The sequence below is a fragment of the Streptococcus ovuberis genome, assembly GCF_012396585.1.
In the GTDB taxonomy this organism is placed as follows: Bacteria; Bacillota; Bacilli; order Lactobacillales; family Streptococcaceae; genus Streptococcus; species Streptococcus ovuberis.
This window is the reverse complement of record NZ_JAAXPR010000003.1, coordinates 114,264-204,249: the sequence shown is the minus strand read 5'-3', so window position 1 is coordinate 204,249 and position 89,986 is coordinate 114,264. Positions and strand designations below refer to the sequence as shown.

82 protein-coding genes, 1 other RNA gene, 3 pseudogenes and 1 riboswitch (1 of these 87 running past the window's edge) are annotated in these 89,986 nt (G+C 43.0%); of the genes and pseudogenes, 71 read left to right on the top strand and 15 right to left on the bottom strand.

Features of this window, described 5'->3' with window-relative positions; all coding sequences use genetic code 11:
• A partial coding sequence (locus HF992_RS03155; protein ID WP_168548601.1) for a helix-turn-helix domain-containing protein occupies positions 1-163 on the bottom strand: 163 nt, incomplete at its 3' end.
• Positions 164-250: 87 nt separating this feature from the next.
• Positions 251-1,999, bottom strand: coding sequence for an HsdM family class I SAM-dependent methyltransferase (locus HF992_RS03150; RefSeq protein WP_168548600.1), 1,749 nt, complete (start codon positions 1,997-1,999; stop codon positions 251-253).
• Between the two features lie 393 nt (positions 2,000-2,392).
• On the opposite strand from HF992_RS03150, the gene HF992_RS03145 reads away from it, so the two are divergent.
• The 11 genes from HF992_RS03145 to HF992_RS03095 all read left to right on the top strand — a co-directional run bounded on the left by HF992_RS03145 (position 2,393) and on the right by HF992_RS03095 (position 12,099).
• Entirely contained in the window at positions 2,393-3,307 is a 915-nt protein-coding gene (locus HF992_RS03145) for an IS1595 family transposase (RefSeq protein WP_168548599.1), read from the top strand.
• Positions 3,300-3,734, top strand: coding sequence for a hypothetical protein (locus HF992_RS03140; protein ID WP_168548598.1), 435 nt, complete (start codon positions 3,300-3,302; stop codon positions 3,732-3,734). The genes HF992_RS03145 and HF992_RS03140 overlap by 8 nt, the downstream gene beginning before the upstream one ends.
• 12 nt (positions 3,735-3,746) lie before the next feature.
• Entirely contained in the window at positions 3,747-4,031 is a 285-nt protein-coding gene (locus HF992_RS03135) for a hypothetical protein (RefSeq protein ID WP_168548597.1), read from the top strand.
• Complete coding sequence (locus tag HF992_RS03130; protein ID WP_168548596.1) at positions 4,024-4,581, top strand: DUF6036 family nucleotidyltransferase; 558 nt, start codon at positions 4,024-4,026, stop codon at positions 4,579-4,581. Before HF992_RS03135 ends, HF992_RS03130 begins: the two co-directional genes overlap by 8 nt.
• A gap of 116 nt (positions 4,582-4,697) precedes the next feature.
• On the top strand, positions 4,698-5,036 hold the full coding sequence (locus HF992_RS03125) for a hypothetical protein (RefSeq protein WP_168548595.1): 339 nt from the start codon (positions 4,698-4,700) through the stop codon (positions 5,034-5,036).
• 245 nt (positions 5,037-5,281) lie between these two features.
• Positions 5,282-6,016 carry an AAA family ATPase gene (locus tag HF992_RS03120; protein ID WP_484600347.1) on the top strand — a complete coding sequence of 245 codons (735 nt, stop codon included), beginning with the start codon at positions 5,282-5,284 and terminating at the stop codon, positions 6,014-6,016.
• Entirely contained in the window at positions 6,013-7,008 is a 996-nt protein-coding gene (locus HF992_RS03115) for a hypothetical protein (RefSeq protein ID WP_168548593.1), read from the top strand. The genes HF992_RS03120 and HF992_RS03115 overlap by 4 nt, the downstream gene beginning before the upstream one ends.
• A 234-nt stretch (positions 7,009-7,242) precedes the next feature.
• Positions 7,243-8,001 carry an elongation factor Tu gene (locus HF992_RS03110; RefSeq protein ID WP_168548611.1) on the top strand — a complete coding sequence of 253 codons (759 nt, stop codon included), beginning with the start codon at positions 7,243-7,245 and terminating at the stop codon, positions 7,999-8,001.
• Between the two features lie 368 nt (positions 8,002-8,369).
• The gene (gene glyQ, locus HF992_RS03105) at positions 8,370-9,284 is read left to right on the top strand and encodes a glycine--tRNA ligase subunit alpha (RefSeq protein WP_168548592.1); all 915 of its coding nucleotides are present in this window, start codon (positions 8,370-8,372) and stop codon (positions 9,282-9,284) included.
• A gap of 190 nt (positions 9,285-9,474) precedes the next feature.
• Complete coding sequence (glyS, locus tag HF992_RS03100) at positions 9,475-11,514, top strand: glycine--tRNA ligase subunit beta (protein ID WP_168548591.1); 2,040 nt, start codon at positions 9,475-9,477, stop codon at positions 11,512-11,514.
• Between the two features lie 327 nt (positions 11,515-11,841).
• Entirely contained in the window at positions 11,842-12,099 is a 258-nt protein-coding gene (locus tag HF992_RS03095; protein WP_168548590.1) for a DUF896 family protein, read from the top strand.
• A gap of 84 nt (positions 12,100-12,183) precedes the next feature.
• Here the strand turns inward: HF992_RS03095 and pbp1a are convergent, their stop codons facing one another.
• Together pbp1a and recU are read right to left on the bottom strand one after the other, a co-directional pair.
• A complete protein-coding gene (gene pbp1a, locus HF992_RS03090) occupies positions 12,184-14,319 on the bottom strand; it encodes a penicillin-binding protein PBP1A (RefSeq protein ID WP_425505586.1) in 2,136 nt (711 codons plus the stop codon).
• A 46-nt stretch (positions 14,320-14,365) separates the two neighbouring features.
• A complete protein-coding gene (recU, locus tag HF992_RS03085) occupies positions 14,366-14,962 on the bottom strand; it encodes a Holliday junction resolvase RecU (protein WP_168548588.1) in 597 nt (198 codons plus the stop codon).
• 91 nt (positions 14,963-15,053) lie between these two features.
• On the opposite strand from recU, the gene HF992_RS03080 reads away from it, so the two are divergent.
• From HF992_RS03080 to HF992_RS03035, 10 genes are all read left to right on the top strand, one after another.
• Positions 15,054-15,584 carry an SLOG family protein gene (locus HF992_RS03080; RefSeq protein ID WP_168548587.1) on the top strand — a complete coding sequence of 177 codons (531 nt, stop codon included), beginning with the start codon at positions 15,054-15,056 and terminating at the stop codon, positions 15,582-15,584.
• A 63-nt stretch (positions 15,585-15,647) separates the two neighbouring features.
• Positions 15,648-15,974, top strand: a complete 327-nt coding sequence (gene gpsB / locus HF992_RS03075) for a cell division regulator GpsB (protein ID WP_168548610.1) — start codon at positions 15,648-15,650, stop codon at positions 15,972-15,974.
• Between the two features lie 23 nt (positions 15,975-15,997).
• Positions 15,998-16,367: RNase P RNA component class B (gene rnpB / locus HF992_RS03070), an RNA gene on the top strand.
• An 82-nt stretch (positions 16,368-16,449) separates the two neighbouring features.
• The gene (locus HF992_RS03065; RefSeq protein WP_168548586.1) at positions 16,450-17,607 is read left to right on the top strand and encodes a THUMP domain-containing protein; all 1,158 of its coding nucleotides are present in this window, start codon (positions 16,450-16,452) and stop codon (positions 17,605-17,607) included.
• Positions 17,608-17,618: 11 nt separating this feature from the next.
• Positions 17,619-18,977 (top strand): cell division site-positioning protein MapZ family protein, encoded by a 1,359-nt coding sequence (locus tag HF992_RS03060; RefSeq protein WP_168548585.1) that lies wholly within the window; start codon positions 17,619-17,621, stop codon positions 18,975-18,977.
• Between the two features lie 450 nt (positions 18,978-19,427).
• Entirely contained in the window at positions 19,428-20,279 is an 852-nt protein-coding gene (locus HF992_RS03055) for an amino acid ABC transporter substrate-binding protein (RefSeq protein ID WP_210729395.1), read from the top strand.
• Positions 20,280-20,409: 130 nt separating this feature from the next.
• A complete protein-coding gene (locus HF992_RS03050; RefSeq protein ID WP_168548583.1) occupies positions 20,410-21,288 on the top strand; it encodes a MetQ/NlpA family ABC transporter substrate-binding protein in 879 nt (292 codons plus the stop codon).
• Between the two features lie 317 nt (positions 21,289-21,605).
• Complete coding sequence (locus tag HF992_RS03045; RefSeq protein WP_168548582.1) at positions 21,606-22,973, top strand: M20/M25/M40 family metallo-hydrolase; 1,368 nt, start codon at positions 21,606-21,608, stop codon at positions 22,971-22,973.
• Positions 22,966-24,033, top strand: a complete 1,068-nt coding sequence (locus HF992_RS03040) for a methionine ABC transporter ATP-binding protein (protein ID WP_168548581.1) — start codon at positions 22,966-22,968, stop codon at positions 24,031-24,033. The genes HF992_RS03045 and HF992_RS03040 overlap by 8 nt, the downstream gene beginning before the upstream one ends.
• A complete protein-coding gene (locus HF992_RS03035; protein WP_168548580.1) occupies positions 24,030-24,722 on the top strand; it encodes a methionine ABC transporter permease in 693 nt (230 codons plus the stop codon). Before HF992_RS03040 ends, HF992_RS03035 begins: the two co-directional genes overlap by 4 nt.
• Positions 24,723-25,081: 359 nt before the next feature.
• Here the strand turns inward: HF992_RS03035 and HF992_RS03030 are convergent, their stop codons facing one another.
• Positions 25,082-25,756, bottom strand: coding sequence for a trimeric intracellular cation channel family protein (locus HF992_RS03030; protein WP_168548579.1), 675 nt, complete (start codon positions 25,754-25,756; stop codon positions 25,082-25,084).
• A gap of 286 nt (positions 25,757-26,042) precedes the next feature.
• Between HF992_RS03030 and HF992_RS03025 the strand changes: the two genes are divergently transcribed.
• The 16 genes from HF992_RS03025 to mnmM all read left to right on the top strand — a co-directional run bounded on the left by HF992_RS03025 (position 26,043) and on the right by mnmM (position 43,016).
• A complete protein-coding gene (locus tag HF992_RS03025) occupies positions 26,043-27,008 on the top strand; it encodes a thiamine pyrophosphate-dependent dehydrogenase E1 component subunit alpha (protein ID WP_168548578.1) in 966 nt (321 codons plus the stop codon).
• Between the two features lie 99 nt (positions 27,009-27,107).
• Positions 27,108-28,103 (top strand): alpha-ketoacid dehydrogenase subunit beta, encoded by a 996-nt coding sequence (locus HF992_RS03020; RefSeq protein ID WP_168548577.1) that lies wholly within the window; start codon positions 27,108-27,110, stop codon positions 28,101-28,103.
• Positions 28,104-28,200: 97 nt separating this feature from the next.
• The gene (locus HF992_RS03015) at positions 28,201-29,604 is read left to right on the top strand and encodes a dihydrolipoamide acetyltransferase (RefSeq protein ID WP_168548576.1); all 1,404 of its coding nucleotides are present in this window, start codon (positions 28,201-28,203) and stop codon (positions 29,602-29,604) included.
• Positions 29,605-29,806: 202 nt separating this feature from the next.
• The gene (lpdA, locus tag HF992_RS03010) at positions 29,807-31,567 is read left to right on the top strand and encodes a dihydrolipoyl dehydrogenase (protein WP_168548575.1); all 1,761 of its coding nucleotides are present in this window, start codon (positions 29,807-29,809) and stop codon (positions 31,565-31,567) included.
• Positions 31,568-32,169: 602 nt separating this feature from the next.
• Entirely contained in the window at positions 32,170-33,018 is an 849-nt protein-coding gene (locus HF992_RS03005; protein WP_168548574.1) for an Rgg/GadR/MutR family transcriptional regulator, read from the top strand.
• 244 nt (positions 33,019-33,262) lie between these two features.
• On the top strand, positions 33,263-33,397 hold the full coding sequence (locus HF992_RS12160; RefSeq protein ID WP_281346962.1) for a hypothetical protein: 135 nt from the start codon (positions 33,263-33,265) through the stop codon (positions 33,395-33,397).
• Position 33,398: 1 nt separating this feature from the next.
• Positions 33,399-35,372 carry a class III lanthionine synthetase LanKC N-terminal domain-containing protein gene (locus HF992_RS03000; protein WP_168548573.1) on the top strand — a complete coding sequence of 658 codons (1,974 nt, stop codon included), beginning with the start codon at positions 33,399-33,401 and terminating at the stop codon, positions 35,370-35,372.
• The gene (locus HF992_RS02995) at positions 35,353-36,573 is read left to right on the top strand and encodes an MFS transporter (RefSeq protein ID WP_168548572.1); all 1,221 of its coding nucleotides are present in this window, start codon (positions 35,353-35,355) and stop codon (positions 36,571-36,573) included. Before HF992_RS03000 ends, HF992_RS02995 begins: the two co-directional genes overlap by 20 nt.
• 520 nt (positions 36,574-37,093) lie before the next feature.
• Positions 37,094-37,495, top strand: coding sequence for an HIT family protein (locus HF992_RS02990; RefSeq protein ID WP_168548571.1), 402 nt, complete (start codon positions 37,094-37,096; stop codon positions 37,493-37,495).
• A gap of 80 nt (positions 37,496-37,575) precedes the next feature.
• Entirely contained in the window at positions 37,576-38,565 is a 990-nt protein-coding gene (lplA, locus tag HF992_RS02985; RefSeq protein WP_168548570.1) for a lipoate--protein ligase, read from the top strand.
• A gap of 522 nt (positions 38,566-39,087) precedes the next feature.
• Positions 39,088-39,768 (top strand): CPBP family glutamic-type intramembrane protease, encoded by a 681-nt coding sequence (locus tag HF992_RS02980; protein ID WP_343032943.1) that lies wholly within the window; start codon positions 39,088-39,090, stop codon positions 39,766-39,768.
• 53 nt (positions 39,769-39,821) lie between these two features.
• Positions 39,822-40,028: riboswitch (FMN riboswitch) on the top strand.
• 151 nt (positions 40,029-40,179) lie between these two features.
• The gene (locus HF992_RS02975; protein ID WP_168548568.1) at positions 40,180-40,743 is read left to right on the top strand and encodes an ECF transporter S component; all 564 of its coding nucleotides are present in this window, start codon (positions 40,180-40,182) and stop codon (positions 40,741-40,743) included.
• Positions 40,733-41,389, top strand: coding sequence for a phosphatase PAP2 family protein (locus HF992_RS02970; RefSeq protein WP_168548567.1), 657 nt, complete (start codon positions 40,733-40,735; stop codon positions 41,387-41,389). Before HF992_RS02975 ends, HF992_RS02970 begins: the two co-directional genes overlap by 11 nt.
• Before the next feature lie 5 nt (positions 41,390-41,394).
• Complete coding sequence (locus tag HF992_RS02965; protein WP_168548566.1) at positions 41,395-41,829, top strand: GNAT family N-acetyltransferase; 435 nt, start codon at positions 41,395-41,397, stop codon at positions 41,827-41,829.
• Between the two features lie 71 nt (positions 41,830-41,900).
• The gene (locus HF992_RS02960; protein ID WP_210729390.1) at positions 41,901-42,350 is read left to right on the top strand and encodes a deoxycytidylate deaminase; all 450 of its coding nucleotides are present in this window, start codon (positions 41,901-41,903) and stop codon (positions 42,348-42,350) included.
• A gap of 117 nt (positions 42,351-42,467) precedes the next feature.
• Positions 42,468-43,016 (top strand): tRNA 5-(aminomethyl)-2-thiouridylate-methyltransferase MnmM, encoded by a 549-nt coding sequence (mnmM, locus tag HF992_RS02955; protein WP_168548609.1) that lies wholly within the window; start codon positions 42,468-42,470, stop codon positions 43,014-43,016.
• Between the two features lie 320 nt (positions 43,017-43,336).
• Here the strand turns inward: mnmM and HF992_RS02950 are convergent.
• Positions 43,337-44,144: pseudogene (locus HF992_RS02950) on the bottom strand (ABC transporter ATP-binding protein).
• A 473-nt stretch (positions 44,145-44,617) separates the two neighbouring features.
• On the opposite strand from HF992_RS02950, the gene HF992_RS02945 reads away from it, so the two are divergent.
• Positions 44,618-45,952, top strand: a complete 1,335-nt coding sequence (locus tag HF992_RS02945; RefSeq protein ID WP_168548564.1) for a hemolysin family protein — start codon at positions 44,618-44,620, stop codon at positions 45,950-45,952.
• A gap of 72 nt (positions 45,953-46,024) precedes the next feature.
• The gene (gene pflA, locus HF992_RS02940) at positions 46,025-46,819 is read left to right on the top strand and encodes a pyruvate formate-lyase-activating protein (RefSeq protein ID WP_168548563.1); all 795 of its coding nucleotides are present in this window, start codon (positions 46,025-46,027) and stop codon (positions 46,817-46,819) included.
• A 535-nt stretch (positions 46,820-47,354) separates the two neighbouring features.
• Here pflA and HF992_RS02935 read toward each other — a convergent pair.
• Complete coding sequence (locus HF992_RS02935) at positions 47,355-49,049, bottom strand: M3 family oligoendopeptidase (protein ID WP_168548562.1); 1,695 nt, start codon at positions 49,047-49,049, stop codon at positions 47,355-47,357.
• Positions 49,050-49,217: 168 nt separating this feature from the next.
• Here HF992_RS02935 and HF992_RS02930 point away from each other — a divergent pair, with 168 nt between their 5' ends.
• From HF992_RS02930 to HF992_RS02895, 8 genes and pseudogenes are all read left to right on the top strand, one after another.
• Complete coding sequence (locus HF992_RS02930; RefSeq protein WP_168548561.1) at positions 49,218-49,604, top strand: ribosomal maturation YjgA family protein; 387 nt, start codon at positions 49,218-49,220, stop codon at positions 49,602-49,604.
• An 89-nt stretch (positions 49,605-49,693) separates the two neighbouring features.
• Positions 49,694-50,587, top strand: a complete 894-nt coding sequence (locus HF992_RS02925) for a Cof-type HAD-IIB family hydrolase (protein WP_168548560.1) — start codon at positions 49,694-49,696, stop codon at positions 50,585-50,587.
• Positions 50,523-51,161: a GDSL-type esterase/lipase family protein gene (locus HF992_RS02920; RefSeq protein WP_168548559.1), complete on the top strand. Its 639-nt coding sequence runs from the start codon at positions 50,523-50,525 to the stop codon at positions 51,159-51,161. The genes HF992_RS02925 and HF992_RS02920 overlap by 65 nt, the downstream gene beginning before the upstream one ends.
• Positions 51,162-51,170: 9 nt before the next feature.
• Positions 51,171-53,783 carry a PRD domain-containing protein gene (locus HF992_RS02915; RefSeq protein ID WP_168548558.1) on the top strand — a complete coding sequence of 871 codons (2,613 nt, stop codon included), beginning with the start codon at positions 51,171-51,173 and terminating at the stop codon, positions 53,781-53,783.
• A gap of 191 nt (positions 53,784-53,974) precedes the next feature.
• Positions 53,975-54,238 (top strand): annotated as a pseudogene (locus HF992_RS02910) (family 1 glycosylhydrolase); the annotation flags it as partial.
• Between the two features lie 28 nt (positions 54,239-54,266).
• Positions 54,267-55,568: a PTS sugar transporter subunit IIC gene (locus tag HF992_RS02905; protein WP_168548557.1), complete on the top strand. Its 1,302-nt coding sequence runs from the start codon at positions 54,267-54,269 to the stop codon at positions 55,566-55,568.
• Between the two features lie 22 nt (positions 55,569-55,590).
• Positions 55,591-55,893 carry a PTS sugar transporter subunit IIB gene (locus tag HF992_RS02900; protein WP_168548556.1) on the top strand — a complete coding sequence of 101 codons (303 nt, stop codon included), beginning with the start codon at positions 55,591-55,593 and terminating at the stop codon, positions 55,891-55,893.
• A gap of 14 nt (positions 55,894-55,907) precedes the next feature.
• The gene (locus HF992_RS02895) at positions 55,908-56,237 is read left to right on the top strand and encodes a PTS lactose/cellobiose transporter subunit IIA (protein WP_168548555.1); all 330 of its coding nucleotides are present in this window, start codon (positions 55,908-55,910) and stop codon (positions 56,235-56,237) included.
• Positions 56,238-56,310: 73 nt separating this feature from the next.
• Here the strand turns inward: HF992_RS02895 and HF992_RS02890 are convergent, their stop codons facing one another.
• Positions 56,311-56,646 carry a winged helix-turn-helix transcriptional regulator gene (locus HF992_RS02890; protein ID WP_168548554.1) on the bottom strand — a complete coding sequence of 112 codons (336 nt, stop codon included), beginning with the start codon at positions 56,644-56,646 and terminating at the stop codon, positions 56,311-56,313.
• Between the two features lie 147 nt (positions 56,647-56,793).
• Between HF992_RS02890 and HF992_RS02885 the strand changes: the two genes are divergently transcribed.
• The gene (locus HF992_RS02885) at positions 56,794-57,183 is read left to right on the top strand and encodes a nuclear transport factor 2 family protein (RefSeq protein WP_168548553.1); all 390 of its coding nucleotides are present in this window, start codon (positions 56,794-56,796) and stop codon (positions 57,181-57,183) included.
• Positions 57,184-57,227: 44 nt separating this feature from the next.
• Here the strand turns inward: HF992_RS02885 and HF992_RS02880 are convergent, their stop codons facing one another.
• Positions 57,228-58,007 carry an MBL fold metallo-hydrolase gene (locus tag HF992_RS02880; RefSeq protein ID WP_168548552.1) on the bottom strand — a complete coding sequence of 260 codons (780 nt, stop codon included), beginning with the start codon at positions 58,005-58,007 and terminating at the stop codon, positions 57,228-57,230.
• Between the two features lie 113 nt (positions 58,008-58,120).
• On the opposite strand from HF992_RS02880, the gene HF992_RS02875 reads away from it, so the two are divergent.
• The 6 genes from HF992_RS02875 to HF992_RS02850 all read left to right on the top strand — a co-directional run bounded on the left by HF992_RS02875 (position 58,121) and on the right by HF992_RS02850 (position 64,405).
• The gene (locus HF992_RS02875) at positions 58,121-58,540 is read left to right on the top strand and encodes an Lrp/AsnC family transcriptional regulator (protein WP_168548551.1); all 420 of its coding nucleotides are present in this window, start codon (positions 58,121-58,123) and stop codon (positions 58,538-58,540) included.
• A 120-nt stretch (positions 58,541-58,660) separates the two neighbouring features.
• Positions 58,661-60,133, top strand: coding sequence for a 6-phospho-beta-glucosidase (locus tag HF992_RS02870; RefSeq protein WP_168548550.1), 1,473 nt, complete (start codon positions 58,661-58,663; stop codon positions 60,131-60,133).
• A 553-nt stretch (positions 60,134-60,686) separates the two neighbouring features.
• Positions 60,687-61,289 carry a histidine phosphatase family protein gene (locus HF992_RS02865; RefSeq protein ID WP_210729389.1) on the top strand — a complete coding sequence of 201 codons (603 nt, stop codon included), beginning with the start codon at positions 60,687-60,689 and terminating at the stop codon, positions 61,287-61,289.
• Positions 61,290-61,306: 17 nt separating this feature from the next.
• Positions 61,307-61,942 (top strand): histidine phosphatase family protein, encoded by a 636-nt coding sequence (locus tag HF992_RS02860; RefSeq protein ID WP_168548549.1) that lies wholly within the window; start codon positions 61,307-61,309, stop codon positions 61,940-61,942.
• A 125-nt stretch (positions 61,943-62,067) separates the two neighbouring features.
• A complete protein-coding gene (locus tag HF992_RS02855) occupies positions 62,068-63,504 on the top strand; it encodes a 6-phospho-beta-glucosidase (protein ID WP_168548548.1) in 1,437 nt (478 codons plus the stop codon).
• Between the two features lie 250 nt (positions 63,505-63,754).
• Positions 63,755-64,405 (top strand): YczE/YyaS/YitT family protein, encoded by a 651-nt coding sequence (locus HF992_RS02850; RefSeq protein ID WP_168548547.1) that lies wholly within the window; start codon positions 63,755-63,757, stop codon positions 64,403-64,405.
• Positions 64,406-64,580: 175 nt separating this feature from the next.
• On the opposite strand, the gene HF992_RS02845 is transcribed toward HF992_RS02850, so the two are convergent.
• Positions 64,581-64,796 carry a CsbD family protein gene (locus HF992_RS02845; RefSeq protein ID WP_168548546.1) on the bottom strand — a complete coding sequence of 72 codons (216 nt, stop codon included), beginning with the start codon at positions 64,794-64,796 and terminating at the stop codon, positions 64,581-64,583.
• Positions 64,797-64,816: 20 nt separating this feature from the next.
• Positions 64,817-65,053 carry a GlsB/YeaQ/YmgE family stress response membrane protein gene (locus HF992_RS02840; RefSeq protein ID WP_168548545.1) on the bottom strand — a complete coding sequence of 79 codons (237 nt, stop codon included), beginning with the start codon at positions 65,051-65,053 and terminating at the stop codon, positions 64,817-64,819.
• Positions 65,054-65,623: 570 nt separating this feature from the next.
• Between HF992_RS02840 and HF992_RS11910 the strand changes: the two genes are divergently transcribed.
• The 7 genes and pseudogenes from HF992_RS11910 to HF992_RS02810 all read left to right on the top strand — a co-directional run bounded on the left by HF992_RS11910 (position 65,624) and on the right by HF992_RS02810 (position 76,469).
• A complete protein-coding gene (locus tag HF992_RS11910; RefSeq protein ID WP_246201216.1) occupies positions 65,624-65,908 on the top strand; it encodes a LacI family DNA-binding transcriptional regulator in 285 nt (94 codons plus the stop codon).
• Positions 65,909-66,316: 408 nt separating this feature from the next.
• Positions 66,317-66,580: pseudogene (locus tag HF992_RS11905) on the top strand (substrate-binding domain-containing protein); the annotation flags it as partial.
• A gap of 175 nt (positions 66,581-66,755) precedes the next feature.
• Positions 66,756-73,058 carry a pullulanase gene (locus HF992_RS02830; RefSeq protein WP_168548544.1) on the top strand — a complete coding sequence of 2,101 codons (6,303 nt, stop codon included), beginning with the start codon at positions 66,756-66,758 and terminating at the stop codon, positions 73,056-73,058.
• Positions 73,059-73,758: 700 nt separating this feature from the next.
• The gene (gene rpsF / locus HF992_RS02825) at positions 73,759-74,049 is read left to right on the top strand and encodes a 30S ribosomal protein S6 (protein WP_168548543.1); all 291 of its coding nucleotides are present in this window, start codon (positions 73,759-73,761) and stop codon (positions 74,047-74,049) included.
• An 11-nt stretch (positions 74,050-74,060) separates the two neighbouring features.
• A complete protein-coding gene (locus tag HF992_RS02820) occupies positions 74,061-74,579 on the top strand; it encodes a single-stranded DNA-binding protein (protein ID WP_168548542.1) in 519 nt (172 codons plus the stop codon).
• Positions 74,580-74,689: 110 nt separating this feature from the next.
• A complete protein-coding gene (gene rpsR, locus HF992_RS02815) occupies positions 74,690-74,929 on the top strand; it encodes a 30S ribosomal protein S18 (RefSeq protein ID WP_168548541.1) in 240 nt (79 codons plus the stop codon).
• Positions 74,930-75,119: 190 nt separating this feature from the next.
• Positions 75,120-76,469, top strand: coding sequence for a glucose-6-phosphate isomerase (locus HF992_RS02810; RefSeq protein WP_168548540.1), 1,350 nt, complete (start codon positions 75,120-75,122; stop codon positions 76,467-76,469).
• Positions 76,470-76,660: 191 nt separating this feature from the next.
• On the opposite strand, the gene HF992_RS02805 is transcribed toward HF992_RS02810, so the two are convergent.
• Together HF992_RS02805 and HF992_RS02800 are read right to left on the bottom strand one after the other, a co-directional pair.
• Complete coding sequence (locus tag HF992_RS02805) at positions 76,661-77,713, bottom strand: hypothetical protein (RefSeq protein ID WP_168548539.1); 1,053 nt, start codon at positions 77,711-77,713, stop codon at positions 76,661-76,663.
• A 376-nt stretch (positions 77,714-78,089) separates the two neighbouring features.
• Positions 78,090-78,872, bottom strand: coding sequence for a peptidylprolyl isomerase (locus tag HF992_RS02800; protein ID WP_168548538.1), 783 nt, complete (start codon positions 78,870-78,872; stop codon positions 78,090-78,092).
• 366 nt (positions 78,873-79,238) lie between these two features.
• Here HF992_RS02800 and HF992_RS02795 point away from each other — a divergent pair, with 366 nt between their 5' ends.
• From HF992_RS02795 to gloA2, 3 genes are read left to right on the top strand one after another with little or no spacing between them, the layout of a single operon-like run.
• The gene (locus HF992_RS02795) at positions 79,239-79,763 is read left to right on the top strand and encodes a hypothetical protein (RefSeq protein WP_168548537.1); all 525 of its coding nucleotides are present in this window, start codon (positions 79,239-79,241) and stop codon (positions 79,761-79,763) included.
• A 21-nt stretch (positions 79,764-79,784) separates the two neighbouring features.
• A complete protein-coding gene (locus HF992_RS02790; RefSeq protein WP_168548536.1) occupies positions 79,785-82,121 on the top strand; it encodes an FtsK/SpoIIIE family DNA translocase in 2,337 nt (778 codons plus the stop codon).
• 7 nt (positions 82,122-82,128) lie between these two features.
• Positions 82,129-82,515 (top strand): SMU1112c/YaeR family gloxylase I-like metalloprotein, encoded by a 387-nt coding sequence (gene gloA2 / locus HF992_RS02785; protein WP_168548535.1) that lies wholly within the window; start codon positions 82,129-82,131, stop codon positions 82,513-82,515.
• Positions 82,516-82,550: 35 nt separating this feature from the next.
• Here the strand turns inward: gloA2 and HF992_RS02780 are convergent, their stop codons facing one another.
• On the bottom strand, positions 82,551-82,904 hold the full coding sequence (locus tag HF992_RS02780; RefSeq protein WP_168548534.1) for a DUF3397 family protein: 354 nt from the start codon (positions 82,902-82,904) through the stop codon (positions 82,551-82,553).
• A 320-nt stretch (positions 82,905-83,224) separates the two neighbouring features.
• On the opposite strand from HF992_RS02780, the gene rplK reads away from it, so the two are divergent.
• The 7 genes from rplK (at position 83,225) to cvfB (ending at position 88,524) form a co-directional block, all read left to right on the top strand.
• Positions 83,225-83,650 carry a 50S ribosomal protein L11 gene (rplK, locus tag HF992_RS02775; protein WP_168548533.1) on the top strand — a complete coding sequence of 142 codons (426 nt, stop codon included), beginning with the start codon at positions 83,225-83,227 and terminating at the stop codon, positions 83,648-83,650.
• A 47-nt stretch (positions 83,651-83,697) separates the two neighbouring features.
• Positions 83,698-84,387: a 50S ribosomal protein L1 gene (gene rplA / locus HF992_RS02770; RefSeq protein WP_168548532.1), complete on the top strand. Its 690-nt coding sequence runs from the start codon at positions 83,698-83,700 to the stop codon at positions 84,385-84,387.
• Between the two features lie 118 nt (positions 84,388-84,505).
• On the top strand, positions 84,506-84,694 hold the full coding sequence (locus HF992_RS02765; protein WP_168548531.1) for a hypothetical protein: 189 nt from the start codon (positions 84,506-84,508) through the stop codon (positions 84,692-84,694).
• 115 nt (positions 84,695-84,809) lie between these two features.
• Positions 84,810-86,183 carry an MATE family efflux transporter gene (locus HF992_RS02760; RefSeq protein WP_168548530.1) on the top strand — a complete coding sequence of 458 codons (1,374 nt, stop codon included), beginning with the start codon at positions 84,810-84,812 and terminating at the stop codon, positions 86,181-86,183.
• Positions 86,184-86,287: 104 nt separating this feature from the next.
• Positions 86,288-87,013, top strand: a complete 726-nt coding sequence (gene pyrH, locus HF992_RS02755; protein WP_168548529.1) for a UMP kinase — start codon at positions 86,288-86,290, stop codon at positions 87,011-87,013.
• Between the two features lie 23 nt (positions 87,014-87,036).
• Entirely contained in the window at positions 87,037-87,594 is a 558-nt protein-coding gene (gene frr / locus HF992_RS02750; RefSeq protein ID WP_168548528.1) for a ribosome recycling factor, read from the top strand.
• Between the two features lie 72 nt (positions 87,595-87,666).
• A complete protein-coding gene (cvfB, locus tag HF992_RS02745; RefSeq protein ID WP_168548527.1) occupies positions 87,667-88,524 on the top strand; it encodes an RNA-binding virulence regulatory protein CvfB in 858 nt (285 codons plus the stop codon).
• Between the two features lie 415 nt (positions 88,525-88,939).
• Here cvfB and HF992_RS02740 read toward each other — a convergent pair whose 3' ends face one another.
• Positions 88,940-89,986: the 3' portion of an ATP-binding cassette domain-containing protein gene (locus HF992_RS02740; RefSeq protein ID WP_168548526.1), read on the bottom strand. It continues 552 nt past the right edge of the window; 1,047 of the gene's 1,599 nt are visible here — the last part of the coding sequence; its start codon lies beyond the right edge, outside the window; the stop codon is at positions 88,940-88,942.

Sequence of the window (89,986 nt, the reverse complement as noted above, 5' to 3'; positions counted from 1 at the left end):
GCCTAACGAGTCCTCGTTTGATTTCGTTGTTAATCGTTTGCGGGGCTTTTCCAAGTAAAGTGGCAATCTGACGATGACTGATTCCTTCAGATTTCCATCGTTCAATCAAACGACGTTCTGTTAGTGTTAAATGTTTGCCTTTTGTAGTATAATGGTTTTGCATCTCAGAGTTCCTTTTAATGTGTTTGTGGTGAACTACATTATATCTCTCTGGGATGTTTTTTCATACTCTCAACTGGCTAACTTCATTTTAGAACTTTCTTTTTTCTTTAGGATAACTAAATCCTTTCATCTTTTCAAAATCAGGATACACCTCTACGCACAAAGCATCTAATAACTCTTGGTCTGAATTTTCTCCTTTAATAAGTTCTACCCAAAAATCTTCTATTTGTTGCCACTTTCCGTAAATATCTTGCCTACCTTGATTTTTAACAGTCTCTAATCCATCCTCTTTAATCCAAAAAGTTTTAATGGGTTTTTCATAATGGGGTTTTCCAACCTCAAATAGAAAAATTGATGTATTTACTCCTTCCCTAAAAGTTTCTTCTGGTAATTTTATTATGTGAGTTAGAGTATTTTTTTTGAATATTTTTCTTACGAGAGATTTAGAATCTTTTTCTAATTTAAAATCTGGAAGTATGATTGCAGCTTGAGTTCCTATTGGCACATTTGACAGTACATTGTTAATTATTTTTAAACAACCATACTTACGTTCAAAAGGTGGGTTCATCAATACTTTAGTAATTGGATGTTTAGTTAGAATTTCCGAAACCTCAACGTTATCGTCTTCGTCAATGATTTTTTTCTCCTTGAAGCTAATAGACCTTATCCATTTGCTAGCTTCTTCAGTTCGAGTATCTAGTTGTTCAAAATTGCTTTTTCCGTCTTTGTGAATCAACATATTCGCACAAGCTAAAGCGTAGATTTCTCTATCAAACTCTATTCCATATAATTGCTCTCTCTTAATTGCACGAGCTTTTTTAGAATCTAAATCACCAGCTTCTTTCAACATATACCCCATAGCCTTTGTTAAAAAACCACCTGAACCACATGCCCCGTCAAACACCACAGAATCTTTATTGACATCAATCAAGCGATACATCAGTGAAGTGATATGTTCAGGAGTAAAGACTTGACCACTTTCAGATTTGGGTTTATATCGGTTAAATTCATTGAAAAATATCCCCATTACATCTTCGCCATTCCAATTATCTGAGTTTATAGAATTTGAAATTTCATCTATACATTCAATAAACCTGTCTATATCTTCTTGACTACCTTGAGAGTTCATTTTAATTTCGCTATATACTTCTGCAAGTAAATCTATTTTCTGATTTTGTTTTTTATCCGATTCTAAAGACTTTGAAATTGTATTCAAGATTGAATGTCGCATTAAATCAAAATCCATACCCTTTTGCAAAATTTTAATATTACTATAGCGTTTGGCAACTAAGGCACATGCTGTAAAAATCATTCTGTGGTATAAATTTTTGATGCCAAATTGAAAATGAAGAATTTCGTTTATTGACTTAGTTAAAGTGTAAATTTTATTTTTATCTATTTCATCCTGAGTAAAAACTTTCAGATAATACTCTTTGCTTTGTAATTCATTTGCTAATTTAATTTCAAAAATAGACTTTCCTTTATTTTTGAAAACCAACAAATCCTTTGAATTATATAACAGACCTATAACATCCTTATAGCCTTTTAAAGCTATTCTCATATTTTTCTTTAGTTCATCTTTTTCCTTTTTTCCTAGTTTTGTATCAGAATTTTTAGCTTCTAAAATAAGGGCAGGCTCAGATATTTTCTTGGGAAAATACCAGCCGTCAGGTTGGTCGGAAATTCCTTTCCATATATTTAATTTTCCAAGTTTATCATCTAATTTGTTAAATGTAGTGTGCTGTCCTACACCAGATATAGCATTTCTTGTATTTTTTAATCCTAATGTTTGCCTTGCTAAGTCTTTAACTTCGTCTTCGGTTAGAAATCTTGCCATTTTATAGCACCTCAATTCCTAGACGAATAGAAAAGACTTCTTCACAAGAAAGTGAAAAAGCCTGTTTTAGTGCTTGACAAAAAACACGTCCGATTACATAATCAGCGTGAGCTGTGAGCTGTGAGCTGTGAGCTGTGAGCTGTGAGCTGTGAGCTGTGAGCTGTGAGCTGTGAGCTGTGAGCTGTGAGCTGTGAGCTGTGAGCTGTGAGCTGTGAGCTGTGAGCTGTGAGCCTGTGATTGCGTTCATACAAATCAATTCCTTTGCTATTTTTATAAAACTATTATATCACAAAAGGTAATTTCTGAAAAGAATTATATCCATATTTACACTGTTTTGTTGACTTATATGTTTTAAATGATATAATGGTTTTAGAATATGAAAGGAGTAGAGAGATGCTAGGTGAATTTAAGTCATTGTACGATTTGATGAATGCTTTTCCAAACGATTATTACTGTGAGCGACATTTAGAAAAAATTCGTTGGAATGGCTATGTGGTCAGTCCTTTTGATGAAACGTCTAAGGTTTATAAATGCAAGAATGGTAAATATAGATGTAAAAACACTGGTAAATACTTTAATGTTCGGACTGGTACAATGTTTGATAATACTAAAGTCTCCCTTCAAAAATGGTTTATAGCTATCTGGCTAATGACATCTCATAAAAAGGGCGTCTCCTCTCTGCAACTATCAAAAGACATCAACGTTACACAAAAAACAGCTTGGTTTATGCTAGAGCGTATTCGTAGATGTTTCGGTTCAGAAAATAATAATGAGTTAGGTGGAACTGTAGAGGTGGATGAAACATATATTGGAGGAAAAAATAAGAATCGTCATAACTCCAAAAAAGTCAAAAATGCCCAAGGTCGCTCCCTAAAAGATAAAATCCCAGTTGCTGGTATGATTGCACGAGAAGGAAAATTGAATGCTCATAAAGTAACCGATACAGGCACAAAAACTTTAACAGAACAAATCGTAAAATTTGTGAAAGACACTGCCCAGCTTTACACTGATGAATGGTTAGGTTATAATAAAGTTGCGAAAATGTACGACCATGCTTTTGTAAATCATGGTGCTCGTGAATATGTAATTGATGATGTCTATACAAATACGATTGAGGGGTTCTGGGCAGGTCTCAAACGTGGTGTGCTTGGAATCTACCATTCTTGGTCTAAGAAACATCTACAAGATTATGTAGATGAGTTTGTCTTCCGTTATAATACCCGAAGCATGGCTGACAACGACCGTTTCAATCTTCTATTGGCATCTTCAGAAGTTCGTACTACATACAAGGAGTTAGTCCATGGATAAACTACATGCAGAAATGGAGCGAACAGTTTCTAAAACAATTGATAATAAGCTAGTAGATTATCAAATTTCTCTCTCTGATAATTTTTACACCAAATATCTTAGTTACTATGACTGCCCTTATACTAAGGAAGTAGTTAAATCACACCGAAAATTTTTCCAAGACCTATCCTATTATGCGATTTATCAAAAACTTGGAGAAGTCACAAAAATTAGCATACAAGCTCGACTTTCTGAGTTAGATACTTTAGTAGATATTTCAGACAATAAAGATGAATTTGATACTTTCTTTTACAAAAAGTTTCAGTTTAAACTACCTGAGATTCCATTTGAGGAAGAAAAGCTAGAACTTTCCAGTTTTGATTTAAAATTGCAACAGGCTCTAAATTATAATCCTAAAGAAGATGAGGGGCTGAGAAAAAGAAGATAAGGAAGGTGCAAGATGGATTGGTTTGACTACATGATAAAGGCATCAGAGCAATCACGGTTTAATGCTAGTCATTGGTTTCGCTATTTGCGAAAAGTTATTTTTGAAGACCATTCTTATTTGACTGATGAAGATGTTGAAAAATTATTAACCTCCAAAGAACTAACAGATTTTCAAAAGGTTAGTTTGAAATATGCTATTCAAGAACACACACCAACTCATGATTATGTGATTTCGTTAAATAAACCTGCCAAATTAGCCAATGTACAAAAAATGATGGAGAAATATAAGCATGGATAAAATGAAACCTGTTTTTGAAGCCTTGAATCAAGAGTTATCTCAAGCCAATCTTCGTTTAACCATCATTTGTGTAGGTGGTTATGTCCTAGAATACCATGGTTTGCGAGCTACACAAGATGTGGATGCTTTTTATGAAGAAAGTCAGAAAATCAGCGAAATTATCGCTCGTGTAGGGCAACGCTTTAATTTGAATACTGACGAAGAACTATGGCTCAATAACAATGTGGCGAATATGAACAAACAGCCACCATTGAATTTATGTGAGACCCTATATTCATTTGAAAATCTAACTGTTTTAGTTGCTCCAATTGAATACGTATTGGGTATGAAAATGGTTAGTACAAGAGAGCAGGATTTGAAAGATATTGGAGCGATTATTAAATATAAACACTTCCGTTCTCCATTTAATACCTTTGATGGTTTGAAGAAAATGGGATTTGATAGCATTGATTTCTCCGTTCTCCTAGAAGGCTTCAGTTATGCCTATGGCATGGACTGGTTAGAAGAATTCTTCAAAGAAAATCAGGATAAACTGAGAAGATATTATTGATAGTCAAGATAGAAGAAAAGACGATTTCCTAGTTTGGAAGTCGCCTTTTTTGATGTTTCCGAAACACTACATATTGTGGTTGGTGTAAACTGATATATAGTTCCCTAAAATTTTATTTGACAGACTATTTTGCTCATATTTATTATGAAAAAAAGTTTGATGGTTTTCCTAATGATAAATTGGATTATTTAGGACTTTTTGAAAATTTAGAAAAGATGATTATTTTTGATAAAGATAGAATAAAGGCATTTATTAAAGCGAAAGTGAAAGAATCAAAGGTATTGAGAATTGATATTAATGACTATATTTCCCATGAATTAGATCCTAGACTTGAAGGAAAGATTGATAGCTCTGTAATCAAAGCTGCTTATAAATATCGATTTTATTGCTATCAACCTGCACAGAGAGTCAATGTTTTAAAAATGATAGTGGGTAAAAAAGCCAATATATTATAAATGAAATTGATGAACTTTTTAATTATTCAGAAGAGAGGGGGAAAGCGATTTTTGATTTACAGAGAGATTCCATTGGTAAGAATTTACAAATTGAGTTTCAAAAGGATAAAGGATATATTATAAATGGATTTGATAAAATTGAGCGATTTCATAATTTGCAAAAGCATATCCTTACAGAGCGAGATTATTTCGTGATAGCTAATTATGGGTGGTCTATAGGAAATTTTTCCTTTCTACGTAATATAATGTTATCACTCTCCTTAAAATGGCCTGGTCTCAGCTCTGGTCAGTTAGCTCTGTTGAATTTATTTGGTCGCTTGCATAGTCTTGCTGAAGAGGTTAAGGATAAGGAGAGCATTCTCTTGCTCTTGGATGAGGTGGATCTAGAGCTCCACCCTGAGTGGCAACGTAAGTGGATTAGTGCAGCTCTGCCTATTATCGGCGAAATTTTCAAGGGCAAGCACGGGCAAATCATACTGACCACCCACTCGCCCATTATGCTGTCGGATATTTATGGGGAAAACGTGCTGATGCTACGGAAAGATCCGGAGACGGGTGAGCGGCAGGTGGGTTATGGTGACGAGGTCACTAGCACGAGCTTTGGGCAAAATATTCATCAGTTGTTTAAGGAGTCATTTTTCTTGGAACAGACCAAGGGCGATTACTCTCTTAAGATTATCAATGCGACCATTAAAGCTGTTTATGATTTGAATCAGGAGTTGGCTGATGCGGCTACCATCAAAGCTGATTTTGCATCTGAGCTAGGTGTAGGAGACCTGTCAGATGGCCAGTTTAGGGCTTATCTGGAAAAAGTGATTGGGGCTATTGGGGAGAAAGTGATCGCTCAAAAGTTACAAGACATGTACCAAACCATTCCCTTATGGTCGCAAGTGCCTTCTTTGGAGGGGAAACGGGCTGGTGACTTATCGACGGAGGAGTTACGGCAACTCTTACGGCAACGGGAGGAGGCTGGGCAATGATTGGTTTAAGAGACGATGCTTATAGTGTGGACTTGCAGGACATCTACTACCAGAAGGTCAGGGAGCTTTACCTCAAGAAGACCAGCCAGTATTCGCCAGGAAATATTAGTGACCTGATGGGACGGTTTAAGAGGCTGATTGGATCAGAGGTGTTTGGGGATTATTTTTCGGGACAAACGGCTGAAGATCAGTTTAAGGAGTTGATTCTGATGCCACCAGGGGTGATGGGCCAGTTGGTAGAACGGATTCATGAACAAGTCCAGGCAAAAGCCGGTCTAAAAAAGGTGTTTGAGCATAGGAGTATGCAACGCTTAAAGGCGGTTTACACGGCTGGTCAGCTCATGCAAAAGGTGTCTCAAGGACAAAAGCTCAATAGTTTATTGACAAGTGCTCTTGGGCTGACGGTTTGTCCGTATTGCAACCGTCAGTTTATCAATAATCGTGGCAATAAGTTGGGATCGGAGATGGATCATTTTTACAACAAGGACAAGTACCCTATTTTTGCGGTCTCTTTATATAATTTAGTGCTGTCTTGTGGGGTCTGTAATCGCAACAAGGGAAATAAGGAGTTTAGGATTAACCCGTTTATTCAAGAAGAGGGTCAGGAGCATGACGTTCAGTTCAATTACCAGCTGAGATCCTTGACGGATATGGAGATTGTGTTAAAGTCGAGTCCCCAACGTCAGGCGGAGATTGATCGCCTTGGCTTGGTAGAAGCCTATCAGCTCCATCTGATTGATGTGGCCAATATGCTGGATAGGGAAGAACGGTATTCTGAGGCTTATCGGGATGAATTGCGAGAGCTGTTCAGCCATGGTCTTGCCAGCGGCACGGGAATTTCTTCTAACCCTTTTAATCAAATGTTGACCGACGACGAGATTGACCGCATGATTTATGGGGATGCCATTTTTGAGGAAGATATCAAAAATATCCCTTTGGGCAAATTCCGCAAAGACATTTATCAGGAACTAAAAAAATTGCGTAAATATTAGACAAGGCTAGTGTTTTTTGATAGAATATATGCTAAGAAAGAATGTTGTTTTATCAGCACCTCCAGCGAGTTCGGGATAGTGGAAGCCGAATGGTTAACAAAACAATTGGCGCTTTCTATTCACAATTTGATAACCAATCAAGTCATAAATTAGGGTGGAACCGCGTCTTGCACGCCCCTATGCGTTAAGCTAGGAGTGTATGGGATGGGGTTCTTTGCTTTAGAAAGGAAAGCGATGGATTATCTCTATCTTGTTGATAGCAAGGAACAGTTGACGGCTTATCAAGCCTTTGTGGCTAAGTACGATAAGACCATAGTCGACTACCTTCAGTTTCTATCCGAGACCTATGCGGTCAGAGATCTGCCACAAGCAGTTCTTTGGGCGACTGCTCATGCGGCTAGCCATATTATCCGAGATTGCCCTATCCCAGCCTATACCAATGATGTTCGCCTTGTACTGACGCCAGAACGGCAGGTTTGGCGGGATTTATATCTGAAACAGCTGGACTGCTATGAGCCGTCGGAACTTCTCGACCAATTGCGTCAGCATTATGCGCAAGTATCAGATAATTATGTTTTACAGGTTTTGGGACATGAATTTGCCCATTGGTCAGACCGTTTTGCTGAAGATAAGGACTTTTATCGCTACATTTGGTTTGAAGAGGGCATGGTCGAGTATATCAGTCGCCGCTATTTTCTCACACCAGAAGAATTTGCAGCTGAGAAATGGGCAAATCAGCAGTTAGTCAATCTCTTTGAGCAACATTATGGTTGGCACTCGCTGAATGACTTTGGTCAGGCAACTTATGAAGGGGATTATGCGAGCATTTTTTATGAGTATTGGCGTAGTTTTCTTCTGGTTGACCAGCTGATTGAGCAGTCAGGGTCTGTCGAAGCGACTTTTGCCTATTGTCATGAGTGGTTAAATACTGAGCCAGTCCAGACCTTTTTGGATTGGTTGATAAAAAAAGGTGTTTTACCACAAGAGCCTTAACGGTTGCTTACTTAAAGCGAGAAACCTTGCGTACAAGACGAATTGTTCACAGGGGTAAGGACAGTTCCTCTGTCCTACGGAACGTCTCGTGAGACCTTTCCTAGCCCCTCTACTAGCTCTAATTACTAAACATTATCGGTTGAGTGATGAGAGCGTCGCAAGTCCTAAACATTATTTTTTAAGGAGAATATTATGTCTAAAAAATTGACTTTCCACCTCGTCAAAGCGAACTTAGCACCTGAAGGCGCTAGTCGCTAACGGTCACCGCTATGGCGGCTGACCTAGACGATGCACTAGTTTCTCCCAACATACGTTATCGGCATGTTGGGAGAAACGTTGCCTATTATTATAGAAATGAGGATTAAACATTGCCTACAAAACTAACTTTTCAAGAAATTATTTTGACCTTACAACAATTTTGGAATGAACAGGGGTGCATGCTCATGCAGGCCTACGATACGGAAAAAGGGGCGGGGACCATGTCACCGTATACCTTCTTGCGTGCCATCGGTCCTGAGCCGTGGAATGCGGCTTATGTAGAGCCGTCTCGCCGTCCAGCAGATGGTCGTTATGGGGAAAACCCCAACCGTCTTTATCAGCACCACCAGTTTCAGGTGGTCATGAAACCATCGCCGAGCAATATCCAAGAGCTTTATTTGCAATCCTTGGAAAAATTAGGCATCAATCCTTTGGAGCATGACATTCGCTTTGTGGAGGACAACTGGGAAAATCCATCAACAGGTTCTGCGGGTCTGGGCTGGGAAGTCTGGCTTGATGGCATGGAAATCACTCAATTCACCTACTTCCAGCAGGTGGGGGGACTGGAGACAGGTCCTGTCACTGCTGAAGTTACTTACGGCTTGGAGCGCTTGGCGTCCTATATCCAAGAAGTCGAGTCGGTCTATGACATCGAGTGGGCACGTGGGGTCAAGTACGGCGAAATCTTCACTCAGCCAGAGTATGAGCACTCCAAATACAGTTTTGAAGTCAGCGACCAAGACTTGTTGCTCAGCAATTTTGACAAATTTGAAGCCGAAGCGAAACGCTGCTTAGATGAGCATCTGGTGCACCCGGCCTTTGACTATGTGCTCAAGTGCTCGCATACTTTCAACCTCCTAGACGCGCGTGGGGCCGTGTCAGTAACTGAGCGGGCAGGTTACATCGCTCGTATCCGAAACTTGGCACGTGTGGTCGCTAAAACCTTTGTCGCAGAACGCAAACGCTTGGGCTATCCGCTTTTAGATGAGGCAACTCGTGCCAAACTCTTGGCGGACGAGGAATAGAGCGAGCACCAGCGAGCATGACAAGATACTGACGTTGTGGTGGAAAAGGAATCAGCGATGTTTCGCTGATTCCTGACGGAAGTTTTGAGACCTGAGGCTCAAAACTTAGGGATGGAACGCTGAGAAGCGGTCGCTCCCGTCCGCACCACCTTAGTCAGTATCAATAAAAAAGACATTTTTGAGGTAAAACATGACAAAAACTGTATTGATTGAACTGGGCTTGGAGGAAATCCCTGCCTACATCGTAACGCCTGCTATGAATCAGCTACGTGATAAGGTGGCTCATTTCTTGACGGAGAACCGGTTGGCTTTTGAGACCATCGAAGCCTTTTCAACGCCTCGTCGTTTGGCGGTTCGGATCCGTGGCTTGGCAGACCAGCAGACCGACTTGACCGAGGATTTCAAGGGTCCTGCTAAAAAAATCGCCTTGGACGCAGACGGCAATTTTACCAAGGCTGCGGAAGGCTTTGTCCGCGGTAAGGGCTTGACCACAGCTGACATTCGCTTTGAAGAGATGAAGGGTGAAGAGTATGTTTATGTGACCAAAAATGAAGCGGGTCAGCCTGCGGAAACGGTCTTGGCAGGTATTCCAGAGGTACTCAAAAGCCTGACCTTCCCTGTCAGCATGGCTTGGGGCTCAAACACTTTCAAATACATCCGGCCTGTTCACACCTTGACGGTCTTGGTCGATGATGTGGCCTTGGACATGGATTTTCTTGACATCCCATCTGGTCGTATCAGTCGTGGACACCGCTTTTTGGGGAAAGAAACCGAGATTGCGACTGCTGACAGCTACGAAGCTGACCTGCGAGAGCAGTGTGTCATCGCAGACCCAGCAGAACGTCAAGACATGATTGTCAGTCAAATCAAAGCCATCGAGGCAGCACAAGGGGTGGTCGTGGATATTGATGAGGAGCTCTTGAGCGAGGTGCTCAACCTAGTCGAGTACCCAACTGCCTTTATGGGCAGCTTTGACGCCAAGTATCTGGACGTGCCAGAAGAAGTTCTGGTGACCTCCATGAAGAACCACCAGCGCTATTTTGTCGTGCGAGATAAGAGCGGCAAGCTCCTGCCGAATTTCATCTCTGTCCGCAACGGCAACGACCAGCACCTTGAAAATGTCATCAAGGGCAACGAAAAAGTCCTCGTGGCACGCTTGGAAGACGGTGAATTTTTCTGGAAAGAGGACCAGAAATTGGCGATTGCGGACTTGGTGGCGAAGCTCGCTAACGTCACCTTCCATGAAAAAATCGGTAGTCTTTCCGAGCACATGGCACGGACTAAGACTATTGCACATTATTTGGCGGCAATGGCAGAGCTGTCTGACGAAGAGCGGTCAGACCTTGACCGTGCTGCCAGCATCTACAAGTTCGACCTCTTGACCGGCATGGTTGGTGAATTTGATGAGCTCCAAGGCATCATGGGGGAGAAATACGCCCTCTTGGCTGGCGAGACAGCTGGTGTGGCAGCAGCTATCCGTGAGCATTACCTGCCAAATTCTGCCGAAGGGGAGCTTCCTGAGACAAAAGTCGGTGCAGTCTTGGCGCTTTCTGACAAGCTGGACACGTTACTGTCATTCTTCTCAGTGGGCTTGATCCCGTCTGGGTCAAACGACCCGTATGCCCTGCGTCGGGCGACCGCTGGTATCGTGCGGATTTTGGACAAGTTTGGCTGGAACATTCCTTTGGACAAGTTGGTAGCGGAACTCTATGCCCTCAACTTTGATAGCCTGACCTATGCCAACCAAGCGGATGTCATGAGCTTTATCGCTGCCCGTATCGAGAAGATGATGGACAGTAGCATTCCTAAAGACATCCGTGAAGCTGTTCTCTCTAGCTCGACCTTTGTGGTCAAGGATCTTCTGGCTGCCAGCTCGGCTATTTTCCAAGCCGCTAAGACGGACGGCTACAAATCAGCTGTGGAAAGTCTGGCTCGGGTCTTTAACTTGGCGGAGAAAGCAGAAGCAGGTGTGACCCTGTCAGCCGATCTCTTTGAAAACGAGGCGGAAAAAGCCTTGGCAGCGGCTGTTGAGGACTTGAGTTTGAGTGAGGACATGGCTGCCAACCTAGCCAAGCTCTTTGCGCTTAGCCCAGTTATCAACGCTTTCTTTGACAATACTATGGTCATGGCGGACGACATGGCGGTTCGCAACAATCGCTTGGCCTTGCTCAAGACCTTGGCGGATAAGGCAGGTCAAGTGGCGGTGTTTAATAAGCTCAATACCAAGTAAGAATATAACGTATGATTGAGATTTTTTGCACTGACCTCACCATCACAGCGTTTCTGCTGTTTTAGGCTTTCTTTGTCTTGATTCTTGTCATTATCGCAGCAGATGGACGGGCAGAGAATGAGCAGAAATACAAGGTCAGCCGCTTTAATCAGAAGAAGTAAGAGAACGTTAGAAAGGATTAGAACACGAGCTACAGACGGTGATAAAATGATTGTTGAGAAAATTAGCCCTCAACGTTCCCTGATCCCATTGATGTTAAGGCTCGGGCTAAAACAGTCTCCCAGATTGTTTTATTCCCTTTGTCTGTGACGCTCTTTGTATCGTGATATGGAACAAGCAAAAATTGATCGAATCAATGAATTGGCTCGAAAGAAAAAAGCCGAAGGTTTGACGGAAAGCGAGCTGGCTGAGCAGGCAGCCCTGCGTGAGGAGTACATCGAAGGCTACCGACGCAGTGTGCGTGCCCATGTGGAGGGGATTAAGATTGTCGATGAAGCTGGCAATGATGTCACCCCAGAGCGCTTGCGTCAAGTGCAGCGTGAGAAGGGCTTGCATGGTAGAAGTCTTGACGATCCAAATTCATAAGACCTGACTGTCTATAAAAACAATACCAAACAAAAGAGGCCCCTTGCGTTTCAATTCAAGGGGCCTTTAGCATTGACTAAAAAATTAGTCTTGCGTGCTCTTACTAGAAGATTGGGAGGTTGTTGGTTCGGTTTGGTTCTCATCACTTGTTTCTGAACTTGATGAGGATTCCGTCTCTTCCTCGCTAACGTATGTTTGGACGGTTGGAGTGTAGTTATAGTTGGTTCTAGCACCGTCTTTATAAACATAATTACCTGAACGATAGAGACCATCAGGCATGGTCCAATCGGTCAGTCCGCTACCAGTCGTTTCGTAGAGGTAGAGCATCATGTTGCGGTAAACGTCTGTAGCAACATAGAGACCAGAATCTAGAATCGGTGTCATACGGTTCTTGTAGCCTGTCCATACAGCCATGGCATATTGATTGGTAAATCCGACATAGTTTTCATCTGGCGTAACAATGCTAGAGCTGTAGATAGGGTAATTTTGAGCCAATTCTTCAATTTCATCGTCAGTGTAGTTCGAGGTTCCTGTCTTACCGGCTTGGAAGAGCCCTCGAATAGCGGCATTAGATCCTGCACCATAGTTAAGGACAGTCTTCATCATGTCAGTCATCATGTAGGCAGTGGTTTCCTTCATGGCTCGGTTACCTTCAGGTTCGAAGGTGATTTCAGAGTCATCGCTGAAGACAATCTTATTGACGTATTGGGGTTTATAGTAGGTTCCCCCATTAGCAATAGCAGCATAGGCAGCAGCCATTTTTTCAGAACTAGCGCCGTATTCTGGACTGGAGACATTCGTGGCAGAAGAGATGGCATTTGAGTAGAACATCTCTGGGTAATCAATATCCAATCCACTTAGGAATTCTTTGGCTTTATTGAGCCCTACAGCTTCAAGGGATTTGACCGCTGGAACGTTTCGAGAATACATAATCGCAGCCTGCATGGTAATATAGCCAAAGTAACTTCGGTCCCAGTTGTTAACAGGAGTAGTTGTACCTGGGAAGTAGTATGGGTTGTCATTGATGACATCGGAAGTGGCATCATAGATGTCATATTCAATCGCTGGGGCATAATCGGTGATTGGCTTCATGGTTGACCCCCAGTCGCGGTTGGTTTCAACCGCTTGGTTGGTCCCCAATGAGCTAGCTTCGGCTTGGTGACGGAAACCTAGCTGAGCAATGACCTTACCATTTGTGACATCAACAACAGTAGAAGCAACCTGCATGTCATTGTCAGGGAAGTTGACGTAAGTATCTGAATGATAGATTTCCCAAAGGTGTTTTTGGGCCTCTGTATTAACATTGGTGTAGACTTTTAAACCTGCATCCATTAGGTCATAGTCTGTTTTTTCCTTGACTTCCTCAATCACTTCCTTGATGTAGTTGTCCATGTATTGAGGATAGCTTGCAGATGTGACGAGTGGCTTTAAGCCATCCTCGACGGGAGTCGCAACAGCGATGTCGTGAGTCGCTTGATCAATATAGTCATGTTTTAACATCTGGCTGAGGACCAAGTCACGACGGTATTTAGCTGCCTCAGGGGCAGCATAGGGGTCATACTGGTTGGGAGCCTGAGGCATGCCGGCCAAAAGCGCTAATTGTGGAATGCTGAGTTCGTTGAGGTTCTTACCATAGTATGCGTTAGCAGCTGTTTGCATACCATAGTTGCCGTTGGCCATATAGACCTTGTTCACATAGTAGGTAAGGATTTCTTCTTTTGTATTTCGGCGCTCCAGTTGCATGGCGAGCCAAGCCTCTTGGGCCTTACGCTTAATAGTCTGATCGGCTTTAGTGGTAGAAAAGTAAGTCAGTTTAATAAACTGTTGTGTTAAGGTTGAGCCACCATGGGTACTGGTAGAGGTTAAGTTATTCCAGACAGCGCCTAAAATCCGGATAATATCCACACCCCGGTGATTGTAGAACCGATGGTCTTCAATGGCTACAATGGCGTTAGCTAAATCAACGGGAATATCCCCTGTTTCCACATTCGTCCGTTTCTCTGAGCCTAGATCTGCAATTAGGTTATTGTTAGCGTCATAGATCAGGCTTGAAGAAGTAGCTGTCAGAGATTCTTCTGTTAACTCGGGTGCAGAGCTGACGTAAAAGATAAAGAGCAGTAGACCTAGTAGGAAGCCTATAACAAACAACCCAATCAAGCCGTTGAGGGCGAAAAGGAGTGCTCTTTTTAAGGGATTATTAGTATCTGCTAATTGTCCCATGCGCCGTTGGAGACGCGTAAAATAGATGTTGGGTTTTTTCATGGGTTTAGTCACCACCTAGTAGATTTTTTTCGATAACAGAGAGGTAATCAATGGCAGGAAGCCCACTTTCCTTAATTTGGAAACCATGTGTCTTGATATAGGAAAGTGGCATCGATTTTCCTCCTTTATCAATCCGATAGAAATCAATTAAGGGCCTGGCAGGCAATAAGTAAGTTTCTTTCAAGTTAGAAAAATGGAGCAGGACAAAGCATATTCCTGATTGGTTGAGGACCTGTTCCATATGTTCTATCTGATGTTCATGGAAATTTTTCAGAGGCATAGAGCGCGTATGTCTAGTTTCTTTGGCTTCAAAGTCAATATAGTGCCCTTTGAAAACACCAGAATAATCGGTAGTGGATGCCTGTCTGAAATAAGCTTCGACAATTTTAGCCCGACTCCGCTTAGGATAATCGACTTTAACAATCTGGATAGGTGTCGGTTTTTTGTGAATGACAGCTCGTTGCCTCGAAAGGTAGTAACTATTGCTCTCGTTAATCAAGGTTTCAAAGCTCATTCCTCGATTAGCAAAGTTGACTTTTTCCTTTGGTTGAGCTGATAGTATGTTATTCCTCGGCCGGACAGTGTGTGGATAGTTGACCATAATTCTCCTTCCTGATAAAATAACATCATCCTATTATACCACAAATTATAACATAAACTTACTTAAAAAGGTTAAAAAGGGACTGAAAAGGATGAGGTTACTAGTGACAGGCTACCAGACTTGGGATTTGGGCATCTTCAATGACAAGGATCCTAGGCTTAAGGTCATCCGAGAAGCGATTAAAAAAGACTTGCAAAGATTTTTAGAGAATGGCTTGGAGTGGCTGATTTTTACAGGACAATTAGGCTTTGAATATTGGGTAATGGAGGTAGCTCTCAGCCTGAAATCAAGCTATAACTTACAGCTGGCTTGCATTTTTCCCTTTGACACTCATGGTCAGAATTGGAATGAGCAAAATAAGGAAAAATTAGAACATTTTAAGCGTCTGGATTTTGTCAAAGCTGCTTTTTCGCGATACGAAAATCCAGGACAATTTAGGGACTACCACCAATTTTTGATAGACCATACAGATGGGGCATACGTTTTTTACGATAGTGAGCAAGAAACAAAGCTCAAGTATCTTTTTGAAAAATTACAAACTCAGAAGAATTACGAACTGAATTTACTGACTTTTGAACGCCTCAACGAAGTGGCAGAAAACTTTTCTGATTTTGATAGATAATGCTTGATTTTATAGGGCGATATCAGCTATAATAAAGAGTAGCAGTAAAAAATGGAGAGAGACATGGCAGGGATCAAGTACACAACCAAGGATATTTTTGAGCAAGAGTTTAAGATAACGATGAGGGGCTATAGCAAGGAAGAGGTTGATGAGTTTCTTGACGATATCATGAAGGACTATGACACTTATGAGGCCAAGATTAAGGAGCTCAAGGCTGAAATTTCAAGACTGAAGGCTGAACCAAAGAGTGATCCAGTGTCAGCTATTGCAAGTCCTATTGCAGAGCGTCCGGAGTTTGCGCGTGCGACCACCGCTACAAACTTTGATATTTTGAAACGGATTAATCGTCTCGAAAAAGAAGTCTTTGGCAAGCAAATCATGGAAGAGTAGGTTCAGTAAGACTAAAAAATGCAATTTTTGGATAATCGCACGAAGCGAGTGACTTCGTGAGGAAAGTCCATGCTAGCACTGGCTGTGATGCCAGTAGTGTTTGTGCTAGACGAATGCATAAGTCTAGGCACGTACAATGTGCGTGACGGCAGTCGAAAAGGCTAAGTCTTTGGATAGGCTTGATTAGACTTGAAAGTGCCACAGTGACGAAGTTTTTGTGGAAACGCAAAAAGTGGAACGCGGTAAACCCCTCAAGCTAGCAACCCAAACTTTGGTAGGGGCATGGGATGGCCAGAACCGAATGGACTATCCTGACTGCATCAGCAGTAGACAGATGATTATACAGAGAAGCAAGAACCTAGTTGCTTCTTGGACAAAACATGGCTTATAGAAGATTGCATATAGGTCGAGGCTGGGGCGCTTGCCTCAACCTCGTTTTTTAATGAAAAGTGACAAAGATAGGAGGAGTGTCTGGGTGAAAAAAAGTTTTCAGTTGATAGCGACATCAGGAGCTGGTCTAGAAGCTATAGTTGGCAAGGAATTGCGCCAGCTGGGTTACGATACTAATGTTGAAAATGGCAAGGTCCGTTTTGAGGGGGCTGTTTCTGCTATCATTGAGACCAACCTGTGGCTTCGCTCAGCTGATCGGATCAAGATCATTGTAGGGGAATTCCCTGCAAGGAGTTTTGAGGAGCTCTTTCAGGGAGTTTTTGGTTTGGATTGGGAAAACTACCTACCTCTAGGTGCCAAATTTCCTATTTCTAAGGCCAAGTGTGTCAAATCCAAATTGCACAATGAGCCGTCTGTTCAGGCTATTTCTAAAAAAGCAGTCGTTAAAAAATTGCAACAGCATTACCATCGCCCAGACGGTGTTCCCTTGCAAGAAGTAGGAGCAGAGTTCAAGATTGAGGTATCCATCTTGAAAGATCAGGCGACAGTTATGATTGATACGACTGGTGAGAGTCTCTTTAAACGTGGTTACCGTGTGGAAAAAGGTGGAGCTCCTATCAAAGAGAATATGGCAGCTGCGATTTTACAGTTAACCAATTGGTATCCAGATAAGCCCTTAGTTGATCCGACGTGTGGGTCAGGCACTTTTTGCATTGAGGCTGCTATGTTAGCCCGTCAAATGGCTCCTGGCTTAAATCGTAACTTTGCGTTTGAAGCTTGGCCTTGGGTAGACGACGCCTTGGTTGGTCAAGCTAGAGCTAAGGCTAGGGAGCAGATTCGGTCTGATTTGGCACTGGATATTTGGGGCTACGATGTTGATGGGCGGATGATTGAAATTGCTAGGAAAAATGCACAGGCTGCTGGTTTGGAAGGATTCGTCCATTTCAAACAGATGCGGCTTCAAGATTTCAAAACCGATAAACTCAATGGTGTCATCGTTTCGAACCCTCCCTATGGGGAGCGATTGCTTGATGACAAGGCAGTAGATATTTTGTATAATGAGATGGGGCAGACCTTTGCTCCCTTAAACACATGGTCTAAGTTTATCTTGACTAGCGATGAGGCTTTTGAGCAAAAATACCAACAGATTGCAGATAAGAAGCGAAAATTATACAACGGAACCTTGAAAGTTGATCTTTATCAATACTTCGGTCAACGCATCAAGCGCAACAGAGACGAATAGGAGTAAGAGTGATGTCAGATATCAAAGAACAAAACCCACTTGAACCTGGAGAACGCGTTCTAGACTTAGAACAGGCCAAGGAAATGACCGTTGAAGAGGCCGCGAAAACTCAGGAAGAAATTCAGGCAGGGATCACAGAAACGGACGGTGTTCTAGACCGCTATATCAAACAGCACCGGGATCAGATAGAAGCAAGCAAGTTTGAGACTAAACAATTGCGAAAGGCAGAGATGGCCGCTTTGGCTGTTGCTGCCGAAAAAAGAGCTGCTGACGAAGCGCGTCTAGCTGAGCAGAAGGCAGCGCAAGAAGCAGTTAGCGAAGCGGCGTTCCATGACTATGATCCTGAGGATGATCAAGCTGAATTTGAAGAAGAAAAGGCTGAAAAGCGTAAAAAAGTGATTGGACTCGCTCTAGCTGCTCTAGCGCTTCTTGGAATTGCAGGAACTGCCTACTCTCAGAGAGAGGCACTTGGAGGGTTGTTCGGAGGAAGTGCTTCGTCAACCTCAACGTCAACGACCGCCTCATCAAGTCAGACAAGGGCTTCCTCTTCTGAAAATCCTGGACTCAAGGCCTTTGAAGACTTGTATGCTAGCTTTTTCACGGACGAAAAACAAACCGCTCTGAAAAATGAGAGTTTTGGACAATTGCAGAGCTTAGAGACGGCATTATCTATCTTGGAAGGAACCGATGCTTACGATGCTGCTAAGGCTAAGGTCGACAAGTTAAAGGCTGCGATAGCCGCTACCGAAGCGCTTAACGCTCAATTTGATAAGCCTGTTTTGGTGGATGGTGAGATTGATACGACTGCTACAGCAAAGTCAGAAGCAGATTTCAGTGCGGCTTCTACGGGACTTTCCAGTGTGGATGCTGCGCTGACTGCAGCGGCTAATTTCGGGCGTTCTCAGCAACAAACAGGGGTTGCCCAGGAAAGCCCTGCGCCATCTGATCCTGGGACGGCTCCAGCAGTGGAAGCCCCAGCTCAACCTGCTCCGTCCGCAGGCCCTGCGACTACGGCTAGTCTAAGCAATGGAGTTGTTCTTGATTATAATAAGCGAATTGTTTATGGCAGTGATCAAGTTAATCTCCAGCGCAACCTGAGCCGTGTGCCATATAACGATGAAGTGATTGCGGATGCAGCAAATGAAGCCTGGATTTTTGCTCCGAATGTCTTAGAGAATATCATTGCTACGTCAAACCAGCGGGGCTACTTTGCAGGCAATGATTTTATCCTTGAGAAGGTTAATATCATCAATGGCCGAGGCTATTATAATATGTTTAAGTCAGATGGGACCTATCTCTTCTCCATCAATGCCAAAACGGGTTACTTTGTGGGGAATGGTTCGGGTTATGCAGATGCCCTAGACTTCTAAAAAACAATCCTTGGTCTCCAACGTCTTTGTGGTAATTTCGATTTAGATGATTGGATGAACCGCTTACGACTTTTAACCAACTCGATAACCCATGTTAGTGAAAGGATTTGGTTCTGTACCGCACAGGCCAGATCCTTTTACGTTATCTTAGACAGATTGGTCTTGGCTCTGGTCCTAGACCTAGTCAATGCAGGGGGGAGGAGCTGTTTTTTAAAATAGCTCTGGTTTTGGCAAATAAAGGGAACCTTTCGGACTGGCTTTAGTTGGCCAAACTTCCCTGTGAGAGGTGGTTGGGGAGTTCATGTACGTTTTCTAGAAAATGAGGTATGACAGATAGCGGATCTCTCTTAGTCAAAACCTATCAGCTTTATAGATTTTATATAATGGTATCTAGCGTAAACTTGTGGTAAGATAGGACTATCATTTTTGATAAGGAGACATTACATGACATTGAAAAAGATTCTGGGAGTAACCAGTTTGACACTTGCTGCTTCTCTATTAGTGGCTTGCGGTTCTAATGCTTCTAAGGATAAGGAAGCCTCTAGCGCTTCTAGCGAAGCTAAAACAGAAAAAACAAAGGTTTACTTGGCAACCAATGCTTCTCCAAAACCGTTCAATTACGAGGACGAAAATGGAGAGTTGACTGGTTATGAGTTTGAAGTAGTGAAAGCTGTCTTTGAAGGTTTGGACCAGTACGAATTGGAATACGAAGTCACAGAGTGGTCTTCCATCTTTGCAGGGCTTGATTCAGATCGCTACCAATTGGCCATCAACAACATTTCTTACACAGATGAGCGTGCAGAAAAGTACCTTTACTCTGTCCCGACTGCTAGCAATCCGCTGTCTATGATTGTACCTAAGAACAGTGACATCTCTGGCTTAGATGACATTGCTGGTAAGTCAACAGAAGTTGTTCAAGGAACGACGACGGCTACTCAGTTGGAAAAATATAACGAAGAAAACCCTGATAATCCAACAGTCATTAACTACACTAGAGATTCTATCCAAGCGATCTTGAACCGTTTGAACGATGAACAGCATGATTACAAGTTGTTTGAAGGGATTGTTGCTCAGACTATCGCTGAGGATCAAGGATTGGACAACCTCAAAGTTATTGACATTCCAGCGGATAAGCGCCCATTGATCTATATCATCTTCGCAGCTGGTCAAGAAGATCTTCGTGAGGCTGTTAATGCTCGCTTGAAGGAATTGGAAGCAGACGGTACCTTGGCTAAGTTGTCAGAGAAGTACTTGGGTGGTAACTTTGTGCCAGCAACGGATGAGTTGGTAGCCCCTAACTAATTAAGGTATAGTTAAAACTTATAGATACTACTACGTAAAAAGTATTTGTCAAGTTCTAAGAAATATGGCAAACTAATAACGTAGTATTTTTCGTTTCAACACCAAAAAAAGATTATAAGGAGATTTAAAAATGACATTATCTAAAGTATTGAACTTAGCTGGATTAACGCTAGTTTCTACGCTTGTTTTGGCGGCTTGTGCACCTGCCTCAGATCCTAAGAGCACTGGCTCAGATGACGATGCTACAAAGCTTGTCAAGGTTGGTGTGATGACTATGACAGAGTCTGATGAAGCACGCTGGGAAGCGATTGAAAAGCAGGTTGAGGCTAACGGTGTCGATGTTGATATTGAATTTACTCAGTTTACTGATTATTCCCAACCTAACCAAGGTGTTGCAGATGGTGAAATAGACATCAATGCCTTCCAACACCACAGCTTCCTCAACAACTGGAATACGGAAAACAAGGCTGACTTGGTGGCGATTTTAGATACTTACTTGAGCCCGATCCGTCTTTATTCTGGAACCAAGGATGGTAAAAATAAGTATACTTCTGTCGATCAAATTCCTGAGAACGGAACGATTGCTATTCCAAATGATCCAACCAACGGTAGTCGTGCGCTATATGTTTTGCAGTCAGCAGGTTTGATTGAGTTGAGCGTTTCTGGTGATACTTTTGCAACTGTAGCGGATATCAAGTCTAATCCTAAGAACTTGAAGATTTCTGAGTTGGATGCTAGCCAAACCCCGTCATCTCTTCCTGACGTGGATGCTGCGATTGTTAACAACTCTTATGCTGTGCCAGCCAATTTGGATTATAAAAACCCGCTCTTTGTTGAGAAAAAAGATGAAAACTCAGCCCAGTGGATTAATATCATTGCGGCGCCAAAGAATTGGAAAGAAAAGTCTAATGCCGACGCTGTTCAAGCTATCTTGGATGCTTATCACACAGATGCTGTTAAAAAAGTCATTGAACAAACATCAGATGGTTTGGACTTACCAGTTTGGTAAGAAGATCGATAGTTAGAAAGGGTTGGGCTAATGGTCTAATCCTTTTCTAATTTATAGTCATTGTTATAATCATGAGATACTTGGTTTTTAAAAGGCGTTCACTGCTAGACGTCTTAGTCGGGGTCAACTAAGGTGGCGTTTTGCTCCTCGAAAATTGGATGGCGAGATGCTCTGGTGATGACTAGGGATACGACTTCTGCTGCTCAAGTATGGAGATGAGATGGGTAGCTGTAGAGGCAGTAATGATTCTGTCCAGATGATTAGGGGGCAAAGGAGATAGTAACGATGTCAAATATTGGAATAGAAAGGAAAAACCGATGACAAGAGAAGCAGAATTGCTTGAGCGTTTTGAAGCAGATTCGATTAGCCAGGCTTATTTTACTATTTTGGGCGAACTGATTGCCCGAAAATCAATTTTTGCGCAGAAGGTTGGATTAAGTGAGGTGGCTCACTATCTGAAGGAGCTGTTTGAAGCTGCAGGGGCGAAGGTTGTCCTAGATGAGAGTTATGCAGCTCCATTTGTTTTGGCGCAATTTACTGCCAAAAGGCCAGATGCTAAAACAATTATTTTTTACAACCACTATGATACGGTGCCGGCTGATGAGGATCAGCCTTGGACGAGTGATCCGTTTACCTTAACGGTTAGGGACGGCTTTGCCTATGGGCGTGGTGTGGATGATGATAAGGGCCATATCACAGCGCGTCTCTCTGCAGTAGCACGTTATTTGGACAAGCAGGGTGATTTGCCGGTGAATGTTATTTTTATCATAGAGGGAGCTGAAGAGTCAGCTTCTGTTGATTTGGACAAATATTTAGCTAAGTATCGGTCAACCCTAGCAGGTGCAGATCTATTGATCTGGGAGCAAGGGATTCGAAATGACCAGGGGCAGCTAGAGTTTTCAGGGGGCAACAAGGGGATTGTCACCTTCAATCTGTCTGTAGATTCCGCAACGGTTGATATCCATTCTTCTTTTGGTGGAGTGATTGATTCAGCGAGCTGGTATTTGGTTCAAGCCTTGGCTAGTTTGAGAAGTCCTTGTGGGAAAATTTTGGTTGAAGGTCTGGCTGATCCAGCCATTGAACCCACAGAACGTGAGTTAGACTTGGTGGAGACTTATGCTCAACGTAGCCCAGAGGGAGTGCGGAGTGTCTATGGTTTGCGTTTGCCATTGCTAAAAACAGACCGCAAGGCTTTCTTAAGGCAACTTTTCTTTGAGCCTTCGATCAATATCCAGGGATTGGAAACGGGCTATCAGGGACAAGGGGTTAAAACGATTCTGCCCTCAAAGGCCTCTGCTAAGATGGAGGTTCGTCTTGTGCCGGGATTGACACCAGACGGTGTTTTAGATACAATTAAACAGCACTTGTCTCGCAGTGGGTTTCATCAAGTAGTGGTGGAGAAGACCCTAGGAGAGATGAGTTATCGCAGTGATATGTCTGCGCCAGCCATTCAGCAACTGATAGATGTTGCTAGGGCTTATGAACCTGATGGGGTAGCTGTTTTGCCGACCTCTCCAGGAACTGGCCCGATGCACACCGTTTTTGAAGCTTTAGGGGTTCCGATTGCTGGATTTGGATTGGGACATGAAAAAAGCAGAGACCACGGAGGCGATGAAAATATTCGCTTATCGGATTACTATAGCCACATTGAATTGATAGAAAGAGTGATTGCAAGTTATGAGTAAGCTAATGATAGCCTTAGACAAAATTGATGTGACCTTTCAGCAGAAGAAACGTCAGATTGAAGCGGTCAAGGACGTGACCATCCATATTGACCAAGGTGATATCTATGGGATTGTCGGCTATTCAGGTGCGGGAAAGTCGACCTTAGTAAGGGTCATCAATCTCTTACAGGTGCCATCTGCAGGTAAGATTACCGTAGATGGAGATGTCTTGTATGACCAAAAAGTGGTCTTAAAACCAGCCGAACTCCGAGCGAAGCGCCGGGAAATCGGGATGATTTTCCAGCATTTTAATCTCATGGCCCAGTCGACTGCTGCTGAAAATGTTGCCTTTGCCCTGAAACATTCAGGCTTGAGCAAGGAAGAAAAGGCGGCTAAGGTGGCGAGATTGCTTGACTTGGTTGGACTCTCCGATCGTGCGGATAATTACCCCGCCCAGCTATCTGGTGGGCAAAAACAGCGGGTTGCGATTGCGAGGGCTTTAGCCAACGATCCTAAAATCTTGATTTCGGACGAGTCGACCTCTGCCCTCGATCCCAAAACAACCAAACAAATCTTGGCTCTTTTAAAAGAACTCAATGAAAAATTAGGCCTGACTATTGTGTTAATTACCCATGAAATGCAAATCGTCAAGGATATTGCCAATCGTGTAGCAGTCATGCAGAATGGACGGTTGGTCGAGGAAGGTTCTGTTTTAGAGATTTTCTCTAATCCGAAGCAACCCCTGACCCAAGACTTCATCAAGACGGCTACAGGAATTGATGAGGCTTTAGCCAAGATTGAACGGCAGGATATTGTGCAGCATCTCCCTCAGGGGAGTCAGCTGGTCTTGCTCAAGTATGCTGGGGCAACGACTGACGAGCCTATTTTGAATGAAATACATGAGCGTTACAATGTTAAGGCTAATATTTTATTTGCGACTATTGAGATGCTAGCAGACACTCCTGTCGGAGAGATGATTGTGATTTTGTCTGGGACAGACGAGAGCGTCCACCAAGCGACTCAAGCGCTTAAAATTGCCGGTGTAGGTGTCACAGTTTTAAAGGAGGGATTTAATCGATGATGACCTGGTTACAAGAAAACATGCCCCATGTGATTAAGATGGGCTGGGATGGTCAAGCGGGTTGGGGAACGGCCATTTATGCTACCCTCTATATGACGGTTATTTCCTTTATCATTGGGGGAGTCATGGGACTCCTTGGAGGTCTTTTTTTGGTATTGACAGGCCCAAGAGGCGTAATTGCTAATAAATGGGTTTACCAAGTTTTAGACAAGGTGGTTTCAGTCTTTCGAGCGATTCCCTTTATCATTTTGCTGGCCTTGATTTCTCCTGTCACACGGGCAATTGTTGGGACTCGTCTGGGAGCAACAGCAGCAATTGTTCCCTTGTCTCTAGCGGTCTTTCCTTTCTTTGCCCGACAGGTACAGGTCGTCTTAGCTGAATTGGATGGTGGAGTCATAGAAGCAGCGCAAGCTAGCGGTGCCAACCTTTGGGATATTATCTTGGTCTATCTGAGGGAAGGATTGCCTGATTTGATTCGGGTGTCGACGGTGACTCTAATTTCGCTAGTCGGTGAGACAGCTATGGCTGGTGCTATTGGGGCTGGAGGTCTGGGGACGGTAGCAGTAGCCTACGGTTTTAACCTCAGCCGGGAGGATGTGACTTTAGTAGCGACCATCCTGATTTTGCTTTTGATCTTTACGATACAATTTGCCGGAGATTTCCTGACGCGAAAAATGAGCCACCGGTAATGGTATAATGCAGTATTCAAAAAAAGAATAAAATAAAAGGCTTGAGGTCACTGCGTTTTAAAACCAGTGCTCTCAAGCCTTTTAAAGTGTTATACCAAATGAAAATGAAAAGCTGACTCAAGTGGTCGTTATCAAGGAACGATTTTTAAAGGAATGCAGCAACTCAAAAATGTTTGAAATGGTCAGTCTGTTCAGCTTTTGAAATTAGATAAATAATAACGTATCTCCTTGAAAGTTAAAAGTGTCTAGTTCTGGTATCCCTGTCACGACATAGAGGCGAGGAACTCTTGTTGAGGAGCAGGAAAACGTCAAGGTAGAAACAGTGAATTTTGAAAAAGGTTTGATGCGTTTGGTAGCTCTCAATCGTTTTTTTGTAAGGGAGCTGCTTTTTCTGTTAAGCCAGGCAAGTTCACCTTATAACGGATGACCAGCAACCGGATGATGAGGCAGGTGACAAAGAGTGTCATATAGACTGGGATGGCAGGAAGTTTTCCGTGAACCACAAGGAGGTGGTAACTAAGGCCTGCTCCAAAAGCCAAAACAGCATAAACATCAGCCTTTAGCACAACTGGAACTTCATTGACGAGAAGGTCTCGGATGATCCCACCGCCAACGCCAGTTAGGGTAGCTAGAATACCAGATGCCATGGGATTTAATCCGATGGCAACACCTTTGGTTGCACCGATAAGAGCAAAGATAACGAGACCAATAGCATCAAAAGCTAAGTTAATCAAGGTCAAGAGCGAGTAGAGGCGAGGGCTCCTTGGTTTCTCAGCCATATCTCGAATCACAAAAACGTACATTAAAAGCGAAACAAGGATGGAAAGATAGATTGGGGTAGGATCCAGCAGCGCAGCAGGAATTTCAGAGAGCATCATATCTCGGATCATCCCGCCGCCACAGGCAGTGATAATGGCTAAAAGGGTGAAACCGAAAATATCCAGATGATACTTGAACCCCTTGGCAGTTCCAGAAACCGCAAAGGCAATAGTCCCTAAATAATTGCAAAGTAGCAAAAAGAAGTCAAAATTCATTAATTCACACCTCGTTTTCATAGGAGAGTTTACTAGTATGAGTCAGCCGATAGTCTCCTTTAAATTATAACAGAAATCCAGGTAAAAATAGGCGAAAAGCAGATGAAAACTTTGTGAAAATAAAATGTAGAAAACAAAATCAGGTGAAAAAATTCACATCAAAAACATCTTAAGAGCATGGAAAAGAGCAGGATTGCTCGGTTTTTAGAAAATAATTCAATTACTTGAACTTTGTGAAGAAAAACAATAGAATAGAATAGTATAAGAAATACCCTTGGAGGAAAAAATGACAACTATTTCTAAAGAAAAACACCTAGACATGTTTCTCAAAATGCAACGTATCCGCGATGTTGACTTGACGCTCAACAAGCTAGTACGTCGTAACTTTGTACAGGGGATGACTCACTTCTCAGTAGGTGAAGAAGCTGCAGCAGTAGGTGCTATGGCTGAATTGACTTATGATGATATCATCTTCTCAACTCACCGTGGGCATGGTCATTGTATCGCTAAAGATATGGACCTTAACAAAATGATGGCTGAGTTGGCTGGTAAGGCGACTGGTGTTTCTAAAGGCCGCGGTGGTTCAATGCACTTGGCTGATATTGAAAAAGGAAACTATGGTACCAATGGTATTGTTGGTGGCGGCTTTGCCTTGGCGACTGGTGCAGCCTTGACGCAACAATACACAGGGACTAGGAATGTTGTTATTGCTTTCTCGGGTGACGGTGCAACTAACGAAGGCTCCTTCCACGAGTCTGTCAACATGGCGGCGACTTGGAAATTGCCTGTGATTTTCTTTATCACAAACAACCGTTATGGGATTTCAATGGATATTTCGAAAGCGACGAATACTCCGTACCTTTACACGCGTGCCGAAGCTTACGGCATTCCTGGTCACTATGTCGAAGATGGAAACGATGTCCTTGCTGTTTATGAAAAGATGAAGGAGATTGTAGAGTACGTACGTGCTGGAAATGGTCCTGCTATCATTGAAGTGCAATCTTACCGCTGGTTTGGTCACTCAACTGCTGATGCTGGCGTTTACCGTACTAAGGAAGAAGTTGATGAGTGGAAATTGAAGGATCCGATCAAGAAATACCGAGAGTATTTGACCAGCAATAAGATCGCAACTGATGAAGAATTGGATGCAATTGTCGCTCAAGTGAAAAAAGAAGTTGAAGATGCTGTTGAATTTGCTCAAAGCAGTCCAGATCCAGACTTGTCTGTTGCTTTTGAAGACGTTTGGGTATAAGCAAAAACAAGTTGACTAGTAGCAACTTGTGGCTGCTTGGTTATTGAGCGCCTACGGGCAAATAAAAACATTAAAAATCTTTGAGGAGACTAAAAACAAATGACTGAAACAAAAGTAATGGCCTTGCGTGAAGCGATTAACTTGGCCATGTCAGAAGAAATGCGTAAAGACGATAAAATCTTCTTGATGGGTGAAGACGTTGGGATCTACGGTGGTGACTTTGGTACCTCTGTTGGGATGTTGGCTGAATTCGGTGAGAAACGTGTCAAAGATACACCTATCTCAGAAGCTGCCATTGCAGGCGCAGCTGTCGGTGCAGCAATCACAGGTCTTCGTCCAATCGTTGACCTGACCTTCATGGACTTCATCACGATCGCGATGGATGCGATTGTTAACAACGGTGCCAAGAATAACTACATGTTTGGCGGTGGTATCAAGACTCCTGTAACCTTCCGTGTGGCTTCTGGTTCTGGGATCGGTTCAGCTGCTCAGCACTCACAAGCCTTGGAAGCATGGTTGACCCATATCCCTGGGATCAAGGTTGTTTCGCCAGGTAATGCTAACGAAGCAAAAGGCTTGCTCAAGTCGTCTATTTTGGATGATAACATCGTGCTCTTCATTGAACCAAAAGCGCAATACGGTAAAAAAGAAGAAGTTACCCTTGATCCAGACTTCTACATTCCACTTGGGAAGGGTGACATCAAACGTGAGGGGACTGATGTAACAATCGTATCTTACGGTCGGATGCTGGAGCGTGCGCTCCAAGCGGCAGATGAGTTGGCAGAAGAAGGAATCAGTGTAGAAGTGGTTGACCCACGTACCTTGATTCCACTTGATAAAGATCTGATTATCAACTCTGTTAAGAAGACTGGTCGTTTGGTCTTGGTGAATGATGCTTACAAAACAGGTGGTTTCATCGGTGAAATTGCTGCAATGGTTTCAGAAAGCGAAGCCTTTGATTACTTGGATGCACCGATTGTGCGTGTGGCTAGCGAAGACGTGCCTGTACCGTACGCATCTATTCTTGAAAATGCAATCTTGCCAAACGTTGAAAAAATTAAGGCGGCCGTCAAAAAGACGGTTAATAAAGGTTAAGCAAATGAAAGCTATTACTGGTCCGTGCTTGCATGACCAGTATGGTTTTGTTTGATGGAAAAGTTTTGCAAAAAACAAGACTAGGAAAGGAAAACTCATGGCTATTGAAATTATTATGCCAAAACTCGGTGTGGACATGCAGGAAGGCGAGATCATCGAGTGGAAAAAGCAAGAAGGCGATATGGTCAATGAAGGCGATATCCTTCTTGAAATCATGTCTGATAAGACCAATATGGAACTTGAGGCAGAAGATTCTGGTATCCTCATTAAAATCGTCCGTGGGGATGGCGAGACAGTTCCTGTAACGGAAGTCATCGGCTATCTAGGAGCAGAAGGCGAGACCGTTGAAACTGCTAGCCAAGTCGTTGCAGATCCGTCGCCATCCATCAGCGATGCGCCTGTAACAACAACGGAGGAAGCAGAGACGCCAGCTGCTGTAGCTCCTGCACCAGCAACTGTTAAACGTCCTGCTGGTGAAAAAGTTCGCGCGACACCAGCAGCTCGTAAGGCTGCTCGTGACCTGGGAATTGACCTTGACCTTGTTCCAGGAACAGGTGCCAACGGTCGTGTTCATAAAGATGATGTTGAAAACTTTAAAGGCGCAGCACCTAAGGCAACACCGCTCGCAGCTAAGATTGCAGCAGATAAGGGTGTTGATTTGGCGACGATTACAGGAACAGGCCCAAGCGGTAAAATTACTAAAGAAGATGTCTTGGCAGCAGTAGCGCCAGCTCCTGCGAAAGCAGCAGAAACACCAGCGCCTGCTAAGGAAGAAAAACCAGCCAAGGAATTGCCAGAAGGCGTTGAAGTCATCAAGATGTCTGCGATGCGTAAGGCGATTTCAAAAGGTATGGTTAACTCTTACCTGACAGCACCAACCTTTACGCTTAACTACGACATCGACATGACCAACCTCATGGCGCTTCGTAAGCAAGTCCTTGAGCCAATCATGAACAAGACAGGTCTCAAAGTGACCTTTACCGACTTGATTGGTCTGGCGGTCGTGCGTACCCTCATGAAACCAGAACACGAGTACCTCAATGCCTCTCTCATCAACAATGCTGAAGAGATTGAACTCCATCGCTTCGTCAACCTCGGTATCGCCGTTGGTCTGGACGCTGGTCTGGTTGTACCAGTGGTTCACGGTGCAGATAAGATGAGCCTGTCAGACTTTGTAGTGGCCTCTAAAGATGTCATCAAAAAAGCTCAATCTGGTAAGCTCAAGTCTAACGAAATGTCAGGTTCAACCTTCTCCATCACCAACTTGGGGATGTTTGGAACAAAATCCTTCAACCCAATCATCAACCAGCCAAACTCAGCGATTCTGGGTGTGGCAGCAACAGTACAAACCCCAGTTGTCGTGGATGGCGTAGTGAAAATCCGCCCAATCATGGGACTGTGCTTGACCATCGACCACCGTATCGTAGATGGTATGAACGGTGCCAAGTTCATGGTGGACCTCAAGAACTTGCTTGAGAACCCATTGGAGTTGTTGATTTAATTGTATTCTTTTTCTTGCTTTCCTTTAGTAGTGCGGGGCGGAAGCGATCACCTGCGGTGTTCCATTCCTTTTTGACGAGCCTCGGTCTCGTCAACCCCTCGTCACCAAATACTTATATTTGGTGACTTTCACTACGGCGGAAAGCAACTGGTTTGGGGCGACTTTGTCGCCTCTTGTAAAAAAATTAATTAAGGAGAAAATCATGGCAGTAGAAGTCATTATGCCAAAACTCGGTGTTGACATGCAAGAAGGTGAAATCATCGAGTGGAAAAAACAAGTCGGTGATGTGGTGAATGAAGGAGATATCCTACTTGAAATCATGTCTGACAAGACCAATATGGAATTGGAAGCAGAAGATTCAGGTGTTCTCTTGAAAATCGTTCGTGGCAATGGTGAAGTGGTGCCTGTTACAGAAGTTATTGCCTATATTGGCGCTGAAGGTGAAGTGGTCGAAGAAGCATCCGCTCCAGCCGCAGCTGACGTGGCTAAGGCAGAAGCAGATCTCAAGGCAGCAGGTCTGGAAGTACCAGCGGCTCCTGCTCAAGTAGCACAAGCACCAAAAGCAGAATTGGCAGCTGACGAGTATGACATCATCGTAGTCGGTGGTGGTCCTGCTGGTTACTATGCGGCTATCCGTGGTGCCCAACTTGGTGGGAAAATCGCCATCGTTGAGAAGTCTGAATTTGGTGGTACCTGCTTGAATGTCGGCTGTATCCCAACTAAGACTTACCTCAAAAACGCTGAAATCCTTGACGGTTTGAAAATCGCAGCTGGTCGTGGGATCAACTTGGCCTCAACCAATTACACCATTGATATGGATAAAACCGTTGACTTCAAGAACACCGTTGTAAAAACGCTGACAGGTGGTGTTCAAGGTCTCTTGAAAGCCAACAAGGTCACCATCTTCAATGGTCTTGGTCAAGTGAACCCTGATAAGACAGTAACCATCGGTTCACAAACCATCAAAGGTCGCTCTATCATCTTGGCGACAGGTTCAAAAGTGTCTCGCATCAACATTCCAGGGATTGATTCTAAGTTGGTGTTGACTTCTGATGACATCCTTGACCTGCGTGAAATGCCGAAATCCCTCGCTGTTATGGGCGGTGGCGTTGTCGGTGTTGAGCTTGGTCTGGTATGGGCATCGTACGGTGTCGAAGTGACTGTTATTGAGATGGCAGACCGTATCATCCCAGGTATGGACCGTGAAATCTCTCTTGAGCTGCAAAAAGTCCTTTCTAAGAAAGGCATGAAGTTCTTGACGTCTGTCGGTGTTTCTGAAATTGTTGAAGCCAACAACCAGTTGACCATCAAACTGAACAACGGCGAAGAAGTCGTCGCTGAAAAAGCTCTCCTTTCTATCGGACGTGTGCCACAGATGGCTGGACTTGAAAACCTCAACCTTGAAATGGACCGCGGTCGTATCAAGGTCAATGCCTACCAAGAAACCTCTATCCCAGGTATCTACGCTCCTGGTGATGTCAACGGTACCAAGATGTTGGCTCACGCGGCTTACCGCATGGGTGAAGTGGCTGCTGAAAACGCTATGCAAGGCAACCACCACAAAGCAAAACTGGACTTCACACCAGCAGCTGTTTACACACACCCAGAAATCGCCATGGTTGGTTTGACCGAAGAGCAAGCCATCGAGAAATATGGCAAAGACAACATCCTCATCGGTCGCAACAGCTTTACTGGTAACGGTCGTGCCATCGCCTCTAGCGAAGCTCACGGGTTTGTGAAGGTTATTGCAGAGAAGAAATACCATGAAATTCTTGGTGTTCACATCATCGGTCCTATCGCTGCAGACATGATCAACGAAGCAGCAACCATCATGGAAGCTGAGTTGACAGTTGACGACGTGGCAGCATCTATCCACGGTCACCCAACCTTCTCAGAAGTTATGTATGAAGCCTTCCTTGATGTGCTTGGAGTGGCGATTCACAACCCACCAAAACGTAAGTAAGCTTAAACCTGTCACCTTGCAAAAGCAAGGGAGCCCCCATGGGAAGCTTACTAACGCTTAAACTAAGACAAAGACCCTCGTTTGAGAATAACGAGGGTCTTGTCTGTTGTGACCTCATTCCCACGTCAGTGTTGAAACCCTTGTTAGAAAACCGTAAGCTTGATAGGGCTCCTAAAGCCAATACTAGGAAAGAAAGACAGGTGTTATCAACTTTCAGTCTTGTCGTGGCAAGACACACTAATCTCTGGATTAGTTCCGCTCTAACAGAGCAAGGTTTATGGGAGCCTAGATAAATCTTAAATGAGATAGTAGCTCTCGCTTGATATAGTATTTCCACTTAAAAATAGCTCAAATATTATCAGAATAACCAATTGGATACTTTGAATTATGTTACATGGATCTTAGTTGAAGTGTCATTCTTAATGTGGAATAGCTATAATTCTGAGATTGGAAGGTGAAAATAGTAGCTATGCAATAACAATAGTCAGACTGTAATTGGATTGTGGTTATTGAATTTGGTGAGTTGTAGATTTATGGGGAAATGATTTCTTTTTGATTAAAGTTGTGATAAACTATTTGAATAAAAGCAAAAAGGAAAGTATATGCAGAATTTAGGGTTAATTTTTAAAAGGGTACGGGAGTCCAGGGGGATTTCCTTAGCAGATGCGACGGGTGGAGAGTTTTCAATTTCGATGCTATCAAGATTTGAAAATGGCAAATCTGAGATGTCCGCTGAAAAGCTTAGAACCTGTCTAGGGAATATTTATCTGGGGATGGCTGACTTTGATTTCTTGGTGTCTGAATTTCAGCCCACAGAATTTGCCGTCTTACAGGACAAAATTAGGGAATACAGTCACCCCTTTCAGAAGCAAGCTTTCTTAAAACTGTTGGCAGAGCAAGAAGCACTATATCAGGAAGGTAAGAAACAGCAATTTTACCGGCTGAATAGTATCTGGATCAAATCGACCATTTCGTTTTTTGATGAAGCATACGTCATTCCTAAAGCAGATGTTACATTCCTAGTGGACTATCTTTTCTCAACAGATTTTTGGGCGCGTTACGAACTGGTTATCTTTGCAGACACCTGCCATTTCTTTTCCAGTCGCGTTTATCTAGGATACTGCCGAGAAATGTTGACGCGGTCGGTCTTTTTTGCTCAAGATTTTATCAATCAAAATCTCATTCATACCATACTTGTTAATGGGCTCTTTCATGCGGTTTCTGCCCATGACTTTTTTGAAGCAACCCAGTTTGAATTTTTATTGACGACCTATTTTTCAGAAACAAGAGATGCTTACATGCGGATTGTAGAAAAAATCGCTAGAGGTTACCACCAGATGGAGGCAGGACAAGAAGAAGGCAAAATGGCAATTGAGCAAGGTATTGCGCTTTTTCAACAGCTCGGTTATGCTCGTGAGGCTGATTATTTTCGGAAACAATTGACGTTATAGTTTTGCTTATATTCAAAAAGTAGGGGCTTCCCTTCTTTTTTTGCTATCATACTACCATAGAAAGGAGGTCTATGATGACAGCATTTGTAAAACAGTTAACGCGTCTGCCATTGCAATCTTCAGTGGAAATCTACTCACCAGGTTGTAAAATTACAACCAAGAGTTGTTGAATTTTATTAGGGAGGGTAGGCGGTTAGATTTGTTATCGTCTGCCCTTCTTTCAATAGAGGAGAGGAGAATAATTTTGGAAGTGACGACAAAAGCCTGTACTATCAATGGCAAAACATACAAAGAATTTAGCGGAAAATTAGCTCAATTAAAAGAAAATGAGAGCAACTCAAACGATGGAGTGGTCTTTTATAAATTAGAAAAGAGGTAGCATGGGAAAAGAAAGTATCTATTCGTTTCATCATATTGTCCCTGACGAACTGCCTTATTTTGGTTATAAAATACATATTTCTGCCACGCTAACAAATTATAGGGAACTATATGGTATGGTTAGACCCTTCTTAGAGGACAATCGGATCGCTTACAAATACATCAAAAAGCACGAAGACATCATCCATAATTTTTCGGTTGAAGAAACAGCGGCAGAATCGGGAAAGTATTTTACCATCTATCCGAAAACTCATCAAGATTTTTTGACTCTCTTAGAGCAACTTTATGATTTAATCCCTGTAGCATACGATGGGATTTATATTATGAGTGATAGGGCCTATCGGGATTCAAAAGTTATTTTCTATCGTTTTGGCACCATTAAGATGGATGTGAGATACATGGAAGAAGGTATTCCTACTTTAATTGGTCCTAACCAAGAAAAATGGCAAGATGTCCAACGAAGTTATTTTGATTTGCCGAGTTGGATCGAAGATATCCAACCTGAACACATTATTCAAGAGAGCTACTTATCAAACAACTACTTAGTCACAAGCAGTTTATCTAATAAAAATGGTGGTAACGTTTACTGTGGCAAGTCTTTAAGAACGGAGACATCAGTGGTGCTCAAAGAAGCCCGTCCTAATGTGATCTATTTTGATCATTGTTATAAAAGTGATTTAAGAAAAATAGAATATGAGCTCAGCAAAAAGATTGACAAACATATCGCAAAACCAATTGAACATGTCAAAGAATGGCTAAATGACTATTATATTTATGAAGACGTTAAAGGTGAAGATTTTTATGAATATGCCAAAAAATTAACCATTTTCTCTTACTCCAGTTTGTCAGCGCAAGATAGAAAAGAAAATTTACACCGATTTAGACAATTCCTTTCTCTCGTTGATCGACTTCTTCAAATGATTCAGTATTTTCACGATAAAGATCTTGTCTTGCATGATATTCACCCTAATAATATTCGAGTTGGAGATGATGATGAGCTTTACTTTATTGACTTAGAACATGTCTATCATTATCAATCCAGTCCACTAGTCGGAATATACAATGACGTTTCTCTTAGAGAGTGGAATGTCATAGATGGAAAAGTTGCTGACTGTCATAAGATTGGCAATATGCTCTTATACGTCTTGGCAAAATTGCAGGTTAGTGATGGACTGAGTCATGAAGGAGACCTGTTAGAACTTCTGTTAAATCATTATGGTATTTCATCAAACATATCACTGTTAATAGACTATCTTTTTTCTGAACATGCAACGATCAGACAGGCAAGGGAGATACTTTCAGCTATTGAAGTCACTTTTTTTAAGGACTCTTTCCAATTAAAAAACCTAGAGGAAATGAGTATCCCAACAGACATCAAAGCCAAAACATTACGAATGCGAGTTCAAGAATTAGCTGGCGATATGAGTTTATTTAAAGAAAGTATTGACCGTCTAAATGGTGACCTTTTTAAATACCTCTTCCACTCAGAACCAAGTTACGGTCTGGATGGTAGTTTGGGCAAATTAATCTTGTGTCAAGACTATTCTTTACCAAAAGAATGGTTAGACTATGGCCTTGACTACATCAATAAGCAACTACATGCTAATGCTGACGGGTTGTTCTTGCCTATTGGTCAAAATAAACTATCTCCGTATGTTAACAATGGCAGTGCTGGCTTAATAAAGGTTCTTATTCATGTGGATCAAGTGAAGTATAAAGAGTTGATTCTCGAATTGGCAAAAGGATTGAGGTTTGAATTTGCTCAATTTCCAAGCTATCACTTTGGGATGTTAGGAATTGCAGATGCCTTACTTGATGTTTGCCAACTTTATTCAAAAGAGGAGTACCTTGTGTTTGTTGAAAAACTAGTCATCAATGCGTCGTTCTTTTTGGCATACAACCGTATAAGCGTGTCTGATTTTTATCCTGTCTGGCAGCGTTACATGGAGGTGCGACATGAGACTAATCAAGTCTAATCGTTTTTATAGATGGTCCCTATTAGCCAATTTGTTGACGCAGTTTGGATCCTCGCTCTACAATATTGTTTTTGTGGTCTATGTGGCTGAGACATTCCAGTCCAAGCTCCTAGTTAGCCTATCCAATAGCATCATCATGATACCTGTTTTATTCCAACTCTGGATTGCTCAAAAAGCAGATGAAACGCGTCATAAGGGGAAATGGCTGGTTAGAATTGGGTGGCTTCAGGGGATCTTTTTCTTTATCGTAGCTGGCTTAACTGGTCAAGCGACTCTCTTTGCTTTTGCTATGATTTGTTTGATGAATGTGCTGACTGATGCCTTAGCCAGTTACCATGGGAACTTGTTTATGCCCATGGTCAGTCATCAGATTCCGACAGATGACTTAGTGACCGCCTACTCAGGATTTAATATTGTTGCGTACCTCTGTGCGATTGGTGGTCAATCCCTTGGCATTTGGCTTTTGAGCTTGACGCATCAAAATTTTACGCTTATTGCTATCTTGAATGCGGTCAGCTTTATTCTCTCGTCAGTTGTGCTTTTTTCGATTCGCAAGGAATTGACGCACGATCCCGTCATGCTACAGGAAAAAGGTCGCTTTTTAAAGAAATTACAACAGACCTATCAATTAGCTAGACAGACTTTTGCTGAAAATGGAGGCCTTTCTTTTGTTAGTTTGTTTGCCAGCTTAGTTATTCTCAATGTTCTCAGCTCTGCTGTTTTACCGATCTTGACTATTTTTTACCTGAATCATCAACTGTTTACCTTATCTTATGCGGATACAATTCTACTCATGCAAATGGTAGGAATGGTTGGTGCTCTGATTGGTAATGCTCGGCCCAGTGGTTTTTTCGCGGATAAATCCTTGGCCTTTATCCTGAAATTTGAAGTACTTGTCATCGTCTTGATCGCTTTGGCGGGGTTGTTACGGTTGCCCTCAATAACGATTATCCTATTGTATGGTCTGGATGCCTATCTAACAGGAAAATTTAACCCGAAAATCAGCGCCTTCTGGGCTAAGCATATTCCAGAGAATCAGTTGGCGCAAGTGCGATCACTTATTTCGACAATGGTAATGCTTGCACTTCCAGTAGGAACTGCCATTTTCTCTGGATTATCCGTTTATAGCTTGTCATTAACATGGGGCATCTTTCTTATCTTAGCACTTTTTCCTTACTTAATTATTTTCCGCAATATGTAGCGCCACTGCCGCTAAAATAGCAAGTAGTATCTCAGCGCTTTCGACAGGAAGAGTGGAATTCCAAGTCTCTGACCAATCTTTTTATTTCGACCACTTGCCAAATAAATCCTGTCCTTAAATAAACCCTATTTTCAAGGGAATTGGCAGTGAAATAAATTGTCGGGCTTCTAGGCTATACCATAGTAGGTCTAATAATAAGTCATTAGGCAATCTGATGCTGTGTAGGTATCAGCCTGATGAAGTAATCTGTGGGCATAATGGCTAGCTAGAGACCAATGATATAGTGATTACAGTTTCAAACCAAATAAGGTTGCTCACAAAGGTCGGATGTATTTTTAGCTTTCTTGAACCGATCCTTTGCTTCGTTTAATTTGAATCAGTAGGATTGAATTTTTCAAGAAATCTTCAAGAGAGTAATCATTGGTAAGAAAAAGTTGAGACCAGTTTTTGTATCAAACAACACTAGATTTTAAGGAAAAACTGTGCTAAACTTATCTTGGAAGAGGGGAAGGAGAGTCAGATGGCTTGTATATTTTGTGCATTGGATGAAGAAGCGAAGGTGATCCAGTCCAAACACTTCTTTGCCGTCTGGGATATTGATCCCATTCAGCAGGGGCATCTCTTGGTTATCGCGAAGGAGCACCGGATGGCTTTGGCTGAATTATCGGTAGAAGAAGGAATGGATCTGTTGGCCTTTCAGAAGGAACTTATTGGCCAGTTTGAGTTAGAAAAGGGCGTACTTGGAGTGACCTTGGCCACTAATAATGGGGCGTTGATGGATAGTGGTACGCATTTTCATAGTCACTTGATTCCAAGATATGATCACGATGGTTTTTGGGAGCAGCTTCAGCTGGAGGCAGTTGCTTTTGACAAGGCAGGATTTGTAAAGCGTTTAAAACAGTCTTCTGAAGCCCAAAAATGAGGCTAATTTTTCCATAATAGCCAGAGATTTGGTATAATGAACATAGCGCTTTCAGCGAATTAAATTTTTAGGAGCCCACCATGAAATACATTGTTAATAACTCTAATGACCCAGCCTATAACATTGCCTTGGAATCCTATGCCTTCCGCGAGCTGGTCAATGAAGATGAGATTTTTATCCTGTGGATCAATGAGCCAGCCATCATTATCGGCAAACACCAAAATGCCATTTCTGAGATCAATAAAGAATATACCGACAAACATGGCATCCATGTAGTGCGTCGTCTGTCAGGCGGTGGGGCGGTTTACCATGACCTCAACAACCTCAACTACACCATCATTTCAAATAAGGCAGATGAGGGAGCGTTTGACTTCAAAACCTTCTCTAAGCCTGTGATTGATACACTGGCCAATCTCGGCGTGGAAGCTAATTTCACAGGGCGAAACGACATCGAAATCGATGGCAAAAAAATCTGTGGAAACGCTCAAGCCTATTACAAAGGCCGCATGATGCACCATGGCTGTCTACTGTTTGATGTGGACATGACCGTCCTTGGCGATGCGCTCAAGGTATCGAAGGATAAAATCGAGTCAAAAGGGGTCAAATCGGTTCGTGCCCGCGTGACCAACATCAACAATGAATTGCCAGAAAAGATTACGGTCCAAGAATTCAGCGATGCCATTCTCGCTCAAATGAAAAAAGAATACCCTGAAATGACTGAGTATGTCTTAAACGAAGATGAATTGGCCCGCATCCAAGAAATCCGTGACACCAAATTTGGGACTTGGGAATGGAACTTTGGAGAGACACCGGAGTACACTATTGAGCGTAATGTCCGTTATGATGCAGGGAAAATCACGACCTTTGCCAAGGTTGAAAAATCCATCATTGAGTCCATTAAGATTTATGGGGACTTCTTTGGGATCGGGGATGTAGCAGATGTGGAGCAACTTCTTATCGGAACGCGATATGAGTATACGGATGTTTTAGCGAAGTTGCAAACGATTGATACCAGCCATTACTTCTCACGCATGACGACTGAAGAAGTGGCGAAGGCGATTGTGGCTTAACGTGAAACGCAAAAGAATAGCTTGCCGCTAATTGGTTTTTACCAGTAGCGGTTTTTGAATTGTTGCAAAAAGGATTTGTTGGAAATCACCTTTCAAGGTCCTTCATGACAAAAATCTGTACGGCTTACAGTGATTTCCGAAAAGTGCAAAAGAGATTGCCTGAAAGGAATCGCCAGAGCCTTGGCTCAAAAATGGGAGAGCCAGAGCACGGTTTTAACATACACCGTTGTTTTCTTTCTGTCGCTTTGATGCAGGACAATCAGAGTTTTAGGTCCCAGAAGCTTGACTTCGAAAGACAACTGTAGAGGCTAGTTGTCTCCTACTTTTCTAAAGGCATGAAGGAGAGCATAGATAAAAAACAGATACTCTTTAGGGGATGGAGACAAACGTTTGATATAATGAGGACAGTCCGAACTCTATCGGAAACAAATGAAAAAGTGTTTGAAAGGAAGGTGGAATATAACCTTGGACATGATTAGGAGAAACGAAAAATTAAGGTATTTGAAGTGGTGGGATGTTGTTGTGCTAAGCATCATCCTATTTGGGAAAGCTACTTTAGATTCATTGATGCTCTATTTTTCATTGGATAGTACAAACGTAGCTGAAATGGTAGAATTCACCACTGACCAGAATTGGGCAGCTCTCATTGGGCAGGGGACTCTCTTACTGCTTGCCTTTTTGTATTTGTGGTTACGCCGCTTCGATTTTTCCAGCTGGCCGATGAAGATTACGCCTAAAGCCATTGGCCTAGGGGTCGTGATTTTTGCTGGAGTGTCTTTGATTTTTGATGTGTACTTTATGGTGGCTTATGCCATGTTTCCTCCAGCTGGAGAGGTTATACTTGAAACAGTCTCCCAGGATATTGCGCCAATGCACCCATTTGTAGCGGCTATCTCTAATATTGACCTCTCCTTATTCATTTACTCTTTAATGAATGGATTTTATGAGGAAATTTTCTTCTTGGGAATTTGTTTGAGTGTGGAACCTAAGCACCGTAAACTTATTGTTGTCTATTCCTTGCTCGTGCGCTACGTTTTCCATACTTACCAAGGAAATGTTTCTGCTTTAGCAATTGGTTTCTTATTAGGCCCAATCTTCTATTTCCTCTATACTCGGATGAAGAAGAAGAATCTGGTACCATTCTTCATCGCTCATTCGTTTGGGGATTTGATTGGTGTTGGTCTGCTTAATCTCTTTTTCTAAAAAGAATGCCTAGCCCAAATTCTTGCGGCCTGGGCATTTTTTTGATATGATTAAGGGGTCTTCAGGGCAGGGTGAAATTCCCGACCGGCGGTGACTTTTTTGGGATTCTATTAGGTGGCATTTGGTTTGTCTCAATATCCTTTGAGCAGTATCTTGAATGCTTTAGCCACAATAGTCTCATTTAAAAGAAGTCCGCGAGCGCAAGCTGATGTGGTGTGATTCCACAACCGACAGTAGAGTCTGGATGGGAGAAGACGGAGGCGAATGGCCTTGACTAGAGTGCTTTCTAGTAGCTTTTTGGATTGATAGCTCTGCTATTTTACGGAGAAGCTGTTTAGAACAGACGGACAATGATAGGGCGATGTTGCCTTCGAGGCTTCTTTCGATTTTTAGAAATTGGAGGAAACTTGAATGACACGTACACATAAAATGGCCATTGTTGCCATTCTCTCAGCGCTTTCCTTTTTGCTGATGTTTTTCCAGGTGCCCCTTATACCGGCAGCGGATTTTTTGCAAATGGATTTTTCGATTTTACCAATCTTGGTCGGCTTGGTTGTCTTAGATTGGAAAGCGAGTTTGACTATCTTACTGTTGCGGTCAGCACTGAAGTTGATTTTAAATAGTGCTGGGGTAACGACCTATATCGGCATGCCGATGAATATCTTAGCCTTAGCAGTTATCGTTTTGAGTTTTGCTTGGATTTGGAAGAAAAATCCTAGCCTCAAGTCCTACATCATTGCATCAGTTGTCGCGACTCTAGCGATGACACTAGCAATGTTACTGGCTAACTATGTTTATGCCGTGCCTGTCTATGCAACGTTTGCGAATTTTGACATTAAGGCTATTCTAGGCTTGTCCAATTACCTATTTGCTATGGTGGTTCCCTTCAATCTTTTGCAAGGGGTGCTGACCTGTCTGGCCTTCTTTGGGGTTTATAACCTGATGGGATCTTTATTAAAAACGTATGAAAAATAAACAAGCTTATCTCACTTGGGGCACTGTTGCCCTTTTGTTCTTTGTCATTTTGGGCTATACCATAAAGTTTTACCCAGACCAGATTTCTTTTTTGGATGTTAACCTGCAAAATGGGGTACGAGGGACTCTTCCGGATCTTTTGACACGCTTTTATCGGCAGGTGACGATTTTGGGAAATAGCCCTGTGATTTTGCTTTATACAGCGCTTATGGCATCGTATTTCTACTACCAAAAGAGGTGGAAGGCAGAAGGAGCTTTCTTACTAGGGAATTTAGTCATTCTAGGACTCTTATCCACTCTGTTTAAAATCGTCTATAACCGTCCGAGACCATCCTTGGTTTATTTGATTGAGGATCCGATTGGCGCCTCTTTTCCTAGTTGGCACGCAGCTTCTAGCTTGACTGTGGCAATCACGTTGGCCATTATTTTACAACAGCGGCTAAATCGGGTCTGGTTGAGGCGGGTCTTGCAAGTCGTGCTTCTTTTACTCGCTCTAGTGACGGGTATCTCACGCATCTATCTAGGGGTACACTATCCTAGTGACATCCTAGCAGGTTGGCTCTTGTCTGTAGCAGTAACCCTTATTTTGTTTCCGTTTTATGATCAAAAACGCTTTGAATGGCGATTTAAGAGCAAACAGAGGTGATTCAAATGTGGCAAATGAAACGTTTTGAAGATTTGACGTCCAAAGAACTCCATGCTATTTACAGGCTCAGGGTAGAGGTCTTTGTGGTGGAGCAGGCTTGTGCCTATCAGGAGGTTGATGAGGCGGATCTGATCAGCTGGCACGGTATGTTTTGGGAGGATGATCAGCTTTTAGCTTATTACCGCTTGATTCCTAGAGAGGACGGTATCCATCTGGGACGGGTAGTTGTTGGCAAGACTGCGCGTGGTCGAGGCCTTGGGCGAGATTTGGTGGTTCAAGCCATTTCAGAAGCTAAAAATCTGTTTGGCAATCAGGATCTGCATGCTCAGGCCCAAGCGTATCTCCAAGAATTTTATACAAGCTTTGGCTTTGAACCCATTTCAGATAGTTATTTGGAAGATGGTATTCCCCATCTGGATATGGTGTTGAAGCAGAGATGAGACGAGCCCGCTAGTAAAGAGCGGGCTTTTATGGTATGATAGGGGCATAAAAAATGAAGAAGGAGTCAGTTATGGAGAGGTTATCTTGGCAGGATTATTTTATGGCCAATGCTGAGCTGATTTCAAAGCGTTCAACCTGTGATCGGGCCTTTGTTGGTGCAGTCTTGGTCAAGGATAATCGGATCATTGCGACCGGTTATAATGGAGGGGTTGCTGCGACGGATAACTGTTCAGAAGTTGGCCATTATATGGAAGATGGTCATTGTATTCGTACGGTTCATGCTGAAATGAACGCCTTGATCCAGTGTGCTAAGGAAGGAATATCAACAGATGGAACGGAGATTTATGTGACTCATTTTCCTTGTTTGAACTGTACCAAGGCACTTTTGCAGGCTGGGATCAAAAAGATCACTTATAAAGAAGCTTATCGCAAGCATGGCTTTGCTTTAGAATTGATTGCAGCAAAAGGGGTGGAATTGGTCCAGCATGACATTCCTCACCTAACCTTAGGTGAGGGCTAGAGAAAGGGTGTTGCTTATTTCTCAAACACTAAGAGAGGCAGATGGCGTGTCGATTATTGATTATGGCAAGAGAGACTTCCGGTTGTCTTTTGACTTGTCTACAGAAAAGGAGGAATGATGATTAAACGTCCGATTCAGTTGTCGCATGATTTTTTAGCAGAAGTGCTAGATAAAGAAGCGGTTGCGGTTGATGCAACTATGGGCAATGGTAACGATACAGCCTTTTTAGCTCAGTTAGCCAGAAAGGTTTACGCCTTTGATGTTCAAGAACAGGCTCTAACCAAAACCCAAGAACGGCTAAGTAACCTCGGTTTGAAAAACGCAGAGTTGCTACTAGTCGGTCATGAAAAAGTGGACCAGTACGTGCAGGAGCCGATTCGGGCAGCTATTTTTAACCTGGGTTATTTGCCGAGTGCGGACAAGACGGTTATCACCAAGCCAGATACGACCCTTTCAGCTCTTGAAAAAATCCTTGAAAGGCTGGAGGTTGGAGGTCGGGTGGCGGTAATGATTTACTATGGGCATGCAGGTGGCGATATGGAGAAGGATGCGGTGCTAGCCTTTGTCAAAGCCCTTGACCAAACCCGCTTTACGGGCATGCTTTATCAGCCGCTTAATCAGGTTAATACACCACCTTTTCTAGTCATGTTGGAGAAATTAAAATAAGGGGTACAGATTTGAACGAGGATTCTGCAGTAACCAAGAGATAGGCAGATGGTTTTACGCCGTCATCTCTTTCTCTTTTTAGATTTCTTAATTCCCCTGTGAAATGATACAGTTCCACAAAAGGATTCTGTGGGCTATGGCTTTGTTATGGAGCGACTAAATAGAAATGCAGCAACTCGATCAGATGATTCGGTTCAGGTTGGCTTAGCTAGAGCAGTTAAGGATTACTTCCTCTCATTAGGACCTTTGAAAATGAAAACTCTCCCGTCTTTTAAGAGGCGGGAGAAAAAATAAGACTGAGAGCATTGAGTGTTTACCTGTCAAAGCTCTTTTTCATTATCTTTTAGAAGCGGTTGGATGAAGAGGCGTTCTTGTCCAATGCCTATCAGTTGAACGGCCTGCTCATAGAAATCTCTGAGAATCTTTTCCTGAAAGACCAGCTCTTTGGCCCCTTTGTGCGACGATTTCGCCTTTTTTAAGCAGGAGGATATGGCTGATGGAGGCTGTGATTTCCTCTGCGTGGTGGGTCACGTAAAGAATGGTCGGGGCTTGAGGAAGTTTAGCGATTTGCTCGATCTGACTCAGGAAGGTTTCCCTTGCCAGAAGGTCCAAACCAGAAGTGGCTTCATCTAAAATAAGAAGCTGAGGGTTCTCCATCAAACTGCGGGCGACGAGCAGGATTTGTTTTTCCCCTTGAGAGAGACTCTTGTAGTGGCGTCCGATCAGATGGCTAGCCTTGAGAAAGGTCAGCATATCACAGGCTTGGTCTAGCTCTGCTTGATCATAGGCCTTATAGAGGATGGAAGACTTGTATTTTCCTGTTAAAACAACCTGTTCAGCGAGCATATCGCTGGGAATACGCTCTGCAATAAAGGAGCTGACTAAGCCAATTTTTTGGCGCAAGCTAGTCATATCAGTCTTTCCAAAACGATGGCCTAGGACAGTGATTGTCCCTTGACTAGGCCAGAATTCTCCTGTTAGCATTCTGAGCAGACTTGATTTTCCAGCCCCATTTAAACCTAGAATGGCCCAGTGCTGACCAGGCTTGACTTCCCAGTCTAAGGTTTTCAGTAAATCTTTGCCTTGCTTTTTCAGGCTAACAGCTTGGCATAAAATAATGGAATCCATGGTCATTTTCCTCGCAATCGGTTGTTTCTTTGCTAATTGATTATATCAAACAAAAGGCTATTTGACAGCTGAAAGTGCTGAAACTGAGAGAAAAGTTTCGCGAGAGGTTTTCTTTTTTTGAAGCTTGAAAGTGGCAATTGAAGGGACGCAGTCTGAGACTAGTCGCAGTTAGACGAGACTGGAAACCAGAGGCGAGGCTACCAGACTCTCTTTCAATGGTTAGCGGCTTTTGTCGCTTTCAAGTCTTGTGGACGGCCATCTCTAAAGATTAAAGATAAGGATTACCTGTGACGCCTTCGTTTTTTCCAAAATAGCTTGCGCGTACCCTGGTTTGTTATTTCTATAGAAAGGTATCAAAAATGGATAAGAGGCTAATTGTGCTTCTGTCGTGTGGGAATGCTATTGCATTAGGCAAAACCTAAAAAGTATGTTATAATGGTAGCATTGATTTTACATATAAGGAGATTACTTCCATGGAAGACCCCGGCAGTCAGTCGATTGTGTTGCAGTTTTTACTCTTATTCTTATTGACCCTTTTGAATGCCTTTTTCTCAGCTTCTGAGATGGCCCTGGTTTCGCTCAACCGTAGCCGTGTCAAACAAAAAGCAGAAGAAGGCGAGAAAAAGTATGTCCGCCTGCTCAAGGTCTTGGAAAAGCCAGATAATTTTCTGTCAACGATTCAGGTTGGGATTACGATCATCTCCCTCTTGACAGGGGCGAGCTTGACGGATACCCTGGCTTCAAAGTTTGTTGCCTTGTTTGGTGGTAGCGAGAGTATGAGAGTGTTAGCACAAGTGGCAGCTTTGGCTCTTTTGACTTATATTTCCATCGTTTTTGGGGAGCTTTACCCTAAGCGAATTGCGCTCAATTTGAAGGAAAATCTAGCCGTGATCTCGGCTCCGATTATTCTCTTTTTTGGGAAATTAGTTTCGCCCTTCGTTTGGCTCTTATCAGTTTCGACCAATTTACTGAGTCGTATCACTCCGATGAAATTGGACGATGCGGATGAAAATATGACCCGAGATGAGATTGCTTACATGCTGACCAATTCTGAGCAGACTTTGGAGGCTGAAGAAATCGAGATGCTACAGGGAATTTTCTCCCTGGATGAACTGGTGGCGCGTGAGGTCATGGTACACCGGACAGATGCTTTCATGGTTGATATTAACGATGATACTCAAGATATCATTCGAGATATTCTCAAGCAAATCTATTCTCGTGTGCCGGTTTATGACGACGATAAAGATAAGATAATCGGTATTATTCATACGAAGACCCTTTTATCGGCAGCCTATGAGCAGGGCTTTGGCCAAATTAATTTGCGCAAGCTCCTTCAAGAACCCCTCTTTGTTCCAGAGACGATCTATGTAGATGATTTGTTGCGAGAATTTCGAACCAACCAGAAACAGATGGCTATCCTTTTAGATGAATACGGTGGCGTGGCTGGTCTGGTGACCCTAGAAGACCTTTTAGAGGAGATTGTTGGGGAAATCTACGATGAAACAGATCGCTCCGAGCAGGAAGTTCGAGAAATTGGTGAAAACACCTATATCGTTGAAGGCACGATGACCCTCAATGATTTTAACGAATACTTTGATACAGAACTGGAAAGCGAAGATGTTGACACCATTGCTGGTTTCTATCTGACAGGGATGAGTTCGATTCCAGATCAAAACAGTCGCGAGAGCATTGAGTTGGACAATCACCACAAACACCTCATTCTTACAAATGACAAGGTGAAAGATGGTCGTGTGACCAAGCTGAGACTGGTCATCACTGCTCTTGAAACGGAAGACGAAAAAGACTAGAAAAAAACTAGTCTTTTTTGCTTGAAAATGATATAATGAAAGCAAATAAAACGTTTGCAAGAGGGATGGGGTATGGAAGCAACAATCGATTACGCTCAGGTCAAAGGTTTAGTGCATTCAACAGAGAGTTTTGGCTCTGTGGACGGACCAGGAATTCGGTTTATCGTCTTTATGCAGGGCTGTAAGATGCGTTGCCAATACTGCCATAATCCTGACACCTGGGCCATGAAAAATGACAAGGCTAAGGAGCGGACAGCAGCCGATGTTCTCCAAGAAGCCTTGCGCTATCGCGGTTTTTGGGGGGCTGATGGGGGGATTACTGTTTCAGGTGGTGAGGCGACCCTGCAGATTGATTTTGTGACAGCTCTTTTTACCCTGGCCAAGGAAAAGGGGATTCACACGACCTTGGATACCTGTGCTCTGACCTTTAGCGATACACCAGAATACCTAGAAAAGTATGACCGTCTCATGGCTGTGACGGATCTTGTGCTCTTGGACATCAAAGAAATTAACCCAGCCCAGCACAAGGTGGTGACAGGCCACACCAATGAAACCATCCTTGCCTGCGCCCGTTACCTTTCTAAAATCGGCAAGCCTGTCTGGATTCGCCATGTTTTGGTGCCAGGTTTGACGGATCGGGACGACGACCTCAAGGGCCTTGGAGACTTTGTCAAGGAAAATTTGACCAATGTTGAGCGCTTTGAAGTCTTGCCTTACCACACCATGGGTGAATTCAAGTGGCGAGAGCTGGGCATCAAGTACCCGCTTGAAGGGGTCAAGCCACCGACCAAGGACCGTGTCCAAAATGCCAAAACCCTCATGCAGACCGAAACCTATACCGAGTACCTGGATCGAGTCAGGGGGTAGTTAGCTTTTGAGAAGATGCTTTGGAAAAGTCAAAATCCAGATAAGTTCTCATTCATTACCAGTTTTGGTGCTGTGGCAATGTATCTGAACTCTTTAGTTGCGCGCAACCAACTGCTACCATTGCTTTAGCTTGCAGGAATATTAAACAGATTGGACGTCTTCTGTAAAGTTTGCTAACAGGATTCCTTAAAGATGAATTTGGGAAAAGAGTTAAACCAGAGTCCTAGTTTTGAAAAATATTATTCTAAAAAGACCTAGAATAAACGTTTTTGATAATACGCTTCTAGGTCTTTTGCTATAACTGGAACTTTGTCCAATCCCGTTTCTTACAACAGGAGTTTAGGATACAATGACTGCAAAGAAATTAGCGTCTTGTTGATTTAGTGTAGAACACTTTATTCTTCTGTCTAGTTTAGAGTAACCGATTCAGCCCCAACCAAGATGTTATTCTTGGTTAGGGCTATGAGGTTATTTGACTATGTTCAAGTAGCTAATCATCGGGTTTATGACCAGGTAGCCATTGATTGAATAGCTTTTAAAAAGCTTTCGCCATTTCATCGAGAGAGTTGGCCACTGTTGAGAGGGTTTCTTCGAGGGCGCCTTCTTCAAAAGGCGACCGTAGATTAGCAGCTGCCACGATTTGGAGGAAGGACTTGGTTCCACCGATTTGACAGATTCGCAGGTAGTCTTGCCAAGCAGACGCATCATGATCCACTTGCGTACGTTTCCAAAATTGGAGAGCGCAGACCTGAGCTAAGGTATAGTCAATGTAATAGAAGGGACTAGCGAAGATATGGCCTTGACGGAACCAGAAGATGCCGCGTTCCAGAGCAGCAGAATCTGCGTAGTCCTTGCTGGGCAGATAACGTTTTTCAAGACGGCGCCAGGTTGCTTTACGCTCAGCTGGTGTCATAGTAGGGTTTTCGTAGACCTCATGCTGGAAGTGGTCAACTAAAACGCCATAAGGGAGGAAGAAGAGTGCTCCAGCTAGGTGGCTGAATTTATACTTAGCAACATCATCCTTGAAGAAACGCTCCATCCATGGCCAAGTGATGAATTCCATAGACATGGAGTGGATTTCGCAACTCTCATAAGTTGGCCAAATGCTTTCAGGCGTAGGGATCCAACGAGATTGGAAAACCTGGAAGGCATGGCCAGCCTCATGGGTCAGGACATCAATATCGGCACTGGTGCCGTTGAAGTTAGCAAAGATAAATGGGCTCTTGTAGTCTGGAATATAGGTGCAATAGCCCCCAGTGTCCTTACCATCCTTGGCAAGGAGGTCTAAAAGGTCATTTTCGACCATATAGTCAAAGAATTCGCCTGTTTCAGGAGACAATTCGCGGTACATGGCCTGAGCCGTAGCGACCAAGTCCTCCGGACGCCCTTTTGGAGTGGCATTGCCATCTAAATATTCTAAGCTTAAGTCGTAGTGTTTGAGTTCAGGAATCTTGATACGGTCTGCTTGGTAGGCGCGCAGTTTGTTAACGACTGGAACCACATGTTTCAAAATTTCTTCTCGGTAGGTGGTCACCATATCACGGTCGTAGTCAAAACGGTTCATCATCTTGTAACTGTAGTCAACATAGTCCTTGAAGCCAAGGCTAGTTGCAATGTCATGACGGACCTTGACCAGTTGGTCATAGATACGGTCAAACGCCTCCTCGTTGGTCTCAAAAAAGCTGGTGATGGTGTCAGCTGCTTCCTGACGAGTCTTGCGATCAGCGTCTTGAGCAAATGGTCCCATCTGTGACAGGTTGTAGGTCTGACCTCGGAACTCCATCTGGGCAGTGGCCGTTAGGTTATTGTACTGGTCAACCAATTCATTTTCCTTTTGGAAGAGGGGAATCGCTTCAGCCGAGAAGGTTTGGAGTTGATTTTCAGCCATCAAGAAGAAGGTTTCTGGTAAAAACTCACCCAAATCTTTCCGAAACGGACTATCTAGAGCAGCACGGTAATAATCAGTTGTCAGTTCCCTAAAGAGGGGGGCGTATTCGTTCCAAAAAGCAGTCTCATCGTTGTAGAAGGGGTCCTTCATATCAATTGAGTGACGAATGCTCCAAAGTGTTTGTTGGGTTTCAATGGTGAAGGTGATCGCAGTGATTTCCTTTACCACATCTAGAGCTCGTTCAGCCGTTTCAGCGCTTCTTAATTGTTCTGTCAGATCGGTTAATTGCTTTTTTAGGGCAGGATAGTCTGGGCGACTATACGTGTATTCTTTAAAAGTCATAAGTACTCCTTTGCAGTATTTATTAGCATTTTACCTTTTTTTAGGGCAATTTGCAAATAGAGCTGATGAAGGGATCAGGATAGAGAACGGTGATCAAGGAAAGCAGGTGACATTGGTTTAGAACATTTTACGGATTATTTTGGCTGAATTCTTGTTATAATATGGTGTATGAAGGTTAACTGGAAAAATCGGAGCAATTATAGCTTGCTTTTAGTGATAGTGATTGGTTTAGGGTTGGGATCGCGTAAACTTTCCTTCCTCCCACTAGAAATTGGCGATGGTTTGTGGGCTGTTGCAGTTTATCTAGGTTATAGCCTGCTTTGTCCGCAGTGTCATCGGTATTCTAAATTTTTCTTGGCTTTATTAACGAGTTTTTTGGTGGAATTTAGCCAGCTCCTCCAGTGGAATTGGTTAGTCGTTATCCGTCAAAGTTTCTGGGGGCATTTGCTGCTAGGACAGGGCTTTTTATGGCAGGATCTTTTAGCTTATATTGTAGGATTGCTTATCATGCTTGCTTTAGATGGGTTAATGGTTAAATGGAATAGCGTAGAATAGTACTAGTTTTTAGGAGAATGGCACAAGACTTTTGACTGGATTGCTTGTATCCTATAAAAGAGATCGTAGCGTGTTAGTAGGAGAAGAAAATGGGAATAAAAGCAATTGCAAGCGATTTAGATGGAACCTTGTTAGACGCTTCAGGCAATATTGATCGAGACAGATTTAGCGCGGTGCTCGATGAACTAGACCGCCGAGGCATTCGATTTGTGGCTGCAACAGGCAATAGCATGAACCGGATTGGGATGATTTTTGATGGGTTTACGGACCGCATTTCCTATGTCGCCGAAAATGGTGCCTACGTGCTTGACCAGAATGAAGTCATCGCCCATAAAATGATTGCCCATAGTGATGCCCTGGCTTTTCTGGATTACTTTAGGGACAAGTGGGAGGACTACCGGATCACGGTTACCTACGAGGATGCCATTTACATGGTCAGCGACCAATTTGGGGTTGATGCCTTTAGCCGAATTGCTCCCGAGCAGATGGCTCTTTTTCAGTCCCGCATCCGAAAGATTGATGACTTTGCCCAGCTCCCAGAGGGCACGATTATGAAGCTTGGCATGATTTTGCCAGAGGCAGAGTGTGACGCCATCATGACAGATTTCAACCATCATTTTTCCGGCAATTTAATTGCGACCACTAGCGGATATGGAGCAGTTGACATTATGCCCAAAGGGGTCCATAAGGCTTGGGGCTTGGAGCAGTTGTTGTCACGCTGGGGCATCGCCGCCAGCGAGGTCATGGCCTTTGGGGATGGCGGAAACGACTATGAAATGTTACAATTAGCTCAATACAGTTATGCCATGGACAATGCTCCGGACTTCGTCAAGGCGGCAGCTAAGCATGTGGCACCAAACCATGACAAGCATGGTGTGCTAACGATTATTGAGCAATTCTTAAAAGGAGAGATTCACGATGACGGAGGGGAAGTTATTTACCCAAGCAGAGGAGAAAGCCTTTCGCCAGCTGAGCTTGTCTGAGCAGCAAAAGGTTTTGCTAGCAAAATATCAAGAACGTAACCAGGAGATTCAGGCAGGAGGTATTGTTCTGGCAGGGGATTCTCTCACAGAATTTTTGCCTCATGGCAAGTTGCAGACGGAGCTACCGCTCTACAATCGGGGCATTCGAGGAATCGGCATCGCTTTTTTACGAGAGCATATAAATACTCTGATTTTAGAGGTGAAACCGAGTCAGGTAGTGCTCTTAATAGGAACCAATGACCTTATGTTTGGTATGGCACCAGAACATCTGGCAGAGGAAATCAGTGAGCTTCTCGAAACCATCCAAGCTGAGCTTCCAACTTGCGATATTTACCTGCAAAGCCTTTACCCAAGACTAGATTCTGTCCAATGGGGCCCTGCCTTGATGGATGAGATAGAGATTGCTAATCTTTACCTCCGTAATCTTTCAGGCATCACCTATATTGACATGCACAGCCAACTTGCTATGTCCAATCAACTGTTAAATCCGGACTACACAAGAGATGGTGTCCATCTAACCATGGCAGGTTATCAGGTGGTGCTGGAGACTTTGGGGCAACTATTACAGGCTTAGGAGTAGCAGATGAAGCGAAACAAGGAAATCGTTTATCAGTATTTACAGTCTAATCAAGAGAACTTTGAAGCAGGCTTTACAACAGCTGATTTGGTTGAGCCTCTAGCTATGCAACGTACTAATTTATCTACGATACTGAATCAGCTGGTCTCAGAACACCGATTGACAAAAAAGACAGGGAGACCTGTTCTTTATTTTATCAATCACAAAGGACAAAGTGAAAAAGATAATTCATCTTTCAGGCATGTTATTGGTTCTAAAAAGGGAAGTCTGGAGAATGTTTCAAACTTAGCCAAGGCGGCAATCTTATATCCAGAGAAAAGCCTATCAACCTTGATCACTGGTGAAGAGGGGACTGGGAAAGCATTTCTTGCCAAATCAATGTTTCACTTTGCCAAAGAAAAATCTCTGATTAAGGACGAGGGACAGTTTGTCAAAATTGATTGCAAGAATTTAAGGTTACAAGGGGACTCTTTTGCCTCTATCATTCCTCAATTAAGTGATGTCGCCTCTATCTATAATGTTGACGGAGGGTTGCTTTTTCTCAAACATATTGATCACTTGGACTTAGCGGATCAATCTCAATTGTTTAGTCTTCTGAGTCAGCATAATCGTGATTATTATATTGTTTGCTCTATTTCGTCAACAGTCACTGATGCCTTAAAACAGTATTTATACTCAAAGTTTCCCATAAAATTAGAACTCCCCAGTTTATCGGAACGCCCTCTAAAAGAACGATTAGACTTTATTCAATCCTTTTTCCTTGTCGAAGCTTCACGAATGAAAAGAGAAATTCACATTAATTCAGAAGTCTTAAGATGTTTACTGCTGTATCAATGTGAAGAAAATATTGATCAACTGAAGCGTGATATACAAATAGCATGTGCGAGCGCCTTTATGAGGGAAATGAATCGCTCTAAACCGATTATTAGTGTCTATCTTAGTGATTTTTCAACAGATATTCGAAAAGGTTTTTTGTTTTATGCAAAATGGCGTCAAGAAATAGAGGCAATCATTCCAGATCATTATGCTTATATGTTTTCAAAAGACAATTCATTTTCGAGGAAATTAATCACTGCTAAGAATCACTCAAGTATTTATGAGGCGATTGAAAAAAGAGCTTTCCAATTGCAGAATGAGGGGCTAGATGAGCAGAGTGTCGCAACAATTATAACAGAGTCATTAGAGGAAAACTTGGCACGCTTAACCAACACGATTGAGCCAGAATCGTTTGATAAAACATCCCTTAGTAAGGTTGTACCAGAGTGGCTTATTGGAGCTGTTGAAGAATTATTGCTCCAGCTCGGGCAGGAACTCGGAACAATCTATAGTGTGAGCACGAAACATGCGCTGTGTCTACATCTAGCGGCTATATTGGAGAGAACAACAAGTCCACAGATTTCTTGTGACAAAAAGAAAACGATTAAAGAAGCATACAAAAAAGAATTTGAAGTAGTCACTGAATTTTTAGCTGAATTAGATTTATTAGGAGCCACTCACTCTATCGAAGATGAAGCTTATCTATTGACAATGATTTTAACGCACGAAGCGAAAAATGAGAAAAGAGTTTCCGTTTTGATAGCGATGCATGGTCTAGGGGTGGCCACTTCAATAGCCAAGGTTGTCAATACTTTATCAGCCGGAAATCAGGCTTATGCCTATGATTTAGCATTAGATAAAGACCTAAAAATCGCCTACGATGAGCTGAGTTTGACGATTCAACAAATCGACCAAGGTCGTGGAGTTCTTTTACTTTATGACATGGGCTCTATTAAAACGATGGCTCAAACAATCTCTAAGGAAACAGGTGTCGCTATCCGATTTATTGAAATGCCGGCAACCTTGCTGGCTCTTGAAGCAACTAGACATGCTGATGGCCACGTTTCGTTAGATGAGATGTATCAACAGTTGAAAACCGATTTCAAAGAAAAGGATAGCCATTATCCAGAGACGAGCCATGTCGAGAAGGGCAAGCGTGTCATTTTAACCTTATGTATGACGGGTGAGGGGGCAGCCTTGGCTATGAAACATTACATTGAAAAAAATGCGTCTTTAGACAACACTGAAGTCATTGCTTATGCGATGAGTGATCGGCGTGAATTACTGGCAAAAGTAAAGCAAATTAAGAAGACCAATGAACTGGTATGTATCATTGGAAGTTATGATCCACAATTTATTGGAGTGCCTTTTGTTTCGATTGCTAAACTGTATAATACACCCATAGATCAGTTGGAAGTGGCTATGTACTTAGAGAATCAAATTGATACTGGAAATTCTGTTTTTGATGCCATCTATGATTATCTCAAAGAGCAACAACCAAACCTCGATATTGTGAGTCTGAAAAAGTATTTACCAAAAGCGATTCGAAAAATTAAACGATTAGATGGTCAGTTAGCCGTAGAGCAAGAGGTTGGGCTATTTGTCCACACAGCTTGTTTAATTAGCCGATTGCAGATGGATGGAGAAGTGCCAAAGAATGCCAATCGGGATAAAATTATTATGTCACATAAGCGCCTGTATTACCAATTGAAAGACATTTTTCTTCCAATTGAGGAGGAATTTATGATTGAATTCCCAGATGATGAATATGCGAATATGATCAGTATTATCAAAGAAATTTAGTGTATCAATTTTTATCAAGTGTATAACTCCAAAAGCTTTTTTTCAATCGTTTAAGATTGGAAAAAAGCTTTTTTAAATCAAAAATGTCAAGAAGTGTATAAATTGATGCGGAAGTGTATCAAAAATCAGTTGTAAGCGCTTAGAAAACGATTTGTTTATTTCTCTTTTCCATTGTATAGTAGAACCATGAAGACAAGTTACCTATAGCAAATAAAGGAGGTCATATTGAAGCGAGGTCAGAAACCATCAATACAGATGGTGTGGATTTAATCGGCTATACGCCATGGGGATGTATTGATCTGGTATCAGCTGATACTGGAGAAATGCGTAAACGTTACGGCATGATCTATGTTGATCGTGATGACACTGGTGCAGGAAGCTTAAAGAGAAGCAAAAAAGATAGTTTTTACTGGTATCAAAAAGTCATCCAAACGAATGGGAAAGATTTATCATAAACCATAAAAAATTTTGGAGGAAACAAACATGTCATTTATGGATAAACTTCAAGCTGGGCTTGATAAGATGATGGGCCCCTTGGCTCAAAAACTGAGTGATAGTAAAATCATCACCGCTCTTACAGCTGGCATGATGAGTACTATGCCGATTACACTGGGGGTGGCAGGATTTGCTATCCTTGCCAACCTGCCACTTCCATTCTGGCAAAACTTTTTAGCCAGTTCTGGTATGGGAGCGCATATGCTAGATATTGTTGCAGCGACGACAAGTATGTTGGCTATTTATATCGCTCCTGTTGTTGCTTATCACTATGCCAAAAATCAAGGCGAAAATGGGCTCACTGCAGCTTTATTAGCACTGGCGGCCTTTGTTGTCCTGATGCCACAAACTATTCAAGCTGGGGACACACCAATAGCAGCCCTCTTGTCTAGCAATCTCGGGTCAAATGGTATCTTTGTATCCATGATTGTATCTGTCTTGATGGGAATGTCTTATGCTTGGTTAATGAAGAAAAACATTAAACTGAAATTGCCTAATTCAGTTCCACCGAATGTGTCTCAATCGCTTAGCCCAACCTTTGTCGCTATGATTCTCTTCTTTGGTGTTTTCGTAGTCCGTTATCTGGCAGGTTTGACTCCGTATGGAGATGTCTTTAATTTGATTAATACCCTAGTGGCGCAACCAGTGATGCTATTTGGCTCATCCCCTTGGGCTTTGATTTTATTCTTAACCTTTGTTAACATTTGCTGGTTCTTTGGGATTCACCCAGCTTCCCTACTCAGTGTTTATATGCCAGTCCTAATGGCTGCTGGTACAGCTAATACAGAAGCATTCTTAGCAGGTACACCATCCTCAGAATTACCTTTCTTAGCCTTTGGCCTAATGTACGGCTTTTGTTATATTGGTGGTACAGGAAATACCCTTTCTCTAGCTCTTCTTATGTTTACGGCTAAATCAGAACGTTATAAAGCTTTGCGGAAGGTAGCGGTGATTCCAAATATCTTTAACATCAACGAACCCATGATTTTCGGGATGCCAATCATGCTCAATCCAATCTATTTTATTCCAATGATTTTAACTGGTCTTGCCGGTGGGGCGTTCGGGATGTTTGCGGTCAATGTGCTAGGTGTTGGTAGTTCCTTTAACCCGACGATTTCGTTACCGTGGGTAATGCCTCCCTTTATCGGACCGTTTATTACTGGTGGGATTAAATTAGGATTAGCGATTATTGCTACTTTAGCGATCCAATGTGTGGTATGGTATCCATTCTTTGTCATGGGAGACCGTAAAGCGCTCGAAGAAGAAAAAGCTATCGCAACTACAATTTAACAAGAAAACGAGGTAACATAAAATGAGAAAAATTTTATTGGTTTGTAATGCAGGCATGTCTACTAGTTTGTTGATGAACAAGATGAGAGAGTATGCGGCATCGATTGGTTATGAGATTGAAGTCAATGCGCATCCCGTAGCTGAGGCTGGTGATAAGGGCGTAGATGCAGACGTGATTCTCTTAGGTCCACAAGTTCGATTTAAATTGCAATCCGTTAAAGACTTGTTCCCGCAAAAACCTGTTGAAACCATTGATATGATGGCCTATGGTACCATGGATGGTGCCAAGGTAGTCAATCATGTGAAACAATTGTTAGGTGATTGAAGGAGAGTGTGAATATGGAGGGCATTGAATTAGTAGCGTTTCAGATTATTGCATCTGTTGGGAGCGCTCGTTCGTCATACATAGAAGCAATCCAGGCTGCTAAGCAAGGCCAGATTGATCGCGCAAAAGAACTGATAGCAGATGGTGAAAAACAGTTTATCCAAGGGCATCATGCGCATGCAAGCTTGATTCAAAAAGAAGCATCCAATGAATCTGTGACATTGAACTTGATTCTGATGCATGCAGAAGACCAATTGATGAGTGCTGAAGGTTTTAAAACGATTGCCGAAGAATTTATTGATGTTTACGAGCGATTTGAAAAGTTGGAACAAAAAGTTCTTTAAACGATAACCCCCATTAAGCTTGTTTGATTGGCTTAATGGGGGGGGTAAGATTTCTTATCATATTCTCTTCTTATCATTCTTCTGTCTGTATGATATTTTGAATATAGTCTTGGCCAAAGCTTTCAATGCTGTCAAGAACTGCCTGAAATTTTTTCCCTTGCTCACTAAGGCTGTATTCAACCTTGGGTGGGATTTGTGGGTAGACGGTGCGAATGATAAGTTTATCCTTTTCCAGTTGGCGGAGTTGTCTGGTCAGGGCTGGCTGGGTGATTTCAGGCAAGAGCCGTTGCAATTCATTGAATCGTTTGGTCCCTGTACTTAGCTGGTATAGGACCACAATGGCCCATTTGCCAGTTAAGATTCGCTGGGTGGTCGCAAAGGGGCATTTGGCGTAGACAGATGGTTTCATTTTTTTCTCCTTGTTTCATCCTTATGCAACTGTTTTTGTTCCTATAATACGGTAATTTTTGTACTTGTTTTACTATTTTTACCTGATAAAATAGTAGCATAGGTCAAGGGTCCTGACAAGGCCGTTGCTAAAGAAAAGGAGAATATTATGTCACAAGAAACACTTGCAGTCTTTCACAAGTACAACGATGCCCTTAGGAAAGGGGATTTCCCAGCAGTTTTTGCCACAATGGCAGACGATATTATTTGGCACCAACCTGGACAGCACAGTACTTCAGGAACAGTAGTAGGCAAAGAAAAACTTGGCCAACACCTGGCTCAATTTTCAGTCGTGACTAACGGCACTTTCAAGGTCTTGGTCAACTGGGTATCTGATAATAGGAACTTGGTCGCAGCCAATGTTACCTTTTTAGGGGAAAAAGATGGCCAAAAATTAGACATGAATGGGATTGATTTATTCCGTATTGAGGACGGTCTCATCCGAGAAGTCTGGCTCTTTTCAAGCCAGCAAGACCTAGAAGATGCCTTCTGGGGTTGATAAAAAAACGGTCGGGTAGTTTTTTACCTGACCGTTTTTCTTATTTAGAAATCATAAGCTTCACCGTCTGCTGGGATGTGAAGACGTTTTGAAAACCCTTCGTTTTCTGCAAATGTGCGTAAGTCTTTACGGGAAAGGACCCAGTGGTTGACAGCTTCCATATGGACTGCGACTAGTTCAGCGTCCGTATGCTGAGCGACTGCCTGCACATCTTGCGCATCCATCACAATCTTACCGGTCGGCAGAAGGGCATTGGCACCAGCGTTTAGGACAATCACGTCTGGCTGGTAGGTGTCAATAGCTGTTTGAACGTGATCGTTCCAGACTGTATCGCCAGCGATATAGAGGATCTTTTCGTCAGCCGCTTGGAAGACCACGCCTGAGACAGAGCCGATCGCTTCTCGCAATGGTTCTGGTAAGAGGTGGAGGTTTTTTCCGTGTTCCCCATCTGTCTTATGCAGACGGATGCCTTCAAAGAAGGTGTCTGTTTTGAGGACACGGACATCTGTGAAACCAGCTTCTCCAACAATAGAAGCGTCCGCCTCGTTTTGAACAAAGAGAGGCAGATCTTTGGCTAAGGTCTCAGCTGCAACAGCATCCCAATGGTCGGCATGTAGATGAGTCACAATAACTGCATCGATACCAGCTATGACTGCATCTAGAGATAGGGGCAAGTCGATTAAGGGGTTATTTTCTGTATTGCCTGTAACGGCACCCTCAAAGGCAGGATAGCTCCCTTTTGGTGCAAGGAAAGGGTCAATCAAGAACGTTTTCCCAGCATAAGTCAGACGAGCAGTAGATTGGCGAATGTGTTGAAATTTCATAACAGTCTTGTCCTTTCAAAAATAATAGGACTATGATACACTAAAAGCAGAGGAAAATACAGATATTTTCGAAAGTCTTTAGGCCTCAAAACTTTCATTTAGAAAGAGATAGCATGTTAGATCATATAGATAAGCAGATTATAAAATTATTAAAAGAGAATAGTCGGCTCAGGGTCAGCGAATTGGCTCAGCAAGTTCATTTAACGGCGCCTGCTGTTTCAGCTCGCCTTCAAAAATTAGAGGACAAGGGCATCATAAAAAGTTATACGGTTGAGATAGACCGGAGTCAATTTGGTTGTCCAGTCCATGTGGTGGTTACAGTTACTCTTAAGGAGCCCAATCATGCAGCCTATCAAGCCTATATCGGACAATATCAGTCTCAAGTTGGCTTTCATTATCGCACAGCTGGAATGGGTTGCTATCTGTTAGAAGTATTCTTTGAGGACAATCAAGCGTTATCGGATTTTCTGGATGGCTTAGAAACTTATGCCGGTTATCAGATTTCGAGTGTTGTCAATGTTGTTGAATTATGAAAGTTCCTTCACGGGAATTTTTTTCCAAGAATAATACTATTTTTTAAAAGAATAACACAGGAACACCTTTGCAAGTAATGCTATACTATGGTTATGAAAAATAATGAGTGAGGTATTATCATGACAAAACAATTTCCAGAAGGTTTTCTTTGGGGTGGTGCGACCGCTGCTAACCAATTTGAAGGTGGCTTTGGCCAAGGTGGCCGTGGTTTTGCGACTTCTGATACGGCTCGCGCTGTGTCTCCAGAGGAGCGTAAGACCATGGGTGGTGAATTTACCACTCCGATGAACCTTGAAAAATTGAAATTCGCGATGGAGGACACAGAAGGTCTTTATCCAAAACGTTGGGGCTCTGATTTTTACAACCGTTACAAGGAAGATATCGCCCTTTATGCAGAGATGGGCTTTAAAACCTTCCGTTTATCCATTGCTTGGCCACGCATTTTTCCAAAAGGTGATGAGTTGGAACCAAATGAAGAGGGATTGGCCTTTTATGATAAGGTGTTTGATGAGTTGAACAAATACGGGATTGAGCCTCTCGTGACCCTTTCTCACTATGAGTTCCCTGTTCACTTGGTGACCGAGTACGGTGGTTGGAAGAACCGCAAGGTGGTTGAATTTTTTGTCCGTTACGCAGAAACTGTCTTTAACCGCTATAAGGGCAAAGTCAAATACTGGTTGACTTTTAATGAGATTAATATTCTTGGGATGACAGGTTACTTGTCTGGTGGTTTGCTTTTCGAGGATGGGAAACTCCATTTGGATGAGATGTATCAAGCTGTTCACCATCAATTCATCGCGTCAGCTTTGGCAACCAAGGTAGCCCATGAAATTGACCCAGAAAACAAGGTTGGCATGATGTTGGCGCGTATGGAAGCTTACGCAGCGACTTGTCATCCAGATGATGTGCTCAATGCCCTCCAAAAAGATCAGTCCAATCTCTTTTATTCGGATGTTCAAGTACGTGGCAAGTACCCTCGTTACATGAAACGCTTCTTTAAGGAAAATAATATCGAGCTTGTCTTTGAACCAGGTGATGAAGCGATTTTGGCTCAGTATCCGGTTGACTTTATGAGCTTTTCTTACTATATGACCTCTGTGACCCGTCATCCTAACAACCAGACGGATGAGCAAAAGACAGCTGGTAACTTGATTCTAGGCGAAGCGAATCCTTATTTGGAAGCTTCTGACTGGGGCTGGCAGATTGATCCTGTTGGATTGCGAATCACCCTCAATAAGCTCTACGACCGCTATCAAGTTCCACTCTTCATTGTGGAAAATGGTCTTGGAGCGCTTGATACAGTAGAGGCAGATGGTTCTATCCACGATAGTTATCGGATTGACTACCTCGAAAAACATGTCAAGCAGATGTATGAAGCCATTGAAGACGGGGTAGAACTCATGGGATATACTTGGTGGGGCTGCACGGACTTGGTGTCCGCATCGACCTCTGAAATGTCTAAGCGCTATGGCTTTGTCTATGTGGATGCGGATGACCAAGGAAACGGTAGCTTTGACCGTTCACGTAAGGATTCCTTCTTCTATTATAAGGATCTTATCGCAAGCAATGCTGCCAATATTCTAAACGATTAGTCAAGATAGAGGTTGGGAATAGTCCTGACCTCTCTTGAGCATGGTGTCAAAAACTGTGAAAGTTAGAAAAGAGATGTCTTTTAAACTGGTTAAGGCTTGAGCTCCGAAAAGACTCTACTCCTAAGGGAGGGCACTGAAAAAGTCTAAATAGCAAAAATGATTATCATAAAAAACGAATAATGATATCTAGTTACTGAACACTTTTTATCATTCATTTTATGGAAAGAAACCACTATTGTCTGTCCAATTTCTAATGAGACTCACTTTTTCAGTGGGCTCCTCCTAAGGATGGTTCTTTTCAGCTCCTTTAGCCAAATGGGAAGCAGAATCCCCCAAAAAATTGGAGCGTCTGATTGGCAGTGCTTGGCCTTAATGGCTCAGATTGGAATAGCTGTTTATAGCTGTTTTGGCCTTGACAGCTACAAGGGAGATTCTTTTGAAACGGGCTTGGTCCCGGCAAGGGTGGATCAAATAAGGAAAGATTCTCCCCTATATTATAGATAAATCAATGGGTTGTGGTCCGACAGCCACAAGTCAGACAAAAGGAGATAACATGACACGAAAACTTTATATGATGCGTCACGGAGAAACCTTATTTAATACCCAGAAGCGGGTTCAGGGGTGGTCAGATTCGCCCTTGACTGAGCTTGGCATAGCTCAGGCAGAAGCGGCTGGTCGCTATTTTAGGGAGCGAGGGATTTCCTTTGAAGCCGTCTACTCCTCAACTCAGGAGCGGGCAGTGGACACTGCTAAGCTGGTCGCTCAGACCGACCAAGTCTGTCAACTCAAGGGAATCAAGGAAATGAACTTTGGGAGTTTTGAAGCACAGCCAGAGCATCTCCTTCCTAAATCTCACCCTGGTGCCAAGTCTTTTGAAGATTTATTAGTCCCCTATGGGGGTGAGGACCTCCGAGAGGTTGGTAAACGCGTCAAGGCCAGTATGGATGATGTCTTGGCAAATACTTCTGCTCAGACCATCCTCATGGTCAGCCACGGTGCAGCCATGTGGGGCCTTGTCCAGTATGCCATCGAAGAAGCTTTTCCAATGGGGATTTACTTTAGTAACTGCAGTATCTGTGAATTTGCCCTTGAGGGGGCGAGATTAGTTCTCAAGGCAGTCATCAATCCGCTGACTGGGGATGTTGTCACGATTTAAAAAGGAGTGTATGGTTTATGGTAACAACGAAATTGTATCTCATGCGTCATGGTCAGACCCGTTTTAATGCGCAGAGCCGCATCCAAGGGGCATCTGATTCGCCCTTGACAGCCTTAGGAATTGAGCAGGCTCAGGCGGCACGAGCCTATTTTGAGGCTAAAGGGATTTCTTTTGACCGCGTTTACTGCTCAACCCAGGAGCGGGCCTGCGATACTGCTGAGCTCGTTAGCGGTCGGACTGATTATATTCGACTCAAGGGACTAAAGGAGATTGACTTTGGTGCTTTTGAGGGTCAGCAAGAATTTCTCAATCCTCCTTTGGATCCGAAAGTCGGCTATGGTGATTACTTTGTCACTTATGGAGGTGAGGCATCCTCAGCTGTTCAAAAACGGATGAAGGAGACGGTGACGGCTATTCTTGAAGAGAACCTTGGTCAAACACTTTTGGCTGTCAGTCACGGTGGTGCCATTGCCTTATTTTATCGTGGGGTATTAGAACGTTTTCCCCGTGTCCGTATGCGCAATTGTGCCATTTTGGAGTTTACTTATGAAGATGGTGTCTATGATCTCCTGTCAATCTATGACCCAGTTAATGATCTTCTGCTTTATGATCAGAAAGAAGGAACTCATCCTGAAGCACATCTACGTACGTAACCAGTGAGAGATATTCGCAAAAGATAAACCCTAGAATAGTATCGGTTTTTCAAAGAAAAAGATGAGAAAAGCGCTATAATACAAGGTAAAATAGAAGCAATAGTAACAAAAGTGAGGTAAATCAAATGACAAAATTAACCTTTCCGGATGGGTTCCTGTGGGGCGGTGCGACTGCAGCTAACCAATGTGAGGGTGCCTATGATGTGGACGGACGTGGCCTAGCTAACGTAGACGTTGCGCCAATTGGCCCAGACCGTGGACCGGTTATCATCGGGAAACGCAAGATGTTTGAGTTTGAAGAAGGCTATCACTACCCAGCTAAAGTAGGGATTGACATGTACCATCGCTTCAAGGAAGACATTGCCCTTTTTGGTGAAATGGGCTTTAAAACCTATCGCCTATCCATTGCTTGGAGCCGTATTTTCCCTAAAGGCGATGAGCTGGAGCCAAATGAAAAAGGCCTTCAATTTTATGAAGACCTCTTCAAAGAGTGCCACAAGTATGGGATTGAGCCTTTGGTGACCATCACTCACTTTGACTGTCCAATGCATCTAATCAAAGAGTACGGTGGTTGGCGCAATCGCAAAATGTTAGAATTTTACGAGCGGCTTTGCCGGACCCTCTTCACACGCTATAAGGGATTGGTTAAATACTGGTTGACCTTCAACGAAATCAACATGATTCTCCATGCCCCATTCATGGGAGCAGGCCTCTACTTTGAAGAAGGCGAAAATATCGAGCAAGTTAAATATCAGGCAGCTCACCACGAGTTAGTCGCGTCAGCTATTGCGACCAAAATTGCTCATGAAATTGATCCTGAAAACAAGGTTGGATGTATGCTTGCTGCTGGTCAATACTATCCAAATACGCCACATCCGCGTGATGTTTGGGAGTCCATCAATCTTGACCGCGAAGGCTACTTCTTTGTTGATGTTCAAGCGCGTGGGGAATACCCTAACTACGCTAAAAAAGAATGGGAACGTAAAGGTATTGAAATCGCTATGGAAGACGGCGACCTTGACGTCTTGAAGGAACACACAGTTGACTTTATTTCCTTCTCTTACTATTCAAGCCGAGTGGCCTCTGGTGACCCAGAAGTCAAAGATAAGACAGCTGGAAACATCTTTGCTTCGATCAAAAATCCGTACTTGGAGGCTTCTGAGTGGGGCTGGCAGATTGACCCACTTGGCCTTCGGATCACCCTTAATGTGATCTGGGACCGTTACCAAAAACCACTCTTTATCGTGGAAAATGGTCTAGGGGCCATCGACACGCCAGATGAGAACGGTTATGTGGAAGATGACTACCGGATCAACTACCTGGCGGAGCATGTGAAAACGATGCGCGATGCCATCAATGAAGACGGTGTGGAACTTTGGGGTTACACCACCTGGGGTTGTATCGACCTTGTTTCAGCTGGAACCGGTGAAATGAAAAAACGTTACGGTTTCATCTATGTTGACCTTGATAACGAAGGAAACGGAACGCTCAAACGTTCTAAGAAAAAGTCCTTTGATTGGTACAAAGAAGTCATTGCTACTAACGGTGCTTCTGTTAACTAATTTGGCTCCAACTCACTCGGTACTCCTTAGCCGAGTGAGTTTTTCGTGGTTAGAAAGCTTTATATGGCCTCTTGTTAGAGAAGTTAACTGGCGTCTTTTTGCAATGGTTGAAGCCATGGATGCATCGTTTTTAACTCTCCTATTTCAATCATCGCTAGTTCTGCTGGAACTATTTTTTTAATTCACTTGAAATAGACCCCCCTCTTATGGTAAACTGGACAAGGTCTATCAAAGGATGAAGGGGATTATTATGAAAAAACCACACATTACACTAGGGACACTGGTAGTCTACTTAATAGGAACAGTGGTCTTGTCCTTAGGGATTTGCCTTAGTGCTAAGAGCAATCTTGGCGTTTCACCAGTAACCAGTATCATTTTTGCGTTAGCAGCTGTAACTGGCCGTTCTTTTGCAGAGACAAATTTTGTCTACCTGTGTTTTTTAATTTTTGTCCAATTTCTGTTGCTTAAAAGAGAATTCAGACTACGCGAGACCGCTCAAATTTTTGCCAGCTTTTTGGGAAGTCTCTTTATTGATTTATTTGACACCTATCTGCCGACCCCAGAACAATTGAGCTGGCAGATCATCTTTTTGACAGTCGGGATTTGCCTCGTTGGTATCGGTGCTTCTTTGATGGTTGGGATGAATGTTATTGCCAATCCTGCGGATGCCTTGGCACATGTGATTGGTAAGGTAACGGGAAAAGGGTTTGGAACTGGGAAAAATATTTTGGATATTGTCTCCATCCTAGCAGCGGTCCTTGTGGGGTTAGTCTTTGCAGGACGCTTGGTGGGTCTCGGTCTAGGGACTGTCTTGGGAATGATTTTTACAGGGCGAATTATTTCGTGGTTCCATCCGTTGACTGAGAAGTGGTATGAAGAACTAACACATCAGAAAGGTTGATAAACTTCTGATTATTAGACCGTATCGCTAAGCAAGCAGTGGCTTAGCGAAAGAGACTACTTAAAACGCTTAAAGTATCAGTCTTATCACTGTTAAGTAGCTATCTGTTAACAAAATAAGGCTTGGTCCAAATCGGACCAAGCCTTATTTAGTCGCCAAAAATGGCTACTCTTTTTTATTGAACCTCATCATCCTTGTCCAAGGCTTCTTTGACAGCATTAATAGCACCTGTCGCAGCATCTTTGACATCTTCGACGATTTCTTTTCCTTTAGCGATTGTCTTTTCAACCAGACCTTCTGATTCGAGCTCAGCATCACCAGTTGCTTTACCGATCACTTCTTTAGCAGAACCTTTTAATTGGTCCAATTTGGCATCAAATTTTTCAGACATACGGTGTCTCCTTTATATTTCTACTTTCTCTCAAAGAAGAAAGAAACCACAGCAATTACGAGAACTGCACCTATAATTGATGGAACAAGTGCCATGCCTGCTAGGTTAGGACCCCAATGACCAAAGAGACTTTGTCCGATAGACGACCCTGCGAGTCCAGCAAGAATATTGGCAATGCATCCCATTTTATGCCCTCGATTGGTGATAGAACCAGCTATTGCACCGATTAGGGCTCCGATAATGATTGGCCAAATCACAGTACTCCCTCCTTTCAAAACCAACTAAAGGTAAACGCTTTACCTTTGTAATATTAGTATAACATAGAGTCTTTCTAAAGTCTAATGGAAGGCTCATGTGACTGTAACTATTTAACGAAAGGTAGCGGATTGTTTGGAGAGGATAGCTGATTGTAGCTTGGTGTTCTTTGGCGGTGAATTTGTAGCCTAAAGGGAGTATTATCTAGTATAATCGTCTGTGTTTGTTAGGAAGGAGAGGTAAGCAGTCGTTGTTTCCGGTTGCGACACGTGAACGCGTCACATGATCAAGAAGCGGTAGAAGTCGTCGATGTTACGGGATCCTTGGGAAGATAAGAGACTTCATCTGTTATACTAGGAAAAGCTTTTACCCAAGTACATTGAGGCAAAAGTGGCATCTTGATGAGATGAAAGGAGCTTAATCGTCTATTATCTCCTGTTTTAATTGAATATGTTTCAGTCGCTCCGTCACTGCTTTTTTTCAGGTAAAAAGATATGGCTCAAGGAAAACGATTGCGTTTCATTTAAATTAGCAGGCGATTTGAGGCAATGTAGAAATTTAGGAGTGGTTATATGACGACCTTGGCCGATGTAGCACGGCGCGCTAATGTATCAAAAATGACAGTCTCTCGGGTAATTAACCATCTCGACACGGTTACAGAAGAGTTACGTCAATTAGTGCTAGCTACAATGGAAGAGCTGAACTATCAGCCGAATGCCGCTACGAAAGCTTTAGCTCACCAAAGAACTCTGATTGTACAAGTTCTTATATTAGAAAAGATGGATGTGGTGGAGGCTTATTACATTGATCTTTCAGATGGTATTGCAAATGAATTGAACGCGCGGAACTATACTTGACAATACAATTGGTGACTAATCCTCAGTTGGTGACTGATCAATGTGATGGCTATATTGTTACTGGGGCTCGTGCAGTGAACTACTCGTTGTTGAAGCGCCTGAAGAAACCTCTTGTTTTATTTGGGGAGAACCAAGAAGGTCTGCTATATGTTGATTCAAATAATCGTCAGGCAACTAGAGTGGCGACTGAGTTTGCCTTATCAAAGAGCTATAAACAGATTGTTTTCATTGGGATTGATTTGCCTGAAACCTTTGCAATGGAAAGAGAAGCCGGCTATATAGAAGCGATGAAAGGGCGTAAGTCTTGTTTGTATCGTTTAGAAAAACGGTTCTCGAGTAGCAGAGCAATTTATCCAAGACCTAGAGGTGAAGGAGAAGGTATAAGAGAACACTTGCTTTGTTTGTGCATCGGATCGCTTGGCCCTAGGAATTACAAGAGGGCTACGAGGCTTGGGCAAATCGATTCCACAGGATGCTGGTGTAATTGGGTTTGATGGTTTCTTCTTAGATTGCATAGCAAGGCCAGCTCTGACAACTATGAAACAACCAATCCGGCCAATGGGGGGCTTAAGTGTTCGATGGTTGATGGCTCTTCTTGATGATCAACCTTTGGACAATCTGGGAACCTATTGCCGTGCTAGCTTAATTGAACGCGAGACGACACTTCAGTAGTCTTTTTTATGCAATCAATTATTATAGAACTGGGCTAATATACATTCAATGGCTGAGATGAACAGTCTAAAACTGTTACCGCGAATAACAAAGAAAACGCTTGCATAAAATCTCTGGATTGTATATACTGGTAATAGATTTAAAAAATCAAAACTAAATTGATTTGGAGGAATTTATGAAAACGAAATCTATTCAGGAACTGCCGCTGAAAGTCTTGCCAGAGAGGAGGCCGGTTTTTGGTATTCGTAAATTAAGCGTGGGCGTTGCTTCTGTCGGAATCGCAGTGGCGCTCTTTTTGAGCGGAATTGGACAAGTGGTAGAGGCTAATGAAGTCACACCTGTTGTAGAAACCAGTCAATTGGCTCCAGATATCACCACCAGTACAGAGGAGATGGAAATAGCAGCCTCTGCGGCTGAATCCTTAGATGTTGAAAATAGCGCTTTACAGTCGCCGACTGCTGTAGCAGAGGCGCCGATTGCTGAAGGGGCTATTCGCTTGCATTTTGAAAACGTTGAGAGTGCTGAACCAGAACATCAAGGTCTATGGACTTGGGGAGGAGTAGAAACTCCGTCAAATGGTGATAAATGGCCTACGGATACAGTGAATTTCTCCAAACAGCAGATGGACGCCTATGGACATTATGTGGATATCAAAAAGTCTGAAATCCCAGCCACTATCGGATATTTGATGCTCAAGGACGGGGAGAAATTAACAGAGTCTGACCAAAAAATTGAGCTCTTAACTCCAGAACAAAACGAAGCTTGGGTAGCGAAAGACTACAGTGTTTCGAGCTACGAGCCACTCAAAGATGAGAATGTAGTTCGCATCAACTACAAACGTGATGATAATAATTATGATGGTTGGGGCGTCTGGACTTGGGGAGATACACCAGAAGCTAGTAAGGATTGGCCAGCAGGAGCTCTTGATTTTAAAGTAGGGAAATATGGTGCCTATGCAGATATCCCACTATCTAGAGCCTTGGATTCAAAATTAGGTTTTCTCTTGCTTAACCAACAAAATCCAGATCTTCCAGGAAATAAGACCGCTGATCTAGTTTTTGCAGATCGGAAGCGCCACAGTCAGATTTTCCTCCGTCAGGGTGATGACAAGGTCTATACAAATCCATACTTTGTTGAGGAAAAAGTAGAGCTGGACACTAGTCAAGCTACCCCAGGTGTCAAAAATCTAACAGTTGCAGCTAGTCTGAAAGCTCCTTTTAATTACAATGAAAGTGGCTTAGTCTCTCTCAAAATCACTAATCCAGAACAAGCTGAGATTGTTAGGGTGGAAGTTGACACTAGTGCTATTGGAGGTGGGCTTGTCCCCGTTTCGACTGACTTAAATCGTGTAACAATCAAGGCAACATCAGATACCCCACCTGGGATATATAGCCTGCCAGTCAGAGTTTATGATAAGGACAATGGGTACTATGAAACCAAGTTGGATGTGACAGTTACTAAGAGGGAAAAGGCAGAAGGTGAGAAAGACTGGGATGAACAAGTTATCTATTTTATGCTAACCGACCGATTCTACAATGGTGATAAAAACAACGACCAGCAGGTTGAAGGACCAATAACCAATCCTCGAGGCCTTTATCAAGGTGGTGATTTTAAAGGTGTGACGGCTAAACTGGATTATTTGAAAACATTAGGTGTAAATGCTATCTGGCTGACACCGATTGTGGAAAATATATCTCACAATGCTGGAAATGAAAAAGACGGTGACTATTATGCCTACCATGGCTATTGGGCATCTAATTTTGAAAAACTCAATCCTCATTTGGGAACGCTGGATGATTTTCATAAGCTGATTGATGCCGCTGCTGAAAAAGGAATCAAGATTATTGTAGACGTGGTCTTGAACCATTCGGGATACGGGACGGATGCGACTTTCGCCGGTATGATACGGACTAAGGAAGAAGATAAACAAGGTGACGATCAATTGGGATCATTGGCAGGGTTGCCTGACTTTAAAACGGAGAATGCGGCTATTCGAAAACAGTTGGTCGATTGGCAAGCTTCTTGGCTGGAGCGTTCAAAGACTGCTAAGGGAAATTCTATCTATGCTTTCCGCGTAGATACAGTTAAACATGTCGATGATACAACATGGCAACATTTCAAGAATGAATTAATTGATCGTGATCCAGATTTCCACTTAATTGGTGAAACTTGGGGTGCTAATTACAAGGATACCAAGGGAGATCTAGGTATTGGAACCATGGATAGCCTACTGGACTTTGGCTTTAAGGATATTGCTAAGTATCTGGTTAACGGTCAGCTTAAGGCGGCTGGTAAAGAGTTGGAGGAACGCAGCAAAGTCTTGACCAGTGCAGCTTCTCTGGGACAATTTTTGGGTAGTCATGACGAGGACGGTTTCCTATATAGTCTTGGCGGTGCGGAGAAAGAAGGTAATCTTGATAAGCTCAAAATAGCAGCTAGTCTCTTGGTAATGGCTAAGGGTCAGCCAGTCATCTATTATGGCGAGGAATTGGGACAATCAGGACAAAATAACTGGCCTGTTTACAACAATCGTTATGATTTCGATTGGACTAAGACTGAAACGAGCGATATTCAAAAACACTATCAAAAGTTGCTAGCATTCCGTAATGCACATTCGGAATTGCTTTCCCGTGGAGATACAACAACAATAGGGGTAAATGATAGTCAAGGTTGGCTCCTGACCAAGCGTTCGCACAAGGGCCAAATTGCTTATGTCTTATTGTCGACCAATACTGAGAGCAAGCCAATGGCAATCGAGGTATCTGATAAGGATACTGTTGTGGCTGATGCTTACACAGGCAAGACTTACAAGGCGATTGAGAGAGATGGGAAATGGCTTGTTGAAGTCGAACTCCCAACAGCTGCTCAAGGGGGAACAATGCTCTTGCAGACACAGGAAGGAGAGATTGTTAATGCAAGGGTTGAAGAGGAGAAGGCAGAGGATCCGATTGCAGCAGGCTATTTCCGTGTTCACTTTAAGAAATTACCGTCTGACAATCTGTCTAGCCTAGGTTTGTGGACTTGGGGAGATGTGGAAACACCGTCATCTGAAATCGGAGGCTGGCCGACAGGTGCAACTAGCTTTAGTACGGCAAAAGAAGATGATTACGGCTATTACCTAGATATCAAGATGAAGGATGATGCTGCAAGCAAAATCAATCTTTTAATCAACAACTCAGCTGGTGAGAACCTTACGGGAGATAAGACAGTTGAGCGCATTACCCCTAAGATGAACGAAGTTTGGTTTGATGAAAACTACGACATCAGTCATTATCCACCACTTAAGGCGGGATATATTCGGATCAATTACTACCGGACTGATGGAGACTATGATCAAAAGGCACTCTGGGTTTGGGGAGATGTCAAGGAGGTTAAGCTTGGTGATTGGCCAAACGGAATCGATTTTGAGAAGCAAGGCAAATATGGTGCTTATGTCGATGTCAAATTGACAGATCTTCCAAACTCAATTGGTTTCTTGTTACTCGATAAAAGCAAGTCAGGAGATGATGTGAAAATTCAACCAAAAGACTATCAGTTTACAGATTTGAAAAATCAAACCCAGATCTTCCTTCGGGATGATGATGCGACCGTCTATACCAATCCTTATTTTGTCAATAATGTTCGTATGGCGGGAGCATCCCACACTAGCTTAACAGCCCTAGAAGCAACCTTCACAACCTTGGAAGGAACAGATAAGGACAGCATCCTAGAGAAATTAACCGTAACAGATAAAAACGGGCAAGTAGTCGAAATAAAAGACCTTGTTTTGGATGCTGCCAGCAATAAAGTGAAGGTGATGGGAGACTTCAACCGAGAGAATGCAGGCTATACCGTAAAGTATGGGAATGACAGCTTCACAACAAGAATGGGCTGGCAGTTGAAGGATGAACTCTATGCCTACGATGGTGAGCTGGGTGCCCGCGTTCGTCAATCTGGTCGGATAGTGGACATGACCCTTTGGTCACCGAGTGCAGAGCAAGTCTCTCTAGTCCTGTATGACAAAAAAGAACCTACCAATGTGGTTGGTAAATTGGCTATGACTAAAGGGGATAAGGGGCAATGGGATCTTACCCTAAATGAACAATCAGGCTTAGGGATAGAGGACTATCGTGGTTACTATTACCATTATGAAATTGTTCGCGATGGCCAACCAGTTCTTGTGCTAGATCCGTATGCTAAATCTCTGGCTGCCTGGAACAGTAATCTGGCAGAAACAGCTCCTTCTGAGCGCGTGGCCAAGGCAGCCATTGTAGATCCTAAGGAAGCTGGTCCAAGTGACTTAGATTATGCAAGTATTCCAAACTTCAAGCAACGTGAAGATGCGATTATTTATGAAGCCCATGTTCGTGATTTCACATCCGATCCGGCCATTTCAGATGAATTGAAGTCTCAGTTTGGAACTTTTACAGCCTTCGCAGAACGGTTGAAATACCTTAAGGATTTAGGAGTGACTCATATTCAGTTACTTCCAGTTATGAGTTACTATTATGTTAATGAGTTGAAAAATGCAGAGCGAATGAACGATTATGCCTCTAGCAATAGTAACTACAACTGGGGCTATGATCCGCAGAGCTACTTTGCCTTGACGGGCATGTATTCGACTGATCCTAGTAATCCGCTGAAACGCATTGAAGAATTTAAAAACCTTGTCAATGAAATTCATAAACAAGGAATGGGTGTTATTCTGGATGTGGTTTATAACCATACAGCCAAGACATTCCTGTTTGAGGACTTAGAGCCGAATTATTACCATTTTATGGAAGTAGATGGGACAGCTAAAACCAGCTTTGGTGGAGGACGTTTAGGGACGACTCACCACATGAGCCGTCGTGTCCTGGTGGATTCGATCAAATATTTTGTTGATGAATTTAAGGTGGATGGTTTCCGCTTTGATATGATGGGAGACCATGATGCGGCATCTATTGAGACAGCCTTTAAAGAAGCTCAGAAACTTAACCCTAATATCTTGATGCTTGGTGAGGGGTGGAGAACCTTTGCAGGGGATGCTAATCAGCCAGTGAAGCCTGCTGATCAGGATTGGATGAGTTCGACAGATACGGTTGCCGTTTTCTCAGATGATATCCGCAATCTCCTCAAATCAGGCTATCCCAATGAAGGTCAACCAGCCTTCATTACAGGTGGTCCTAAGAATGTGGAAAGTATCTTTAACAATATTAAGGCTCAACCAAGTAATTTCTTGGCGGACGATCCAGGAGATGTTATTCAATACATTGCGGCTCATGACAATTTGACGCTCTTTGATATTATTGCTCAGTCAATCAAAAAAGACCCATCTATAACAGAGAATAATGCTGAAATTCATCGTCGTCAGCGTTTAGGTAACTTGCTCATATTAACTTCTCAAGGGACACCGTTTATCCACTCTGGTCAAGAATACGGACGGACCAAACAATTCCGACACCCAGACTATAAGGTTCCTGTTTCAGAAGATCAGGTACCGAACAAGGCTCATCTGTTAACGACGGTAGACGGGACACCGTTTGACTATCCGTACTTTATTCATGATTCTTATGATGCTTCAGATGCAGTCAATAAGTTTGACTGGGCTAAGGCAACAGATAGTCAGCTCTACCCAGAAAATGTTAATACGGTAGCCTTTACCAAAGGATTGATTGAATTGCGTAAGTCGACAGATGCCTTTCGTATACCAACAAAAGAGGATGTTGACAAGAGAGTCAGCCTGATTTCTATCCCAGGTCAACACGGCATCGCTCAAGACGACGTGGTGATTGCCTATCAAGCTGTTGCCAGTAACGGTGACCTTTATGCTATCTTTGTCAATGCAGATAGTAAGGAGCGGAAATTTGTTCTGACAGATAGCTATAAGGCTTTGCTTAAGGGGGAAGTTCTCGTTGATGGTCAACGTGCAGGTACTAAAGCTCTGTCAGAATTGGTCGGGGTCAACTTGACGGATAAAGCAGTTATCCTTGCTCCTTTAACTGCAACAGTCATTCGCATACCTTATCTCGGTTCTCAAGTGCCAGATGTAGCACCTCTGGAAGAAGAAAAACCTAAGCTGAACGTTATCACCATGGAACGTAGAATCGAGAAAGAACTTGCTATTAAGGAGGAAGTTCGTTACGATGAGAGTCTGCCAATTGGGCAATCCTACCTTCTTCAAGAAGGGCGAGCAGGCAAATTGGTTTCTATTTATCAAGACTTAGTGGTCGACGGAAAAGTAGTGTCTACAAGGTTGGTGTCAGAGACAGTTGTTGGTGATCAACCTCGTATCCTAGTGAAGGGCATTAAGGAGATTACGACTGAATCGGACATATCGGATTTCCAAGATGGCTCCGTACAGAAATCAATCGTAGCGACAAGTATCGCTAATTCAAGCCTACCAGCCACCGGTGAAGTTGCTAGTGACTTAGCCCTCGTAGGTTTCGGTTTAGCTGGCCTAGGGATGGCACTTGCGACACAGGGAGTAAAGAAAAAGTCAGAAGAATCTTGTTCTTAACAACGGCCTTGATACACACTTCGCTAACGTAATAGGAATGGCTGTAATTGGATATTGGATTAGGAGGCTGGGGAAATATCCCAACCTCCTCATTCTTTTTGTTTTAAGGATTGGAGAGCAATTTATACTCAAAGGAAACCAATCTAGCCTAGGAAACGAGACTGATGATAGAACTGGCATTCATCGAAGCGGGTCGACAATGGACAACTTTGATTTTCAAAGAGCATTAGCCATTATCTAGGAGAAATCTATAGTGGTCTGATTAACAATTCGAAGGTCATCAAATTGTTCTTATGACAGAAATATCTAGGGAGATATTGTCAAAAATTCTTGTCTCAAAATGAGGGAGTGAGGGGAAATCTGATTTTTGAAGCATGGCAATGAGGCCTTCTTTTCGTAGCTTCTCACCTTGTGTTGCGAGTTTCGTTGAGTTGCTACACTACGTGAAGAATCTGGGTGTATTGTTTGTCTAAAGTTCAGTCCGAACTCTAAAATTCGAGAGAGGGGTTAGGGAAAGTCCCCAGTGTGATATGTTTGGTTAAAAGTGTTTTTCGGATTTTAAATATTGCAGACGGTGAATGATTTTATGGAATCTGAGACTTGATTTATCTTTATTTTATGATATAATACTGTTTTGTGAGACAACCTCACTTACTCACAGGGTACCTGTGAGTCATTAGTCCAAAAGGAGGAAAAATCAATGGCTAAATACGAAATTCTTTATATTATTCGTCCAAACATTGAAGAAGAAGCGAAAAACGCTTTGGTCGCACGTTTCGACTCTATCTTGACTGACAATGGTGCTACTATTGTTGAGTCTAAGGCTTGGGAAAAACGTCGCCTTGCATACGAAATCAATGATTTCCGCGAAGGTTTGTACCATATCGTTACTGTTGAAGCGACTGATGCTGTGGCTCTTAATGAGTTTGACCGTCTATCAAAAATCAACAGCGACATTCTTCGTCACATGATTGTCAAACTTGACGCTTAAGCAGGTGTTCTATGATTAATAATGTAGTGCTTGTTGGTCGTATGACCAAAGATGCAGAACTCCGTTACACTCCCTCTAATCAGGCTGTTGCGACTTTTACTTTAGCGGTTAACCGCAATTTTAAAAATCAAAATGGTGAGCGTGAGGCAGATTTTATCAATGTTGTCATTTGGCGTCAGCAAGCTGAAAATTTGGCGAACTGGGCTAAAAAAGGTGCTCTTGTAGGTATCACCGGTCGAATTCAGACTCGCAACTATGAGAACCAACAAGGACAACGTGTTTATGTAACTGAAGTAGTTGCAGAAAATTTCCAGCTCTTGGAGAGTCGCACTGCTCGTGAAGGCCAGTCAGGTGGTTACCAATCTAATAATAGTTTTGGTGGCAATGCCTATGGGGGAGACAACAGCTTTAGTGGTGGTTTCCAGTCAGGTGCTTCGCAATCAAACGCAACACCAAACTTTGGTCGAGATGAGAGTCCTTTTGGTACAACCAATCCGATGGACATCTCAGATGATGATCTACCATTCTAATGTGACTTTGGATGAAGACAGTCTGGATGCAGACTAAGCTTGGGAAGTGAAAAGGCCTAGAGCTTTGATGAGTTCCCAGATGCTAATACTATAATATAAAGGAGAAACACATGGCTCAACAACGTCGTGGCAGCTTCAAGCGCCGTAAGAAAGTTGACTATATCGCAGCTAACAAAATTGAATACGTTGATTACAAAGATACTGAATTGCTTAGCCGTTTCGTATCTGAGCGTGGAAAAATCTTACCACGTCGCGTAACTGGTACTTCAGCGAAGAACCAACGCAAAGTAACAACAGCAATCAAACGTGCACGTGTAATGGCTTTGATGCCATTCGTAAACGAAGACTAATGAATAAAGGTCAGGGCTTATGCCTTGGCTTTTTTCTTGATGGCCTAAAAGTGGCTACAAGTCATCTAAAAAAGAGGCGAGCAAGTGTCTCCCAAAAGGTAATTTTTGATGAAATTAAAGAAAAAAGATTGAAAAAAAAGTCATAAAACGGTATGATAAGAAGCGAACAAGATATTTGGAGGACTGTGAATTGGCACATATTACATTTAACTATTCAGCGATTCTAGATCAGTATATGGGAGCGCACGAGTTAGACTATATGCAGAGTCAGGTCAGTGCTGCTGACAAGCTCTTGAGAGAAAAGACTGGCCCAGGGAGTGATTTCCTAGGATGGCTAGATTTGCCAGAAAACTATGACAAGGAAGAGTTTGACCGTATTTTAGCTGCGGCTGAGCAAATCAAATCAGACAGCGATGTTTTGGTTGTGATTGGTATCGGAGGGTCTTACCTTGGTGCACGTGCGGTGATTGATTTCTTGAATAATCACTTTGCGAACTTGCAGACAAAGGCTGAGCGACAAGCACCGCAAATCCTCTATGCTGGGAATTCTATTTCGGCTAGCTATTTAGCGGACTTGGTTGAGTATGTTGAGGATAAGGACTTCTCAGTCAATGTTATTTCTAAGTCTGGAACCACAACTGAACCAGCTATTGCTTTCCGTGTCTTTAAGGAACTCTTGGTGAAAAAATATGGTCAGGAAGAGGCCAATAAACGGATCTATGCGACGACAGATCGTGCTAAGGGAGCGGTTAAGGTTGAAGCAGATGCCAATAACTGGCAGACCTTTGTGGTTCCAGATGATGTCGGTGGTCGATTCTCAGTATTGACTGCGGTTGGACTTTTGCCGATTGCAGCATCAGGTGCAGACATCAAGGCTTTGATGGAAGGTGCCAACGCAGCGCGTAAAACCTACACGTCAGATAAGCTTTCTGAAAATGAAGCTTACCAATATGCGGCTATCCGTAACATTCTCTACCGCAAGGGCTATGTGACTGAAATCTTGGTAAACTATGAGCCGTCTCTTCAATACTTTAGCGAGTGGTGGAAGCAATTAGCTGGGGAGTCAGAAGGTAAGGACCAAAAAGGCATTTACCCGTCTTCTGCTAACTTCTCAACGGACTTGCATTCCCTAGGACAATTTATCCAAGAGGGCAATCGTAATCTCTTTGAGACAGTTGTGCGGATTGACCGCCCACGGCGCAATGTGATTATCCCTGAATTTGCAGAAGATCTGGATGGTTTAGGTTATATCCAAGGCAAGGATGTGGATTTTGTCAATAAGAAAGCTACAGACGGAGTTTTGCTAGCCCATACAGATGGAGGAGTGCCAAACCTTTATGTGACTCTTCCTGAGCAAGATGCCTTCTCTTTAGGGTATGTGATCTACTTCTTTGAATTGGCAATTGCTTTGTCTGGCTATCTCAATGCGGTCAACCCATTTGACCAGCCGGGGGTAGAAGCCTATAAGCAAAACATGTTTGCCCTTCTTGGTAAACCAGGATATGAAGAACTTTCTGAGCAATTAAATGCTCGTCTATAAGAAAAAAGACATTCCTTATGACAATAGGGAATGTCTTTTGGTTGGATGAAATAGGTATTTTAACGGAAGATAGGGTCTTTCTAGCTAAGGAATCAGAGTGGTCCGTTTCCTCATAAGAGTGTTCAGGTAGTTTTTGATGCTGCTTGTAGCATCTCCTGTTTCTTGTCGTCTTCATTCCTAGCGACGAAATCTTATTTTTCTGGCAAAGTAATGGCAATAACCCGATCAGTTGACTCCACCGATGGATTAAGACGATACTGGGTTGCCGAGGATTCGAAGAGGAGATAGAGCTCGTCTCCATTCGCAAAGACTTGTTGCATATAGGCAGGTGTAGTGTACTGCTGAATAAATTGATCGCTGTTTTCTGTGAAATGCTTCCAATTCTCGATACCAGGATTGTTAAAGACCAGTAACTTAGAGTCTTTATTGCCGTAGGACTGGGAAAAAATCACTTTATCTTTGATAATAGCTATACCTTGAATTTGTTCAGGCGTGTCGAAAACAGCGGTAGCCTTATTCTGGTCTTTTTGAGGAAAACCATTGTCGTCTAATTTGTAATAGCCAATGTGCCCTTTGTCATCTTTATCAAAATAACCAACAAATAAGGCTTGATTGTGATAGGTCATGTAGGATGAACCAGAGATGTCTTCCAAGTTTATTTGGTAGTCAAAGCTGATGGCCTCTTTGCTTTGCTTAAAGTCATCGTCTAGCACTGTTTGGAGATTGAGGGCTGAAATTTGAGAAGTGGACTCTTCATCTGTTGTCGTGATCCAAAGGCGCTGATGCTCGGTATCGTAGGCCATTCCACCCACATGGCTGATGGTTGGTAAAACAATGGTTTTAAGGAATTCACCACTCTGTTTTTCAATGACCCATAGGACAGAATTGAGTTCCTTACCCTTACTGTAGGCGGAAATGATAATATAGTCTCCAACGAAACTCAGACCTTGAGGTGTCATATCTCTAGCTGTTTTGACCTTGCCCTTCTCATCGCCATTGGAGACAAGTGTTTCAGTCTCTAATAAACCCGGGATGACGAAGGATGCTTTATCATCTTCGGGAAGCATTTGGTAAATGTCAGGATAGTTTTCTTTCAAATCTTGATAGAAATCCTCTTTGTCTTGGTTTGCGGCATTAGTATTAGTCCCGTTATCTTGCTTAAAGCTTGTACCAGGCAGGATGAAGAAGAAGCCTGCGATAAGTCCGATGAGGGCTAAGATGAGAAATAAGAAAGATTTTTTCATGGGGGGTATTCGACTTTCGTTTGTTTTAGACGTCCGTGAAGCGAAGAACAATTAAGACCTTGTATCCATAAAGATGATTTAGTTAGAGGACATTGCTTTTTGTTTTCTTGTAGGCAGTTTTTTACAGTTATACCGGCGTATAACTCGACAATCTGACAAAGAAGCAGGCAAGGGATAGGATAGATATGGATATAGGTTTAACACCGTTTTTAGCAGTTAATCAATAGTCAATTGTCCTTAAAATCAACAGCGACTATCTGGATCTGGGAAATGTTGTTATTCTTGCCAGATAGTTTAGCAGTGTCTCGTTTTGAGGTTATGCTTAGAACCATTCTGGCAGGTTTCCTACTGAGGTAGGTCCTAATGGTTAAGCTTCTTATTTGAAGGTGTAGTCTTTGAGGATTTCAATACTTGTGATGGTAATATCTGTTTTAGGCTTATCGGCCTCATCTGTTTCTACAGCAGCGATTTGGTCAACCACCTCCATGCCTTTAGTTACCTGGCCAAAAACAGTATAGGAAGCATCCAGAGTTGGGTTACCACCATTTTTATAGGCTTCAAAAATCGGTTTTGGAAAGACGTCTGCTGGAATTTGCTGGGTTTGATCCTGCTTGTTTTGATTGATAAAAAATTGACTACCATTGGTATCTGCGCCGGCATTAGCCATGGCAAGGGCGCCTCTTAGGTTATAGAGGAAGGGGGTGATTTCATTTTTAAACCCATTTCCAGAATCAATTGTTTCGTCTTTGCCAGCCCAGATGGATTCGCCACCAGTTCCCTTGCCAAGAGGATCTCCTCCTTGAATCATGAATCCTTGAATCACACGGTGGAAAATAACCCCATCATAGTAACCTTCCTTGGCATGGGTAAGAAAATTTTCAACGGCTAGCGGGGCGTATTCAGGGAAAAGTTTGATGGTGATATCGCCAGCGCTCGTATGCATAAGGACTTGAGCTTCATTATCTGCGACTGCCTCAGAAAGCTGTGGAAAGGCACTAGCATCAGATTTGAGCGCTTTTTGATAAGCTTCTGCCAAAGGATTGCTCTCGGAAGACGTGGTTGTTTGCGAAGTGGCTGTTTCTTGAGACGTTTCTTGCTTGGAAGAGCAAGCTGTTAAAAGGAGTGTGCTTAACAAACTGTATAGGATTACTTTTTTCATAGAAAACCTTTCTAATTCTTTATAGCTTTTATTCTACCATAAATCAATTTCAACACCAACTGTAAATGATAACGATTTTGCTGCTAGGGGCTAGATGGCAAGGCTTTTCTGGGGGATTTTTGCAGGTATAAGGAGGTGTTTTGCGATAGGTAGCTGGTAAAGTAAGAGTGTTCATTCTGAATGACTTTTTGCCATCGTGGGTGTTCTCATCCCGTGATTCTTTGATTCCCAAGGCTTAGGTTATCCTCCGACAGTGGAAAAAATTCTATTCGTAGGCTGTGAGGGAAAACGATAAAATTGTTACCAGCTTCTTAACTGTGGTATAATGGAGAAATAAAATGTTGTTTGAAGGGACCTAATGCTGTCATGAATAAAAAAGAGCTCTATGCTGACTATCCTAACTTTCCTTATATTTCTGCTGGAAGAGAGGATTTAGATGAGCCAGGCTTTAAGCCGGTTCCACGAAAGAATATGGAAGATTTAGGAGATGGCTTGTTAGCTGGGGATATTATTCTCTTGTGGCGAGTTGCTTTTGGGACCTTCACAACAGAGAGTGTCATGCCTAAATACTTGGAATACACCTATGGGATCAATGGGGAGTCACATCTGCAACAGCTAGTAGGAAATGGTTATGTAGAGGTGGATTCAGCTTATGCTTCTTTGGTTCATATCAATGCAGCCAGCAAGAAGGCGATTTTGAAAGAAAAAGAAGTTAGAGGACTATCTAAGTTAAAGAGCTCGGAACTGGATTGTTGCCTGAAAACGGTCTTGACAGAAGAGGAATTAGGCCAATATTTCGCCGTTAGAGGCTATTCTTTGACTCCTAAAGGGCAGGAAACGCTGGTTGCTAACCAAGCAGTGATTGACCGGCATCCTAAGAAGAAATTTTAAGAGATACAGGAAAAAAGAAAAATGGCAAAGAAAAAAACAAGTCAAAAGGGCAAAACGACTCGCCGTCCTAGCAAGGCTGAGCAGGCCAGGCAAGCGGCGATTAATCGGATGATTTTTAGCTTGGTTTTGACTCTCCTATTGCTTTTTGCTGCGGCTCGTTTAGGAGCTGTTGGAGTTACTCTTTATAATCTGATTCGTCTGGTGGTAGGTAGCCTGGCTTATCTGGCCATCGCAGGCATCATTTTTTACCTTTTTGGGTTTAAATGGCTTCGTCAAAACAGGCATATTTTTTGGGGATTTCTCATTGCTTTTATAGGTTTAGCCTTAGGGTATCAGACCTTTTTTGCTCTAGAAAATGCTAAGGTGGATGCTTTATCTACTGCTCTCTCTCACTTGATGCGAGATTTAGGCCAGTTTAAGGTCACTTACTTTGTTGGAGGTGGTTTTCTGGGTGGGATTCTGCACCAGATTATAGCTGCGCTATTTACCAACATTGGAGCGATGATTTTTGCGATTTTGATGGTTGCAGGCGGAGGGCTTTTGATGAGTCCTTGGACCATTTATGATCTCGGACAGGGGATGATGGATAAATGGCAGAGCTACCAAATTTGGTTGGAGGAGCGATCGCAGGCGCGCAAGGAAAGAGCTGAGCAGGTGCTAGCTGAGACAGAACCTGATTTGCTGGAAATGGATGAACAAGAGGATAGATTTGCGGGGTCTATTGATCTGGAAACGGGAGAAATCCTGCCTTTTGGTAGAGAAGCAGATGTGCCAAACTCACCAGTTGCAATCAGCTTGGCTGGCGATGAAGAAGTCTGGTCTGAGGCAGATGAAAGCATTGATGAGCCAATGTTTCCCCAATCTGGTCTGTCTGATGAGGGTGACAATCCCAATGCGGATGACGAGGAAGTTGTCGTGGATTTCAAACCCAAAGAGAGACTCCAATACCGCCTTCCAAGCCTAGATCTTCTAGCTCCTGTCAAACCTAAAAATCAGCTAGGAGAAAAGAAAATTGTCCGAGACAATATCCGTAAACTGGAGCAGGCCTTTGACAGTTTTGGCATCAAAGCAACGGTGGAGCGAGCTGAGATAGGCCCTTCGGTGACCAAGTACGAAGTAAAACCAGCAACAGGTGTTCGTGTTAACCGTATTGCCAATCTCTCAGATGATTTGGCTCTGGCTTTGGCAGCTAAGGATGTCCGTATTGAAGCGCCTATACCTGGTAAGTCCCTGATCGGGATTGAAGTGCCCAATTCAGAAATTGCTACAGTAGGATTTCGAGAACTCTGGGAGCAGGCACAAACAGACCCTGAAAATCTCCTAGAAATTCCACTCGGGAAGGCCGTTAATGGTTCTGTTAAATCGTTTAATCTGGCTAGAATGCCTCACCTTTTGGTGGCTGGGTCAACAGGTTCAGGGAAATCGGTTGCGGTCAACGGCATTATTGCCAGCATTTTGATGAAGGCGAGGCCAGATGAAGTTAAATTCATGATGGTTGACCCTAAGATGGTTGAACTCTCTGTTTATAATGATATTCCTCATCTGTTGATTCCTGTTGTGACGAATCCCCGTAAGGCTAGCCGTGCCTTGCAAAAGGTTGTTGACGAGATGGAAAACCGCTATGAACTCTTCAGCCGGTTTGGGGTTCGCAACATCGCTGGCTACAATGCCAAGGTAGCTGAATGGAATCGTCAGTCGGACGAAAAGCATATTCCATTATCGCTTATTGTGGTGATTGTAGACGAGTTGGCTGACCTCATGATGGTTGCTAGTAAGGAAGTGGAAGATTCTATTATCCGGATAGGGCAGAAGGCACGTGCAGCAGGGATTCATATGATTCTTGCGACTCAGCGCCCGTCGGTTAATGTCATTAGTGGCTTGATTAAGGCCAATGTGCCTAGCCGAATTGCTTTTGCGGTTTCTAGTGGGACAGACTCTCGGACCATCTTGGATGAAAATGGTGCCGAAAAATTACTGGGACGAGGTGATATGCTCTTTAAACCGATTGATGAGAATCACTCCAGCCGTCTTCAGGGCTCCTTCATTTCAGATCAAGAGGTGGAAGACATTGTCACCTTTATTAAGACTCAGGCTGAAGCCGACTATGATGAGGCTTTTGATCCTGGTGAAGTTAGTGATCAGGAGAGCTCTTCTAGTGACGGAGGGGAAGGGGATCCGCTCTTTGAAGAAGCAAAGGCATTGGTAATCGAAACCCAGAAAGCATCAGCATCGATGATCCAACGGCGTTTGTCGGTAGGGTTTAACCGTGCGACTCGCCTCATGGAAGATTTGGAGGCTGCTGGTGTCATTGGGCCTGCTGAAGGGACTAAGCCAAGAAAAGTATTACAACAAGGATAAGTAGTAGATGAAATTGGACCAGGTACACCATGTTGCCATCATCGGCAAAGACTATGAGAAAACCTATCACTTTTACTGTGATTTGCTGGGATTTGAAGTGGTTTCTGAGCATGTTCGGCCAGAAAAGGGAGACAGGATTGTCAATGTGCGGCAAGGCAATTTAATTCTGGAAATCTTTATCAAGCCTGATGCGCCGATTAGACCAAGTCTGCCCCATCCAGAACACACTGGACTAAGGCATTTGGCCTTTCGTGTAGATTCTGTGGAGGCGTGTTTGGCTGAGTTTGATCGCTTAGGCATCCCTCACCAAGGCCTGCGCTATGATGATTTTGATGGGAAGAAGATGGCCTTCTTCTTTGATCCTGATGGATTGCCCTTGGAGATTCACGAATAGGGCTCTGCTATGTTCAAAAGAAAAAGCCTGGTCGACTAGACCAAGGCAAGAAGGTAGATCACTAGGGCCAAGTAAAAGAGGAAAGTGAACAGGAAGCTTAAGCGCCAGAAGAGTTTAAAAATCCGACGGTAGCTGAAGCTTTTTTTGACTCGGAAAAAATAGAAGGTCACGCCGAGTAAGAGTAGGGATAGTAGCAGACCATAGAGCGGGAGAAGGCTATGGACGAAGGTTTGACTGCTGACGATGAAGATGGCAAAGGCATAAAGAGGCAGAGCCACATCTGCCACATTGAGTGATTTATAGCGCCAACGAAGAATACTGGTTAAAACAACGGCTAGCAGCAAGGCGAGAATCAAAAACAATACAGAACTAATTTTTAAGAACATCATATCTTTATTTTAAAGGAAAAAGTTCTGTTTGTAAACTTGAAAGAGGAAATTCAACTTTAGAAAATACGATTGCGCAGGAAGCGTTTAGACACCTCAATCTTGTTAGTTTGAAACGATTCTGAGGCAAGGAGTTGGTGTGTCTCAGCTAATCTCCGATATTGGAGCTAACTATTTCGTCAAGGAAGAAACTGGTCAAAAAATAGTAAAAATCATTGCAATTTCCATTAATTAGTGTATAATAGAAAAGTATGCTTGTCATACTTGTGGGAGGTAAAAATCTTTTAATTACCGCCAAAACCACAATAGGAGGATTTTATATCATGGCTAAGAAAGTCGAAAAACTTGTAAAATTGCAAATCCCTGCAGGTAAAGCTACTCCAGCTCCACCAGTTGGTCCTGCGCTTGGTCAAGCCGGTATCAACATCATGGGATTCACGAAAGAGTTTAACGCTCGTACAGCTGATCAAGCTGGCTTGATCATCCCAGTTGTTATCTCTGTGTATGAAGATAAATCATTCACCTTCATCACTAAAACACCTCCAGCTGCTGTTCTCTTGAAGAAAGCCGCAGGTGTTGAAAAAGGTTCAGGTACACCAAACAAGACAAAAGTTGCTTCAGTAACTCGTGCGCAAGTACAACAAATTGCTGAAACTAAGATGCCTGACTTGAACGCTGCAGATTTAGATGCTGCTGTGCGTATGATTGAGGGGACTGCTCGTTCTATGGGCTTCACTGTTACTGACTAATTCAGACGGAACCCTATTGATTTAACAGATTACAAGGAGAAGAACAAATGGCTAAAAAAAGCAAACAATTGCGTGCTGCTCTTGAAAAAATCGACAGCACAAAGGCTTACAGTGTAGAAGAGGCTGTAGCGCTCGCAAAAGAAACGAACTTCGCAAAATTTGATGCAACTGTAGAGGTTGCTTACAACTTGAATATCGATGTGCGTAAGGCTGACCAACAGATCCGCGGTGCAATGGTATTGCCAAACGGTACTGGTAAGACATCTCGCGTTTTGGTATTTGCACGTGGCGCAAAAGCTGCAGAAGCTAAAGCGGCTGGTGCAGATTTTGTTGGTGAAGATGACTTGGTTCAAAAAATCCAAGGTGGTTGGTTAGATTTTGACGTGGTAATCGCAACACCAGATATGATGGCACTTGTTGGTCGTCTTGGTCGTGTCCTTGGTCCACGTAACCTTATGCCAAACCCTAAAACCGGTACTGTAACTATGGATGTTGCTAAAGCCGTTGAAGAGTCTAAAGGTGGTAAAATCACTTACCGTGCTGACAAGGCTGGTATCGTTCAGGCGGTTATCGGTAAAGTATCGTTCGATGCAGACAAATTGGCTGAGAACTTCAAGGCATTCCACGATGTCATTTTGAAGGCTAAACCAGCAACTGCAAAAGGAACTTACATTACAAGCCTTAACATCACAACCACTCAAGGTGTGGGGATCAAGGTTGACACCAACTCATTCTAATGAGAAAATAGGACAAACTCAGCTATGTTATGGTAGCTGAGTTTTGGTTTTTGCTTCCTCAAAGGCAAGAATTGTGCTATACTATTCTTATCTTAGGAAGTTTTGGGAGGTTTGGCTTATGAAGCTATCTATGGTTGCTTTTTTGAAAGCACATTTCCTGACGATTTCAACCCTGTTGGTGACGAGTTTGCTGGTTCCTGCAGAAGGCCTTATGATGAGTATCCAGTTGTGGATTATTCTACCGCTAGCCTTACTCTTCTGGCTGTTTAGTAGTGTTGTTTACTTGAGTCAGCGTTCCTTATTTTAAGAGCTACTTCCTACATGTTTATACGAATTAAGAGAGATTCAGATTGGGCTCTCTTTTTCTTTTTTGGTATAATAGAACACTGAGAAATAGAAAATGTTAACCTTATGGAGGATTTATGAAAACCGAAGAAAACCCTTTTGGCTATCGGCCGATTGCTCAACTCCTAAGGCAGTTAGCGATTCCAGCTATTGTAGCTAATCTAGTCAATGCCTTGTATAATATTGTGGATCAGATTTTTATTGGGCAGGGGGTTGGATTTTTAGGAAATGCAGCGACTAATGTCGCCTTTCCTATGACCACGATTTGCCTGTCACTGGGATTAATGGTAGGGATTGGTGCGGCCTCAAAGTTTAATCTGGAGTTGGGACGAAAGAATCCTTTGTTGGCACGTAAGGCTGTTGGGACAGCAGCAGTTTCTCTAGTGTTAATAGGCCTTGTTTTGTGCCTAGTTATCCGCATCTTTCTTGAGGACTTGCTGGTGGCTTTTGGGGCGACAGATGCGATTTTGGATTACGCTAAGACTTACACGGGCATCACTAGTCTGGGGATTCCTTTTTTGCTCTTCTCACTTGGGACAAATCCTTTGGTTCGGGCAGATGGGGCGGCTAAGTATTCGATGGTTGCCATTATTATCGGAGCAGTTCTCAATACTGTGATGGATGCTTTATTCATTCTTGGATTTGGTTGGGGAATAGCGGGAGCTGCTTGGGCGACGGTTATCAGCCAAATGGTTTCAGGCCTTGTCTTGATGGCTTACTTTAGGCGCTTTAGGTCCATTTCGTTTGAACTTGCAGATTTTTATCCAAATTGGCGGATGCTTCTGACCATTTGTTCACTGGGAGTAGCTTCTTTTATCTTTCAGTCCTCCAATGTTTTGGTACAGATTGTGACGAACAATGCTTTGAAAATCTACGGAGCATCTTCCCCTTATGGGGCAGAGATTCCAATTGCAGTCGCAGGAATCGTTGCTAAAGTTAATGTGATTTTCATCGCTGTTGTCATAGGCATTGTCCAAGGTTCTCAACCGATTTTGAGTTTCAATTATGGAGCTAGAGCCTACGGTCGTGTTCAGGAAACGATTCGTGTGGCTCTAAAAGCGGTGGGTTTGTTTTCGTTGGTTTGCTGGATTGGGTTTGAACTATTTCCGAAACAAATCTTGGATCTTTTCGGTACCGGGGATGCGCTGTATATCAGCTTTGGTGTTCGCTATATGCGTCTCTTTTTTCTCTTTGCGATTATCAATGGCATTCAGATTTTTTCAGCCACCTTCTTTCCGTCAATCGGAAAGCCTAAACTAGGGGCAATTATTTCGTTGGTCAAGCAGTTGGGCTTGATCATTCCCCTAGTGCTTGTCCTTCCGATGGTTTTTGGGGTGGAAGGCTTGGTCTTCGCCATACCTGTTGCTGATCTGGGATCCTTTTTCTTAGCGGTATACCTCTTGTGGCGTCAGTATCGGTTGTTGGAGGTTTATAAGAGTCCCTTGGTGTGATTCAAGCGTATTCTTGTAGAAATTATCTGTTAAAAATAAAGGCAATGGCTACAAAAAATCCGCATTTTATGGTAGAATGATAAAGATAAAAAAAGGAGAGTAACATGGTTCGACCTAAATATAGACGTGTATTAATCAAGTTATCCGGTGAAGCTTTGGCAGGTGAAAAAGGTGTCGGTATTGATATTCCAACTGTTCAGAAAATTGCTAGAGAGATCGAAGAAGTACATGATACTGGTGTAGAGATTGCCCTAGTCATTGGTGGAGGAAATCTATGGCGTGGTGAGCCAGCAGCAGAAGCTGGAATGGATCGCGTTCAGGCAGACTACACTGGTATGCTTGGGACGGTGATGAACGCCTTGGTGATGGCGGATTGCCTCAATAAAGTAGGGGTAGACACCCGTGTCCAGACAGCAATCGCTATGCACCAAGTGGCAGAGCCATATGTAAGAGGGCGTGCCCTTCGTCATTTGGAAAAGAATAGAATCGTCATCTTTGCAGCGGGAACAGGGTCACCTTACTTTTCAACGGATTCAACCGCAGCCCTTAGAGCGGCAGAAATTGATGCAGAAGCTATCCTAATGGCAAAAAATGGCGTAGATGGTGTTTACAATGCGGATCCGAAAAAGGATCCTAATGCGGTGAAATTCTCAGAGCTAACCCATGTTGAAGTGATCCATAAAGGTTTGAAAATCATGGATTCAACCGCAGCCACTTTGTCTATGGATAATGATATTGACCTTGTCGTCTTTAATATGAACGAACCAGGAAATATTAAAAAAGTTGTCCTCGGTGAGCCGATTGGTACAACCGTCTCTAATAAAAAATAAAGAAAAAGAAAGCAGGTCTTACTATGGCAAATGCTATTGTTGAAAAAGCTAAAGAAAGAATGACTCAGTCTCATCAAAGTTTAGCCCGTGAATTTGGTCATATCCGTGCTGGTCGTGCCAATGCTAGTCTCTTAGACCGTATTTCAGTTGAGTATTACGGTGTGGATACGCCGCTTAACCAGATTGCGTCTATCACGATTCCAGAAGCGCGTGTGCTTTTGGTATCGCCTTTTGATAAAGGGTCCCTCAAAGATATCGAGCGTGCGATCAACGCTTCTGATTTAGGAATCACTCCGTCTTCTGACGGTTCTGTTATTCGCTTGGTTATTCCTGCCTTGACGGAGGAAACCCGTAAGGAATTAGCCAAAGAAGTGAAAAAGGTTGGCGAGAACGCCAAAATTGCTATCCGCAATATTCGCCGTGATGCTATGGATGAAGCCAAGAAACAAGAAAAGGCTAAGGAAATCACTGAAGATGATTTGAAGGGCTTGGAGAAAGATATCCAAAAAGTCACTGATGATGCTATCAAGCACATTGATGACATGACAGCTAACAAAGAAAAAGAATTACTAGAAGTTTAATGTGCGAGGGGAGACAGGAGAACCAAGGACTGGTCAAGACCTGTCTGCCCTTTTTAAGAAAGGAGGTCGCAGATGACGACACTGCAAGCGAGTTATATCACAGGTTTGATCATCGATGAGAACGATAACTACTACTTTGTCCAAAAAGAAGGCCAGACCTTGGCGTTAGAGAAGTTAGAAGGCGATCATGAAGTCGGTGATATGGTTACCGGTTTTGCTTATACCGATATGAAGCAAAAGCTGCGCTTGACGACACTTGAGGTCAAAGCAGATCGCGACCATTTTGGCTGGGGTGTGGTGACTGATGTTCGGAAGGATTTAGGCGTTTTTGTCGATACAGGTCTACCTGACAAACAAGTGGTGATTTCTCTCGATATTTTGCCAGAAATCAAGGACCTCTGGCCTAAAAAAGGCGATCAGCTCTATGTCAAGCTTGATGTGGATAAGAAAGACCGAATCTGGGGAATACCAGCAGATCCTGAAGTCTTTCAAAGGTTGGCGGGCCCTGCCTATGACAATATGCAAAACCAGCAGTTGCGAGCTATTGTTTACCGCTTGAAACTGTCAGGCACCTTTGTTTACCTGCCAGACAATAACATGCTGGGCTTTATCCATCCGAGCGAGCGCTTCTCAGAACCACGTCTGGGGCAGGTTTTGGAGGCTCGAGTTATTGGTTACCGAGCTGTGGATCGGACCCTTAATCTGTCTCTCAAGCCACGCTCTTTTGAGATGTTGGACAATGACGGCCAAATGATTTTGGCCTATCTGGAAGCCCAAGGTGGCTTTATGACCTTAAATGACAAATCCTCCCCAGAAGAGATCAAAGCAACCTTTGGGATTTCCAAGGGGCAATTCAAAAAGGCCCTGGGAGGCCTCATGAAAGCAGGCAAAATCAAACAAGATAGCCTGGGAACAGAAAAAATTGGCTAATACTTTTGTCCATTAAAATCGGGTAGTCTCATACAATAGACGTATGCAGAAAATTCAGTTAAAAAGTTATTGTTTAGATAACGTTTAAGGCATATTACCAGTGAAATGGATCCATTTTGGACTAAAACCAACTTCTTTTCAAGAACATTTTTGAAAAATATAACTCGAAAAGGGGGGTATACAGTTTTTCCATGAGTTTGTCAGGAAGAGTGTCAACTCTGAGCAGGTGTGAAGCTAACTAGCCTATCCCTGCTTTGGAAGTATTATCTGCGGATTGTTGCTCTGTCCTAATCTGATTTTGAATTATTGAGCGTTCAATCGCCAACTGTCGACAGATTGGTCGCTGGGACAGGTTAAAAAAGTCTTCAAACCTTGACTTTAGATCTTAGGTTTGAAGACTTTTTGTTTCTAATGTTTAGTGAGTTGACGCGGGAAAAGCAACGACCTGATCGCATTGAGCTCTTGTTTCAGGGCTTAAGTGATGGGTGATAATCACGAGGGTTTTGTTCATGGTCAGAAGGGTGTTTTCGATTTTCTGGCGAAGGTTGGGCTCAAGGGCTGATGTGGCTTCATCTAAAAGCAGTATGGGCTTGTTAGCCAGAATAGCTCGGGCTAGACAGAGCCGTTGAGCTTGCCCTCCTGAGAGAGTTTTTGGATGGATCCAGCTATTGAGACCGTCCTCTTGCTGGTTAAACCAGTCCATCAGCTCTAATTTTTCTAAAACACTGTTAATAATTTGATCAGCTATTGAAACTCCCAAGGTCAGATTATAGCGCAAGCTATCTTCAAACAAGTAGGCCTCCTGAGGAACGATGCTGATTAGGTCTTGTAAACTAGTCCTTTGAAGCTCATCGTAATCCCAATGATCTAGCAGAATCTGCCCACTTTGGAGATTTTTCTCCTTGAGGAGGGCTGCTAACAAACTTGATTTTCCACTACCAGAGGGACCAATGATAGCTAACTTGTGCCCACGTGCAATGGTCAAATCTGGCAGAGAAAGACAGGTTTGATCATTCCAAGAGACTTTAACGTCTCTGAGGCTTAATGTTTGGTTGAACTGTGCTCTTTGAGGGGCTGCATCTTTTGACAATTCCAAGCTTTGCCATTTGTCAAAGATAAGGCGACAATTTTTTAACTCCGCATAATTGGCAAAAAAACCTGTTAAACTAGGAAAGACAATAGAAGCGAAATAAGGGGCGCTCGTGACACTGCCCAAGGGGACTAGCTTTAGGCTGTAGAGGAAGCCAGCTTGCGCAATGATAGCAATCTGGCTAATAAAACTGACACCGTTTTGAGTCGCCATCATGTTACCGAAGGTTTTGGCATAGGCAATTTTGCTGTGGGCGTAGTTATCAGCGCTATCCAGGATTTTCGTCTCTAAGTGATCCAAGCGATTGGCATTTAAAAGCAGTCGAAAACCACCCAGGCGGTTATGGATTTCCTGAATCAGAGCTTCGTTTTT

Bases quoted from the DNA above. Each gene is read 5' to 3' on its own strand.
- HF992_RS03150 (WP_168548600.1), bottom strand. From the start codon at position 1,999: ATGGCAAGATTTCTAACCGAAGACGAAGTTAAAGACTTAGCAAGGCAA.
- HF992_RS03145 (WP_168548599.1), top strand. From the start codon at position 2,393: ATGCTAGGTGAATTTAAGTCATTGTACGATTTGATGAATGCTTTTCCA.
- HF992_RS03140 (WP_168548598.1), top strand. From the start codon at position 3,300: ATGGATAAACTACATGCAGAAATGGAGCGAACAGTTTCTAAAACAATT.
- HF992_RS03135 (WP_168548597.1), top strand. From the start codon at position 3,747: ATGGATTGGTTTGACTACATGATAAAGGCATCAGAGCAATCACGGTTT.
- HF992_RS03130 (WP_168548596.1), top strand. From the start codon at position 4,024: ATGGATAAAATGAAACCTGTTTTTGAAGCCTTGAATCAAGAGTTATCT.
- HF992_RS03120 (WP_484600347.1), top strand. From the start codon at position 5,282: ATGTTATCACTCTCCTTAAAATGGCCTGGTCTCAGCTCTGGTCAGTTA.
- HF992_RS03115 (WP_168548593.1), top strand. From the start codon at position 6,013: ATGATTGGTTTAAGAGACGATGCTTATAGTGTGGACTTGCAGGACATC.
- HF992_RS03110 (WP_168548611.1), top strand. From the start codon at position 7,243: ATGGATTATCTCTATCTTGTTGATAGCAAGGAACAGTTGACGGCTTAT.
- glyS (WP_168548591.1), top strand. From the start codon at position 9,475: ATGACAAAAACTGTATTGATTGAACTGGGCTTGGAGGAAATCCCTGCC.
- HF992_RS03095 (WP_168548590.1), top strand. From the start codon at position 11,842: ATGGAACAAGCAAAAATTGATCGAATCAATGAATTGGCTCGAAAGAAA.
- pbp1a (WP_425505586.1), bottom strand. From the start codon at position 14,319: ATGGGACAATTAGCAGATACTAATAATCCCTTAAAAAGAGCACTCCTT.
- recU (WP_168548588.1), bottom strand. From the start codon at position 14,962: ATGGTCAACTATCCACACACTGTCCGGCCGAGGAATAACATACTATCA.
- HF992_RS03080 (WP_168548587.1), top strand. From the start codon at position 15,054: ATGAGGTTACTAGTGACAGGCTACCAGACTTGGGATTTGGGCATCTTC.
- gpsB (WP_168548610.1), top strand. From the start codon at position 15,648: ATGGCAGGGATCAAGTACACAACCAAGGATATTTTTGAGCAAGAGTTT.
- HF992_RS03060 (WP_168548585.1), top strand. From the start codon at position 17,619: ATGTCAGATATCAAAGAACAAAACCCACTTGAACCTGGAGAACGCGTT.
- HF992_RS03050 (WP_168548583.1), top strand. From the start codon at position 20,410: ATGACATTATCTAAAGTATTGAACTTAGCTGGATTAACGCTAGTTTCT.
- HF992_RS03045 (WP_168548582.1), top strand. From the start codon at position 21,606: ATGACAAGAGAAGCAGAATTGCTTGAGCGTTTTGAAGCAGATTCGATT.
- HF992_RS03040 (WP_168548581.1), top strand. From the start codon at position 22,966: ATGAGTAAGCTAATGATAGCCTTAGACAAAATTGATGTGACCTTTCAG.
- HF992_RS03035 (WP_168548580.1), top strand. From the start codon at position 24,030: ATGATGACCTGGTTACAAGAAAACATGCCCCATGTGATTAAGATGGGC.
- HF992_RS03030 (WP_168548579.1), bottom strand. From the start codon at position 25,756: ATGAATTTTGACTTCTTTTTGCTACTTTGCAATTATTTAGGGACTATT.
- HF992_RS03025 (WP_168548578.1), top strand. From the start codon at position 26,043: ATGACAACTATTTCTAAAGAAAAACACCTAGACATGTTTCTCAAAATG.
- HF992_RS03020 (WP_168548577.1), top strand. From the start codon at position 27,108: ATGACTGAAACAAAAGTAATGGCCTTGCGTGAAGCGATTAACTTGGCC.
- HF992_RS03015 (WP_168548576.1), top strand. From the start codon at position 28,201: ATGGCTATTGAAATTATTATGCCAAAACTCGGTGTGGACATGCAGGAA.
- lpdA (WP_168548575.1), top strand. From the start codon at position 29,807: ATGGCAGTAGAAGTCATTATGCCAAAACTCGGTGTTGACATGCAAGAA.
- HF992_RS03005 (WP_168548574.1), top strand. From the start codon at position 32,170: ATGCAGAATTTAGGGTTAATTTTTAAAAGGGTACGGGAGTCCAGGGGG.
- HF992_RS03000 (WP_168548573.1), top strand. From the start codon at position 33,399: ATGGGAAAAGAAAGTATCTATTCGTTTCATCATATTGTCCCTGACGAA.
- HF992_RS02995 (WP_168548572.1), top strand. From the start codon at position 35,353: ATGAGACTAATCAAGTCTAATCGTTTTTATAGATGGTCCCTATTAGCC.
- HF992_RS02990 (WP_168548571.1), top strand. From the start codon at position 37,094: ATGGCTTGTATATTTTGTGCATTGGATGAAGAAGCGAAGGTGATCCAG.
- lplA (WP_168548570.1), top strand. From the start codon at position 37,576: ATGAAATACATTGTTAATAACTCTAATGACCCAGCCTATAACATTGCC.
- HF992_RS02975 (WP_168548568.1), top strand. From the start codon at position 40,180: ATGACACGTACACATAAAATGGCCATTGTTGCCATTCTCTCAGCGCTT.
- HF992_RS02970 (WP_168548567.1), top strand. From the start codon at position 40,733: ATGAAAAATAAACAAGCTTATCTCACTTGGGGCACTGTTGCCCTTTTG.
- HF992_RS02965 (WP_168548566.1), top strand. From the start codon at position 41,395: ATGTGGCAAATGAAACGTTTTGAAGATTTGACGTCCAAAGAACTCCAT.
- HF992_RS02960 (WP_210729390.1), top strand. From the start codon at position 41,901: ATGGAGAGGTTATCTTGGCAGGATTATTTTATGGCCAATGCTGAGCTG.
- mnmM (WP_168548609.1), top strand. From the start codon at position 42,468: ATGATTAAACGTCCGATTCAGTTGTCGCATGATTTTTTAGCAGAAGTG.
- HF992_RS02945 (WP_168548564.1), top strand. From the start codon at position 44,618: ATGGAAGACCCCGGCAGTCAGTCGATTGTGTTGCAGTTTTTACTCTTA.
- pflA (WP_168548563.1), top strand. From the start codon at position 46,025: ATGGAAGCAACAATCGATTACGCTCAGGTCAAAGGTTTAGTGCATTCA.
- HF992_RS02935 (WP_168548562.1), bottom strand. From the start codon at position 49,049: ATGACTTTTAAAGAATACACGTATAGTCGCCCAGACTATCCTGCCCTA.
- HF992_RS02930 (WP_168548561.1), top strand. From the start codon at position 49,218: ATGAAGGTTAACTGGAAAAATCGGAGCAATTATAGCTTGCTTTTAGTG.
- HF992_RS02925 (WP_168548560.1), top strand. From the start codon at position 49,694: ATGGGAATAAAAGCAATTGCAAGCGATTTAGATGGAACCTTGTTAGAC.
- HF992_RS02920 (WP_168548559.1), top strand. From the start codon at position 50,523: ATGACGGAGGGGAAGTTATTTACCCAAGCAGAGGAGAAAGCCTTTCGC.
- HF992_RS02915 (WP_168548558.1), top strand. From the start codon at position 51,171: ATGAAGCGAAACAAGGAAATCGTTTATCAGTATTTACAGTCTAATCAA.
- HF992_RS02905 (WP_168548557.1), top strand. From the start codon at position 54,267: ATGTCATTTATGGATAAACTTCAAGCTGGGCTTGATAAGATGATGGGC.
- HF992_RS02900 (WP_168548556.1), top strand. From the start codon at position 55,591: ATGAGAAAAATTTTATTGGTTTGTAATGCAGGCATGTCTACTAGTTTG.
- HF992_RS02895 (WP_168548555.1), top strand. From the start codon at position 55,908: ATGGAGGGCATTGAATTAGTAGCGTTTCAGATTATTGCATCTGTTGGG.
- HF992_RS02890 (WP_168548554.1), bottom strand. From the start codon at position 56,646: ATGAAACCATCTGTCTACGCCAAATGCCCCTTTGCGACCACCCAGCGA.
- HF992_RS02885 (WP_168548553.1), top strand. From the start codon at position 56,794: ATGTCACAAGAAACACTTGCAGTCTTTCACAAGTACAACGATGCCCTT.
- HF992_RS02880 (WP_168548552.1), bottom strand. From the start codon at position 58,007: ATGAAATTTCAACACATTCGCCAATCTACTGCTCGTCTGACTTATGCT.
- HF992_RS02875 (WP_168548551.1), top strand. From the start codon at position 58,121: ATGTTAGATCATATAGATAAGCAGATTATAAAATTATTAAAAGAGAAT.
- HF992_RS02870 (WP_168548550.1), top strand. From the start codon at position 58,661: ATGACAAAACAATTTCCAGAAGGTTTTCTTTGGGGTGGTGCGACCGCT.
- HF992_RS02865 (WP_210729389.1), top strand. From the start codon at position 60,687: ATGACACGAAAACTTTATATGATGCGTCACGGAGAAACCTTATTTAAT.
- HF992_RS02860 (WP_168548549.1), top strand. From the start codon at position 61,307: ATGGTAACAACGAAATTGTATCTCATGCGTCATGGTCAGACCCGTTTT.
- HF992_RS02855 (WP_168548548.1), top strand. From the start codon at position 62,068: ATGACAAAATTAACCTTTCCGGATGGGTTCCTGTGGGGCGGTGCGACT.
- HF992_RS02850 (WP_168548547.1), top strand. From the start codon at position 63,755: ATGAAAAAACCACACATTACACTAGGGACACTGGTAGTCTACTTAATA.
- HF992_RS02845 (WP_168548546.1), bottom strand. From the start codon at position 64,796: ATGTCTGAAAAATTTGATGCCAAATTGGACCAATTAAAAGGTTCTGCT.
- HF992_RS11910 (WP_246201216.1), top strand. From the start codon at position 65,624: ATGACGACCTTGGCCGATGTAGCACGGCGCGCTAATGTATCAAAAATG.
- HF992_RS02830 (WP_168548544.1), top strand. From the start codon at position 66,756: ATGAAAACGAAATCTATTCAGGAACTGCCGCTGAAAGTCTTGCCAGAG.
- rpsF (WP_168548543.1), top strand. From the start codon at position 73,759: ATGGCTAAATACGAAATTCTTTATATTATTCGTCCAAACATTGAAGAA.
- HF992_RS02820 (WP_168548542.1), top strand. From the start codon at position 74,061: ATGATTAATAATGTAGTGCTTGTTGGTCGTATGACCAAAGATGCAGAA.
- rpsR (WP_168548541.1), top strand. From the start codon at position 74,690: ATGGCTCAACAACGTCGTGGCAGCTTCAAGCGCCGTAAGAAAGTTGAC.
- HF992_RS02805 (WP_168548539.1), bottom strand. From the start codon at position 77,713: ATGAAAAAATCTTTCTTATTTCTCATCTTAGCCCTCATCGGACTTATC.
- HF992_RS02800 (WP_168548538.1), bottom strand. From the start codon at position 78,872: ATGAAAAAAGTAATCCTATACAGTTTGTTAAGCACACTCCTTTTAACA.
- HF992_RS02795 (WP_168548537.1), top strand. From the start codon at position 79,239: ATGAATAAAAAAGAGCTCTATGCTGACTATCCTAACTTTCCTTATATT.
- HF992_RS02790 (WP_168548536.1), top strand. From the start codon at position 79,785: ATGGCAAAGAAAAAAACAAGTCAAAAGGGCAAAACGACTCGCCGTCCT.
- gloA2 (WP_168548535.1), top strand. From the start codon at position 82,129: ATGAAATTGGACCAGGTACACCATGTTGCCATCATCGGCAAAGACTAT.
- HF992_RS02780 (WP_168548534.1), bottom strand. From the start codon at position 82,904: ATGATGTTCTTAAAAATTAGTTCTGTATTGTTTTTGATTCTCGCCTTG.
- rplK (WP_168548533.1), top strand. From the start codon at position 83,225: ATGGCTAAGAAAGTCGAAAAACTTGTAAAATTGCAAATCCCTGCAGGT.
- rplA (WP_168548532.1), top strand. From the start codon at position 83,698: ATGGCTAAAAAAAGCAAACAATTGCGTGCTGCTCTTGAAAAAATCGAC.
- HF992_RS02765 (WP_168548531.1), top strand. From the start codon at position 84,506: ATGAAGCTATCTATGGTTGCTTTTTTGAAAGCACATTTCCTGACGATT.
- HF992_RS02760 (WP_168548530.1), top strand. From the start codon at position 84,810: ATGAAAACCGAAGAAAACCCTTTTGGCTATCGGCCGATTGCTCAACTC.
- pyrH (WP_168548529.1), top strand. From the start codon at position 86,288: ATGGTTCGACCTAAATATAGACGTGTATTAATCAAGTTATCCGGTGAA.
- frr (WP_168548528.1), top strand. From the start codon at position 87,037: ATGGCAAATGCTATTGTTGAAAAAGCTAAAGAAAGAATGACTCAGTCT.
- cvfB (WP_168548527.1), top strand. From the start codon at position 87,667: ATGACGACACTGCAAGCGAGTTATATCACAGGTTTGATCATCGATGAG.